Source organism: Desulfomonilaceae bacterium (genome assembly GCA_041662605.1).
In the GTDB taxonomy this organism is placed as follows: domain Bacteria; phylum Desulfobacterota; class Desulfomonilia; order Desulfomonilales; family Desulfomonilaceae; genus CAJBEZ01.
This window is the reverse complement of sequence record JBAZSD010000005.1, coordinates 57,672-173,014: the sequence shown is the minus strand read 5'-3', so window position 1 is coordinate 173,014 and position 115,343 is coordinate 57,672. Positions and strand designations below refer to the sequence as shown.

The 115,343-nt window shown below is 44.6% G+C and carries 108 protein-coding genes and 2 tRNA genes (2 of these 110 cut by a window edge); 42 read left to right on the top strand and 68 right to left on the bottom strand.

The features are described from left to right. From WC647_06240 to mtnP, 8 genes are all read right to left on the bottom strand, one after another. A protein-coding gene (locus WC647_06240) for a peroxiredoxin (GenBank protein MFA6221896.1) crosses the window boundary here: on the bottom strand, positions 1–71 show its beginning. 553 nt of this gene lie to the left of the window's left edge; only the first 71 of its 624 coding nucleotides appear in the window; it begins with the start codon at positions 69–71; its stop codon lies off the left edge, out of view. 12 nt (positions 72–83) lie between these two features. Then, positions 84–662 (bottom strand): TlpA disulfide reductase family protein, encoded by a 579-nt coding sequence (locus tag WC647_06235; GenBank protein ID MFA6221895.1) that lies wholly within the window; start codon positions 660–662, stop codon positions 84–86. A 40-nt stretch (positions 663–702) separates the two neighbouring features. Then, positions 703–885 carry a rubredoxin gene (locus WC647_06230; protein ID MFA6221894.1) on the bottom strand — a complete coding sequence of 61 codons (183 nt, stop codon included), beginning with the start codon at positions 883–885 and terminating at the stop codon, positions 703–705. Between the two features lie 162 nt (positions 886–1,047). Next, positions 1,048–1,419, bottom strand: coding sequence for a desulfoferrodoxin (locus tag WC647_06225; GenBank protein ID MFA6221893.1), 372 nt, complete (start codon positions 1,417–1,419; stop codon positions 1,048–1,050). Positions 1,420–1,527: 108 nt separating this feature from the next. Next, positions 1,528–2,103 (bottom strand): rubrerythrin family protein, encoded by a 576-nt coding sequence (locus WC647_06220; protein ID MFA6221892.1) that lies wholly within the window; start codon positions 2,101–2,103, stop codon positions 1,528–1,530. Beyond that, positions 2,104–2,559, bottom strand: coding sequence for a transcriptional repressor (locus WC647_06215; protein ID MFA6221891.1), 456 nt, complete (start codon positions 2,557–2,559; stop codon positions 2,104–2,106). It lies immediately after the preceding gene. Positions 2,560–2,724: 165 nt separating this feature from the next. After that, the gene (ade, locus tag WC647_06210) at positions 2,725–4,437 is read right to left on the bottom strand and encodes an adenine deaminase (GenBank protein ID MFA6221890.1); all 1,713 of its coding nucleotides are present in this window, start codon (positions 4,435–4,437) and stop codon (positions 2,725–2,727) included. A gap of 63 nt (positions 4,438–4,500) precedes the next feature. Then, the gene (gene mtnP / locus WC647_06205; GenBank protein MFA6221889.1) at positions 4,501–5,286 is read right to left on the bottom strand and encodes an S-methyl-5'-thioadenosine phosphorylase; all 786 of its coding nucleotides are present in this window, start codon (positions 5,284–5,286) and stop codon (positions 4,501–4,503) included. Positions 5,287–5,437: 151 nt separating this feature from the next. On the opposite strand from mtnP, the gene WC647_06200 reads away from it, so the two are divergent. The 20 genes from WC647_06200 (at position 5,438) to WC647_06105 (ending at position 26,960) form a co-directional block, all read left to right on the top strand. Then, positions 5,438–7,342: a hypothetical protein gene (locus WC647_06200; protein MFA6221888.1), complete on the top strand. Its 1,905-nt coding sequence runs from the start codon at positions 5,438–5,440 to the stop codon at positions 7,340–7,342. Positions 7,343–7,519: 177 nt separating this feature from the next. Then, positions 7,520–8,182: a methylenetetrahydrofolate reductase C-terminal domain-containing protein gene (locus tag WC647_06195; GenBank protein MFA6221887.1), complete on the top strand. Its 663-nt coding sequence runs from the start codon at positions 7,520–7,522 to the stop codon at positions 8,180–8,182. 32 nt (positions 8,183–8,214) lie between these two features. Next, positions 8,215–8,877, top strand: coding sequence for a nitroreductase (locus tag WC647_06190; GenBank protein MFA6221886.1), 663 nt, complete (start codon positions 8,215–8,217; stop codon positions 8,875–8,877). A gap of 168 nt (positions 8,878–9,045) precedes the next feature. Then, a complete protein-coding gene (locus tag WC647_06185) occupies positions 9,046–9,981 on the top strand; it encodes an NHL repeat-containing protein (protein ID MFA6221885.1) in 936 nt (311 codons plus the stop codon). Positions 9,982–10,015: 34 nt separating this feature from the next. Further along, positions 10,016–10,333, top strand: coding sequence for a hypothetical protein (locus tag WC647_06180; GenBank protein MFA6221884.1), 318 nt, complete (start codon positions 10,016–10,018; stop codon positions 10,331–10,333). A gap of 42 nt (positions 10,334–10,375) precedes the next feature. Continuing rightward, positions 10,376–12,082: a hypothetical protein gene (locus WC647_06175; GenBank protein ID MFA6221883.1), complete on the top strand. Its 1,707-nt coding sequence runs from the start codon at positions 10,376–10,378 to the stop codon at positions 12,080–12,082. Between the two features lie 80 nt (positions 12,083–12,162). Then, positions 12,163–12,315: a hypothetical protein gene (locus WC647_06170; protein MFA6221882.1), complete on the top strand. Its 153-nt coding sequence runs from the start codon at positions 12,163–12,165 to the stop codon at positions 12,313–12,315. Positions 12,316–12,345: 30 nt separating this feature from the next. Further along, positions 12,346–12,888 (top strand): hypothetical protein, encoded by a 543-nt coding sequence (locus tag WC647_06165; protein ID MFA6221881.1) that lies wholly within the window; start codon positions 12,346–12,348, stop codon positions 12,886–12,888. Beyond that, positions 12,863–13,891, top strand: coding sequence for an FMN-binding protein (locus tag WC647_06160; protein MFA6221880.1), 1,029 nt, complete (start codon positions 12,863–12,865; stop codon positions 13,889–13,891). The genes WC647_06165 and WC647_06160 overlap by 26 nt, the downstream gene beginning before the upstream one ends. Continuing rightward, entirely contained in the window at positions 13,888–14,937 is a 1,050-nt protein-coding gene (locus WC647_06155) for a hypothetical protein (GenBank protein MFA6221879.1), read from the top strand. Before WC647_06160 ends, WC647_06155 begins: the two co-directional genes overlap by 4 nt. Further along, on the top strand, positions 14,918–15,397 hold the full coding sequence (locus WC647_06150; GenBank protein MFA6221878.1) for a 4Fe-4S dicluster domain-containing protein: 480 nt from the start codon (positions 14,918–14,920) through the stop codon (positions 15,395–15,397). The genes WC647_06155 and WC647_06150 overlap by 20 nt, the downstream gene beginning before the upstream one ends. A gap of 43 nt (positions 15,398–15,440) precedes the next feature. Then, the gene (locus WC647_06145) at positions 15,441–16,220 is read left to right on the top strand and encodes a 4Fe-4S dicluster domain-containing protein (protein ID MFA6221877.1); all 780 of its coding nucleotides are present in this window, start codon (positions 15,441–15,443) and stop codon (positions 16,218–16,220) included. 75 nt (positions 16,221–16,295) lie between these two features. Then, entirely contained in the window at positions 16,296–17,975 is a 1,680-nt protein-coding gene (locus tag WC647_06140; GenBank protein MFA6221876.1) for an FAD-binding protein, read from the top strand. Between the two features lie 7 nt (positions 17,976–17,982). After that, positions 17,983–18,525: a hypothetical protein gene (locus WC647_06135; protein ID MFA6221875.1), complete on the top strand. Its 543-nt coding sequence runs from the start codon at positions 17,983–17,985 to the stop codon at positions 18,523–18,525. Positions 18,526–18,631: 106 nt separating this feature from the next. Continuing rightward, positions 18,632–19,300, top strand: a complete 669-nt coding sequence (locus WC647_06130) for a 4Fe-4S dicluster domain-containing protein (protein ID MFA6221874.1) — start codon at positions 18,632–18,634, stop codon at positions 19,298–19,300. Positions 19,301–19,304: 4 nt separating this feature from the next. Further along, positions 19,305–20,195: an NrfD/PsrC family molybdoenzyme membrane anchor subunit gene (gene nrfD, locus WC647_06125; GenBank protein MFA6221873.1), complete on the top strand. Its 891-nt coding sequence runs from the start codon at positions 19,305–19,307 to the stop codon at positions 20,193–20,195. A 22-nt stretch (positions 20,196–20,217) separates the two neighbouring features. Then, positions 20,218–22,512, top strand: coding sequence for a molybdopterin-dependent oxidoreductase (locus WC647_06120; GenBank protein ID MFA6221872.1), 2,295 nt, complete (start codon positions 20,218–20,220; stop codon positions 22,510–22,512). 216 nt (positions 22,513–22,728) lie between these two features. Continuing rightward, entirely contained in the window at positions 22,729–24,237 is a 1,509-nt protein-coding gene (locus WC647_06115) for a hypothetical protein (protein ID MFA6221871.1), read from the top strand. Next, positions 24,234–24,884 (top strand): transglycosylase SLT domain-containing protein, encoded by a 651-nt coding sequence (locus tag WC647_06110; protein ID MFA6221870.1) that lies wholly within the window; start codon positions 24,234–24,236, stop codon positions 24,882–24,884. Before WC647_06115 ends, WC647_06110 begins: the two co-directional genes overlap by 4 nt. Before the next feature lie 168 nt (positions 24,885–25,052). Next, complete coding sequence (locus WC647_06105) at positions 25,053–26,960, top strand: PA14 domain-containing protein (protein MFA6221869.1); 1,908 nt, start codon at positions 25,053–25,055, stop codon at positions 26,958–26,960. Between the two features lie 114 nt (positions 26,961–27,074). Here the strand turns inward: WC647_06105 and truA are convergent, their stop codons facing one another. The 8 genes from truA to WC647_06065 form a co-directional block, all read right to left on the bottom strand. Next, positions 27,075–27,818: a tRNA pseudouridine(38-40) synthase TruA gene (truA, locus tag WC647_06100; protein MFA6221868.1), complete on the bottom strand. Its 744-nt coding sequence runs from the start codon at positions 27,816–27,818 to the stop codon at positions 27,075–27,077. Positions 27,819–27,850: 32 nt separating this feature from the next. After that, entirely contained in the window at positions 27,851–28,423 is a 573-nt protein-coding gene (pdxT, locus tag WC647_06095; GenBank protein ID MFA6221867.1) for a pyridoxal 5'-phosphate synthase glutaminase subunit PdxT, read from the bottom strand. A 7-nt stretch (positions 28,424–28,430) separates the two neighbouring features. After that, positions 28,431–29,312: a pyridoxal 5'-phosphate synthase lyase subunit PdxS gene (gene pdxS, locus WC647_06090; GenBank protein MFA6221866.1), complete on the bottom strand. Its 882-nt coding sequence runs from the start codon at positions 29,310–29,312 to the stop codon at positions 28,431–28,433. 153 nt (positions 29,313–29,465) lie between these two features. Further along, positions 29,466–29,894: a glycine cleavage system protein GcvH gene (gene gcvH / locus WC647_06085; GenBank protein MFA6221865.1), complete on the bottom strand. Its 429-nt coding sequence runs from the start codon at positions 29,892–29,894 to the stop codon at positions 29,466–29,468. A gap of 84 nt (positions 29,895–29,978) precedes the next feature. Beyond that, positions 29,979–30,854, bottom strand: a complete 876-nt coding sequence (locus WC647_06080) for a CoB--CoM heterodisulfide reductase iron-sulfur subunit B family protein (GenBank protein MFA6221864.1) — start codon at positions 30,852–30,854, stop codon at positions 29,979–29,981. Between the two features lie 30 nt (positions 30,855–30,884). Then, positions 30,885–31,394 (bottom strand): 4Fe-4S dicluster domain-containing protein, encoded by a 510-nt coding sequence (locus WC647_06075; protein ID MFA6221863.1) that lies wholly within the window; start codon positions 31,392–31,394, stop codon positions 30,885–30,887. Between the two features lie 53 nt (positions 31,395–31,447). After that, complete coding sequence (locus WC647_06070) at positions 31,448–32,995, bottom strand: hydrogenase iron-sulfur subunit (protein MFA6221862.1); 1,548 nt, start codon at positions 32,993–32,995, stop codon at positions 31,448–31,450. After that, positions 32,992–34,227, bottom strand: a complete 1,236-nt coding sequence (locus WC647_06065) for an FAD-dependent oxidoreductase (protein ID MFA6221861.1) — start codon at positions 34,225–34,227, stop codon at positions 32,992–32,994. Before WC647_06065 ends, WC647_06070 begins: the two co-directional genes overlap by 4 nt. 248 nt (positions 34,228–34,475) lie before the next feature. Here WC647_06065 and WC647_06060 point away from each other — a divergent pair, with 248 nt between their 5' ends. The 4 genes from WC647_06060 to WC647_06045 all read left to right on the top strand — a co-directional run bounded on the left by WC647_06060 (position 34,476) and on the right by WC647_06045 (position 40,315). Continuing rightward, complete coding sequence (locus WC647_06060) at positions 34,476–36,500, top strand: enoyl-CoA hydratase-related protein (protein MFA6221860.1); 2,025 nt, start codon at positions 34,476–34,478, stop codon at positions 36,498–36,500. Positions 36,501–36,666: 166 nt separating this feature from the next. Continuing rightward, entirely contained in the window at positions 36,667–38,055 is a 1,389-nt protein-coding gene (gene tilS / locus WC647_06055) for a tRNA lysidine(34) synthetase TilS (protein ID MFA6221859.1), read from the top strand. Between the two features lie 60 nt (positions 38,056–38,115). Next, positions 38,116–39,582 (top strand): S41 family peptidase, encoded by a 1,467-nt coding sequence (locus tag WC647_06050; GenBank protein MFA6221858.1) that lies wholly within the window; start codon positions 38,116–38,118, stop codon positions 39,580–39,582. 238 nt (positions 39,583–39,820) lie between these two features. Continuing rightward, a complete protein-coding gene (locus WC647_06045; GenBank protein MFA6221857.1) occupies positions 39,821–40,315 on the top strand; it encodes a VOC family protein in 495 nt (164 codons plus the stop codon). 68 nt (positions 40,316–40,383) lie between these two features. Here the strand turns inward: WC647_06045 and WC647_06040 are convergent, their stop codons facing one another. The 5 genes from WC647_06040 to WC647_06020 form a co-directional block, all read right to left on the bottom strand. After that, positions 40,384–41,433, bottom strand: coding sequence for a radical SAM protein (locus WC647_06040; protein MFA6221856.1), 1,050 nt, complete (start codon positions 41,431–41,433; stop codon positions 40,384–40,386). Between the two features lie 64 nt (positions 41,434–41,497). Further along, complete coding sequence (locus WC647_06035; protein MFA6221855.1) at positions 41,498–42,424, bottom strand: hypothetical protein; 927 nt, start codon at positions 42,422–42,424, stop codon at positions 41,498–41,500. After that, positions 42,421–43,515, bottom strand: a complete 1,095-nt coding sequence (locus tag WC647_06030; GenBank protein MFA6221854.1) for an NAD(P)/FAD-dependent oxidoreductase — start codon at positions 43,513–43,515, stop codon at positions 42,421–42,423. The genes WC647_06035 and WC647_06030 overlap by 4 nt, the downstream gene beginning before the upstream one ends. Continuing rightward, entirely contained in the window at positions 43,508–45,076 is a 1,569-nt protein-coding gene (locus WC647_06025; protein ID MFA6221853.1) for a DUF116 domain-containing protein, read from the bottom strand. Before WC647_06025 ends, WC647_06030 begins: the two co-directional genes overlap by 8 nt. Positions 45,077–45,142: 66 nt before the next feature. Next, entirely contained in the window at positions 45,143–45,691 is a 549-nt protein-coding gene (locus WC647_06020; GenBank protein ID MFA6221852.1) for an OmpH family outer membrane protein, read from the bottom strand. A 107-nt stretch (positions 45,692–45,798) separates the two neighbouring features. Between WC647_06020 and WC647_06015 the strand changes: the two genes are divergently transcribed. Further along, the gene (locus WC647_06015) at positions 45,799–46,236 is read left to right on the top strand and encodes a hypothetical protein (protein MFA6221851.1); all 438 of its coding nucleotides are present in this window, start codon (positions 45,799–45,801) and stop codon (positions 46,234–46,236) included. Positions 46,237–46,338: 102 nt separating this feature from the next. On the opposite strand, the gene WC647_06010 is transcribed toward WC647_06015, so the two are convergent. Further along, complete coding sequence (locus tag WC647_06010) at positions 46,339–47,808, bottom strand: hypothetical protein (protein MFA6221850.1); 1,470 nt, start codon at positions 47,806–47,808, stop codon at positions 46,339–46,341. 118 nt (positions 47,809–47,926) lie between these two features. Between WC647_06010 and tmk the strand changes: the two genes are divergently transcribed. Further along, positions 47,927–48,511 (top strand): dTMP kinase, encoded by a 585-nt coding sequence (tmk, locus tag WC647_06005; protein ID MFA6221849.1) that lies wholly within the window; start codon positions 47,927–47,929, stop codon positions 48,509–48,511. A gap of 33 nt (positions 48,512–48,544) precedes the next feature. Here tmk and WC647_06000 read toward each other — a convergent pair whose 3' ends face one another. Both WC647_06000 and WC647_05995 read right to left on the bottom strand, forming a co-directional pair. After that, positions 48,545–49,369, bottom strand: a complete 825-nt coding sequence (locus WC647_06000) for an alpha/beta hydrolase (protein MFA6221848.1) — start codon at positions 49,367–49,369, stop codon at positions 48,545–48,547. Positions 49,370–49,572: 203 nt separating this feature from the next. Beyond that, a tRNA-Ser gene (locus tag WC647_05995) sits at positions 49,573–49,665 on the bottom strand. Positions 49,666–49,721: 56 nt separating this feature from the next. Between WC647_05995 and era the strand changes: the two genes are divergently transcribed. Next, complete coding sequence (gene era / locus WC647_05990) at positions 49,722–50,630, top strand: GTPase Era (protein MFA6221847.1); 909 nt, start codon at positions 49,722–49,724, stop codon at positions 50,628–50,630. A 37-nt stretch (positions 50,631–50,667) separates the two neighbouring features. On the opposite strand, the gene WC647_05985 is transcribed toward era, so the two are convergent. From WC647_05985 to WC647_05970, 4 genes are all read right to left on the bottom strand, one after another. Next, complete coding sequence (locus WC647_05985; protein ID MFA6221846.1) at positions 50,668–53,079, bottom strand: DUF3536 domain-containing protein; 2,412 nt, start codon at positions 53,077–53,079, stop codon at positions 50,668–50,670. A 120-nt stretch (positions 53,080–53,199) separates the two neighbouring features. After that, on the bottom strand, positions 53,200–53,547 hold the full coding sequence (locus WC647_05980; GenBank protein MFA6221845.1) for a hypothetical protein: 348 nt from the start codon (positions 53,545–53,547) through the stop codon (positions 53,200–53,202). 119 nt (positions 53,548–53,666) lie between these two features. Further along, the gene (locus WC647_05975) at positions 53,667–54,125 is read right to left on the bottom strand and encodes a DUF202 domain-containing protein (protein ID MFA6221844.1); all 459 of its coding nucleotides are present in this window, start codon (positions 54,123–54,125) and stop codon (positions 53,667–53,669) included. Between the two features lie 320 nt (positions 54,126–54,445). Then, positions 54,446–54,724, bottom strand: coding sequence for a hypothetical protein (locus WC647_05970; protein MFA6221843.1), 279 nt, complete (start codon positions 54,722–54,724; stop codon positions 54,446–54,448). Positions 54,725–54,962: 238 nt separating this feature from the next. Here WC647_05970 and rfaD point away from each other — a divergent pair, with 238 nt between their 5' ends. After that, entirely contained in the window at positions 54,963–55,937 is a 975-nt protein-coding gene (gene rfaD, locus WC647_05965; GenBank protein ID MFA6221842.1) for an ADP-glyceromanno-heptose 6-epimerase, read from the top strand. 74 nt (positions 55,938–56,011) lie between these two features. Here the strand turns inward: rfaD and WC647_05960 are convergent, their stop codons facing one another. The 10 genes from WC647_05960 to WC647_05915 all read right to left on the bottom strand — a co-directional run bounded on the left by WC647_05960 (position 56,012) and on the right by WC647_05915 (position 66,279). Continuing rightward, positions 56,012–56,842, bottom strand: coding sequence for a cytidylate kinase family protein (locus tag WC647_05960; protein MFA6221841.1), 831 nt, complete (start codon positions 56,840–56,842; stop codon positions 56,012–56,014). Positions 56,843–56,984: 142 nt separating this feature from the next. Continuing rightward, positions 56,985–59,192 carry a 1,4-alpha-glucan branching protein GlgB gene (gene glgB / locus WC647_05955; protein MFA6221840.1) on the bottom strand — a complete coding sequence of 736 codons (2,208 nt, stop codon included), beginning with the start codon at positions 59,190–59,192 and terminating at the stop codon, positions 56,985–56,987. Positions 59,193–59,304: 112 nt separating this feature from the next. Then, positions 59,305–60,036 carry a C4-type zinc ribbon domain-containing protein gene (locus tag WC647_05950; GenBank protein MFA6221839.1) on the bottom strand — a complete coding sequence of 244 codons (732 nt, stop codon included), beginning with the start codon at positions 60,034–60,036 and terminating at the stop codon, positions 59,305–59,307. After that, a complete protein-coding gene (locus WC647_05945; GenBank protein ID MFA6221838.1) occupies positions 60,033–60,848 on the bottom strand; it encodes a Nif3-like dinuclear metal center hexameric protein in 816 nt (271 codons plus the stop codon). The genes WC647_05950 and WC647_05945 overlap by 4 nt, the downstream gene beginning before the upstream one ends. 232 nt (positions 60,849–61,080) lie before the next feature. Next, positions 61,081–61,156 (bottom strand) — tRNA-Ile (locus tag WC647_05940). Between the two features lie 117 nt (positions 61,157–61,273). Then, the gene (locus WC647_05935) at positions 61,274–61,870 is read right to left on the bottom strand and encodes a hypothetical protein (GenBank protein ID MFA6221837.1); all 597 of its coding nucleotides are present in this window, start codon (positions 61,868–61,870) and stop codon (positions 61,274–61,276) included. Between the two features lie 172 nt (positions 61,871–62,042). Further along, entirely contained in the window at positions 62,043–62,363 is a 321-nt protein-coding gene (locus WC647_05930; protein ID MFA6221836.1) for a hypothetical protein, read from the bottom strand. A 17-nt stretch (positions 62,364–62,380) separates the two neighbouring features. Beyond that, positions 62,381–62,686, bottom strand: coding sequence for a hypothetical protein (locus WC647_05925; GenBank protein ID MFA6221835.1), 306 nt, complete (start codon positions 62,684–62,686; stop codon positions 62,381–62,383). A gap of 783 nt (positions 62,687–63,469) precedes the next feature. Continuing rightward, positions 63,470–65,869 carry a tetratricopeptide repeat protein gene (locus tag WC647_05920; protein MFA6221834.1) on the bottom strand — a complete coding sequence of 800 codons (2,400 nt, stop codon included), beginning with the start codon at positions 65,867–65,869 and terminating at the stop codon, positions 63,470–63,472. Positions 65,870–66,006: 137 nt separating this feature from the next. Then, entirely contained in the window at positions 66,007–66,279 is a 273-nt protein-coding gene (locus WC647_05915; protein MFA6221833.1) for a hypothetical protein, read from the bottom strand. 307 nt (positions 66,280–66,586) lie between these two features. Here WC647_05915 and WC647_05910 point away from each other — a divergent pair, with 307 nt between their 5' ends. Then, the gene (locus WC647_05910) at positions 66,587–67,510 is read left to right on the top strand and encodes an MBL fold metallo-hydrolase (GenBank protein ID MFA6221832.1); all 924 of its coding nucleotides are present in this window, start codon (positions 66,587–66,589) and stop codon (positions 67,508–67,510) included. 117 nt (positions 67,511–67,627) lie between these two features. Continuing rightward, positions 67,628–68,437, top strand: coding sequence for an SDR family oxidoreductase (locus tag WC647_05905; protein ID MFA6221831.1), 810 nt, complete (start codon positions 67,628–67,630; stop codon positions 68,435–68,437). A gap of 206 nt (positions 68,438–68,643) precedes the next feature. On the opposite strand, the gene WC647_05900 is transcribed toward WC647_05905, so the two are convergent. The 19 genes from WC647_05900 to WC647_05810 form a co-directional block, all read right to left on the bottom strand. Next, a complete protein-coding gene (locus WC647_05900) occupies positions 68,644–69,222 on the bottom strand; it encodes an amino acid synthesis family protein (protein ID MFA6221830.1) in 579 nt (192 codons plus the stop codon). 52 nt (positions 69,223–69,274) lie between these two features. Further along, entirely contained in the window at positions 69,275–70,069 is a 795-nt protein-coding gene (locus WC647_05895; GenBank protein MFA6221829.1) for a hypothetical protein, read from the bottom strand. Between the two features lie 68 nt (positions 70,070–70,137). Further along, a complete protein-coding gene (locus WC647_05890) occupies positions 70,138–71,637 on the bottom strand; it encodes a 4Fe-4S dicluster domain-containing protein (GenBank protein ID MFA6221828.1) in 1,500 nt (499 codons plus the stop codon). Between the two features lie 33 nt (positions 71,638–71,670). After that, complete coding sequence (locus tag WC647_05885) at positions 71,671–72,828, bottom strand: amidohydrolase family protein (protein ID MFA6221827.1); 1,158 nt, start codon at positions 72,826–72,828, stop codon at positions 71,671–71,673. Positions 72,829–72,847: 19 nt separating this feature from the next. Then, on the bottom strand, positions 72,848–75,181 hold the full coding sequence (locus WC647_05880) for a xanthine dehydrogenase family protein molybdopterin-binding subunit (GenBank protein MFA6221826.1): 2,334 nt from the start codon (positions 75,179–75,181) through the stop codon (positions 72,848–72,850). Then, entirely contained in the window at positions 75,165–76,034 is an 870-nt protein-coding gene (locus WC647_05875; GenBank protein MFA6221825.1) for a xanthine dehydrogenase family protein subunit M, read from the bottom strand. The genes WC647_05880 and WC647_05875 overlap by 17 nt, the downstream gene beginning before the upstream one ends. After that, on the bottom strand, positions 76,018–76,557 hold the full coding sequence (locus tag WC647_05870; protein MFA6221824.1) for a (2Fe-2S)-binding protein: 540 nt from the start codon (positions 76,555–76,557) through the stop codon (positions 76,018–76,020). The genes WC647_05875 and WC647_05870 overlap by 17 nt, the downstream gene beginning before the upstream one ends. Before the next feature lie 26 nt (positions 76,558–76,583). Beyond that, the gene (locus WC647_05865) at positions 76,584–77,300 is read right to left on the bottom strand and encodes an ABC transporter ATP-binding protein (protein ID MFA6221823.1); all 717 of its coding nucleotides are present in this window, start codon (positions 77,298–77,300) and stop codon (positions 76,584–76,586) included. Between the two features lie 11 nt (positions 77,301–77,311). Then, the gene (locus WC647_05860) at positions 77,312–78,049 is read right to left on the bottom strand and encodes an ABC transporter ATP-binding protein (GenBank protein ID MFA6221822.1); all 738 of its coding nucleotides are present in this window, start codon (positions 78,047–78,049) and stop codon (positions 77,312–77,314) included. Positions 78,050–78,082: 33 nt separating this feature from the next. Next, positions 78,083–79,033 (bottom strand): branched-chain amino acid ABC transporter permease, encoded by a 951-nt coding sequence (locus WC647_05855; protein ID MFA6221821.1) that lies wholly within the window; start codon positions 79,031–79,033, stop codon positions 78,083–78,085. A 27-nt stretch (positions 79,034–79,060) separates the two neighbouring features. Then, positions 79,061–79,933, bottom strand: a complete 873-nt coding sequence (locus WC647_05850) for a branched-chain amino acid ABC transporter permease (protein MFA6221820.1) — start codon at positions 79,931–79,933, stop codon at positions 79,061–79,063. A gap of 3 nt (positions 79,934–79,936) precedes the next feature. Further along, positions 79,937–81,451 (bottom strand): CoA-acylating methylmalonate-semialdehyde dehydrogenase, encoded by a 1,515-nt coding sequence (mmsA, locus tag WC647_05845; protein ID MFA6221819.1) that lies wholly within the window; start codon positions 81,449–81,451, stop codon positions 79,937–79,939. Positions 81,452–81,578: 127 nt separating this feature from the next. Continuing rightward, positions 81,579–82,802 carry an amino acid ABC transporter substrate-binding protein gene (locus WC647_05840; protein MFA6221818.1) on the bottom strand — a complete coding sequence of 408 codons (1,224 nt, stop codon included), beginning with the start codon at positions 82,800–82,802 and terminating at the stop codon, positions 81,579–81,581. A 65-nt stretch (positions 82,803–82,867) separates the two neighbouring features. Beyond that, the gene (locus WC647_05835) at positions 82,868–83,422 is read right to left on the bottom strand and encodes a cupin domain-containing protein (protein ID MFA6221817.1); all 555 of its coding nucleotides are present in this window, start codon (positions 83,420–83,422) and stop codon (positions 82,868–82,870) included. 390 nt (positions 83,423–83,812) lie between these two features. After that, positions 83,813–85,177 (bottom strand): 16S rRNA (cytosine(967)-C(5))-methyltransferase RsmB, encoded by a 1,365-nt coding sequence (rsmB, locus tag WC647_05830; GenBank protein MFA6221816.1) that lies wholly within the window; start codon positions 85,175–85,177, stop codon positions 83,813–83,815. 155 nt (positions 85,178–85,332) lie between these two features. Further along, complete coding sequence (htpX, locus tag WC647_05825) at positions 85,333–86,172, bottom strand: zinc metalloprotease HtpX (protein MFA6221815.1); 840 nt, start codon at positions 86,170–86,172, stop codon at positions 85,333–85,335. A 47-nt stretch (positions 86,173–86,219) separates the two neighbouring features. Beyond that, positions 86,220–87,167, bottom strand: coding sequence for a methionyl-tRNA formyltransferase (fmt, locus tag WC647_05820; protein ID MFA6221814.1), 948 nt, complete (start codon positions 87,165–87,167; stop codon positions 86,220–86,222). Beyond that, positions 87,164–87,688, bottom strand: coding sequence for a peptide deformylase (gene def / locus WC647_05815; protein MFA6221813.1), 525 nt, complete (start codon positions 87,686–87,688; stop codon positions 87,164–87,166). The genes fmt and def overlap by 4 nt, the downstream gene beginning before the upstream one ends. Positions 87,689–87,871: 183 nt before the next feature. Next, positions 87,872–88,483: an ankyrin repeat domain-containing protein gene (locus tag WC647_05810; protein ID MFA6221812.1), complete on the bottom strand. Its 612-nt coding sequence runs from the start codon at positions 88,481–88,483 to the stop codon at positions 87,872–87,874. Positions 88,484–89,556: 1,073 nt separating this feature from the next. Between WC647_05810 and WC647_05805 the strand changes: the two genes are divergently transcribed. The 7 genes from WC647_05805 to WC647_05775 all read left to right on the top strand — a co-directional run bounded on the left by WC647_05805 (position 89,557) and on the right by WC647_05775 (position 96,695). Next, the gene (locus tag WC647_05805) at positions 89,557–90,249 is read left to right on the top strand and encodes a hypothetical protein (GenBank protein ID MFA6221811.1); all 693 of its coding nucleotides are present in this window, start codon (positions 89,557–89,559) and stop codon (positions 90,247–90,249) included. Between the two features lie 52 nt (positions 90,250–90,301). Continuing rightward, positions 90,302–91,651 carry a (Fe-S)-binding protein gene (locus WC647_05800; GenBank protein ID MFA6221810.1) on the top strand — a complete coding sequence of 450 codons (1,350 nt, stop codon included), beginning with the start codon at positions 90,302–90,304 and terminating at the stop codon, positions 91,649–91,651. Positions 91,652–91,938: 287 nt separating this feature from the next. After that, positions 91,939–92,328: a response regulator gene (locus tag WC647_05795; GenBank protein MFA6221809.1), complete on the top strand. Its 390-nt coding sequence runs from the start codon at positions 91,939–91,941 to the stop codon at positions 92,326–92,328. A 143-nt stretch (positions 92,329–92,471) separates the two neighbouring features. Continuing rightward, entirely contained in the window at positions 92,472–94,724 is a 2,253-nt protein-coding gene (locus tag WC647_05790; protein MFA6221808.1) for an ATP-binding protein, read from the top strand. A gap of 32 nt (positions 94,725–94,756) precedes the next feature. After that, complete coding sequence (locus tag WC647_05785) at positions 94,757–95,293, top strand: universal stress protein (protein MFA6221807.1); 537 nt, start codon at positions 94,757–94,759, stop codon at positions 95,291–95,293. Positions 95,294–95,428: 135 nt separating this feature from the next. Next, complete coding sequence (locus tag WC647_05780) at positions 95,429–95,707, top strand: hypothetical protein (GenBank protein MFA6221806.1); 279 nt, start codon at positions 95,429–95,431, stop codon at positions 95,705–95,707. 238 nt (positions 95,708–95,945) lie between these two features. Continuing rightward, a complete protein-coding gene (locus WC647_05775) occupies positions 95,946–96,695 on the top strand; it encodes a metal-dependent transcriptional regulator (GenBank protein ID MFA6221805.1) in 750 nt (249 codons plus the stop codon). Positions 96,696–96,742: 47 nt separating this feature from the next. Here WC647_05775 and WC647_05770 read toward each other — a convergent pair whose 3' ends face one another. Then, positions 96,743–96,901 carry a hypothetical protein gene (locus WC647_05770; GenBank protein ID MFA6221804.1) on the bottom strand — a complete coding sequence of 53 codons (159 nt, stop codon included), beginning with the start codon at positions 96,899–96,901 and terminating at the stop codon, positions 96,743–96,745. Between the two features lie 313 nt (positions 96,902–97,214). Here WC647_05770 and WC647_05765 point away from each other — a divergent pair, with 313 nt between their 5' ends. Next, positions 97,215–99,872, top strand: a complete 2,658-nt coding sequence (locus tag WC647_05765) for a DNA translocase FtsK (protein MFA6221803.1) — start codon at positions 97,215–97,217, stop codon at positions 99,870–99,872. A 50-nt stretch (positions 99,873–99,922) separates the two neighbouring features. On the opposite strand, the gene bioD is transcribed toward WC647_05765, so the two are convergent. From bioD to WC647_05745, 4 genes are read right to left on the bottom strand one after another with little or no spacing between them, the layout of a single operon-like run. After that, positions 99,923–100,636 (bottom strand): dethiobiotin synthase, encoded by a 714-nt coding sequence (bioD, locus tag WC647_05760; GenBank protein ID MFA6221802.1) that lies wholly within the window; start codon positions 100,634–100,636, stop codon positions 99,923–99,925. 3 nt (positions 100,637–100,639) lie between these two features. Next, entirely contained in the window at positions 100,640–101,983 is a 1,344-nt protein-coding gene (gene bioA / locus WC647_05755; GenBank protein ID MFA6221801.1) for an adenosylmethionine--8-amino-7-oxononanoate transaminase, read from the bottom strand. A gap of 13 nt (positions 101,984–101,996) precedes the next feature. Continuing rightward, the gene (locus tag WC647_05750) at positions 101,997–103,019 is read right to left on the bottom strand and encodes a lysylphosphatidylglycerol synthase transmembrane domain-containing protein (protein MFA6221800.1); all 1,023 of its coding nucleotides are present in this window, start codon (positions 103,017–103,019) and stop codon (positions 101,997–101,999) included. Then, complete coding sequence (locus tag WC647_05745) at positions 103,012–103,956, bottom strand: UDP-glucuronic acid decarboxylase family protein (GenBank protein ID MFA6221799.1); 945 nt, start codon at positions 103,954–103,956, stop codon at positions 103,012–103,014. Before WC647_05745 ends, WC647_05750 begins: the two co-directional genes overlap by 8 nt. Positions 103,957–104,102: 146 nt before the next feature. Here WC647_05745 and WC647_05740 point away from each other — a divergent pair, with 146 nt between their 5' ends. The 4 genes from WC647_05740 to WC647_05725 all read left to right on the top strand — a co-directional run bounded on the left by WC647_05740 (position 104,103) and on the right by WC647_05725 (position 109,141). Next, the gene (locus tag WC647_05740; protein MFA6221798.1) at positions 104,103–105,986 is read left to right on the top strand and encodes a hypothetical protein; all 1,884 of its coding nucleotides are present in this window, start codon (positions 104,103–104,105) and stop codon (positions 105,984–105,986) included. A 142-nt stretch (positions 105,987–106,128) separates the two neighbouring features. Next, positions 106,129–106,455 (top strand): FeoA family protein, encoded by a 327-nt coding sequence (locus tag WC647_05735; protein MFA6221797.1) that lies wholly within the window; start codon positions 106,129–106,131, stop codon positions 106,453–106,455. A 105-nt stretch (positions 106,456–106,560) separates the two neighbouring features. Beyond that, the gene (gene feoB, locus WC647_05730) at positions 106,561–108,921 is read left to right on the top strand and encodes a ferrous iron transport protein B (GenBank protein ID MFA6221796.1); all 2,361 of its coding nucleotides are present in this window, start codon (positions 106,561–106,563) and stop codon (positions 108,919–108,921) included. Between the two features lie 25 nt (positions 108,922–108,946). Beyond that, positions 108,947–109,141 (top strand): FeoB-associated Cys-rich membrane protein, encoded by a 195-nt coding sequence (locus tag WC647_05725; protein ID MFA6221795.1) that lies wholly within the window; start codon positions 108,947–108,949, stop codon positions 109,139–109,141. Positions 109,142–109,277: 136 nt separating this feature from the next. Here the strand turns inward: WC647_05725 and lepA are convergent, their stop codons facing one another. The 6 genes from lepA to WC647_05695 form a co-directional block, all read right to left on the bottom strand. Then, complete coding sequence (gene lepA / locus WC647_05720) at positions 109,278–111,077, bottom strand: translation elongation factor 4 (GenBank protein MFA6221794.1); 1,800 nt, start codon at positions 111,075–111,077, stop codon at positions 109,278–109,280. Between the two features lie 71 nt (positions 111,078–111,148). Continuing rightward, complete coding sequence (locus tag WC647_05715; protein ID MFA6221793.1) at positions 111,149–112,768, bottom strand: CDP-alcohol phosphatidyltransferase family protein; 1,620 nt, start codon at positions 112,766–112,768, stop codon at positions 111,149–111,151. Between the two features lie 15 nt (positions 112,769–112,783). Then, on the bottom strand, positions 112,784–113,206 hold the full coding sequence (locus WC647_05710; protein ID MFA6221792.1) for an HIT family protein: 423 nt from the start codon (positions 113,204–113,206) through the stop codon (positions 112,784–112,786). Positions 113,207–113,249: 43 nt separating this feature from the next. Next, complete coding sequence (cysK, locus tag WC647_05705) at positions 113,250–114,209, bottom strand: cysteine synthase A (GenBank protein MFA6221791.1); 960 nt, start codon at positions 114,207–114,209, stop codon at positions 113,250–113,252. Between the two features lie 80 nt (positions 114,210–114,289). Continuing rightward, positions 114,290–114,985 (bottom strand): 7-cyano-7-deazaguanine synthase QueC, encoded by a 696-nt coding sequence (queC, locus tag WC647_05700; GenBank protein MFA6221790.1) that lies wholly within the window; start codon positions 114,983–114,985, stop codon positions 114,290–114,292. A 32-nt stretch (positions 114,986–115,017) separates the two neighbouring features. Then, on the bottom strand, positions 115,018–115,343 hold the 3' portion of the coding sequence (locus WC647_05695; GenBank protein ID MFA6221789.1) for an HDIG domain-containing metalloprotein. The gene runs 235 nt beyond the window's last position; 326 of the gene's 561 nt are visible here — the last part of the coding sequence; its start codon lies off the right edge, out of view; its stop codon occupies positions 115,018–115,020.

The window sequence follows — 115,343 nt, the reverse complement described above, 5'->3', positions numbered from 1 at the left end:
ATTGAGAAAGCGCCCACAGTTACCAAAGTGATCAAAAACACCGTGAGAAAAAGACTCTTTGTTCTGATCATGGTCATTAACCTCTAATGTGAACCCAATGTATTTTCTAATTTTCTGATGAACTCGCCCGCATCTTTAATCTCTCCGACCCAAGTAAAAACTATTCCCAACTGGCCTTTCCCCGAAAGTTTGGCGACTATGAACGTCGGCGTGCGAATGTCATTGGACAGAGCTTTCTGAATTACGAAATTGTCATCTGCGATGAGCGGAAAACCCACTTGAAATTTCTTTTTAAAAACACTTACTTCGTAGGGAGTATTGCCCACTCCTATTCCTATAACCTTGAAATTATCCCGGACACCCTGAGTATTATGAATCAAATCGTAAACTTGATTCACTGTTCCAGCGCTACGCTGGCAAACAGGGCAATACATACTAAAAAGTTCGATTATCAGATAGTTAGATCGTACCTGACCTAGATGGAAAGTTTTTCCATCTGGTAATCCAAGATATTTTTTGTCAACCAAATTTTCCGGCGCATCAAATTTGATGTTTTTCAACGTGTCAGCATTGATTGTCAGTTCCTGTGACGATTCAGCAGGAACAGGCGCAAACAACATCAATATGACCGCCAGAGCGAAATAAAGGTTTCTCTTTTGCATGTTCGCCTCGAAACAAGAGTCAAATAACCGACAACGTGAATTATATCCCCATAGGAATAAACATTTTTTTGCCTGCGCCACAGATCGGGCATTTCCAATCATCAGGGAGATCTTCAAAGGAAACTCCTTTAGCGATTTTTCCTTTGCGATCACCTTTTTCGGGGTTGAACATATATCCGCAGTTTGAAGTTTGGCATTGATAGATTTTCATTTTTGATTCCATATTGTCCTCCTCATAATCTGCGCCGGTTTATGGGGTGGTCCCTGAATCCAAAAAGATTCTATACAAACCGGCGCAATACCTTATTATGCAATATTAAACAGGATAAACTAGATGTCTCTATTTTTCAGAGCAATAGAGGAAGCTCGATAGTACCAAATAATCTTAGGCTTTCCAAAGTCCGTGAAGATTGCAGTACTCACGAGCTGTGAAATCACCTGAAACCGGGAAAAACGCCTCTGGAGACTGACCTGGCTTAAGAAACTGCCTGTAAGCTTTGCCATCAGCTATAATTTCTATCCATTCGATAAAGTGTTTTTCTTCCATCGGGTGGGGAACACTTCCTACCTTTACCTTGAAGCCACCATTTACAGATTCCTTGACCGGAACATGTTTTTCCTTCGCAGCGTCTACCGTGTTTGCGACAAACTCTTTCATTGGCTCACCGCAACATACCAGTTCTCCAGCCCCAGTATGAATCATTTCCACAATGTTTCCACAGACTGCGCATTTGTAAATCTGAAGCAATTCCGTCATTTTTCTAAAACCTCCTGATTAGTTTAGCGGCCATAATTGATTGGTTTTTGATTGAAGACCCAGAGCCGGGAAAATCGAATATGAAGTTCGATTTTCTACGGGCAAGATCTACCAATTCTCCGCAAGGAGTTCAAAGTATGCCTTTGGATGCGCACAGGCAGGACAAGCCTCAGGGGCTCCCGTTCCTTCATGTAGATATCCGCAGTTCAGACAACGCCACACAACGGGCTTATCCTTCTTGAAAACCTTGCCTGTTTCAACGTTTCTCAACAGATCCAGGTAACGTTTTTCATGCTGTTTTTCAGCCACTGAAACAGCTTCCCATATACGTGCGGTAGCTTCTAAGCCTTCGGCCCTGGCCACTTTGGCAAAGCCGGGGTACAATTCGCTCCACTCAAAATGCTCGCCTTCTGCGGCGGCTTTCAGGTTTTCAGCCGTTGCGGCCACAACTCCTGACGGAAAAGCCGCATTGACCAGAACTTCACCTCCTTCCAACTGCTTGAAGAAACGTTTCGCGTGTTCCTTTTCCTGATTTGCTGTTTCCTCAAAAATTTGAGCAATTTGAATCAGGCCTTCGTTACGAGCCTTTGACGAGAAATACGTGTACCGGTTTCGAGCCTGAGACTCACCTGCAAATGACGCCAAGAGATTTTTTTCCGTGTCTGATCCCTTCAATGAAACCATCTAACCTCTCCTTTCATGACGATTTGGTTCTATTTTTATTATTCTTGGGACGCTCTTGTCCCCCATTTTCAGGCCACGACATTCAGGGCACAAGCCGGCGAATTCAAGCCGATGCCACATCACTTCGTAATTGCTTACTAAAGTCGCAGACTGGTTGATCGACCTCAGGGCCGGGAGATCCAGATCTTCTAATCGACCACATCTGACACATCTAATGTGATAGTGATTCTTGGCTATCCCATCGAATCGTTTTTGAGTGCCGGCCACTTCAAGTTTCTGGATCAGCCCTGAGTTAGATAAAAGTTCCAGGTTTCTGTATACAGTTCCCAAGCTGATTCTCGGCAAACGTTTCCGTACTATTTCATAAATTTCGTTCGCTGTAGGATGAGTAGTCACCTTCGACAGTTCTTCGAGAATAATTCTTCTTTGCGAAGTTTCGCGTAAATTACCGGCCATCTCGAACCACCGTTGACTCATAATAGTAACTATTACTAGTTAATAATTCGAGCCTTGTGATTGTCAAGAGCAGTCTTTCCAGAAAATTTTATGAATTTTTGTCCGGGCCGCCCTTAAATGTTCAGGCAACAACTACCTTTCGCCTGAAAGTTCGATGTATTCTCTCTAAACAGTGTCAAACAAAGACACGAATTTGAAATTGGATGAGTCAAATAAGCCCTGATCAGTAATTTTCAATTCAGGAATCGGGGTCAACGCCATGAATGATAAGGTTGCAAATGGCGCTTCCAAAGAGCATCCCATTTCTTTAGCGACCTTATGTAGATCACCTAATCTTTCTCTAACTTCTTCAATCGGCAAATCGGTCATCAAACCGGCTATTTCCAAAGGTAGAGACGCTCTAATGACCCCTTCCTCGGCGATAGCAAGCCCACCTCCCATGTCGGCTACTTTTTTCGCAGCTACCAGCATATCTGAGTCGTCTACTCCCACCACAACAATGTTATGAGAGTCATGGGCCACGGAAGAAGCCATCGCGCCACTTTTGAGTCCAAATCCTGATATTATGCCAATCCCATGTGCGCCTGTGCCGTGATGCCGTTCAATAACAGATACCTTCAACAGGTCTTCGGATACGTCCGACTGCACCATTCCATCAACAATTCTGGCTGCTTTAACCGCTCTTTTCGTCACAATTTGTCCTGGGATTACCTGTATGACATTTACGGTTTCCGCTTCCGCTTTCAAATTGAAATTTGGCGTCCTATTCCATGCGACATTAAAACTCGGTGGAAGTTTCAGGGCTTTTGTTTCAGATGGTCGAGGCTCTAATCCCCCTTCTTTGGAAACCTCCTTACCTGAACAGTAAACATTCCTTACCTTAAAATTCTCCAGATCTTCCAAAACAACCATATCAGCCTTGTAACCCGGTAGAATAGCTCCAAGGTCATTCAGGCCGAAATACGTGGCAGGATTTATTGTTACCATCTGAATTGCGGTTATAGGATCAAGCCCTTTACTCGTAGCCCTTTTGAGCAGGTAATTCAGATGGCCTTTGAGCAGAATGTCGTCAGGATGCAAATCGTCCGACACCAGCATGAAGTTTCGTGAATTGTGTCTGTTTACCAATGGGAGTAAACTGTCAAGATTCTTGGCCGCTGAGCCTTCACGAATCATGATCCGCATTCCCAGATCCAATTTCTCGGAAGCCTCTTCAAGACTGGAACACTCGTGATCAGATCCAATACCTGCTATTTTGTAGGCTGTTAGATTTTTCCCTGACAGCCCAGGGGCGTGGCCATCCTTGACTTTGTCTTTGAACACATCAATTTTGCTCAAAACATCCGGGTCCATAGAAACCACTCCCGGGAAATTCATCATTTCAGCAAGTCCAAGGACGCGAGGGGAATCTTTGAAGGGTATCATGTCGCGTGGCCCCAATGTAGCGCCTGAAGTTTCAAAGCAGGTGGCCGGGACACAGGAAGGAAACATTACAAAAACTCTCAGCGCTAAATCAGCGCTCGAATCCAGAATATATTGTATTCCTTTTATTCCGTGCACGTTGGCTATCTCATGGGGATCCGTTATTACCGCTGTCGTTCCCAAAGGAACAATATTACTAGCCAGTTCTGGTATTGCGAGCATACTTGATTCAAGATGAATGTGTCCGTCGATAAAACCTGGGGCGAGATACGCGCCGTTGAGATCAATTTTGATTTTGGCGTCGTATTCACCGAAGCCAATAATTAATCCTTCATGAACCGCGACAGAAGCGGTTTGAATAGCCCCTGAAAAAACATTGACAATCTTCGCGTTTGTGAGCAGTAAATCCAACGGCTCATTTCCGAGCGCCACGCTGATCTTCTCTTTCAAGTTCATTGAGTTACTCCACAGTTTAAAATATGCGCTGTATCATTAAAGAATGCTTAGTTTACTCGGGCTTTAAACAAGGGCTCCAACTAAAGCTTTTCGGCAGGAACAGTCATCAAATTTTATCTCAGGCGCCACCGTCAACAATATTTTTTTGACGTTATCCACGTTATTTTTCATGGTACGGGCAATCATCTCCCATGACACAGGCTCGTCAGAATGTCTCCAGCAGTCGTAATCCGTGCTCATTGCAATGGTTGCGTAACAAATCCCCGCTTCTCTAGCGAGAGTAACTTCAGGAACAGTAGACATGTTGATTATGTCCGCTCCAAGAAGTCGAAACATTTTACTTTCAGCCCTTGTTGAAAACCTGGGACCTTCAATTGTTACAACTACTCCTGAATTGTGCATTTTGATCGTTAATCCGGCAGCGGACTGAATCAAGCTCTGCCTTAAACGGTCGCAGAAGGGGTCCGCCATGGCCAGATGCGCCACTTGGTCCCCCTCATGGAAGGTGGATTTTCTGTTTTTTGTCCAATCAATGAATTGATCAGGGAATACAAGATGACCGGGTTCAATCTCTTCCCTCAAAGAACCGCAAGCGGTGGTGGCTATAATGTGTGTGACGCCCAACTCTTTCATGGCCCAGATGTTGGCTCGATAATTTACTTGAGCCGGGGCAATTCGATGGCCTCTGCCGTGACGATTAAGTAGAGCGACTTCGGTTGAACCCAATTTGCCCAAGACCGGGTCGGAAGAAAGATGGCCAAATGGTGTCCCTATTTTGACCGCTTTTGGAGAAACCAGAAAATCCGGCTCATCAAAGCCTGATCCACCTATAATCCCTATTTTAATCAACTTGTTCTCCTTAACTTTAGTAATATTCAGCCTCTAATTTGAGATGTTGTCCATATTGGCGTCTTTGATTTCGCTTTATAAAAAGATTGCGTGGTTACAGCACTTATAGATTGACATTCCAATATGTTATGCAATAGATTTTGAATTGTAAATGAATTTTAAATCTTTTCATTTATCCGGAGGAACTAGTAAACTGTACCCTTGCAAGTTCACAAAAACATCGTTAGCGCTTGTTTTTCTGTTGTTTTTTTGTGGTTGGTCCGCAATTCTCAATGCCGAAAATGAACCGACCGGCGCATGTTCTTTTCTCGGTGTAAAGAAAACAGACAGAGTCGGAAAAACAAAAGCAGAACCCGACGGCACTCCGGACGCAGTATTTTCATTGTCCTTCTCTACTCCCATTGCTGATAAAAAAATTGAAGAAATAGAACTCACAGCTTCAAATCCCTCGAAAATTTGGACATCTCATGTAGGCGGATCTAATGCTAACTTCCTTGGGGTGGCTCTGGCGAAAAATCCCTCTGATATTTTAAATCGTCAAGAAGGAGAATTGAAAACCAGAGCTTTAACAGATCAAAATTTGCTTCTGTTGGTATCGGACGACGGTCTTTTTTCGAAAGGCGAACGCAAATATCACGTTAGAGTAACATTTACAGATGGCTCCGTATTCACTAAACCAATAACTGAAGAATCCGCTGTAGGCGCTTCCGCTGAAACATCCAAACAGGGGGTTTATCCCGTTAGGATGTCCGCGTATCTCAAGGGAATTTCAAATTATGACGCGGTGGGGACCGACAAAAAGATCGAGGGTGATAACAAACCCGACGCCCTTTTTGTTATTTCTCTGGAAACAAAGAATCGAGAAATTACGGCCATCGAGATCAGAAACATCGATGGAGAAAAGGCGGTTTGGGATACTGTTCCAAATAGTCAGAACTCTCCAATTGGTGTCGCTTTAAAAACCGATCCCACTCGCTTGATCAACAATACGGATGGATCCGTGAAACTAGCGGTCAAAGATAAAATAGATTTAAACCTTTATGTGGCTGACAATGGCGCCATAGAGAAAGATAAGACAGATTTTCGCATCAATGTCGCGTTTTCTGATGGCCAGATTTACTGGACCAAGGTTGAAAAGACTCCTGAGCCTGTTAAAGAGACTTCGGACACCAAGAGTTCCGACGCCCAAAAAACTCAGGTGAATTTTTTGGGTGAATGGTTAGGTTTTTTTCCTACCGACGCTGTGGGTCCTTATCCCGAAATGAAACCCGACGGCAAGCCTGACGCTGTTTTTGGTTTGGATATAGACGTAAATCCCAAGAACACCATTACTGGCATTGAGATTAATAGTACATCAGGAGTAATCAGAAAATGGGGAACCTACGGCACTACCCCCGGAGCATGGGGAATCGGCGTTGCGTATCAGAGGGCTCCCACTGCTCTGCTTAACAAGCCTGACGGTTCTATATCGATCCCCATTGAAGGTAGAACCCAATTTTATTTGTATGCAAGCGATCCCGGAGATCTTGCTGAAACGAATCAGCAGCTAAGGATCATTATTCGCCTGGCCGATGGTTCTTATTATCAACAAATGGTGAAAAAGGCCCTGGCTACGACATCCACCGTAGCTCCCGAGGCTGAGCCCGGTCCTAAAGCCAAAGGGATTATTAGCTGCGAGTTCAGAGGGTTCATAGCCGATCTCGTTAATACCTCAACACGGCCCGGAAAAGATGGTTACCTGGATGGCGCATTTATCATGAAGCTTCAGGTTGAAAACAAAAAACTTCTCCGAATAGACATGTTGGGCCCGGATGGTTCAGTAAGGTGGTCGAGTGATCCCAAGGCTCCGGGAATGTTTTTGGGGGTGGCGCTTTATCCAAAGATATATCAGTTAATTAACGTCAAAGGCGGCCCTATGAATACGCCTGTCTCGGGTCGTAGGACTATTTACTTGTATGCGGCTGATAATGGACTTCTTTCCGATCCCCATTCCCGACTAACCGTTTCAGTTGTTTTCAGTGACAAGACATCTTTATCCACTGAAGTTATAAAATGATGTTGTTTAATCTCTCAAGAGCCGTTCGCTCGCATCTAATACGAACTTGACATGCAATGGCGCGTTCGTTATTTTCAATGGCGTGCTTTCTTAAATCTCAGCCTTCACAAATTGATCATAAATGAGGCATAGACCACTGGGAAGCAGCTCATAGCTATGTGTTTCTGGGAGGTCGTAGTGATTGTAGCCAAACCAAAGCCTTTTGAGGAAGTAGTCGATATGTTGGGTGATTTTTCCCGGGTTTTGGTCGCGGGCTGTGGAACCTGTGTAGCCGTGTGTCTTGCCGGAGGAGAGAAAGAAGCGGGAATTCTGGCTAGTCAACTTCAACTGGTTTTTCGTGATAGAGACTTCAAGTCTTTTGCAGCCACCGTTGAACGTCAATGTGACAGAGAATTCCTCACTTTGTTAAGGGATCAGGTCGCTCAAGCCGACGCGGTGGTGTCGCTTGCGTGCGGGGCCGGGATCCAGTTCATAGCGGAAATGTATCCTGATAAACCCGTTTTCCCCGGAGTCGACACCAGCTTCATAGGCGTTAATGAAGGGGCCGGTATATGGGGCGAGCGATGCAAGGCTTGCAACCAATGCTATCTGGGCTTGACCGGTGGAATTTGTCCCGTCACGATGTGCGCCAAAAGCCTACTGAACGGGCCTTGTGGTGGTCCTTCGAATGGAAAATGTGAAACGAGCCCTGACCGTGATTGTGCGTGGGTGAAAATTGTTGAACGCCTAAAAAGCCAGTCCCGTCTCGATATCCTTGCAAAGATTACCCCACCCAGGGATTTCAGACTGAGCGAACATCCCGCAAAGCTGGTTAGAGAAGATTATCAAAGAAGATTTTGAGTTCCAGATGCTGGAAACGCGAAAGGAAACCCATGAAGTTTGAAGAAGTGGTTCGCAATCGTAAGAGTGTGAGGGCTTTTCGCCCGGCTCCTGTGCCACGAGAAATAATACTAACAATAGCTGATTTAGCACGTTGGGCCCCATCGTGGGGAAACACCCAGCCATGGGAAATCGTCGTTGCAGACGGAGCAAAAACCAAGCAACTCTCTGACGAATTCGAAGAATTAGGTAAGAAGGGAACTCCTCCGAGGCCCGATATTACGATGCCTATCAACTTCTCCGGGATATACAAGGACCGCTACATGAATTTGGGTAGGGATCTTTTAACCTTTATGGGAATAGAACGCGACGACAAAGCAGGCAGATTAAACCATTACCTTAACATGTACAAGTTTTTCGGAGCCCCTTCAGTCATATATTTGGTCATAGACCAGAATCTTAATGAGCAGTATTCTTGTCTTGACATCGGATCAATCGGAACCACCATATGTTACGTGGCGATGGAGCATGGCTTGGGGTCCATATATCTGGCAGCTTCAATGCACTTCCCTGATGTTGTTAGACGGGTTCTGGACATTCCAGAAAGTAAGAAAATCGTCATTGGTATCGCCATGGGATATCCGATCCAGGATGCGCCGGCGGCGATATTCAGAAGTGATCGAGCGCCATTGGAGGAAGTTATACGTTTCGCTTGATAATTAATTGACTAGTCTGGTCTATAAGAATTAGAAGTGTTTCTTGACTGACTTGTCTTGGGGTATTAGTATTGGCTGAAATCAATTCGGACGAGAAGAAGACCATGGGGGGATAAACGGTCGCCAACCTGAAGCGCGATCGGGAAATCCAGGAGTTCACAAAACGCCATGAAACGGCGTGATTTTATAAAATCAATAGGGGCTGCAGCCGCGATTTCGGTTCTTTCTCACGGGACCTCTAACGCGTTTTCTCACAAGAACGGAACAAATTCCCCACCTTATTACGAAATTCAGGATAGTGTTCCGCATACTCCATTCTGCATAATTTTCAATTCGACCGGTAACCTGGTCGTTACAGATCCTTCCCTTTACAGAATTTTTCTCCTTGATTACGATTTAAAGGTCATCAACTCATTCGGGAAACCGGGATCAGCGCCCGGCGCTTTTAATTTCCCCAAGGGTGTCGCCGTTGACTCCAAAAACTTCGTTTATGTTGTTGATTCAAATAATTGCAGAATACAGATTTTTGATCCGGAGGGTAAATTATACAAAGTGGTAGGCTCCATTGGATCAATAGCTGGAATGTTCGCCACTCCACAGGGAATATGTCTGGATTCCAAAGACAGAATGTTTGTCGCAGATACAAGGAATCACAGAATTCAGGTGTTCGAGTCCTTTGAACTAGTTTCCGTAATAGGAGATTTGGGGGATGGAGACTCCCAGTTCCGTCTTCCCACAGCCTCTCAAGTCACCCCTAGTGGCGAAATTATGGTTCTCGACAGTAAACATGGACTCGTGAAAGTTTTTGACAAGGACGGAAACTTCGAGAGAAGTTTTGCCGGAGAAGGAAATGAGACAGGGCGTCTCAACTCTCCTCAGGGTATGATTCTAGATCATGACGGCTCGCTTTTGGTAGCTGACACAGGTAACCATAGACTTCAGAAATTTGATTCCATTGGTAAGCCGATGGATTTCCCGACTGTGGACTCCAATGGCGATCTTCTCTTTAAGACGCCTACTTCTTTAGCCGTTAGAAATGAAAACCTTTATGTAGCGGATTCAGGCAAAGGAGCCGTGATCAAACTTGGCCTCAAGAATCTTTAAAGCAGTGTTTTCTGAACTCTGTGGCGCAGCGTAAATGGATTGGGAAAGCGTAACATTAATTTTTTTAGTCGCTGTTTTTCTTATGGCGGAAATCTACAGGACCAGGAGGTCCGTCAGGGGCATGGTCATTTCTATTGACGATTGCGGGCCTCAGAATTTCCTGGGAGAAATAAGGACAGCCATAGTCAGGTTGAGTTCGGGCAGGGAAATTGAGGCTAAGCTTACATCCTGTTCCGCATGTATCGGTAAGATTGGAATTGGTTCCGAAGTGAAGGTTTTCAAAGCATCAGATGGGTATATGATTGACCCGATTTGGTTTAGATCCAAAGGCAAATGCGCATTTCAAAAATAGATCTTATGAACCTCGACAAATGATTGTTGCGACGGAGATTTTTTGGAGTTTTTAGGATACATAACTCTCGGTATTTTTCTTAGTCTAATGTTGCTGACGCTTTTTGGCTACATCAGAACTCCCGTCCAAACAGTGCTGGTTATGTCGACGGTTCTGTGTTTGATCATAGGTGGTATTTTTCGCTTTTACAGCTACGGTTGGGACTCTGTTGTCCTACTTCCAAATGAGTTTTTGGGAGGGATTATCCTTCATCCTATAACTGCCCTGTTGACAGGGTTGTTCCTGGCCGGCGGACTCAAGGCCTCTGGTGGCTTTGAAGCGTTAAAAGCGATTTTAGGATACCTCAGACGAAGTCCAATAGGTCTGGTAGGTACTCTCGTCATTTTGATAAACCTACCGGTAATATCATCTTTACCGTGCGGCAGGATTCTTGCCGCAGCTCTGTTGCCTCTACTTTTCACTTTTGGATTTGAGGGCGGTCTGGGGATTTTGACCAAATCCCAACTTATCGTTCTGATAGGGGCGTTTACGAGAAACGCCATGGGTTCATGCGGACCATCCCCTATTGGGGGCGTAGGTCAAATAGCTGAAGGATTTCTAGGCAGTTTTTTTCCCACTGCCTCAGATGGAATACTTAGGGCTCCTCAGGCTTTCGCCTTGATGCTCGGTACCGCTGTTGTGGCTCTATTTCTAAAACTTGTCAGTCAGAAAATGTTTCCTAATGACGTGGCTTTGAGAGAAGCTCCTCCTGGTCTGGTCGCTCAAGGCGGCGCATTGGGCTCACAGGTCAAAGCCCCTGTCAAAGGTTTTATAGCCTTGGGGATATTCGTGATCTCACTGCTAATCGCTATTTTTCAGCCTTTGGGAAAAATGCCCGTTCAATCTGTCTTGGTATCCGGCGCACTTCTCATGATTCTGATTTGTCGGATTCATCTCAATGATTTGCTCGAAGGTATAATTCTTTTGCCGGTAACCGCCATGGCCGCCGGTTTTCTAGCAGCAGGAGCGCTAGCCGCAACGGGTGGATTCAAAGCGTTGGCCACGATTTTGAACGCTCTGGTGGGAATAAAGATTCTTGGTGTAGCCGGTATGCTGGCTATCTTTGTTCAGTTCCAAACCATACTTCCCCTTTCTTGCGCGCGCATCCTCACCGCTGCCCTTGCTCCAACGCTGTACTTGTTCGGACCTGCTCAGTTCAATTTTCTCACCTGGTCTCAACTCGCCATAGTGATGGCCGCCTATATAATCAACGCTACGACTTCCTGCGGCCCATCTCCCCTCGGAGGCGGAGGAATGATGGGAGAAGGAACAATGAGGGCTGAGACGGGTTTTATCAAAGGCGCTTATACCTTTGCTTCAATGGGCGTGATGGCTCCTATGGCCGCAATTTTTATGAAGTTCCTCAACTTGTCCCTGTTTCAACCTTCAGATCCTGGGTTTGCCAGAAATATCATTATGATAGGGGCATTTGCGATAGTTATAGCTGGAGTCAATGTGGTCTTTATATTCCTGGGATCCAGAATATTCAGTCTAAACGCGTCAAGAAATTTTTTCTTACAACTGATCGGTTTTTTGGTGAGCGGCGCGCTGGGAGGTGGAATTCTGGCTTTCGCCTTGTTCGAAACGGACGTTCCGAAGATTTTACAAGGAGCATTGGGTGGTGTAATCGCCGCAGCCCTTATTGGGCTGATGGCGCCTAAAACATTGTCTAAGAGACTTACCGCCACACTTACTGGATCAACGACGTGACGGAAAGCGGATTTGGACAAGCAATCCTGTTGGCTAAGGGATTCTCTGATTCGGTTCTATCAGGAAGTAGGTAAATTTAAGTGCTGATGTGGATCATATTTGCGTTTGTAGGGGTGGTGTCGGGACTAATTATAGCCTGGTCTCTCGACATGACATCACCCAAGGAACTCTTCCAGGGATCATTGGGAGGGCTCATTGCGGGTTTGCTAATGTCGGCCATGTTGCCGCATTAATAAGAAGCGATTTAAGAACAGGATTTCTCGATGTCGGATGACGATAAATCCCCTAAAATAGGCGAGACAAGGTCTGATACCAATCAACCTGTGATATTGCCGGGTATCCATAGGTACCAATTTTTCAGTAACCTAAAAGATAGGGGTTGGACTCTTAATCTTGATAGAGTGGCTCTATTCGGGGTCGTTTCCGCATTGTTAGCTACCACGATTAAACCGATAATTCGAAAAAATCCTGCCACGATTTACTGTTATGAATGTCGGGCGTGCTACGCCACCCAGGACAGATGCCCGGTAGGCATATTTTTTCAGGCCGAGTTGGTTGTGGCCGGACGAGTCGCCGACTATGATCGTTTTATACGTAACGGAGGCCTGAAATGTATAAGGTGCGGTAATTGTCAAAGTTACTGTGTTCAATATTTGCCGCTTCCAAAAATGTTCGAAATCATGCAGCAGCAAACCAGGCAGGCCATTGTGTCTGGGATCGTTCCAAAAGAGTCTTTGACGCATGGCCTTCAGCAGGGTCTAATCGGGAAAGAATTTGTTGATGACGTTGTCAGAGCTATTTCATGACCCGTTAAATTTCTTGCGGACAGCGCTAAACACCAGAGGTTTACGCCTGGTTGTGTATGCGTTCATCGTTGCATGGCTGTTTCCGTCCAGTCGTTTCATTCTAGTGGTTTCTGTAATCGCAGCTTTAGGCTTCCTTTGGCGCAGGGATTACCAATTCAATCGCAGCCCTAAATTTTTGTATCTTCTCGGTGTGGTTGCTTTCCTGTTGATCGGTTATCTTGTCACGTATGTCAACGTGAAACATGTGGATAAGCTTCGCTTCTCGGCTAGTCCATGGGGCGACGGGATTTACAAGGTCAAGAATGGCTCTTACGTTGGAGAAGGACAAGGCTATCGAGGACCGATCAAGGTTGAGATTCAAGTTAAGGATCATCGAATCGACGGAGTAAAAACCCTTGATTATCCGGATCTGTTTTCTGTGCTGGAAAATCAGGTCGGCCCCTTCCAAAAAGAATTACTGGATCGAGGGCGTCTGTTTATCCCTTCCCAACCACAAATGCTCAGGGGAGCGACTGAAACGCTTACAGGTTATGTGAACGCTGTGCAGAACGCCCTTTCTAAAGGAATACCGGATTTCCCCGAATACAATTGGTTTTCAAGAATTTTTTTGGATTGTTTTATCAGTCAGGCTCCAAATCGAGTCACACTGAACGCGCTTGCCATTTTGTTCGCTGTTTTCATGGTCTTCGAATACGCCTTTCAGTCGATGCTGACTCCAGGAACAGGGAGGTCAATCAATTGTTACAATTGCGCATCCTGTGTAGGTGTATGTCCTGTAAAAGAAGTGGAAGGCGTTCAAATACCCATGGGATTGGTTCTATTGACTCGATTGGGAGACTACGAAAGAGTTTTGGAGTTGTCGAAGTATTGTGTGGGCTGCGGCCGATGCGCAGCTAAATGCCCCATTGGAAACTCAGGTCCATTGGTTATTTCTGCGGCGTATCAAGCGGCACGACAAAAGAGACGCGGCAAATCAACTGATAGTAAGAGAGAAACCGAGTGAGTCGTGGCGGCTACGGATATTTGCTGTTTGGTTTGTTGACTGTGGCGGTTGTTCTAGCTTCCGGAGAAGCTTCTATCAGAAGTTTTTCGTGCAAAGCCTGCCACCAACCGCAGGCCGAGTACGCTCATTGGATGACCGTGCAACTAGGAGAAAAGAACAAGGGCTTTTCCCATGAATTGATCGCCTGCGCAGACTGCCATATAGAAGGAAGCCCTCAGAATACCTTTTTATCGAGAGCGCGGTCTCTGCTTCATGTGATAACATATTTTGTTCCACAGATTGATCCAAGGTCGGATCAAACGAGTGGGATCTTTTTCCGTACTAGAGCCCCGAGTTCAAATTGCCAATATTGCCACTATGCGGCCATATACAGAAAAGCTGTTTACCTGAAGGATCTTCCGAAAGGACTGAAGGAAATTGGTCTTGTTATGGATCACAGGAAACACATTGTAGCCCGTGACGACACCTGCGCCAAGTGTCATGAACGTTACAACGGAAAAGACAAAAATAGGGCGGAAAAAGAAGTGAATTACGCCGAGGTGAATCATCTTGCATGTGATTCTTGTCACGCGTACGCTTCGCATGATTATCAGAGCGGACGCCTTCTTCCTATGAGTGATACCCAGTTTGTCGATGCCAGAGGGGAGGCATGGAATTCCCTATCCAAGAACCCGAGATGGATGGTGGCTTTCCCTTCGGAGAAGAGTTGCAGACGCTGCCACAACGGAGAAATTCACTACAAGACCAAGATATTCCGTGCTGATTGTCGCGAAGGAAACAACTACGACAATTGTCTTAAATGCCACCCAATCATGACAAAGGAATATTTCGATCACTATTTGAAAGAGCGTGATTCCGACAAAACTTCACCGAGAGTCTTGAAGGAACCACCTTCCTCCTTATCCGTGTCGACAAATATCATGGGTTCGCCTCAGAACTCAGGAAGCGTGGGCCAAAAGTACGGCCTACCTACTAATAAACCTGAATTAAACTTTCCCAATTCCACAATGAATTGGAGCGGCGGAAATGCCAACAGTAAGAGATAACTCCAAAGACAACATAAATCGTGACGTCGCTAACACCATCCTTAATACAAAGGAACCCCCTGTAGCGCGTTTCAGGTTGCTTTCCCAAGGAATGGAGCCGTATCACAGGCTTTTCATTCCCGATCCAGACTCCGATGTGACAGGAGACAAAGCATGCTTGGCATGCGGTAATTGCATTGATTCCTGCCCTGTGTTACGGAAGGATCCCAAGCGTTTTGATAAAACTGCCCAGAGGACTTCATTCGCGCTGGAATCATGTGTGGGAGAAGATTGTGAGCAATGCTACTCATGCGTTCTTGCGTGCCCTCAAGTCGACACCGCATACAAAGATTACATTGTGGATGAGGTAGTTCCCGAAACAATACAGCCTGCGCCGAAAATCACGGCGCTGGATAATTATTTCATGGGTTTAATCGCCCTTATAATAGGAATTGTTATCGGGGTTTTCTTGGCGAGATGATGTTTTTTTAGATTAGCCCAGTTATTGAGAAAGGATTTGCAAGATGTCTGCGGTCGCCCAAAAGTCGACGGAACAGATTGAGGCTTCAATTGATGTTTCTGTTCGTGAAGATTTGATCCCCATTTTCATCATGGGGAAAAAATATGATGTGCCCAGCACCTTGACCATTCAAAAGGCTTTTGAATATGCCGGATATCAATTAATCAGGGGTTGCGGTTGTCGGGGTGGCATCTGCGGGGCATGCGCCACGGTTTACCGATTGCCTGGGACAGCCAAAATTAGCGTTGGTCTGGCATGTCAAACAGTCGTCCAGCCAAGCATGTATTTGACTATGATTCCATTTTTCCCGGCCAACCGTGCCGTTTACAATCTGGATGACCTCAAACCTGACGCCCAAACCATTCTCAAATATTATCCGGAGCTGGCAAAGTGCATGGGGTGTAATACCTGCACCAAATCCTGTCCAATGGAAATTCCAGTGATGGAATATATCTCGGCCGCATTGAGAGGAGATATTGAAAAAGCTGCTGACATATCAATGTCTTGTGTTATGTGTGGGATTTGCGCAGCCCGCTGTCCAGCCGAGCTGGGACAGTATAACATAGGCATCATGTGTAGACGAATTGCGGGCAAACATATCAAACCACGGGCGGAGCACGTACGAGAAATGATAGACCGGATCAACTCGGGACGCTATGCAGAGCCATTGAACAAATTGATAAATTTCGATCTCGAAACGCTGAGAAAATTATATGTTGACCGGCAAATGGAGCCGCATAACGCTCCGGAAGAATGGACTCCTGACGACAAGAGCTTTTTATGAGGATTTTTGGACTAACTGATAACTCTGAATAGGAATATTTTAGACATTCTCAGCCCTTTCTGGGTGGAGGCGACAATGGGATATACAAACGACTTGCTGGATTTGATCAAGAGAGTTGAAAAAACAAGACCGGAACGGGTAGCGCGAAAAAAGGCCGGTGAGGAGTTCCCTGCCCTGACACTGGAACAGAGAAAAATCAGACTTGAGAAATATCATCCCGACTATAGATATGGAGCGCTACGAGAACTGAAAATCGGACCGAGTAAAGGCTACTCAGTCGCTCAGGAAATAGCTGATCAGTTTGAAGCAAAGAGTCGGATTGATCCTGACAAGATTGATTTGAATGAGGTCCATTACGAAACTGATGTCCTAATAATTGGTGGAGGGGGCGCCGGCACAGCCGCGGCGTTGTTAGCTGAAGAAGCTGGAGCCCGGGTTATCATCGCAACCAAACTGCGACATGGTGACGCAAACACCATGATGGCGGAAGGGGGCATTCAGGCGGCCACAAAGAGTTGGAAGGACTCTCCGTACTATCACTACCTTGACGTTATGGGTGGTGGACATTTTGAGAATGATCCGTTGCTTGTCAGAACAATGGTGAGTGAGGCTCCCAAAGCGATAGGGTGGCTCGAAGGATTGGGCTGCATGTTTAACAAGTGGCCTGATGGGAGAATGTTCACGCTTCATGGCGCCGGAACATGTAGAAAGCGGATGCACTACGCAGGCGACATGACCGGAGCGGAAATCATGAGAACCCTGAGGGATGAAGCGCGAAACAGGGCCAAATCAATTGGGGTTATAGAGTTCTCTCCGGCGATCGAGCTGTTGATGGATGACAAAGGTTTTTGCGCAGGGGCTGTTCTGTACAATCTTGAAACAGAGGAGTATTTTCTAGTCAAAGCCAAAGCTGTCGTCATGGCCACTGGTGGTTCAGGGCGCCTTCATATGCAAAAATTCATGACCACGAATCATTATGGAGCCACAGGGGATGGGCTTACCATCGGCTATAGAATGGGAGTACGAGTCAGATTCCTCCATGCGACACAATACCACCCCACCGGAGCCGTATTCCCTGAACAGGCTGAAGGTTTGTTGATCACGGAGAAAGTGCGAGGCGCAGGCGCAAACCTTGTTAATGTTGATGGCGCCCAGTTTGTATTCGAACGTGAACCCCGGGATATTGAATCTTCAAGTATCATTCGTGAATGCGAGAAGGTCGGGAAAGGGGTTCCTGTTCCGGGACAAAAGGACAAATTTGGGGTTTGGCTTGATTCTCCCATGATTGAGCTGCTTGAAGGCGCAGGAACCGTGGAGAGAGAATTCCCAGCCAAGTTTATACTGTTCAAACGCTACGGAATCGATATCTCCAAATTGCCGATGCTGATCTACCCCACCCTGCATTACCAGAATGGCGGACTCGAATACAACTCGGATGGTTCTACTTCAGTGCCTGGATTTTTTGTAGCGGGGGAAGTTGGTGGTGGAGTTCATGGGGCTAACCGTCTGATGGGAAATTCACTTCTGGACATAACTGTATTCGGAAGGTTGGCTGGTGAATCCGCCGGGAAGTTCGCTCTCGAAAGAAAAGACATCGGGGCTCTCAGTGTGGAACACGTTCGTAAGTATCACAAGGAGCTAGAAGCCTCCGGAATAATCACAGACCGAGTTTCGCCTATGGTTTTGCCTGACTACACCACTCCGGAAGTGAAAAAACGTCAGTGGACAACAACGTACGTAGGTTCTCTGAGATAAAATTTTCATGCCGATTGATTCACCAAAAACATCGGGTCATCTTAACGCCTTTTTGGGCTATCTGACCAAATTAAGGGATCCAGCCCCGTATTGGAGACGACAAGCGGTGTTTTGCGGGATTGTTTTGGTTTTGTTGATAGCATCGGGAGTAATGTTCGGCATACTTACCTTGTCGAGTGTTTTCGGCGGAGGGAATATTTCATACCCTGCGTATGGAGCGCCGGGTCCGGTAGTTTTCAGGCACTATTCACATATGTGGTTCAAAAACGGCAAGTACAAAGACTGCAAGACGTGTCATGAAGGTCTGTTCGCAGCTCAACAATACGGAACTTTTGTTTTGAGGGCCCTGAAAGACTCTCCTCCCCTGAAGACGCATATAGGGAAAAACGCCTCAACTCTCTTTGTGCCGGGGACGATTCAGGAAGATGAAAAGGCAAGAGTGGATTATGAAGTCCCTCGCGCGTGCGCAACATGCGCAACTGGTTTGTGTCACGACGGCAAAGAATCTTTCAGCAGATTTGAATGCCTCGGTTGTCACAAACCGAAATAACTAATTGAGACCATTTAGTGATTGGTCAAATAAACATATGAGAGAAACTGAACAAAAAAATTCCACTCTGGTCCCCGATACTTCTTTAAATATTCAAAAGGTTGATTTGAAACCCAAACGTTGGGGCATGATAGTTGATCAAAGACGTTGTATCGGATGCCATAGTTGTACAGTGGCGTGTAAGAGTGAAAATAACGTTCCTCTTGGTTATTGGCGATCCTGGGTCAAAGGACTTCAAAAAGGAGACTTTCCTAAAGTTGGAAACATGTTTCTACGCCGACTTTGCAATCAATGCGACTCTCCGCCTTGTGTACAGGTCTGTCCTGTCCAGGCTACAGTGAGGAGACCGGAAGACGGCGTTGTTGTAATGTATTACGGTAAGTGTATCGGCTGTGGCATGTGTATAGCAGCGTGCCCTTATGACGCAAGATTCTTTAACCCTATAAGAAAGACTGCTGACAAATGCGATTTTTGCGCCTCTCGCATAGAAAACGGTCTTGAACCAGCCTGTGTGGAAGCTTGTGTGTCAAAGGCCCTGATTTTCGGGGACGTAGATGATCCAAAGTCCGAGATTTTTAATATCCTCGCTGCTGTCCCAACTTCGGTCATAAAACCCGAGTTAGGCACAAAGCCCAAGGTTTTCTACATACAGGCCGACCACTCCTTAAAGGGCAGGATTCAATTCTCTGAAGACTTTAAAGAAGCCATAATCGATTATCGCAAGAGTATACCAAGTCCGGACGCCACCTACTGGGAAACGCGGGATCAAAAATAAACCAATGGAAGCCTCTGTTCTTTACAACGTGCCTCACGACATACCCTGGAAGGTATTTATTCCGTTATATTTCTATTTTACCGGATTGAGCGCCGGTTCATTCATACTATCGACATTGTCGACAGTATTTGGGATAAAGCGTTTCAAACCAATGGCGCTGCCTGCCGCCATTATTTCTTTTCTTTTGCTCCTGCTTGCTCCGGCCTGTCTAATCGTGGATTTGCAACAGCCCACACGATTTTGGCACACATTAGTCCCGGAATATTTCAATCCTACATCAGCGCTATCTTATGGTTCCTGGTTGTTGACCCTTTATCCAATTGCAAACCTCGTTTACATATATTTCATTTACGTCAAGAATGATCGAGTAACGAAAATTATTGGGACTATAACAGTTCCTCTCGCGATTTTCGTTCATGCTTACACCGGATTCGCTTTCGCTCTGGTCAGGGCTAGAGCTTGGTGGCATTCTGCGTTGATGCCTGGATTCTTCCTTACCTCCGCTCTCTTATCGGGTATCGCTCTTTTGGTCATTGTAGCGATGATTATGGATCGACTGAGATCTGAAAAGCTTGAGCTTGATTTGTACAAGAGCTTGCGGATCATGATGATAGGCATTCTACTGACCGATCTTTTCTGGACAGGCAGTTTTTGGCTAACGCTTCTCGTCTCGAATTCAGATGGACATGCGTCAATATTGTTAGCGCTCCATGAAAATTTTTATCTTTGGGGAGAAATTTTTGCCGGTATGCTTGTTCCGCTGGCAATACTCGTTTACCCTGGAACCGGCAACAATAAAATCTGGTTGTCATTCGCTTCAGTATTAATAATTTGTGGCGTTTTTCTGATGAGATACTCGGTAGTTTTCATTGGCTTTGACATTCCCTTGAGTTAGAGGCTGTTCTTAAAAAGCGATTATGTCCAAAATAACACGTAGAGATTTTATACGAATTGCGTCCCTCATGGGGGGAGCGTCATTGTTCGTCGGATGTTCTCTCCTGGATGACCACACTCAGGTTCCGGAGTACATTAAAGGGGCTCCAGCGGTTGATCCTGTGGAGACTTTGTTGGGGGTGGAGACAAAATACTCCGTATGCGATCTCTGTTCCGGCTCGTGCGGGATCAGCCTCCGAATAGCGCAAGGCTCTTTAGTCAAGATAGGAGGAAACCCTTACCACCCAGTGTCAACAGCCATGCCGGCGACATTCGCGACGCCTCTGAATGAGGCGTTGAAATTGGGCGGCTCTGTTTGCGCTGTTGGTTCCAGTGGGGTTCAGACGTTGTATGATCCTTTCAGGATCCAAAAACCTCTCAAACGCGTGGGAGCAAGAGGATCCGGCAAATGGACGGCGATTAACTGGGATCAAGCGATCAGTGAAATCGCTGAAGGTGGAAACATTTTTGGAGAAGGATCTGTTGATGGACTCAAAAGGATCAAGGACTCCGGAGATGGGCCTACATTGCTGACTGGTAGAGTGGACTGGGGTTCGTTAGTTTTTCTCGAGAATTTCCTTTCTCAGTTCCCTAGAGCAACGATGGCTCGCACAAAAGATGTAATAGTTCAGGACGAAGCCCGTCGAGTCGTGCAGTCGGTGTTTGCAAGCAAATCCGGCTCACTGGACGCTGACTACACAAATGCTGGTTTCTTGCTTTCCTTTGGCCTGGCGCCATTGGATTCCGGACGACCAATAGTTTCCATGGCACGCCAAATAGCTAATTCCCGGCTGGAGTCCCCGTGCATGGCATGGGTGGTTGTCGATCCGAGGCTTTCAACTTCCGCGTCCAAAGCTGATCATTGGGTCCCAATATTCCCGGGAACTGATGACAAATTGGCTATAGCTGTGGCCAAAGCGTTATTTGAAAAACATTCGGAATCTTTGAAACAGCCAGATGAGGAACTCCATTCATTAACCGGCAAGTATTCGTTTGAGGAACTGGCTGCTGGTTGCGGAGTCAAGCAGAGCGATATTTTCATCATTGCAGACCTGATGTCCAAGGCTGGTCCAAAATCGGCAGCTCTTTGTGGAGAAAGCATTCTACAACAGCCAAACGGCGCTCAGACCTGCAGATTGATACTTGCGCTTAATTCTCTGGTCGGTTCGACACCTGGATCAGGAGGTTTACTAAGTCCTGATAATGATCTACTAGATGACCTGAGATTATCCCTGTTGGGGTCAGAAACGCCAAAGTTTGAAATATCGCAACTACCTGCTGAAAATCGTAGCCTTATCATGTGGCAGGCTGATCCTGTTTATTTCGAGCAGGATAAAACCGCAAAGCTTCTGTCGGACAGAAAAGTTAATCCTCTATTCGTTTCTATTGACAAGACAATTACCCAAACCTCAGCCTATGCGGATTATATTCTTCCAGATACAACTTATCTTGAACGATGGGACATTTGCTCGCTACCTCCATCAATTAACAGACCTGGATTCGGCGCGCGTTCGCCGGTTGTAGGAGGTTTAGAGCCTGAATCCGGTCGTTATTTTCCTATTTTCAGCGATAACCTGATAATGGAAGATATCTTGATAAGGCTAGGATCCTCATTGAATTTGCCCTATTCCGCGCGGGACAAAGATGGCAGGCTGCCAAATTCCTGGCAATTTTATCAAAAGGCCTTTTTAGCCGCAGCGAATCATATTGGCCGCAAATACGAGATTTCCGGCCAAACAACGTCAGGCGCTGTCAATGACATAATCGACCGTGGGGGTATTTTCCCGAGCGCCAAGACTAAAATTCCCTTCAGTCCATCCTCCACTCCGGGGCAACCTACAGTGAAAAAGTCCTGGACGGCAAACCCCGAGATTAATCAGGCTTCTTCGGGAGAGGATTTGATTCTGGTTGAGTATACTTTACCTTTTCACAGATCTCCCAGATCGGGTATCAACTCCTGGCTTCTTGAAATCCTTCCCGAGAACAGGCTCGTCATAAATCCGCAAGACGCCGCCAAACTCAAAATAAAACAAGGCGCTGAACTGATCGTACAAACATCGGTTTCAAAGGCTTCCGCTAGAGTAAGGGCTTTTGTGGCGCCGGGCATACGCCCGGGTGTCGTCGCTCTTGCAAATGGCTTTGGTTACAAGGGATCAGGGTCTGTTCAGAATTCGATAGACGCTTTGCAAACTCCTGTCGACAAGACTAGAGGAATCGGAGCCAATCCCGCTGTTTTTACCGGCCCATATCCTATTAGAGTCAAAGTAAACAAAGCATAGAGGCTCTGGCTTCAATTTCAAACTCTCAGTTGGAAAATCCTGTTTATGGTATAAAAACTGCTTTCTTTGATAATTTTCTATCCTTAGATAATCTCGCCAACACAGTTAACCAAAACATATAATCCTATACATTATATTTTATACATATCATTTTCATTTGACATGATATATTATCTTTGTTACTAGATTTTCTCAGATTTTACGATGGGGTAATCTATGTTCTCGTTAAAACTGAGAAGGGCCGGTATTTCCGTCAAGATTCCGAATCATACTCTTCTTTATGGTATCGTGGTGGCGGTTTTGGGTTCATTCATTACTTTAGGCGCAGCAACACGCCTGTACGAGTTGAAGGAATTTTTCCCGCTAAGGCTACCCGATCAAATCAACGAATTTCTCCTGAATTACGTTCCTTTCATGTTCGGAGTCTTTGTCACGACAGTGGCCGCATGCGCGGGTGTAATCGTAGGGTTGAACTGGTTCTTTGGGGGGCTCAAGAGGATTTTCAGGCTAAAACTGAATTTTCAAAATCCGAGAGATTTTTATAGACTCAATGAGGTGACTGAGGGTCTCAGGGAAGGTAAGATCAGTACATACGATTCCGCTCCTTCCATAATTTTTTATTTTTTGGGTAAAGTCTGGTCAAACGCCAGATATATATCCCAAATACCGGGCCACATAATCAAATGGAACATGAAATTTATTTGGAAAGCGGTCGCTGTCGGAATAGTAATTCATTTTTTCTTCAAAATACTTCAATCAGCCCCTGAATACCTGTCTTCACTTGGACTTGGAACGGATTATTTGCTTCCTTCGCCGTATCCTTTCTACAAGCTCCTTGTTGTTGTTTGCGCTTTGAAGCTGTTGATATCGCTCTTGCTAATACCGTTGAAAAAGCCCGAAGCAGTGAGAGAAATGGATTCAATGATTGTGGAAGGTAAGGGGCATCCTTCTTTGTTTTTCTCGGTTATTGAGGAAGGTTCCAGGATTTTTTCTCACAAAGGGCTACCCAACAGGGTGATGAGATCAAAATCTTTTAAGGCCGCAGACGGGGAAACCACAATTGGAAGCCTTATAGAAAGTTTCCCTGAATATGTCAAAACATCCAATAGAGTTGCAGCCTTGTTGAGTCTAATGCTGGGCTCGGTAATGTGCCTGGTGGGCTTTCTTCAACTGATATTAATGCAATATCCAAGTTTTTCAGTCGCGTATAATGATTTTTTCCGGATCTACATGTTCACGGCCTTGGTAGACATATTGCTGAATACTTTGATCATAATGTTTGGAAAGAGCTTCCTGGACCAGGCTCAAGCGCTCATGGCGGTTTATCGTTTCAAGTCAAACTTGGTTTATGTGGAGGCCAAGGGAGATTTTGACATTGAGGGCCAAAGCAAGGCCAAGAATAAAAAAGCCAATGGGTTGGAATTTGATCCTCTTAGGGAAGGCGCATTTAATGTGCGTTATTTTTCCGCAGAAGCGACATCCGAATCCGTTACTCCAGAAGGCCCACGCGAGTTAATCAGCTTGGGGGCTTCTGAAAACCTTACCAAGGAAGTTACGAATCTGAAGTATCTGCCGTTTCAGGTACAGTTTGTCGAGCGTTACCCGAGTTCGTGGTCCGAGCTTGAAGTCATAGAAGAGAGTGATCCGGTTTCCGTAGAGCAGCAGGACACGGACATTGAATCTGTTTTACCAGAGCAGAACTCGACAATTGGCGTTAACGTATGAGAAGATTTTGCGGACCGTGTTTTCTGCTCCCTGTGTTATGTGTTCTGACAGGGGGGCTTGATCTAACTTGGGCCCAAACACAGGCGATGTGGTGGTTAAACGAACACCGTGGGCTTTTGCGACCTCAACCGCAAATTGCTCACAAATACCGAAACACCTCAAGTAGGACCGAAGATCTATCTGGGATGGTGAAGTCGCTTGGCGGGAATGATGTCCATATTGCTGTCATTAAAGAAGCAAGTCGTGAATTTGAGGTTGATCCGATTTTTATAGCTTCAGTGGTTAGCGTTGAATCGAGTTTTAGACCTAGAGTTAAGTCTTCAATAGGCGCTAAAGGCCTGATGCAGATACGTGCCGTAGTTATTAACACACTGGGGGTCACAGATCCTTGGAATTCTTATGAAAATATTATGGCTGGTACGGCCTATTTGAGGCATTGTTTTGAAAGATACGCAAAACATAGGCATTCGACGTTTCTCGCTCTAGCCGCTTATAATGTAGGACCAAATAGACCTAGTCGGCTTTTACGCTCTCCGGCTGCCAAACGTTTTGTAAAAAAAGTCTTAACCATTTATAATCATTATACCGCGGCTCCAATACCGCTGAAGCGAGAACTTTTGGTAAGGCTCGATAGACCCCGATATTAACAGGAATACGACAGAGAAAATGTTGATCCAATTCCTGTTTTGATTTCGTAACAGTTGAATATTCAAGACGTCTCATGAACAAAATCTAAAAATTTGATCCGAGACGGTTTTTTCATTAAACTTATTTTGTAGTTTTTCGCTCCCGTTTTGACCGCAAGAGGTGGACAGATGAAACTTCCAGCGTTTAGATTAGCCCTTTCATTGTTATTTTTGGTCGCCCTGCTTTCGGCTCAGACCTGCTTTGCAGAGGATTATCTTGTGATAAAGAAAAAAAGTGGCCCTACTCAGAAAGTTCCACTCAATTTTCCTCCTGACCAAATCGAATCCTTCCAGGTAGAATCGGGCCCTAAAGCTCCACCTTCAGAAGCAGGTCCATCGCAACAGACCCCTGGTAGTCCAGGCAAAGGAACGCAAACACCGGCTGTGACTTCTGATGAACAATCGATCGGTAGTTCCCGATCTTCTGTGGTTCCACAGGAACCGCAACCAGTTAAGAAAGGGACTATCACCCAGCAGGGTCCATCAGTGTCTGGGCCAACTCGGCAAATCGGTCCCGGTCAGGAAAAGACAACTCCCTTCAAACCATATGATCAGTTAGAAAGCCAATCACCGGGACCTACAGAAAAAAGACCGGCCGTAACCCCAGGGCCCAAAATGCCTGGTTCCGGTCAGGTTTCGCCTTCGAGTTCCAATTTCACCGTCAGCGTATATAAATTACCTGAAAACATCATAGCGCTCCCCGATTTTAGCGCTTTCAAGCCTTTAGAAGTCCTTTCCACTGACCGCATTGATCTGGATCCAGCTAAAGGAGAAAACGAGCCTTCAGGCCTCCCGGAAAAACTCGATGACGTTGGTATGCGTTTTATAGGCACTTTCATTGTGTCTGGAGAGGGATTGTTTCGCTGGCGAGTACAATCGAAAGATGGAGCGCGGCTCCATATTGACGACAAAACCCTTATTGAAAATGATGGCACTCACCAACCCACATCCAAGGATGGTTTTGTTCATCTAGCTGAAGGTGTTCATTCCATAATACTTGATAGTTTCAATTCGAAAGGGTCTCCTTTCCTCAAATTATTCGTCCAACCTCCAATCGGGCAAGAGCAACTCTTTTCGATAAGTCAAGGGCTGGTAGGCTGGAAAGAACCCGCAAAACCCTATGATGTGTTGTGGGGGCACGTATACTTTGTTCCTCAAGGTAACTATCCCGAAGGACCGGATTTTAACAAACTAAACCCGATTGGTCGTTTAATAGGTCCTCAACTGGATATTGCTGGAGGATCTTTCCCTGGTATTCCCGGCCGAAACGATATGATTGGGATAAAATATCAGGGTTTCTTCAATGTTGAGGGAGCCGGTATTTTTGCCTTTAGACTCGTTTCCGACAATTTTGCCAAGCTCATGATTGGAAAAAATCCAATCGTCGAGATGAACAAGGGATCAAAAAATGACCAGGGCACAGTTGGATGGGCCTTTTTGCAACAGGGAAGTTATCCGATTGTGCTTGACTATTTCCATCCTTCTGGTGAACCGAAACTTCAACTATTCGTGACTCAGCCAACCAAACCTGAGGAGCTTTTTTCTCCAGCTCAGACTCTAGAGGGTTTTGCGCCGGATAGCGGAAAGCTCAATCTGATACCGGCTTTTGTGTATTTTCTTCCTCCTAACACAAAAAAGATGCCTAATTTCAACAAAATGTCTCCAGCCGGAATGTTTTTCACAAAATCGATTGATTATCCTGTTGACCGTGGAACCAAAGAGTTTCCTGGAATTCCAAAACGCGAAGACTGGTTTGGTATAAGGTTTTACGTCAAATTTTCCTTGTCGGACAAAGAAGCTGGAACGTATAAATTCAGAGTTGTATGTAAGGACGCAGCGCGTTTGATTATCGGTAAAAAGATGGTCCTAAACGCCGAAGGTTCAGGACAGAAATCAGCCACGCACTCTGGAAGCGCTGAACTTGGCGCAGGCAGTCACGAGATGTTCCTTGATTATTTACAGACAACGGGTAATGATGGCCTCCAATTGTTCATAACGCCCCCAGGCGGAGAAGAAAAAATCTTTTCCTTCGAATAAAAATCTCAACTCAAATAGTTCAAGTTGTTTGCCTCATCTCACTCTTGGCCATGGACTCAGGCTCGGGAGTGAGATGAGTCTATAGGCAACGTTCATTTTGGGAAACTGGCTCCTCTAATACTGCACTGACACAAGACACAACCCTTGAGGCGGAGCTGTGAGCCCTGATTTTGATCTGTCGCAAGAAGCTAAAATACCTTGAAAATCGCGAACTGTGATTTTGCCCAACCCTACCTGAATAAGAGTCCCAACTAAAGATCTCACCATGTAACGCAAGAAACCCGATCCACAGATTGTGAACACCAGCATGTGATCTTCATGTCCCTTTTCCCATCCGGCTTGATAGATTTCCCGGACTGTCGAAGTTGTCCCGGAAGTCGGGGAGCCAAAAGAGACAAAATCATGAGCGCCGATCAGGTAGTGAGACGCCTCATCCAGCTTTGAGACGCTGAGGGACCGACTGACGCGCCACGAAAACCTTTGTTTTAAAGGAGCCCGAGATTCTTGATTAAGTATCTGATACTGATAGATCTTGGAAATAGCCGAATGCCTTGCGTGAAAATAGGCATCGGCCTCCGACAAATCTTTTATACAAATATCTTCTGGAAGAATGGAATTGAGGGCTTTTTGAAAATTACCAACTGGATGCTTCCAGGAAGCAATCAAATGCGCTACCTGACCGCTTGCATGAACCCCAGCGTCTGTCCGACCGGCTCCGTAAACCGGTATTCTTATGTGAAAAATCTTCTCCAGGGCTCGCTCAAGTTCTCCCTGAACCGTTGGCTGGTCCGGTTGAAATTGCCACCCATGATAATTGCTGCCATCGTATTCTACAATGGTTTTGAATTTTTTCGGCATGTCTCGTTAGAGCTATGAAAATTTGCCAAAGACTAATTTTTATGTGTGATTATATCCAGGAAGTACTGATGGATTCGCTTGTCATTGGTTAATTCAGGATGAAACGACGTGGCTAAAAGATTGCCTTGACGAATCGCTACTTTTGAACCGTCCTCCAGTTCACATAACACCTGAACCCCAGATCCTACTTTTAATACCTTTGGGGCCCTTATGAAGATTCCCCTGAAAGAACCGCCCGGCAAATCCTTTATTTTGAGGTCTTCTTCAAAACTTTCTATCTGACGTCCGAATGCGTTTCTTTCTACAACCATATCGACGAGACCTAAGATAGGCTGGTCTGTACCGACATCTGTCGCCATTAAGACCAAACCCCCGCACGTTCCCCAGATAGGAAATGATTTTCCAAACGTGCGAATTGGGTCAATCAAGTTGAAATCTACCGCCAGTTTACCGATAGTTGTGCTTTCACCGCCTGGAATCACCAAACCATCGATTTCTGCTAGTTGGGATGGCAACCTTATTTCAAGAACTTCCACGCCTAGAGTTTTGAAGCAGACACAGTGTTCTTCAAAATCCCCTTGTAGGGCTAAAACTCCTACCTTCATTAAATCATTACCATCCGCGTCCTGCCAGTCTTTCGTTTTCAGGCAACTGAGATACGCCTATCCCTACCATCGCCTCGCCGAGACCTTTACTCACCTCGGCCAATATTTTTGGATCATTGAAATGAGTTACCGCCTTAACAATCGCACGGGCACGGGCCGCCGGATTACCGCTCTTGAAAATGCCTGAACCTACAAAAACCCCATCTACTCCTAACTGCATCATTAAAGCAGCGTCGGCAGGAGTAGCAACACCACCGGCCGCGAAGTTGACCACAGACATTCGTCCATTTTGCGCTGTTTCTTTCACAAGCGCTAGAGGAGCCCCTATTTCTTTGGCGTAGGAGGCCAGTTCATCTTCACGCATTGAGCTTATGCGTCTGATTTCACCTATTACCGATCGCGCATGCCTCACCGCTTCCACCACATCACCGGTTCCCGCTTCCCCTTTGGTCCTGATCATGGCTGCGCCTTCAGCTATCCTACGGAGAGCTTCTCCCAAGTTGCGACACCCACAAACAAAAGGGACGTTGAACTTGGTTTTGTCTATGTGGTTTTGTTCATCGGCAGGAGTCAGCACTTCACTCTCATCTATATAATCCACACCAATTGCTTCTAGAATCTGGGCTTCCACAAAATGACCTATCCGGCACTTTGCCATTACTGGAATGGTGACCGATTCCATAATTTGCAGAATAAGTCCCGGGTCGCTCATACGGGCAACACCGCCATGAACTCTTATATCTGCGGGAACCCGTTCCAACGCCATGACTGCGCATGCCCCCGCTTCTTCGGCTATTCTGGCGTGCTCCGGAGTGACAACATCCATAATCACTCCGCCTTTGAGCATCTGAGCGTGTCCACGTTTTACCGTCTCTGTTCCTTTTTCCATAAACTTTCTCCGACTGTTAAGCAGTTTAGCTAACTACATGTATTAGTTCTTACAATAACAAATATATTCACGCGCCGCACCCATAAGAGATACCTTCTAAAAGCTTAGGGGTTTCTCCTGCGACGTCAATTCTTCGTTTAGATACCTAAGTCCCTATTTCTGTTCCTGAATCTTTTTGATTTCCGCTACTACGAAATTTTTGAATGAATCGTCAACTTTCATTAAAGCAGCCCACTCCTTATCAAGGTCTGAGGGCTTGATCTTGCAAATCCAGCCTTCGCCATAAGGATCAGAGTTAATTTTTTCCGGCTCATCCTCCAATGATGAATTTACTTCCAGTATCTCTCCTGAAACTACTGCGTATATGCGCCCTACCCATTTTCCGGATTCTATCGAACCGTAGGGCTTGCCCTGGGTCAGTACATCGCCTTCTTCCGGAAGATCCACGAAAGTGATCTCACCCGCCTGTTTAGAAATAAATTCACCGGCGCCCGTAATTATGACTTCGCCTTCCTTTTTGGCCCAGTAATGATTTTTTTCAAACTTCAACTCGTCGGGAAAAGTATAGCCTTCGAATTCCATTTTGACCTCCTAAAGGTCGAACCAAAACTCAAACTACTCCCAAATTATTGGGAGAGTGAATAACAAGATAATAAATTATAGTATTCAGCCCTCTAGAATTTTCAAGAGGCCTGAAGGTTTGACCCTGTTGAGTTTGAAACCCAACTCTTCGGATGTCATACCTAGAGCGAGTCCCAAGACTTGAGGATAGTAAACTACCGGTGTCTTGAGGTCAAGACCAGTAGCTTTCGCTATTTTTTTCTGCTGTCCTTCATACATTACATTACAAAAAGGGCAAACCAGAACTAGGGCGTGCGCCCCTGTTTTAGATACGTCTTCGAGCTTCCTTGCCGCCATCGCGTTGGCCACTTCTTCAGACATGCCTAACAAACCTCCCCCACAGCAATCAAGTAGTGAAGGATAGTTCACAACGCTGGCTCCCGTAGCGGCTATCATTTCCGCAAGAGTTCTCGGGGTTTCAGCCGAGTCAAAACCAACATTGAGTTCTGACGGCTTTAGATAATGGCACCCATAATGCGGCGCCAGCGCAATTCCAGTCAGAGGCCTGACTACAGCCTTACGAATTCCTTCAACCCCAATATCTTCCCAAAGCATTCGCATGAAATTTCTTACTTTGACTTTACCCTCAACACGCAGCCCTATCGGCTTTAACCTCTGATTAATTTTTTCCCTGATTTCGAGATCAGTAGCTACTTGATGGGCGACCTCGCTCAATGTGCCGGAACAAGCGTTACAAAGAGCTACAATGTCAAGACCCTTCTTTTCGGCCAGCGCTAGATTTCTTGCCGCAGTAACAAGAGAGTCCTCGACACTTAAGGATTTGAGAGGAAATCCGCAGCAACCAAACTCTTCAAGATCATAAAAAGTTATCCCTAACGCCCTGGCGGTCAGCCTGGCTGAAACCTCGTAGTTCAAGTTTCTTATTGGAACTGTGCAACCTAGATACAGAAGGGCTTCCATAAAAGAATTCCTGTTCAAAAATTACGAAGTCTACGTTGTGACGTTTCTTTCATTTGTCTGTTCCGAATTCTGGTCCGGCAATAACGCGTCAAAGTCTTCAGGATGCTCTGCAATCACAGGCAAGCCAAATTTCAGACGTTTTTCATTCTCGAATTCTCCAACTTCATAAAGTCTTCCATGTTTTTTCAGAAAGGAACGTTGCGCAGTCAATCCTGGTGGCACACACGCTTCCTTAGCCGCCAGATTTTTTATAGCGTAAATCAATTCTGTAAAACGCACATTTTGCGGACATACTTCCTGACAATTGTAGCACGAAGAACATAACCAAATAAAATCACTCTCCAGGACTTCTTTTTTCATTCCAAGGAGAACCATTCTTATAATTTTTTTGGGATCATATCGTTTTTCTAATGGTTGGACAGGACAAGCCGCTGTACAGGCTTTGCAGGCAAAACAGGCCTTCAAGCCTTCACCTCCTGGTTGTTCAGCAACGTGATGTTTGAATTCTGGATCCAATTCATTGAGATTGATTTTACTCATGATCCTGTTCCCTTGTTCAGGCTAGTAAACCAAACATGGCGCTAACGCTGGATCTATTTTTGCATTCGAGTTATTGCTTCCACTATCCGGTCTGGGGTGTTGCCCGCGAGGTAGACGAACTCAATTTTGACTTTGTCCATCCCCACAGATTGGAGTGTCTGAACCATCTGAGCAACCCTGGATTCTGCTAGTGCAGAGCCATAAATGGACGCGCAGTTCCCTTTAAAACATCCGGCGACGATAATTCCTTTCACTCCTTCCTGAAGGGCTCCTAACATCATGATTGGGCTTAGGGACCCCGCGCAGGGCAGAGGAATTATTTCTACATCCGTCAAGAACTCCGAATTGATTTTGGAAGCCGCCTGCAACCCAGAATGTGAACAGACGAACAATTTCAGAGGCGCAGGTTTACGTTCTTCGATCATTACAGCATTCGCAGGCCGCATTTCTATGGCGGCCATCGGACACTCCACCACGCAAACACCGCAGCTTTTGCAGGATATGGGATCAACTTCGGGTCTGACGTCAAAGCCGATCGCTCCATGTGGACACAATCTCACGCAAGTCAGACAAAACGTGCATTTGTTTCGATCAACAAAGGCTGTTTCTTTGATGATCAAACTGGACAATTCCGGTAACGCTTTAAGAATTGATACTCTGACAGCGTCTACATCGGCTTTTAAGGATCGTTGATCAAAAACACCTCTGGCCGGACCAACCGCAAATACCCCGGCTTTTTGGGTTTCAACCCCGTTAAATCTTGTCGATTCCGGCTGCAAATAAGGGACTGAAGCCAGCCAGGACGGAATCATCTCCAGGATCGGCCTGATAGAGGGCGACGGCCCAAGTATTTCGTCAAGGACCATTAGATCAGGAGTTAATTCCATTTCCTCTTTTAATAGAGGCTCAACAAATTCTATTACCGGTTCTTTGTTTCTAAGAGAAATTTGTGGATCATCACAGTCGAATTTGAAAAACACCACACCCCGCCTACGATGATCCCTGTACCATGCGTCAAGTCCTTCCGACGAGACTTTAAGGTTATTCACAAAAACATATGATTGAACCTGGTCAAACATTTCAAGCCGATCCAGAATCGAAAGAAGCTCCTCAGACTGACTAATTTCCGAAGAAACCTTTAAGTCGAAAAAAAAAGCTACATGCAGCCAAGGACCCTTTCGTTCCGGCAATTTTCCACCTGAATCCAAATGTTTCCTAAAGGCCGAAAGGCTCCATACCTTGTCTGAATCGGCCAGTGAAAATAGGTGGTTCTTCGATGCTCTAAACGCTGGTTGCGCGGCAACAATAAACCAGAACCTGCTAATATATCGATCATTCGATTCCTGGATACAAACATCAAAGTTTCCAATAAATCCAGATGATGAAAGAATTGAGCCCTGAATAATCTCGATTCCTGAATCTTTAGGAATTGTTTCGCCAGGCGGGATTAAGAGTGTTGAAGGGACCCCATCTCGTCTCAGGAGTTCAGCTATTCGTATCCCGAATTCATCACCGCCCAGGATCAAAGCTTTAGCCGAAGCTTTTTCACGGGACTTGTATTCTCCTCTGAGGAAAACGGATTCTGTGACCCGTTGACTCACTTGAATTCTCCCCTTTTCGTCCTATCTAGATATCTCTTGATTTGAGACGCCGCCAAAATTGCTTGCGAAACGCAATTGGTTATGGATTTGGGGCCTTGAGCGGTTCCTGCGACAAAAATCCCAGGATGCCCTGCAGCTACGTCTTGATCATCAGAACCTATAAACCCTTCACGGTTTTTCCACATTGCAGGAAAATTTCGTGGAAAATTTGGATCCGCAGGTCTGATTCCAATGCTCAACACGATCATATCAAATGGAACTGTTTGCTTGACGTCGTCATTGCCTTGATAGACAATTTCCGGCTTTCCGTTTTCCCCGGCTCGTATCTCTGATGGCATGGACCGAATGAACGTCATATCTTTGGCCGCTCGTCTCATGGTTTCATCAAAGTGTCTTTCAAATGTTTGGATATCCATATAAAAAATTGTGATTTCCAAATCAGGGTATCTGCTTTTCAGTAAACGAGCCAGTCTGACTGAAACACCACAACAGATTTGGGAGCAGTAATTTGCCCCGGATTTGGGGTCGCGGCTTCCCACACACTGGACAAACGCTATGGATTTTAGCTCTTCTTGATTCAGGACCGGTTGAAAATTGTTGCTCCGCAATAAAGAGTCTATTTCCAGAGTAGTAAAAACACCGGGGGTTCTTTGGAATCCCAGCCTTGGTTTTTGTGACGCGTCAAAAGGAGTAAAACCACTGCAAACAGCTATAGACGATGTTTCTATTTCTATGTCTCGGCTCTCCTGTAAGTCCACGGCCCCTTGAGGGCAAATTTGAGCGCAGGCCTCACAATGAATACCTAAAGCGTTTATGCATTTTTCGCTCGAAAGATATAGTTTCGAATCAAAAGCAGTATGAAAAAGCGCTCGATCTACAGGACAAACCTTCTTGCACAAACCACAGTTATCGCATTTCTCATTAATAACCTTGGACTGCCCCTGAAAAACCAGGGTCTTAAACTTCCCATGAACTTCATCAAAAGAATCAATTCGTGAATTGACGAGAAGAGGCAAATTATTTATACGGGACAACCTACTGAGATAATCTTCTAAGAGACAGGCTCCGCATTTCTGGCACGCGTCGGTCGCCTTGCACGTAAATTGGGAAACATGTCCCCCGAGGAAGGGGGCTTTCTCGACAAGAATTGAATCAACCCCCAGACATGACAGTTCCCATGCTAAACTCAACCCTGTAATTCCACCACCTACTATGAGTACTTCTTTTTTCATGTCCCTCGAAAAGCTCTTCCCAATCTTTTGTCCAAATTTTGCTATATATTAACCTATAGTACAAGAGACGTTCATATCAAACAAAAATTACTCTATTGAAAACGAACTCGCCTATTCGCCTAATTTCGCGGATGATCATTGCAACCGAATTACTTCAACTCATTTACAAAATCGTCTAATTAATGCTAATTTGGGTGGTAAATCGAACACATTGAGTCTAACTCTATTCTGTTGAAGGAGGACTTGAGATGGCCTTTTTGTTCCGCGGTCGTTCAATCAATAAAGTCGGTGTAATAGGTTCTGGGCAAATCGGACCTGATATCGCTTTACATTTCCTGAAAGTATTGCACAGTTTTGACGCAAAAGTAGTTGTGGTCGACATAGCTACCGATGCGCTTGAAAAAGGTAAAGCCAAACTGTTCAAGAAGGTGGACAAAGGTGGACAGACTGGCGCGTTCAAACCTGATGAAGTCGAAGGGATGAAAGGCCACATTATATTCACCTCTGATTATAATGAACTCAAAGGCGCGGACATCGTAGTGGAAGCCGCTACCGAAGACTTACCTCTTAAAAAGAAAATATTTAGACAGATTGAAGAATTGGTTCATCCTGAAGCTATTCTTACGAGCAATTCCTCTCATTTGGAGCCGGAAAGGATTTTCGAAGAACTCAAGATAAAGGGTCGTTCCCTTTGCACTCACTATTTCTTTCCTGCGGAGCGGAACCCTGCCATAGAGATTATCCCTGGTAAAGACACCGACTCATTAATCACAGAATTCACGATGAGATTTTATGAAAAAATTGGGAAAATTCCCATCAAAGTCGGTTCACGGTACGGATATGCGGTCGATCCTGTTTTTGAAGGGTTGCTTTTGGCTTGTATTCAATGTGTTGACGAAGGCCTGGGAGACACAAAGCAGGTGGACTATGTAGCCTCCAAAGCCCTAGGACTAACCGTGGGGCCTTTCACCGCTCACAATCTGACGGGTGGCAATCCCATTTCGGCGCATGGTCTCTCTGAAATGCACGGACGGTTGAACGGATGGTTTAGAGTTCCGGATCGATTAAAACAAGCGCTAGAATCAAAATCCGATTGGGTCGTTCCTGGTAGAGGAGAAAAAATCGAACTGACTCCCGAAAAGGAAAAAGAGATTTCTGAAGAACTTATGGGGGCGTATTTTGCCATCGTGTGTGACATGTTGGATGCTGAAATCATAACGACAAGTGATTTTGACCTATTGATAAGTGTGGCCCTTGACATGAAACCTCCATTCAGTTTCATGAATTCGGTAGGCGTCAAAAAAGCTTTGGATCTTGTTGATAAATTTGCGAAAAAATATCCACCAATGCCCGTAGCAAAGAAGCTCAAAGAGCAAGCGGCTTCAGGGGATCCATGGAAAATCCTGGATGTGCTTTTCGAAAAGAAAGGCGACGTAGGAGTCATTACTCTTAGGCGGCCAAAGTCCTTAAACGCTCTCAATAGCAAGGTTTTCAAGGAACTCAACGTCTATTGTGACATAATAAGGAATGATCCTGCCATTAAGGCAGCGGTAATAACTGGATTTGGAAACAAAGCCTTTGTCGCGGGAGCTGACATCAAGGAAATGGCGGGTTTAACCGAACCTGCTGAGGGCGAGCATTTTGCTCGAATTGGACAAATAGCGTCTGCAGAACTGGAAAAGCTCGGCAAACCTGTCGTGGCTGCTCTGAATGGTTTTGCGCTTGGTGGCGGTTGTGAACTCGCGATGTGCTGTACCGCGCGTGTAGCTCTCAAAGGAATGAAGTTTTTCGCCGGTCAACCGGAAGTAAATCTTGGCCTGATCCCTGGTATGGGAGGAACACAAAGACTGCCTCGGCTTGTGGGATTTGAACGGGCTGCTGAAATGATCAGAACAGCCAGACCAATCTCGAGTTCTCAAGCGCTTGCTTATGGACTTGTAAATGAGGAAGTTGAGGGAGACGTCCTTGAAAGAGCGATTTCTCTAGCAAGAGATATAGCCGCTGGAAAGGTCACTCCAAGAAAAATGGAGACGGGCCCACTCTCGAATGTTCCCGATAAACTTCCGGATGTTGAAATCGGACATTTATCCAGGGCAATTGATAAGCTTGCGGTTCAGGCAATTCTTGAAGGCGCTCGAATGACGCTTGAAAACGGACTGAAAAATGAGGCCAAGTTGTTCGGACAGTGTTGGACGACTGAGGACAATCGAATTGGACTGAAAAATTTCGTTGAGAAAGGGGCCAAATCGAAGGCCGAATTTGTGCATCGTTAGGATTTCCCTCTTTTGGTCTCACCCATAAGGTTCTCGAGGTTTCTTGAAAGAAGCCTTGAGGGCCCTTTTCCAAAGGAAGCGCATTCGGGAATTTTTGACGAATTGTTGTGTTTTCAGATTTTCCCAAATTATTCTCATGCCATCTTTACATAACGAACAAGAATGTTTGAAAACAGTCAGACAAACGCTGATTTCCAACGACATGATTCAACCTGGAAACAGAGTAGTTCTAGCTGTTTCGGGCGGACCGGATTCGGTAGCCCTTACTCATATCATGTTCCGCCTCAGAGAAGATTTCTCATTCACTCCTGTTGTCGCTCATCTGGATCACATGATCAGACGGGAATCTAATGAAGACTTCAAGTTTGTGGAGGACCTCGCCAAATCCCTTGGACTTGAATTTTACGGCCAACAAATTGATATCCCTAAAATGGCCAAACAGCGAAAAATCAGCATCGAGGAAGCAGGCAGAATAGCACGTTACAAATTCTTTGAAGAAGTGAGCGTTGCGAATGGTGCCCAGAAAATAGCTACTGGCCACAATTCAGACGACTCGCTGGAAACTTTCTTATTGAGAATCTTTCAGGGCAGTTCAATAACTGGACTGTCAGGTATTCCATTGAAACGGGGAAAAATTATTCGCCCTTTGCTAGAACTTTACAGGCTGGAGATAGTTAAGTTCCTTGAAGACCAACAGCTCCCGTACAAAATTGACATAACTAATTTGTCTTGCGATACGGATCGAAATTATACCCGGAATAGAATTATACCCGCCGTCATGGAAAGATTTCCAAAATGCCGTCAGTCTATTTTACGAACATTGGATCTAATTCAGAAAGATGAACAATATCTGAGTTCGATCGTCGAGATTTTTTATGAAAAAGCGGTTTCTGGAACTGAAGATTGTTTTGAATTAAACATGGATGAAATCTGTTCGTTGCCAGAGGCTGTGTCACCAAGAATTGTGCGTAAGGTTCTATTTGCCCTTTCCGGCCCTGACACCAGATGGACAAGGTTTCATATAGATCGCATTCTCTTTTTCATAAAAGGTTCCAAACCCTATGTTAGGTTTGCTCTACCTTACGGTCTGTCTTTCACGAAGGACTATGGAAGCTTGAAAATATCAAGACTTGAAGAGTCGCTTAAACCGGATTATTCTCTGATTGTTTCTCGGCCTGGTTTGGTCAGGATTCCAGAATCTAATATGGATCTCGAGTTTTCAATCCTGAGCGAGCCTGTGCCTGATTTCTCGTATGGCAATGAATCGACCACGGAATATTTCGACGCGGATTTATTGACTTTTCCTTTTCATCTGCGTCCCTTTCAGTCTGGGGATAGAATAATACCGTGGGGCCAAAACAATCCTGTCAAGATCAAAAAATTGTTCATTGACTCAAAAATTCCTCGCTCTCTAAGAAACAGGCTACCTATGATTATCAAGGCCGGTGAAATAATCTGGGCGCCTAAGGTGAGACGTTGCGCTTCATACGGCTTAGGACCTCAAACGAAACAACTCCTGAAAATTTCTCTGTGCCTCGAAAAGGCCGATTCATAAACTTGCCCTTGTCGAATTTAAGTGATTTAATTCTATAGATTCTGCGATTGAGGAGTTTGTGTGAGTCATTTATCCTCCCATTTGTTACTCGACGGTTATGTGAATAAAGCGCTCCGATTAACGCCGGTTTTATTCCTGGCGTTTAGTCTGGCCGTGAACCCCGCTTTTGGATTTGACGGAGAGGTTTTTCAAGGGGGCCTGCAAAATGAGGCCAACAATCCGGACAAATCGGAATCATATGGACAAGGATATCTGAATGACTTTTTTCAGGCGTTGAGCCTGGTAGAACGTCATTTTGTCGAACCGACGAACGAAGCTGGCTTGCTAAAAAATTCCATAGAAAAACTGTCGTTTATCACTCTGCCGTACTGTCAGGACAATCTTGTGTCTATGCGTGACTGTCCCTATGAACCGCCGAGGTGTTTCTCCGATTCAATCATGATTGTATCGAGGAGATGTCACTATGACCCTGACAAACTTTCTCTGAAGGCTCTTGATCTGTTGCTTCGCGACCTCGATCCATATTCTACGACGCTTGATTCCGCAATGATAAATGAACTCAAAATTATGGCCTCTGGGAAATTTGCGGGAGTCGGCATGGTTGTTGGATTTAGAGATGGCTATTATGTGGTAGTGGCTCCCTTTGACGGATCCCCTGCCTACAGGGCAGGCATACGGGCAGGCGACAAATTACTCGAAATTGACGGCACGTCTCTTCATGGATTGTCATTGATTGAAGCTCTAAAAATGGTCAGGGGTCCATCGGGTTCTGAAGTCAGGTTCAGAATCCAGGATCCTCTGTCCGGACAAACCCAGAATATAAGATTGATAAGAACCCTGATCAAAGCTCCGTCAGTTAGGTCAAAATTGTTAAATGACGGTGTTGGGTACCTGAGAATCGTAAATTTTCAGAAGGATACTCGCGACGAAGTATTAAGATCTGTCAACCGTATGAAATCTGCTCATAGAAATAAACTCAGAGGGCTGATTCTTGATCTGAGAGATAACCCTGGGGGTCTTCTAACAGAGGCGATACGGATATCTGATCTTTTCCTGAAATTCGGTGTTATTACTTCCTTAAGAAGCAGGGGCTCAAAACTTAACAAAGAATTTCCGGCAAGCGGCACAGGACCATTCAGCTCGATACCGATTATTGTTTTGATAAACCGAGGAACTGCAAGCGCCTCCGAAATTCTTACTGGCGCATTGAAAAAACGTCCAAATACCCTGATCCTTGGGACAAGGAGTTTTGGGAAAGCGAGTGTTCAGAACATTTTTCCAATAAGAACAGGTTTGGCGTTGAGATTGACTACTGCTCATTATTACACAGCCGATGGCAGAGACATAGAAGGCAAAGGAATAGAACCCGACGTGCTTGTAAGTGATAGAGTCGACAAAAACAGAAATCGGGGAACTGCCATGGATATGAATGAAATTGGAAATGATCCTGAGATTAGGATGGCTTTGGAGTACCTGGTATCAAACAAATCGGAACATTCCATGAATTTATTCATGAACTTGTTCTGATTCTTCTGCTTTTTTAGACTAATCATATTTAAACTCCATTAATTTCCATCTGTTAGCAGGATAGCATATAACAAGTAGTTATATACTATTTTTTATGCTTAATATGACAGGCGAAAAACTATTGTATTAATATTATTCTTGATTTTATCATCAGTTTTGTGTATGTTTTTTTTGCCTTTTGATGTAAAGGATGCGGAATTAAATCTGATTTATTTGTGATTTAGGAGGTTGGACGAGCATGAGGTTGCCGGCAGGCCACGCTAAAAGGCTGTTTCTCGGATTCACTTGCTCGATTATGTTCCTGATAGTTTTCGCTCTCTTGATTGCTTACAATACGGAGGCGGAATCGTCGAGTTTCATGAAATCTTCAGTTGAAGATTATCCACTCACAATAAATATCCCTACAGCTCAACCGGAAGTTACCATAGAATTTTATCGTCGTTTAGGTTTCAGAGCGTCTGATGGCTTGTTCTCCGGTCTGGATGTTTATTCAATGGAAAAAGAAGGCTCACCTTACAAATTGGAAATACTATACATGGAGGCGACAGACACAAAGTCTTCTAAAAATAGTGTTTCAGCGATGAGCTTTCGAGTGGGAAATCTGGAAGATTCGGTCAAACGACTTGAGTCTAAGGGACTTCGTTTTGTTGAAAGAAGCGGTAAAAGGGATGGAGTAAGTTACGCTTCTTTGGTGGATCCAAATGGAATTAACGTAAAGCTTTTTCAGCCGTAATTTTCAAATTTACGTTCATCGAGCCTCGTACTTCGAGGCTTGATGCATATCAAGCTCTTAAATTCCCATCAATACTGAAAAATTTCACGCCTTATCCGATCCAAATCTTCCAGTTCCGGCGCAAAAGGGAAATTCCTTATATCAGGGCCAGGCTTTTCGTTACCATATGGACGGTTGCATGCAACTTTTCCATCAGCGCCGGGACAACCTGATGTTTGAAAAGCTCCACCATCAGAAATTACTTCATCAAGTTGATTTTTCGAGATTCCAAAGTCGGTAATTCTGCTTTTGTTGTCATAACTTATTGATTCCGGATCTATTTTATCATTGTCAATCAACCATCTAGCCAACTGTACCCTGCGATAGACGGCGACAGACGGCGCTGAGACCGATTCCATAGCTGATCCCCGCTCCGGGAAAAAACAAAACAAATGGGTCGATCCTCCCATTTTTCGTGCCCTGGATATGGATGAAACAATTTCTTTCTCAGTCTCGCCTATGCCGCAGATCAAATGAACACCAGCCATCCCTTTCCCAAATATCTCGAGACTTTGTTGATAAATCTCCCAGTATTTGCTCCAGTTATGAGGACCTTTAACAGGCTTGCCCCGTAAATTCGTGAACAAGTCCTCTGTGGCGGCGTCAATGGCCACCCCTATTCGTTCAGCTCCAGCCTGCTTCATGGCTATGAGATCGTCACAATCCAAGAGCGTGGGTGATATCAACAGAGATACCGCTAATGACGTATTTTGAGCTATCTGTTCGCAAATCGGAATCACATCCCTTTTACTTTTTGGATGCGTAATCATGGAAATACATACTCTGCTGACATAGCTAGGGACTTTGTTGAGAGCCTCCATTACCTCGCTCATGGAATAGGTTTTCCAGGGAACGCGAATGAAACTCTTGCCGCTCTTTGCAGGTCTCCTCTGAGACGCAAGACCACAAAAGGCGCAGTTGGCCCTACAACCATCCGCATAATTCATTAACAGATTGATGCACCCAAGGCGTGCCCCTCTGTAAAACATTCCGGGGACAAAATTCAAAGTCATGGCTGCTGCAAGTGACATCCTCACATATTCGGGACTTTCCTTTTTTGTGGTCTCTGGTTCAGTCATATTATATTTCACCATTCAATTAGCGCATGTAGAATCATTCAACGTCCTATCTAAATTTCAGATCTCAATCCAGAGAACAGCATGTGGTTTTAAAGATTACGTTTAATCCCATTTTTTGCGCTTCTATCGGCACATAATCATATCCTATCGCCAATGAGTTTATTCCGGCCTTTATTGCGAGCAGATCCAATTTTCGTCGGTATGCGCCACCCGGCCTGGCGCAGCCTAGAGAACTTTTGGCGTCAGGTATCGTTAATCGTGCTCTAGCTATGAACCTTGCCACATCTACAGGATCAGGGGGTTTTACAGAAAACATCCTTGTCCCTTTGACCGGTGTAAAAACAATGATCACATATTTCTTGACCGGAAAATGTGAAATTTCTTCTAGAGCCTGTTGTTCGCCCTTTTCCTTTCCGTAGTATATCCCATAGAGTATATGGGGAACAACCTCCAGTCCAACCTTAATCAACGCTTCCATGGATTTCAGAATCGTGGCTGTTCCTTCACTTAGATGAAAAATCTCTCTAGCTGTGGCATCATCTCCTACTACGTCAATCAAAGCTTGATCCACTCCCGCTTCCTTGAGACATCGGGCTTCTGTTGGACCGACCTGCCCCGCATGTATCGTCACCTGGAGATTTGTTTTCTTCTTGATGTGTTCGATTGCGTTCAGGAAGTTCGACCACGGCAGCTTTCCCTTCCTGTCGCACCCACCAGATATTAAAAGGCCTTTGTCCCCCCTGTTGAAAGCTTTCATGGCAAAGTCAACTAGATCGGGAGGGTTGTTTGCAGCGTGCATATTTTTGAGTAGGAGTCCCCCACAGTGATCACAATCGAGTTCGCAGATTGTTCCGGTAATGGATACGGTGTGATACGACCCTCTACAGCCGTTGAGAACAAACATGCCTGGATGATAGATAATGAATTCCGATCCATGTTTGGACCTTGACAGACGCCAAGCTTCATCAAAGAGAGCTTCTGTTTCGGTCAAACGTTTGGTTCTCGTTTTCGATAACCTTTGAACGAAATCCAGGTTCGGTTGCAGAGTCCTGGGAAATCATCATTCCACCACGAGTATAATTGAAATTTCTTTTTTGCCAAAGCGTGTCGAAAAACGGCTCCGTATCGATAAAGTATGGCGTTATGATACTCCTCAAGAACCGAGGACACCCCCGATTTCACCGCTTTAGTAACAATTTCACCGGCAATGTCTCCTGAAAAGACAGCCTGGGCAATGCCGGCGCCAGTGATCGGGTGAGCCAGTCCCGCAGCGTCGCCACAAAACAATATATTTTCGACCACCAAAGGAAATCTTATCCCAAATCCAGGAATGAAGCCGCTTGTCCTCGCGAACCATCCCGGCTTTATCATCCCTATTCGGGAGAGCATTTCGCTAAGACTCTTGAGTCCTCTCGCCGCTGTCAGTTCGTTAGTGGGCAACAGGCCTATACCGATATTCGCCGTAGTGCCTTTTGGGAACAGCCATCCGTATCCACCATATAATTCCTGGTCCAGAAAAACCATGGCTCTTGAACTGCTCGTCGCTAACGGCGTTTCAATCTGTCGGCCCACTGCGCAGTCTTCCACGAGGAGCCCCATTTTGTTGCGAACGCTGGAACGAGCCCCATCCGCAGCGATAATGTACTGTGCGTCAACTGTGACTTTCTCACCTACCGATTTAATCACGCAATTGTAACTGGCAAAATCCACAAATGTTGATGACGACATCACCAAAGCGCCGCAAGAAGCTGCTTCTCGGGCTAGATTACGATCAAATTTTGGACGATCTATGAGATAGCCATTTGATCTAATTGAGTTTTTATCATAGGAAACTTGAGCTTTATCCTTAAGAATCCATGTATCTAAGTGATCAATTTTGTGAAGTATGGAGTTCCTGTCCAATCCAAATTCAGTAAAGACCTGGTACGGAACAAATTCTCCACAGTGAGGTCGTTCGCCGATTCTTGGTTTACTGTCGATCAGAATCACTTCGAGGCCATTAGAAGCTGCTCTCATGGCAGCCCTGGATCCAGCCGGTCCCGCGCCTATTACCAGTAAATCACATGTTAGTTTTTTAGCCATTTATAAGCCTAATCGTTTTCTCTAACAATTCAATATTCAGTAAAGTTTTGTTGTCGAATTTTCCTTTATATGCGTCCGTTCCTTTGCCTAGGTCATAACATGTGGTTGAATCAATGTTTACGAGAACCCCTTGAGCCGGAATCGTCTCCATTTCCAGGCGATGTTTTGAGTAAAAGGCTTCGCAACAGGATCCAATATATAGTTCTTCTGATCCCGAAGCCTTTTCTTGAAGTGTGGCCATCAGGTGCTCGAAACTTTGAATGGTCAACGGTTCCAGGTTAAATCTCCGGGCCACAGAGTAGAAATATCCGATCTCGCAGGCGCCACATTCTGAGCACCCTTCTGTCTGACGAAAATCACAATCCAGATTTTTCGAACAGTACGGCAGCAAAAGCCATTTACCTATTTTCTTGTTCAGGTCCTGAGGCGCAACGTTTACAAAAAATAACTCATTTACTTCAGGAAGACTGAAATTGAAAGTGAGCAGCTTAAGTCTGTCAGCCGCTTCAGAAATAACCTCAGCTAAATCTTGAGGTTCCACACCGGGAATCTTACCGTCATACGAATCAAAGAATGACAGCACTCGCTCATTAAGAGCGTCTCTGTCGACAGAGGTTCCTACAAGGCTGGCCTCGAGATCTAAACAAAGACGTTGCGGAATCGTAAAAAAATCACCGGAAATGAGAGCCTGTCGAACTCTCTTACTTCCAGGACTCATCCATAAATGAACTCTTATCGAGCCTCCGTGATTTTGAGAGATGGAACGAATTGGAGCCCCTTCATGTTTCGGCCTGCTTCGGGAATAAATCCATTCATCGCCTGAATAAAAAGGTAGTTCATTGTCTAAACGCTCATGTTCCTGGTCAGTCAGATTCCCATCATAGAAATCCAGGCAGAGAGACTCTGAAAATTCCGAGACAATTACCTGTTTCAACGATTCCAGACTCACCGGATTTTCTACGAGGTCATCCAGGAAGCAGATTCTTTGCATCAAGGATTCTATTTCTCTTTTTTTCAATTTTTCCACGGGGACTCTCAAGGCTTTGAGAAATAATTCTGTTTCATTTTTGATCAGTACTGTCCCTTGAAACATCATTGCCCCGGAAATAAAAGCTCCCCCTGTACCTGATATCTTTCGTCCCTGAATTTCAATGTCATTTCTTGGCCTGAAACAGGCTTCGAGACCAAGTTTTGATAAGGCTTTCGCCGCGGTCGAGCAAATTCTGTCCAGAACACTTTCATAGGAACCTGAAAAGGGAGGATCGCCAGGCGGACCAAAGAGTTCCCAGCCCAGAGCTGATTCCTGAAACAGAATTGCGCCCCCACCGGTGATCCTTCTGTTGATGTCGACGTTGCTGGATTTACAGTAATCTGTTCTAATTTCCAGATTTACATCCTGATTGTATCCAACAAGAGCCGCAGCCGGTTGAAATTGCAAGAAGCGGAAGGTGGCAGGAGAATTTCCTGCTGAAATCTCCTCCAGAATGATGTTATCCAAAGCCATGTTCGCTGACGCGGGTAGAGCTTTCGTATCAATTAAGCGGATTTGCTTACGATTCATTTCTGCAGGATTTGAAATCTTTTGATCTCTGGCTTAGGACTTCTCTGCTTTGATTTTCTTTCTGAACTACTTCTTGGCGGGCTGCTGCGCGGAAGCGTCAAGATAGCTAATGACCTTATCCGTTATGTCAGGAACGTCCTTGGAATAGATTATGGATTCTTTAAGAAAAACAACAGAGAAGCCTCCCTGCTGCGCTACCTTTGACACGGCGTCATTAATCTCGGCCATCATAGTGTCATTTATCTTCTTTTGTTGTTCAAGGACTAGGGCTTTAAAGTTCTGTTGCTCAAGCTGATAGGCCTGAAATTTGGCCCTAATTTGGTCTTCTATCTTCGTTTTATCTTCTTCTTTGAGACTGGCTTTGCCTTTTTCCAGATTTTCCTGAAGTTGTCTGATTTCGGTTTCCAGCGTCTTCATGTTCGCTGTGGGTTCGGATTGGAATTTTCTAAGTTCGTCCAAGGCTAATTTAATTTTTTGGGATTTATTAGAAATATCAGTCATACTTACGTCAGCCATTTTAAGGCCCTGAGCCTGAGATTGAACAGCCAAACCGACGATAAGTAAAATGGAAATACTTAATGTTAATACAAGTTTCATAACATTTTTTTCTCTCATTGCATCTTCCCCTTGTTTGAGATTAAAACTTCGCAGAGCATACTCTAAAGCCAGCCGTGTGTCTATCATGAACGCTAAGGGCCGGCATCGACAGAACGGAGGACAGGATGAAATTCTTTTGTGGAATGATTTTATCGTTGCTGGTCACAGGAACTTGCATGAACTCCGCTTATGCAGGAGATTTTGGCCTGGCGGAAAATATCTTGTCGCAATATGGCGCGGTCAAATTCGAAAACCATTACACGAGGGTTCCAACAACAGGAAAGTTAATTTCCATAAAAATAACCGATGGGGGTAAGATCTTTTATATATGCAGGGAAAAAAATGGTTATGCGATTTATAATCTTGAAATCCGCCCTTTAGAAGGCTTTAAGGACAAAATAGAACAGGATCTCAAAAACAAACCTCAGAAACTGGAAAAAATACACCCGGATGAATTGCTGCTCACCAAAGAGAGGCATGATTACGAAGTCAACAAAAGGCTGAATAAATATAGTGAAGCCGTGTGGATCAGGAATGAGATAGTGGTTCCACCATCTCACTAAGGTTGAACGGACATAGTTCTGAGGGTTGGTGATAGGATGACCAATGAACCTGAAATGATCGATTTGTTGACAATTGGTACTTCGACATTTTCCTTAAGAGTTCTAATCAGGCTGAAAAATTCGTAGATAATTGTCCATCTTGAGCTTTTCCCGAGTTCGTTTTGAACTCATGTAACGTATTTTTCCAAATACTGAACGTTCAGGCCCCCAAGGTCGGTCATATCGTCCCAAGGCCCAGAATATACCGGTATAGGAATTTGGGTTTCTACCATCCAGGGCGTATTTGTTATTTAATTCTATCATTATTTCAAGGGCATTCTGAGGCGTGACAGTCCATTCAAGGATTTTCTTACCCCAAAGCATTCTTAAGTAATTGTGCATTGTTCCAGTTGATAAAAGCTGTCGTTGGGCCGAGTTCCAAATGACGTCGTGTGTTTCCGCTTTTTCCAGGACTTCAAGATCATAGAGGTATTCTCTCGCGTCAATTTGATGATCGGACAGAGTTTTTTTGGCCCATTCCGGCAGAGATTCATAAGAGTCATAATCATTTCTCAAGGAACACATATTGTAGCCAAGTTCACGCCATGTAACCAGTTCATCAAGAAATGCTTCCGCATTCTCGCTTACCCCCCACCAACCCGATCTCTTACCATCTGTTCTTGAGGAAAGTTTATCCGGAGTCCAATCTTCCGTTCGCATCAGATCCCAAAATATTTGATGAATGGATATGTGTCCCCAGTGAAGGTATGCGGATAATCCGCTAGTCGCTTCAATGTCAGGTTCATTTCTATCACTCGCGTAGTTGTGGAGACGCTGATCTAGAAAAGCGCACAAAGTCTCGGAAGCGGTTTTTGCTCCACCCTGTTTTAAAGCAACCTGAACGTCGTGATCGATTGGGATACGAGACAAATCCCTCCGCGACGAGTTGAGCAGAGAATCTTCAATCGGCTCCCACCTTTTAAAAATATCCACAGGAATTGTTTCCAAAGCAGGCAGTTTCCGATAGGTCACGGGCGCGCTGCTGGGAGAGTCCAATAGATATTTCGGCAAATGCTGCTGTAGGTGTCTCCGGAAGGAAAATGCGCTTGTGAAAACCCTATCAGTTTTAAATAGTGGGAACAATCCATTTGAATCGACCAGATCCATCCGGCAGGTTACTTGTGATGAAGCTGCAAATATCATTTTGGGCAGAAAAAAGCTTGGGAAATGGTCGGTAATTACGATGCATGCGTTTGCGGACAAAGCCTTCAGAAGTCCTTTCCCCGCGTTGGGATAAGGCTCGAGGTAAGGATAGTACAAAACTCCGGAGTCTTTTAGTGCGTCTCGATTGTCTCTCATGCCATCCATGACAAAGTTGTGAAACCTGTCACTCGCCCATTTGTGGCCTGACCTGAGGGCTTCCAGGATGAGCAAAGGCTTTCCAAGTTGTTGAGCCCACATGATGGCCGTATCAAGACTGAAATTCCATTGAACTCTGCGGCTCGAAATCATCCAATAGACTACAAACGCTCCATTTTCATTTACCGATCGATCAGTTAAGGTTCTAACTCTGTAATCCGGAACATTGAACATGTGTCGGTTCCCATTTCAAATATTTTGGGGTTTGTTTAACATTGTATCGTAGATATGAATATTGGATCTATAATTGCCAGTTTTTTTGAAAAGATACGACTTGGAGGATTATTTTAGCATGTTTATTGTGTTTGAGGGTATTGACGGAAGTGGAAAGAGCACGCAAGCCCTTCTGCTAGCGAATCTCTTTAAATCCAGGGGAATCGATTTTGTCCTCACAAGGGAGCCCTCCGGTGGAAAAATTGGAAAAAGACTAAGAAGTCTTTCGGTTAGACTTTCTCCTGAAGAAGAATTCACGCTTTTCCTTGAAGACCGCGTGGATCATGTCAGGACATTGATAGCGCCCGCGTTGGAAGCAGGCAAACATGTAATTTGCGATCGTTATTACTACTCTTCCGCAGCTTACCAGGGCTCACAAGGCTTGGATCCTGTTGGGATTCTCAAAAAAAATCAATCGCTGGCGCTAGTTCCCGACATTGTTTTTCTAATTTGCGTTTCCGTGGAAACAGCCCTTGAGCGAATAGGCAAGTCACGGCCTGCCGGATATTCCATTTTTGAAAAGAGAAGAGACCTTGAAGCTGTATCAGCTATTTATGACACGTTCGACGAACCTGTCATAAAAAGGATTGACGGTAACCAATTAGCTTCTGAGGCGCACGCTGAGATTGTCCGCTGGCTGGAACTGAAAGGGGTTAAATTCTGATTTCATAATATCGTCTTATTCATCTTGAAGACTTCAACCTGCGCAAGTTATGGGCTTAAGCGTTTTACGGCTCATTCCGGGCAGCCCGTCGAGACGGTGCCGACTGAAAAAGTTCACTATGTGAGAATAGTATTCCTCGGGTTGCTCATCGTAAGTGTTATGGCCACAATTAGGAAGGACTGCCAGTTCCCCTTGAGCAAGATTTCGATAAAAGGCTACCCCCTGCTCAACTTCGAAAAGGAAGCTCCTGTCTGGATAAAGAACCAGAGTTGGACAATTTACCAGCTTAAGAATCGGCCTGAGATCAAAAAAATCTTTTCCGTAAGCTCCTCCAAATTGACAAAACTTAGAATAAAATGTCCTGGTTTTTTCTCCATGCCAACCTGTTAATTTCTCCTGTAGTTGAGGTTCCAACTGATCAAAAGTCTTGGTAAATTTCGATAGATTGAATTCGTGCATAGTAGAAGCGCTGTAACATAGTGTGCTTGATATGACCATGTTCTTGATTCGATCTGGATATTTTGCCGCATAATGCGCGGCCAATACTCCTCCCTCGCATTGACCTACGACATAAAAGGAATCAAGGCCGAGCCAATCACGGAATGATTCAAGCTCATTTATGCTTTTTTCCACGAATTCATCGCTAACATAAAAATCAAAGAAGTCCGGTCCTTCTTCTGATTGTCCATACCCTCGTCTATCATAGCAAATCGGCTTGTATCCACTATCTACCAGTTGTGGCAATATTTTATTCCACATCTTGGTACATCCGAAACCATGATGTAGCAACAGAAGGGGGGCTCCATGGCCATGAATTTCGTAGTACAGGTTTATTCCGTTTATATCGACGAAAGACATGATGATGCGCGATCCTCCCTTTTTTCCAGTGAATCCAATATCAATAAATTATCTCTTTTCAGTCTGAAGTATGTTTGCACGGGTGTTCGGCTGAGGTAATATGTTAGTGTATAGGACTTGCGATCATTGTAATGGTCAGGCAGGGTTTTTGCAATTGATTTCAAAAGTTGGGAATCAGGATGGCTATAATTGTGAAGACTTCATGGCGGAGAGAGAGGGATTCGAACCCTCGGAACACCTTGTGGGCATTCACGCGATTTCCAGTCGCGCCCCTTCGGCCACTCGGGCATCTCTCCATTACCATAAAGAATAATTATATAAACAGAATTGATTCTCTGGTCAAGGAGATTTAGTGGAACAATCCAGCCACAAAAAAACGAAATCCGGGTTTGTCGCTATCGTCGGTCTACCAAATGTTGGTAAATCCACCCTCGTAAACCGTCTTTCGCAGACCAACCTCTCAATTGTCACGCCAAAAGCCCAAACCACCCGGAACACCATATCGGTGATTCTTACCCTTCCAGACGCTCAGATCATATTTCAAGACACACCAGGATATCATGAGGCGACCACCGCCCTTAACCAGGCCTTTGTTGAATCTGTATCAAGGACAATAAATCTCACGGACATCATATTGTTTGTCATGGACGGAACAAGAAAGAAATCTCGTGAACTGGATCAGATTGAACAGCTTGTAAGAAGTTCCGGCAAACCTACCATTCTGGCTGTTAATAAAACGGACACCATGGAACAAAGCATTGCTGAACTCTTGATTTCCGGGCTGGCTCAAAGTGGGACATATCAAGCGGTTCTGGGGATAAGCGCTATCACGGGACAAAATTGTGATCTTCTTCTGGAAAAACTTGTTGATATCTTGCCCGAAGGTCCATTTTTGTATGAATCAGATGATCTTAGCGATATGCCGGAGCGATTTTTCGCCACGGAATTGATCAGGGAACAGATCTTGAACCTATTGGGCCAAGAAGTGCCTCATAAAACTGCCGTCGCTATCGAAACTTTCAAGGAAATGGAGAATCGAGTCTTGATCCAGGCAAATATTCATGTGGAACGGGACAGTCAAAAAAAGATTTTAATTGGTCGTAACGGAGCAATGATAAAGAATATAGGAACCCTAGCACGACAGAAAATTCAGGAGTTTTTGGATGTTCCCGTGAGGCTCGAGTTATTTGTTAAAGTTTCGCCAAACTGGACCAAGAGCATTACCAAATTAAAAGAATTCGGCTACCTGGATTCCAAATAGACTTTTAAACGACAATGACAGTCAAGCCTTTGATGAATCAATCCAGCTTTACCGAAAGCCGATCCGCCAATTTTGTTATCTCAGGGGAAAGTTCAGTTTGAGGTTGTTTTCCAGCTTTCCGAAGAATTCTAAATAATGTTATTTGCGCCTCACCAAGTTGCAATGAAATGTCAAGATCTTGGGCCATATCCAGAAATCTAAATATTTCTGATAAAATCGAGTCCTCAGAACCGTTTTTCCCAAGTTTATTTACTAGAACTACTATGTGCTGACTGATCAGTTTTTGAGCCGCGCTGAGATCCAGTTCTATTTTCCAAAAATTTGTGTCAGTGAGCACAGACTCTAATCCTTCAGGAAAAATTTCTTGAGAAAGTTTTTCCAGCTCACGAAGAAACCGTCGATTCAGAACAAATCTAGCGGCGGCTCGGAATGTATCGGGCAGTCTTGCGCCGTGACTAACGATCAATCGAGCGAAGTCTTCATTTTTCTTGTAGAAAGTACCAAGGACTGCCGCCTGCTCCTGGAACATTTTTTTGGTCACGGCCTCTAGAAGCCGCGTTCTCTGTTCGATAAAGAGATCTTTGAAGGCGAAATATTTGTGCGGGAAATATTTGTCCAATTTGCGTATTAATTCCGTGGATGAATCTTTCTTGAAGCAGTTGATCAGGTCCTTTTTAAGATCCTCGTAAACGAGTTGGCCTCCAGAGTAAGCCTGCACTGAGCATCGAAGATCCACAGCTCCAAAATACAGGACAGTGAAAACCACTCGCTGTTCTCGTAGGGTTACTGTGCTCTGAATTCTAGATTGGCCTATCAGCAATATGCGGTCGCCGAATTCTTCTCTCGTGAAATCAATGAGACGCACTTTATACACATAGACTGTTTCAGATACATGAGGTGTGTCGAAAAGGGTGGAAATGGCCACATGCGCCGCGACTTGAGAGAGGTCAACGATCATTGGCGCGACCTTGTCCATGTACAGTTCATCACCATGAATATGTGACTGAGTGTTGCTCACCGCTGGGGAAAGCCCACGAAGAAATTCGTTGATCAATCCTGGATCATAGGACCCGGCAAATTGGAGCGCTCTTGCCGCATAGGCCAGTATCTGCAAAGTTTCTATACCGGTTATGTCATCAAAAAACCACCCACAACTAGTATACATGAGCATTCTGTTTCTTTGCATTTCCAAAAGACTGAGAGCTTCTACCGATTCATTAGGAGTAAATTCACGTTTACTGTGAGTTTTCAAGAATAAGGTTGTTCCCGAACGGTCTTCCAACAGCAGATCTATGTAATCCTCTCGTGCGGCCCATGGATCGTTGAACAGCTCTGCTCCACGTTCCTCGAAATATTTATCAATCCTGTCGCGCACAAGATCAAGAGAACGCCTCAACGGTGCTCTCCACGCCTGATTCCATCCGGGTTTTTGACCTGTCGAACAACCGCAGTCTCTCATCCAACGACCAACTCCGTGAGCGCAACTCCATGAGCTTTGTTCAACGATTTCCACCTGAGCTGTAGGAACAAAATTGGCCAAAAATTCGCCATAATTCGTTAACTTGATTCCCGGTTCATTCAACAGTTGTTCTACGGCGAACGCAAGCGCCATTTCTCCAAATCGATGATGATGCCCATATGATTCACCGTCTGTAGCAATGTTTACAAGTTGCGGCCAAACGCGTTCATCCGAAAAAGCTCGAACCAGACGATCCTTGAAAGTCGTCCCGTTATTGAGCAATCCTTCAAAAGCAATTGCCTGGGATATCGGGCCATCGTAAAAAAAGATAGTGATCTTGCTCCCATTCGGCAGAGAACATATATAAGGCCTCGACGGATCTATAGGAACAGCATTTACCGTATGCCAATAATCATTGGATCTTTCTCTAAAGCGCGCGGCTTGCTGTGGCGAAAGAATAGTAAAAAGGATACCTTGATCAACCAGTATTTCAAGAGTCTCTGAGTCTATAGCTGTTTCAGGAAGCCACATACCCTCCGGGTCGCGCTTGAACCGCTTCTTGAAATCCCTGATGCCCCAAACCACCTGTGTGATTTTGTCCCGACTGGTCGCCAAGGGCATTATAAGATGATTGTATGCTTGAGCTATCGCATTTCCGTGGCCAGATCTTTGAATTTGTGATTTTGCGTCCGCATCCAGAATCGCTTCATACGCCGCTAAGTCATGTTTTTCCATCCAGGAAAGAAGGGTGGGACCAAAATTGAAGCTTAAATGTTCATAGTTGTTTATTACTTCACGGAGCCTGCCTTGACTGTCCAGCAGACGGGCTTCAGAATTTGGTCGATAGCATTCATATGAGATTCTCTCGTTCCAGTCGTGAAAAGGATGGGCCGATTCCTGTTTTTCAACCTCTTCCAGCCACGGATTTTCCCGGGGGGGCTGATAGAAATGCCCGTGAATACAAATGCATCTGGCGCTAGACCCTTCCATCAAAAAACCTCGCCAACATGGACATTAACAAAAAAACCCACCTTTCTTATAAAGCTAGGGTGGGTTTAGATTCTACCAGGAAATTAACTGATTGAATAATTTGTTAAAACTTGCTTATTTCTAACGATGGTATGCCGCTTTCTTGTAAGTTTTGTTCTTCTTGTTAAATGATTTTTTGTAAGTTTTAGTTGTCTTGTTTTTGTAGACTTTATTTTTTTTGTTTGTTTTTGATGAGTTGGACAATTTGGATGTAGTCTTTTTGTCAGAGCTTTTTGTTAGGCTACTCGAGGCTGTTTGTTGACGTGTTTTCTGAAAAGCTTTCGCCAACGCGTCATATGGTTTGGAGTCAGCCAATTTGAAATTATTCAGGGACAGATTATCGCTTGTCACGCCTGCAAGCGCCTGACCTGAAAAACCAGCAAATAGGCATACAACAACAAAAGATACCAGTATAGGTAATCTTGTCATATTTTCTATCTCCTGTTGACATAGATTTGTAGTAACCATACCAAATTTAACGGTAAACGTCAATCAATAAACAAAAGATATGCTTTACAGTATGTTAAACCGATTATAGATAATGAGAATCACCAAAGGTACCGCTGCAGGGCTAACATTAGCGCAAGACCGATTATTACGGCTACCGATACCACGACAAGCAGGTCAGGCAAAGCCGAAAAGACGGCCTCGCCCTTGTTGATATGCACCCTCATCCTGATGAAACGAACTCCTGAAACAATGATCATGAATCCAGCAAGAATAAAGCAGAGTAGGCTCAAATACATCGCGCTGTTCCCGTGGTTTTGGGCGCTCGCGCCTTCTTCAAAAGCGAGGAGATGTCTAAGAAATATTTCGAATTTTTCTATAACGAAGCCAAACGCGAGGAGAGATATACTAGTTCGGGACCAGGACAAAAATGTCCTTTCGTTTGCCATGTGTGTCCGCTGCCAAGCGAGAAAAATCCTGTCATCGTCTTTTACAGCCGGCGGTTTAGAATCCATGTCCTGATTTCGTAATAAAACCATGACTTTTTCGAGAAAACTCAACTTTGCCTCCGAAAATATCACAACCCGACTATTCACAACATAACATCGAAACCTGCGGTCGTATATGGTCTTGCAAAATCTCTCTTATACGTGATGATTTCTGACAAGATTAATAACGAAATTTACTGATTAATAAAATGAGGCAGGGTGGTCTGGAGCAATTATTTTAGAATTTATCCGTAAAAGTAATCTGTCGGATTGAGATCTGAGGCCAGCATTGTCAGGGCGCTAAGATGTCATCCCCTGAATCAACAGCCTGACTCGCGTGTCTCAAATCTCAAATCCTTGAGTCTTGTTTGTGCTATAAATAAGCTAGAAACTTATTTTATTCTCGTTTTTTCTTTCTTTTCCTTCTTTACTTTTTTCTCTTTGGCTTCTCCTTTGACCTTGGCTTTAGCCTTCATCGGTTTGCAGGTATACACTGGTCCGCAGTAGTAGCCATAACAAGGAGGAGCGCAAACTGGAGCATTACAAGCTTTTGCGCCGCTTCCAAAGAACGGCATGTTCAAATTAAAAAAGGCCGATGCCGGCTGAGCATAGAGCCCGGCCACGATGCCAAGGGAAACTGTGAGAGCGATTATTACAAGCAGCTTCTTCATTTTCCGTTACTCCCTAAATGATCAAAAATCGTTTAAGGGGATGATACGGTTCTATTATCATATAGGAGCGGAATTTGTCTATCTATTCAATGACCATTGATTCCTGTTGCGACACATTCTTATCAAGAAAGCTCATAAATTCTTGCGATTTTCTGACGGGCGCATTAAAACAATTCAAACGAAGGCATCATCAACATAATCATAATTATGTCAAATTAATGAAAGGCGTATTATCGCCATGATCATAGTGACTGGCGGAGCGGGTTTTATCGGGAGCAATCTAGTCTGGGAGCTTAACCAGCTTGGTGAACAGAATATATTGATAGTCGACCATCTCGGGTTAGAGGAAAAATGGAAGAATCTCAGAAGGTTAAGATTCCTTGATTTTGAATCCAAGGACGCCTTTATTTCCAAGGCCGAGAAGGGACTGTTTGATCATCAGACCTGGGCCGTTTTCCATTTGGGCGCGTGCAGTTCCACGACTGAGAAAGACGCCGATTATCTCATGGAGAATAATTATGAGTATTCTAGGCGGTTGGCCATGGTTTTTGCGGGAAAACCAGGGCTCCGTTTCATTTACGCTTCCAGCGCGGCCACTTATGGCGATGGCTCTACAGGATACTCAGATGAATTGACGCCTGGTCCGGAACTTCTACCATTGAACATGTATGGTTATTCCAAGCATCTCTTCGACTGTTGGGCGCAAAAAACAGGTTTCCTGAAAAGAGCAGTGGGCCTGAAGTATTTCAATGTTTTCGGGCCTAATGAGTATCACAAAGCCGACATGCGAAGTGTGGTCATTAGGGCGTATTTACAGGCCAAAAAGACGGGAGTTATCAGGCTTTTTAAATCCTATCGCCACGATATCGGAGATGGGGAACAGCGTCGTGATTTCATCTATGTCAAGGACGCTGTCAATGTTACTCTATTTTTCCTTGAGAATCCTGAAGTTAACGGCCTGTTCAATGTTGGAACAGGGCAGGCGAATACATTCAACAGCTTGGCGCGTGCTGTTTTTTCAGCTCTTGATATGCCGAATAATATTGAATATATCGATATGCCTGAGGGGCTTGAAAAACGTTATCAATACTACACTTGCGCTGAACTTGACAAATTAAGGGCGTCAGGGTTTCGTGGAAATTTTCATGACTTGGAAGACGCTGCACGAGATTATGTTCTAAACTATCTTGAGAAAGGCCATGAAATTGAATGACATGTCTCTCCTCAAGATCCAGAGGCGTATAGTTATTTCTCCCAAGGTAGAATTTAAGGATTTGTTTGAAAAATTCAGAACCCAAACATAACTTCACTTACCTTCAAATTGTTTACTACCTCGGTAACGCCAGGATACTGTCCCGCAAGTTTTTCCACCTTGTCTCGATCTTTTCGATCACCAATTTTTCCTGATATTGTAACCACACCACCTGCTTCCATTTTAATTTCCAAATTTCGTGTTACAGAAGACGACAGTTTACGCCTAATATTGGTTTCAATTCGTTTGGCTATTGACAAGTTTCTAAGATTGTCCTTGAGCGATTCTTCGTCCTGGGGCATTTGAATTTTATCTATGGCGTCTATAACTATGTCGGCAGCGTCCCCGGAAGAATAATGAGCCGTATTCATGATCATGTCATAAAGCGACCATTCATTGGGATCACTCCTAAAGATAGATCTAATAAGACTTTCCCTTTCATGATCGTATTTGCGTACAAAGTCTTCAGCTTCCTGTTTGTCAAAGCGGTACCTTTCCATTATTCTCTGGACCCTGACACCAAATGGCGCCACTACACGGCAACTGAAAACACCTGGAATGTCCTTAAGAATAACTTGAGCGCCGCGACCCACGATAACTACATCTCCCTGGCTTGCTTTTTCGTAAGTCAACGATTCAAATAGACTCGTATATGAAGGCCTGTCGAAAAAAATTCTTTCGAAAAAACCCGGCCCGTGTTCAGTTTCATATAGGGAACATGCGCGACTATATTCCGGGTCGCAAGTTTGCGCCATCTGGTGAACCTGATCTCGACCTACAAGCTCTAAGCCCATTCTGCGAGCTACCGTAGCCGCTATAACATCCGCGTAAGAACCCACAAATCTTGATATCGTGACTATTCGCATTGTTTGCCTCACCTATATTCGTTGGAACAGGTCGATTCACGATCCCCGTTAAAAGGTCGAAGATTATTTGAAATGTTAATTCTGAACTCTGTCAACAACTTTCTCTATCTCATTCATAAAAAAACTTCTGTCATGTGGAATTTTAGACCCTGGTCAGTATTAAACCAGCCAAAGGAGGCAGTGTCAGTTCCAAGTACTGTTCGTATCCGTGGCAAGGTCCCGGTTTGGCGTTCAGATAGGTTCCATTTCCAAGGTTGCTCCCCCCGTAATATATGGAGTCTGAATTTAGTATTTCCTTATACGCAGTCAATTCAGGCACACCGACTCTATAACCCTCCCGGACAACTGGCGTAAAGTTTAAGAGGCAAATTACATATCCCTCTCGACTTCTCCGGATGTACGCCAGGATACTGTTAAGGTAATCGTTGCAATCTATCCATGAAAAGCCCTCCGGCCGACAATCCAATTCCCATAAGGCTTTGTTGGAAATATAAAGATTTCCCAAATCTTCAAGAAATAAAGAGATCTGGGCATGGTATTCCTGTTGGATCAGATCTCTTTCCAGGGTTGATTCATGACTCCACTCATTCCATGTTCCCAACTCAGCTCCGGCCATTAGCAGTTTTTTTCCTGGATGAGTGTACATATAAGAAAAAAGCAGCCGTAAATTAGCGAATTTCCGCCATTCATCACCCGGCATTTTGCGCAACAGAGACCCTTTCCCATAAACAACTTCATCATGGGATAACGGCAGCACAAAGTTTTCACTATATGCGTACATCATTGAGAAGGTAAGGTCATTATGGTGGAAACACCTGTGTACTGGATCCTTTGAGAAATAATTAAGTGTGTCGTGCATCCAGCCCATGTCCCATTTGAATCCAAAACCAAGTCCTCCAAGGTAGGTCGGCGTGGTTACACCCGTCCAGGCCGTAGATTCTTCCGCCACAGTGAAACATCCTGGAAATTTACCATATACCATGGCATTAAATTCTTGGATAAATTCAATAGCTTCCAGGTTTTCGTTTCCCCCATATTTATTAGGAATCCATTCTCCATCAGATCGATTGTAATCCAGATAAAGCATGGAAGCTACAGCGTCTACGCGAAGGCCGTCAATATGATATTTGTCAAGCCAGAACAGGGCGTTACTTACAAGAAAGTTTCGCACTTCATTACGGCCATAGTTGAAAATTAGGGTTCCCCATTCTTTGTGCTCCCCCTGCTTGGGATCATCGTGTTCATATAAAGCCGTTCCGTCGAACCATCGCAGGCTGTAATCATCTTTCGGAAAATGAGCTGGGACCCAATCGAGTATTGCTCCTATGCCATTTTGATGTAACGTGTCTATAAAGAATTTGAAATCGTCCGGTGAACCGAACCTGCTGGTAGGAGCATAATAGCCTGTTACCTGATAACCCCAGGATGCGTCGAATGGATGTTCCATTATCGGCATGAGTTCCACGTGCGTGAAGCCGTATTTTTTTAAATGCGCTACTAGTGGCCCCACCATCTCACGATAAGTCGCCCATCGATTCCCTTCCTCCTGTATTAGCATCCACGAACCGAGATGAATTTCATATATGCTCATAGGTGATGAGAAGTGATCGAGACGCTTTCTATCTTCCATCCATTGAGAATCATCCCAATTATAAATGTCCACATCCCATATCCTGGACGCTGATCCCGGCCTTAATTCCATCCCAAACGCAAAAGGGTCGGTCTTGATTCTGATTTCATTCGAATTCGATAGAATCTCATATTTGTAGAGAACCCCTTGTTCAAGCCCAGGGATAAAAAGCTCCCAGATACCAGAAGTTCCCATGCTTCTCATTGGGAAAATGCGCCCATCCCAATTGTTGAAATCTCCAACTACGCTGACTCTCTTAGCGTTTGGGGCCCAAACGGCAAATGATACCCCTGACACCCCATTCATGGAACGAGGATGGGCGCCCATTTTCTCATACAAATTGTAATGCGTGCCTTCTCCGAGATAATACAAGTCCTGGTCGCCCAAAGTCGGCATAAATCTGTACGGCGAATCAAATGTCCAGGAAAGTCCGCTGGGAAAATTGAACCTCACCAAATAATCCAGAGGCAAAGATTCATCACTGAGCCATAGCCAGAAAAGCCCCTGAGCTTCCGCGCCATGCAATTGAAAAATTTCCCCACCAATTATAACTTCCCCTGAAATCGCGTCAGGGTGATAAAATCGGAAAATGAGTCCATCATGTCCGTTAATTCGAACTGGATGCGCTCCAAATACACTATGAGGGTCTGAATGTTCAACAGACAATATTCGCTGAATATCTTCAGCGGAGATACCGGTCAACAGTTCTTTCGAAAGCATAAGAACCTCTGAAACGCTTCTGTAGGGAGATCTCCGGCGTCTGGTCGCCTCAGTCTTGTAAAAGAATGATTAAGATTAAAAATATTAGTCAAGATATCGGGAAGATTAAGGATCAATCTGCTCCGTTAGGCGCTGGTATGTTTTCAGGTTTTACATAAAGTATCCTGTGGCAACTGGGACAGAAAACGAATTCTTGCTGCCGTAGGACCCTTATCCCCAATTGTGGAGGTACTGAAATGTGGCACCCATCGCAAGATCCATTAATCATTTCAACAATGGCGTTACCTCTTGATCTTCTTACTGTAGAATAGCGTTTATAGTATTCTTTGTTAACATTTGCGGCCAGTTCTTGTTGTTCGACCTTCAAGGACTTCAAAGCTTTGGTGGCGTTTGAGAGTATTTTTTCGGACTTTGATTTTTTTTCTACCAAGGCTTTTTCGCAATCTTCGTACTCAGCTTGTTTCTTTTCCAGATTTTTTTTCGACTGTTCAACACTATTCATCAATTCCAGCATGTTTTCCTCAATTTCCCCGGACACCTTTTTCCCGAGACGTATTTCTCTAGAAAGGGCTTCGTGTTCTTTGAGGTTTTTTATGCTCAAAAGCCTACGCTCAGATCGTTTGATCTTTTCTTGTTCCACTGTCAATTCGGATTCTTTTTTTTGAAGTTCTTTTTCGGTGATTTCTAACGTGTCTTGAGTTTCAGATATTTCATGTCTCAATGTTACGAGATTCCTCGCCATTTCTTGCAGCTCTTTGGGGAGCTGATCTAGGACCATCTCGTGTTGGTCAACTTGAGACTCTATGTCCTGAAGTCGCATCAGCAGTTGCAACTGTTCTATCAATTGATAATTCCTCCTCGCTCTTCAAAGCGTATATCGGTGAAAGGATCTTTTTCGGCCTCAAAAGGGCACAACCTGATTTTCCAACCGAGCCTGGAAAATTCAGCTTCAAATTTTTTCTGCATCAGTTTAATCGCGAACTTTTCCAAGCCAAAATGTCCGGCGTCTATGACACAGATGTTGGATTCCTGACTCTCCAAAGCGCCATGATAACGAACATCTCCGGTGATTAACACGTCCGCCTCGGCTGAAATCGCCTCCTGGAGGTAGCCCATACCACTTCCGGATACAAGGAATATAGTAGAGACACTTCTGTCCATACGTCCAACGACCCTTACAGAATCCAAATTAAAGATTTGGCAGAGTTTGTGAGACAGGTGGGATAGGGTTTCGGGCTCGGACAATCTACCCAGACGCGAACAAGGCGCGTTTTTTGGTGTTTGAATGTCGAGAAGATCGAGCGCATTCGCCAGATAGTCGTTCAAACCGCCCTCAGCAGCGTCCAAATTGGTGTGGAGACTAAGAATATCTACTCCTGCTCTCACCGCGTCAAGAATAGTTTTCCCTGTAATATCTGAAGCCAGGATTTTCTTGATAGGCTTCAACAAAAGTGGGTGATGGGAAACAAGCAGGTCACAACTGTTTTCAGCAGCGAAACCGACAGCGTCAATTGATGCGTTCAGACTAAACGCCATGGCGTTTATCGATCTCGAAAGATTACCTATCTGAATTCCGCTGTTATCCCAAGGTTCCTCACACTCGAAGGGGAACAGCGTGTCAGCCAACTGCTGAATATCCGAAAGGGTGGGCGCCATTAAATCAGTTTAACCAAAGTCGCAGTTTAAAAGATTGTTGTTCACAGCTCTTGTCCCAAACAAATCGCTCGGGCAGGTAAATGAATGGATCCTGCCGAAGTCGTGAGACTTGTTCATAATCAGGAAAAAGCGTGCGCCACAAAAAATCACGGGGAGCCTTGATGAGCTCCCCGTGGGAAAAGAACAACCTGATATGTGTGACAAACAAGTCTCATAAAAACTTCCGAAAAAGTGGTGGGCCCACCTGGATTCGAACCAGGGACCGACCGGTTATGAGCCGGGAGCTCTACCAGCTGAGCTATGGGCCCTTACATCGTAAATTTTCATTTTATATAAATAAGACCGTTTCGTCAACTAGCAAGAAACAAAAAAATGAATCGCTCATTTGCGATTCATTTTTGATAAGCAAGGTTAGCTCGATAAAATCAATATCCCCACCATCCTCTATACTGACCCTGATTCTGCCACTGATTGTAGACGCTACGGCGATACTGATCCTGGCCTGCAGCTTCTGAATAAGGCATGACCGTTTCCCTACCCTCAATTTCTTTTACTTCCGCCATAGTAATTACAGCTTTGTCTAGTAACGCCTTTCTTTTCTTCAGTATGTTGGGGGCGTCTTTATGTCGACTGGATTTTTCCGCTTGTAAACAATGTTGAAGTTCACTAAATAGCTTTGTTTCGACATTTATAAGATTACGCAATTCTTTTCTCTTGCTGATTAGTAAATCTTCCTTGACTTGCAAAGCATGAGAAATCTGGGCAGCGATAGTTTCAGAAGAGCCGGGATTTACAATGGGCTTTTTAATTATTCGTTCTATAGGTGTTTGTTCCAGGCTGGTGAACCCATCAAGTTTATCCTTCATCTCCTGGTACAATTGTTCCCACTGGCCTTTAACCTGTTCGCAATCAGTTTCCCTATTTTGAGCCAGCGCTGAGTTCTTGTCGCATAAAATTAACAATAAACAAAGAAACAGAATGGATCCCGCACGCTTGCCCAGAATTTGCAGCCGTTGCTTCACAGCGCCTATCTCCTTTCACCAATGCACTGGCAGAATACTAGTGCAATTAAATCAATTGTTGCAAGATCATATTAAACTATTTTGAGACTTTTTTCCAGAAACTTTGAATACCTGATGTCATGTTTATCAATTAATGACTTTGACGTATTAATTTCTATTACGCTCTAATAACTTAATTAGCTTTGTTACCACGTGAAACTTGTTCCATTATATATGACATCTTTTCAGAGATTGCGTGATATATCCCGCCCCTGTCGAAAGATTCCCTCAGCAGTTCTATAAATTGGTCGAAAGCGCCCTCAGTATCCAGTATAAATTTGGCGTTTTGGGCTTCTTCTGGGGTATACTCACCTTTTTCATTGCTCGCCACGTCTTCAAACATCATTCTAAAACCCTTTTTGTCACCCCAAAAGACAATAATATTGTCCATATATTCGTTGATGCTCTCAATTTCTTTGATCAATTCCTCGCGGCTCATTGATTCGTAATCCATAATTGCTCCTCAATCATTCAGAATATTACGGGCAGTTCATTAATTTCTTTTAGATCCTGCCTGTTCAATGAACTTGAAATACTTTCTTCCCACCTGAAAAAACTGCGAGACAGGTTTTCTACCTTTTCAAGTGTCCCAGAGATTTCTTGGGCTAGAATTCTATCATGATTCTTGTTCGCTCTTTCAAGCTTTTCATTCAAGTGATTGATTAGTCTACGCGCTTGTTCAGGACTCTCCAAATAGATCTGAGGATCATACTGTTTGTCAGCACGCTCCTTTGGACTCCACCTGGTTCTTATATCGTTGATATGTTCTCGTAGCATCAGGAAACATTCCTCAAAAAAAAGGCCAATTACTCTCTTGAGATAAATTAAGTCAGCAGATTTCAGAAAAAAAGAGACTGTTGGCCAATAATATCTTAACGACCGCTAAAATTCAAGGCGCTCTTAAATTCACACTAAAGGATTTCTAACTTCTTGAAACGTGAATAGACTATATGGTAGAATTTCTTTATATAATTGAATTGGGTGATTCCATGCGACTTTTAAAAGCGTGTTCATTTATTTTTTTGGTTTTGTTCATGATTTTGGTTGAAGGTCAATTGGGATTAACCAATCAAGTTTGGACAAAGTGTCATATAACCTGCCGATGTCTCAATGATAATTCCGTGGGGAACTTCTCATTCGTAATTCCCGTGGATCGATCCCCTGACATAGGGTTTGACGCTGATCTCGCCTGCAAGAGTTATGGTCATCAGATCTGTTCTGATGGGTGTAATGGATTGAAGTTTTCATACACCTATCAGGTCACTTCCCCCTAAGAACTGCAATTGAACCTGTGGAAACGCAATTAGACCCTTACTGGACAGATTTGGTTCAGCCAATCAGAGCGCGCCCCGGTTTTGAAATGGGATTTACGGTTCCGGTGTCCGTCCACGACCCAAAATGATTAAAACAGTAGCCACAGCCAGAATCACGCATCCAATAATAGCTTATGGTTCTGTGGCGAAAATACAGCAGGCTTAACAGGAAGCCGCACGAAACCACCAGTGCGATGGCAAACCAGTCACTATTCAGAATCTTCCACATCGTCAAAATACCGATCGATTATTGAATCGCGGATAGTTTGTCATGGTATTTGGACCGATTCATGAACGAAAAATAGAGAAGATAGTCTAGGGATTTCAACTTCTGCAGAGCTTGTTCCATCGTTTTTTTCGCCTCATCAGGTTTCCCCAATTTTTGATAAAACAGGGCTCTTTCAACCATTAAGGAGGCATTCGACAACTCGTAATACTTGGAAGCTTCCTGTATGTTTCCCACTTTCGCATAGATTTTACCAAGATCCAGAAGAGCCTTGATTTCTTCCTGTGTGTCCCCGGCCTCCCTGGATAGCCAAAGTGTCTTATAATCTCTGAGGGCGCTATCCATATTCAAACCCAACTTCCCAACCAGATATTTGATCTTTGGCTGTAGCGACCGATCCGAATTTTTCCCAAGCTGCTCGGCCCAAGTCAAATCTTCCAGAGCTTCGACCGTCTTTCCAAGATGGTCATAAATCCGCCCGCGTAACTGCAATGAGTCTGCTTTGCCCTCCTTGACGCCTAATTTTTCACGAAACGCTAGACTGATGTTGGCTGCGTTCAGGCCCCTTTCATAATCCCCAGCTTCGATGTAATTTCCGGCTAATCTGTCTAGGACAGGTATCATTTTTATTTCGTCATTTTGTTTTCTAAGCTTTCTTATTTCCAAAATGCCCTCAGAAATAGCTTTGGTTAGATCTCTTTTGGAAACTGCTCGCTCTATTGTGGGCCGCTTAGTGGTTAAGCTTGGAAGTGGCTTTACAGCGTCCGGATGAATTGACGCTGATAGAGTTTCTACGCGGGATGTAGAGTCTGAGGTCGCCTGAGCGGTTTTAGCTTTGCTATTAGCGGTTAAGTCCTGTTTGTTAACAATTGAAGAAGTGGAAGCGTTTGATTGGATCTTTGAATCGTTTTGCTTTACAATCGTCTCTGTTTTCATGTCAAAGACGGATTTTGCGTTTCCGTAATTGATTCGCTGCGCCTGTTCGTTTATTTTCACACCGACTGTTTTAGGTGGGTCAATTTTAACCTTAGTCTCCGCTGGCGCCTGAGAAATTTCAGACACCTTGTTTTGGTTTATCTTGACACTTTGGGGTTTTGCTGAAGCATTGACCAGTTGGGAAGCATTTTTTTTCTTTTCGAAAGAACCACTGGCTAGATCCTGGATACTCTGAGATAGGTCCGATTTCCCAGTTGAGTTTGCCAATTCTTCCGCCTGAACAAACAATGTTTTCGACTTCTCTTGCGCATTTTCGAGTTTTTTAAGTCTTGCCAGTTCAATGAGTGTCAGGATTCTTTCATCGGTCAATTTTAATGAAGAAAATATCTTCAAAGCGTTGATGATGCTTTCTTCCGCTTTCAGATAGTCGCCTCTGCGAACATAGATTCTTCCGATCTCCAGAAGAGCCCATCCTACAGCGCGATAATTCTTGTTTCGCTTTTCAAGCGCACGAATATCTTCAAATCTTATCATCGCCTTGTAATCATCTGATTTGTCTACAAAGTCTGATGCCTGACGAAGGATTTCAGCGGAGGCTTGTCCAAGATTGACTATCATTCGGTCTCTGACCTGTTTGTTCATGGCTTCGAACGATTCAGGCAGATTTAATTGAACAGGTTTTTGATCATTTTTCTTTGGAGATTGTTCAATGTAGTCCGGCCTCTTATTGGCATGAATTATCTCTCTAATTGGTTTGGCCGGCGTAGTGGCGATACTTTTGTGGGATTTTTCCTTCTGGTCGGCTATGGGCTCTCTTTGCAACGTGCGAGGCAAAACACGGGTAGGGTTCTGATCGAGAGAAGCTATTTTTTTCTCTACCAGTGCAATAATTTCCGGCTCCTTTATCACTCCTAAAGCCACCTGATACATTTTCAAAGCCTTATCTTTATCACCCAAATGCTCTAAAGACTGCCCCATAAACAGAAAGGACCGAGGATCTACCGGATGTAACGAAACAGCGCTGTCGAAATCCTGCACTGCGGCTTTGTGATCACCTTTGGCAGCTTTCGCTATTCCAATGTTCGTAAAAATCTTTCCTTCCAGTCCACCGTATTTTAAAGCTTCCTGAAAATCGGCAAGGGCCTCATCGTAACGACCCTGTTCCAGATAGACTACTCCCCTGTTATTTAGAGCATTAGTGTAATGTGGGTTGATCTCGAGGGATTTGTTATAATCGGCAAAAGCTTTGTCCAGTTCCCCTAGCCTTTTGTAGGCTACTCCCCTATCATTGTAATACTTGCATTCATCAGGTTTAATTTCCGTGGCTTTGGTGAACTCTTTCAAAGCCTCCCTGAAGTTTCCATTTTTCATGGCGATCAGGCCCAAATTGTAATACGGGCGGTCAGCCATTTCACTAACGCCTACCCCTGGAATTAACCAGACGAAGGTTAAGGCTAGAAATATCAGACTGTAGAATGATTTCATCTGGGATTTGCCTCTTAGCATTGTGAACGGTCGGACAAATCGCAAGAGACCGGATGTCATCCGGCCTCAGACAAGACAACTCTTAAACTGAGCGAGATTACCCCAGCATTTGCGGATTCATCCCGCCCGGAATACCATCATTGTTCGGTCTTGTTTTCAGTCAGACCGAATTGGCTCAAAACATCTTTGATGAAAAAGGTTACTTCATCAATTATTTGGGGATATTTTTGAGCGAATGTGGCTTTCTCAAGAGCAGAACCGACACTCTCCGCATTTTTCGAATTATTTTCAGTCTTTGATATAGGATTTCCGGAAGAATCATATTTCTCATAACCTACAGCCATGACAACATTTACGCTTAGAAACATGATCAAGACTATAATTCCGCAGACCTTGCGAAAAGATCTCATGTTAATCCTCCAGCCTTTTAATCAAAAGGTATTACTCAATGTCATTATTATATCATAACTTATTGAAAATGGCTACGCTTATAGATGTCGCTTATATAGATCGGGAGTTGTCTCCAGAATTTAGGCGCCGCAGAGTAAATTGCGCAATTTGTTCTGGAAGCGCACAAGCCTCTGAATTCAGCATAGAAGATAACCGACACAGGCACGGTGGCGCAGGGGAAGCGTTTGAATAGGCGCAGTTTTGTTTTTGGAGGTTTTCTGACTTATGATACGCTTTGAGACAGCGGCATAATAAGGATATTCTGAAATGAAACCTGTTGAAATCATGGAGAATCTGTTTTTCATTCAAAGAGGTTATTTGAATGGCAACCATTTCGTTTCCCGATCCGAACAGCCCATACTCATTGATACTGGCTACATCGCCGATTTCCAGACGACGGAGAAACTTATAAAAAGCCTTTCAGTAGATATCACGAACACGAAACTGATTATAAGCACTCACTGCCACTGTGATCACATAGGGGGTAACAAAATTGTTCAGGACAGATCTTCCTGCGAAATAGCCATCCACAGGATTGGAAAATATTTTATAGATTCACGAGATGACTGGTCGACATGGTGGAAGTACTACGATCAAGAGGCGTCTTTCTTCAACTGCTCCACAGGTCTTGGTGACGGTGATGTGATTTCAGTTGGACCGCATGAATTTGAGGTAATCTATACACCTGGTCATGCCACGGATGGGATTGTCCTATACAACAGGAAGGAAAAGGCGCTCATATCATCGGACACGCTGTGGGAAAACGACATGGCCGTGATGACCGTCCGGGTAGAAGGAAGTCGAGCTTGTTTCTCCATGATGGAGTCACTTAAAAAGATTGAGAAACTTGACGTGAAAGTTGTTTATCCGGGTCATGGAAAGTTATTTACTGACGTGGCGGGAGCTATAGGAAGAGCCAGGCGCCGCTTGGAAGGGTTCCTGGGGAACAAAGAAAAGATCGGAAATGATCTGCTTAAAAAGATTATCATATATACGTTGCTGATGAAAAAAGGAACCGATGAGCCCTCATTCTTCGACCACTTGATGACCACTCACTGGTTCAGAGAGAATGTAGATTTTTATTTCGAAGGAAATTATCGATCCAAATTTGATGAGATAATGAATGAATTTTATCGTCGAGGCATAGTCAAGAACAAATGCGGCAAGCTCTTCACGTCGGTCAAACCGTGAAAAAGACAGGATTTAAGCCGGCATCGTTAGTAGCGTTGGTAGAAGAGATGATCGACCGCAATGGGAAAAAACCACGGCAGTCACAATGCTTGAAATCAGAGTAGATGGTGAAAAAAAATGACCAATTCATTTTTTAAAGACAAAGTAGTTATTATCACGGGGGCCTCCAGTGGCATAGGCCGGGAATTAGCCTATCAACTCGCTGCGCAGGGAGCGTGGCTGTCGCTTGCGGCCCGAAATGCGAAACGTTTGGAAACAGTAAGCGCCGACTGTGAAACTCGTGGCGGAAAGGCTATAGCCGTTCCAACAGATGTTGGCTCCCAAGCTCAGTGTGAGGCCCTAATTCGGGAGACTGTAAATCACTATCAACGCATCGACTCTTTGATTAACAATGCTGGAATAACAATGTGGGCCAAATTCGAAGATCTGCGAGATCTTGGAATGATAGAGCAGATCATGCGCGTAAATTATTTTGGTAGTGTTTATTGCACGTATTACGCTCTGCCATATCTGAAAGAGTCAAAAGGACAAATAGTCGCTATTTCCAGTCTGACGGGAAAAGCCGGAGTCCCGACCCGCAGCGCCTATGCCGCTAGTAAACACGCCATGGCTGGTTTCTTTGACACATTGCGCATAGAAATAGCCGAATATGGCGTCGGAGTAACAATGATTTATCCGGATTTTGTATCTTCGGAAGTTCGTGAACGAGCGCTCGGCCCCGACGGGCAGCCGCTGGGACATAGTCCTGTGCAAGAAAAAGAGGTCATGCCCGTTGAAACTTGCGCACAAATGATCATCCGGGCTATGGAACAGCGAAAACGGGAACTAATTATGACTTTGCGGGGTCGGGTGGGGCAGTGGTTGAAGCTGATTGCGCCAAGCGTCGTTGATCGTATAGCTCTCAGGGCAATAAACAAAGGTCGTTAGCAAGGGAAAATGAACAACGGCTACACAGTGGCGAATCTATGGTAAAGCCCGTGAAGTTACAGCCAGTCGCGATCGAGCAGGAGCGCATAACTGCTGAAACGTGCGCGAGACAAATTGGGCGCAAGGTAGAACAAAGCGTCGGAACAAAAAATCATTCGGAAGATTTCATTTTCATTGCCGACGCTCGATTCCTTAAATTCTTTCAGTTATCGCAACCCGTCTTCTTTCTTGGCCTCTTCCTTCTTGAGACCGCCAACCCTGGCCAAAGGTCTCCCTGAGTCCGTCACCACGAGAGCGACAACAATCTCGTCACCGCGTGGAGCGTCCTGAACACGGATCGGCATCGCGTCAAAGTGTGATCTCACAAAGGCGGCGTCTTTATAATGAATCGGGACATCCAGTTCCGTTCCTGGTCCACCAATTTTTTTGGAAGATGGGATTATAGCCTTTCCTCCACCCAAAGCTTCTCTGAAAGGTCCTCCCAGTTTTGGATGCAAAATTGCGGCGGCATGCTCCAATTCTCCTCGAGAGCCGACTATGGCTCCCTTACCGTAGCTTTCCGCCTTGTTTGTGGTAATTCCCAGCGCTTCCAGCGCCTTTTTGCCCAACAAGTCTCCAAGTTTTTCGCCCATTTCAATCAGTTCTGAGAGATTGTCCTGGTAATAACCGGCGAACGGATTCTTTAGGACTGCAATCGCCGCTGCTCTTCTTGTCGCGGGCTCAACTGTTTTGCCCATTTCTATTTTCGTCTCTTCGACTATGGTCAATATCTTTCTAATTTCCATTGGATCGCTCCTTTCAACGACTAGCCTAAGAATTTAGGTTGATAGGATCCTATCAGCCAAAGTTTGAAATGAGATGTTTTACCTGTTCAGATAAGCCGGTTCTGCCTTTTATCGTGATCACGGCCCCGCTTATGATCCCTGTTTCCGATAGGGCCTCGGCTCTTACCAGCCCTTTTTGCAGGCACATTTGCACGAATTCTTCGGGTAAATTTCCAACCTCATAGGTCACTTGAACCCCGACGAGGTCAGTGTCAGGATCTATCTTTTCAGCCGGTCCTCTAACTATGTTCGCGTGCGCGACAAATGTTGCGTTTGCAATCGCGCTTGCCGCCGCATCCGCCACAGCGGCCGATGGCGCTGAGACCGTCACGGCGGAAGCTATACCTCGTGTGAAACTTCGGCCGCCAAGGCCACTTGTGCATATACCACCGATACCGCTGTTCCATTCAACAAGCATTGATCTCTCAATCCGGTTGGAATTCACATCCGATCGTATGCCAACGCTAACCCGTTCTCCTTCAGCCAGTCGAATGGCGATGTCACCGCCGTTGTTGACAATGACTTTGGAAACGCCTAATTCCTGGAGAAAGTCGGCTGCGCCATCGGCGATAGCTCCAGCCACAGCGGCCATAGGGGTTAAGTCCGGGGCGCCTACGACATGTGTGGCTTCCCACATCTTGAAAGGAGTCTGTGATCGAGGAGGCTTAGAAAACGCTGTGTGCGGCGCTTTTAATTCCTCTCTTGCCGCTGCGATTTCAACAAGAATATCTATAGAATGTTTTGCCGCCTTTACACATAATTCCGGACAGGGGCGTGAACCATCGTAAGCTTCGATGAACATTCGCATGGGCCCGCAGTCCACAAAAACACTTTGGTCACCAAGCACAGCTATTTGATGTTCCCAGAGTATCAGGATCAGCCTTCTTCGGCGAAAGGTTTTATCGCTTCCTCGTGGCCACCCATTTGCCTGTAATCTTCCAGGGTCATCGTATATTCAATCGGGCAAATGGTCGCCGGGGTCGGTGTCCAACTGAAAGCGCCAGGCATAACTTTTTCAACATCAACCATGAAATTGATCCCACCTCCGGGTAGAACAAAAGTGGGCGCGCCGGCGACAGTCAGACTGGCTTTGTTGCTATGCACCGCATAAGTTAATTGAATAGGATATTTGGTCACGCCGGCACGTGCGCTCCCACCTGAACCACCACAGTAAATTCCTGATACTCGTGAATTTTCACATGTTTCAGCTATTGTGTGAACAGCGCTCCTGGCCGCGGGAGAAATTTCTATTTCTTCCAGAGAACCTTCAGGTGTTAATTGAAACATGCCGGCGTTTCGCCCTGTTGTTTCAGTAATCAGGACCAACATTCCCGGCTTCGCTACTGTAGTGTCCACACTTGCGATAACGTCTGTCGGATTCTCAATTGACGTTCCTCCCCAACCGTTACCGTGATCCCCAAAATATCTGCCTGGCGTGCTTCTGGGGAATTTCAACCGGACCCCTGATGGAGCCACTCCAACATACACACCCGCAGTGTGTTCACTCATTAGGCCGGTCAGGTGTGAATCCAGGATAATTACTTCATCCGCCACTTTTTTAAAGATTTCCGCAAAAAGTCCCAACGTCGCGCTCCCACAGCCCACGCGCATCAAATAATCCTTCTTGCCGTTGATTATTGGCGGACCACCAACCTGAAGATCCAATGTCACGCCGTCTTGAATCTTGAGACGGACTTTTTTTCGATTCGCCACATCCGAGATCAATCTGGCCACGAAAAGCCCATCCCGGCCCGTGAGAAGATTCACTCCACCTAGAGATAACATTTTCGAGCCATATTCTTCCGTGGTCAAATGCCCGACTTTTCTGCGGTGGAAATAGATCGGCGAGCCTTCCTCGCCCAGAGTCTTGTCCGTATCAATCTTGATTTTTATCCCGGAATAACTTAATGGAGCCTCAGTGACTACTGTCACCACATCTATTCCGTGGACCTTGTTTTGAACGATATGTGGGGCTGGTTTACAATCTGGATAAGTAGTGCCGGCTCCGATTCCTGTTATAAGGGGGTGACGGATTTCCTCACGGCAAGTTTCTCCCACCAAATCTTTTACATCCGCGTATGTTTTTAGTTTGATGACTCGATTTAACTCGCCGTTTCGGTTCTGGTAACGCTTACAGGCGCCAAAAAAACCCTTCTTTATTTTGCATTCTATTGGGCAGGAAGTACACTGAACGTAATGTTCGGTAGGTATATGCTCTGCGCAGATAGCTGAGTTTTGACAAATGCGAAAGCAAGCTCCACAATCACTACACTTTTCATCAATATAGGCTTTTTTGTTGCGAATTCTTATGGCTGACAGCGGACATATCGATAGACATTCCGCGCATCCTACACATTTTTCCTGATCAATTATCATTTGCGTCTTTGCCCTGTTTTCAGGCCAAAAGTTTTATGAAAACAACGGTTTTCTTGCCGCAGGAGGAGTGTTTCTACTTGTTTTCACATGAACTTTACCGTCAATCATAACCATGGAAACTCCCGGAATGTCTCCGACTTTAATAGCGTCCAAAGTGGTTTTGCCCACCGATCCCATGGGAGCGTCGGTCATAACCAGATCAGCGGGAGAACCAACACGGACAAAGCCTGTGTCAAGCTTGAACACCTTGGCGGAATTTCCTGTAGCCATACAGATGGCCAGTTCGGGGGAAACTTCTGTCAGGGACGCCACCATGCAGATGACTCGTAAAATCCCCAGAGGCACCACTCCAGTGCCCGAAGGAGCGTCGTTGCCTATGATGAACCTGGAAAGAGCCTTGCTTTGAATACCCATATTGACAGCGTCAATGAGCGCCTTTGGATTGCCACAGTGAACAAGCTCAATGGCGTAATTAGTGTCAATAATAAGCTTTCGGATTTCATCCTCCGACATTGCGGTCGGCCCACCATTGACGTGGCATGCGACATCAGGGTCGGTCGCCATGATTTGTTCCGCGGTTACTGTGTCGCTACCGGGTATTGATGTCCCACCCGTGTGCATAAGCACCGTCATGTTATTTTTTTTCGCCCAACGCGTCATAGGCGCCGCGTCCGCTGGAAATTTGACCGAACCGAGACCTATTTCACCGACTATTCGTACACCTTCGCGTGCCATTTCCTCAAAGTCTTTCTCAACCAATCCCTTTTCAAGGATTACTGAACCCCCGATGACTTTGGCTCCACCTGGCCTAAAATTGTTGAATGACTTAGCCGCCAATATCGCCAGAGCTTTTGTTCCAGCCGGATCTTTGGGACGACCCGGCAAATGAACTTCTCCCGCGGAAATTATTGTTGTGACACCTCCGTGAGTTTCACTCTCAATAAAATCCGTCTGCTTCTGTCTCGGTGTATAATCACCGAAAACCACATGACAATGAGAGTCTATAAGCCCCGGTGAAACCGTTGTTCCTTTTGCGTCTATCACCGAATCAACATTTGCAGAAACGTCCGAAGCAGAACCGATCACAGTTATTATGCCATCCTCGATCAAGACGCTATCGGCTTTAATGATAGGGTTAGTTATATCGCCAGATATCAGGGTACCAATGTTTTTTATTAACGTTGAAGACATATAAACAGACTCCTTGATGCTATTGTTGGTTGCCGGATCTCAAGACCTTAGACTGACTCAAAGCTTTGTCGCTTGGCTCAACCTTTGGCAGGCCCGATTGAATCGCTTTCATGACCCGTTCCAGATTAGCCGGCAAAGAATAAATTCTGTTTCCCAAAGCGTTCGCTATAGCGTTAAGTATGGCTGGGGCCGTTGGTATTAGAGCAGGTTCACCGACGCCCTTTGCGCCGAAAGGCCCCGTCGGTTCCTCTTCTTCAATGATCAATGCCTCCACATCCGGCATATCGGGGCATGTAGGGACATGGTAGTCTTTCAAAGATTTTGTCTTGCCTGGAATGAATTCCTCCATTAACGCGAATCCTAAACCCATAGCCACTCCACCGTATATTTGCCCTCTGACCAGATCAGGGTTAATGGCTCTACCAACATCATGCGCGGCTATTATTTTCTTTACCGTCACTTCCGCTGTTAAAATATTGACTTCAACCTCCGCGACTTGAGCTGCAAATGCGAATGTCGCATATGGATCACCCTGCCCTGAAGTCGTATCCAACGCCGTTGTGTCCGGATCGAAAAAACCTTGCCACTTCAATGGTATACCTTCTCTTTGGGCTTTTCTGGCGACCTGTTCGAGGGTCACGTATTTTTTGGAGTTCGAAGAATCTATAATTCTTCCGTTCTTCATACGAAGGCTTCCTCGGCCTGTTTTAAGCATTGTGGCCGCTTCGGTGAACAAGGCTTCTTTAAGTTTCCGAGTCGCGTCCAACACTGCGTTCCCAGAAATGTATGTTTGTCTGCTTGCCGAAGTTGCGCCTGCGGATGTTGTCAATAGCGTGTCCGCGTTTACAAATATTATTTCATACGGACTTAAACCTAGCTCAGCAGCCGCAATTTGAACCAGAACAGTTGAGGAACCCTGACCAATGTCCGCCGCGCCGCTAAACAGGACTACTTGACCATCAGGAAGGAGTTCTGTTTGAGCCGTTGACGGGTTCTGAACTCCGGTATTGCCTATTCCATAGATCATGCAACCGAGACCGACTCCCTTTAGAATCTTGTGGTCCGTGGACTTGGTCTTCTTCAACATTTTCCTGTAATAAGGCGCAACAGCTTTAATGCACGGTCCGATTCCGACGCTCGCTCGAAGCTCCTGTTTTGTGGCCGTTGTGGACCCCAGCCTGAGGGCGTTCCTCCGTCTTATTTCAAGAGGGCTTATGCCTATCGCTTCAGCTAGTAGATCCATTTGAGATTCGTGAGCGAACGCCAACTGAGGGACTCCAAAACCCCTCATTGCTCCTGCAATAGGGTTGTTGGTATATGCAAATATGGATTCTATGTGTACGTTCGGAACTTCATACGGACCAGTCGCATGGGCTGCAGAGCGAGTCACAACAGCCAATCCGTAGGACCCGTAGGCCCCTGTGTCTCCTACAATCTTTACATCAACAGCCAGTAGTCGCCCGTCTGTGTCTGCCGCCGATTTATATTTTATTTTGAGTGGATGTCTCTTGGGTGTGCATAGGAATGCTTCCTCTCGACTATACGTCATTCTAACGGGTCTTTTGAGGTGATAGACCGCCAGCCCCAAGAACCCCTGAGTGTTCAAATCAAGCTTGGATCCAAAACCACCACCGGTAACAGCCTGTATAATCCTGACCTTATTTTCCGGTAATCCCAGAAGCCTGGCGACATCCGCCTGATCATAATGAGGGTTTTGCGTAGTGGCGTATATTTGTATCGTTCCGTCCGTGTCTAGAAACGCGGCTCCTGCGTCCGGTTCAAGGTAAGCGTGTTCTACGAAGCCAGTCTGATATGTTCGTTCAATAACTACCTCGGCCTTCCTAAAAGCCAGCTCCGGAACTCCCTTTCGTATCAGACGCGTCCCTAAAAGATTACCCTTGTCATGGATTTTGGCGGCTCCAGGAGACAGGGCTTCCTCGGGATCAAAGATTGGAGGCAGTTTTCTGTATTTGATTCGAATCCTGGAAGCAGCGATCTGGGCGGCTTCTTCGGAAACAGCCGCGACCAGGGCCACGGCGTCACCTATGAATCTGACTTTTGTATCAGCCAGAAGTGGTTGATCCTTGTTGATGATGCCAAACCTGTTTACCCCGGGAATATCCCGAAAAGTAAACACTGCGACACATTCGGTAGTATTCAACGCTTCCTGGGTATCTATAGATTCAATTAACGCATGATGCTCGTTGCTTCGCAAGACTTTGAGGCACAGGCAATTTTCCAATATTACGTCGCTGGAGAATACCGCTTCACCCAGGAGTTTTGACTCAGCGCCCAAACGGGTCACATTCAAACCAATAGTGGAAAGAATTTTCTTATTATATGCCGCGGCCAATGAATACATCCTCCAGACATTCAAGAACTAACCCTGCAATAGCGGGTTTTTTGTATTCTGTTGAATGTCTCGCCCCTACTAACTCTATTATTTGCGCTGCAACCATTTCACTGGCTTCACGGAAGACTTTGAGTTCGGGTTTCTCTCCCCGCAAGGCGTTTTCGACCTTTCTGATTCTGAGAGGAGTAGGAGCTACTGATCCTACGGATATCCGGCAATCATCCAAGAGCCCGTCATCTTTTAATTTTCCCGCTATGGCAGCATTGACTCTGGCTACAGACAGACTCTTTCTTCGACCTATACGCCGATAGGTTTGCTTACAATGACTGTCGAGAGGCTTCATTATTATGGAAGTAATTAACTCATCGGGTTCCAGAGTATTTGAATATGGACCTACAATCAGCTTTTGAAGTTTTTCAATTCTGACAGAATTGGCTCTTTGAATCATTATTTCGGCGTCGTAGATGGCCATAGGGGGAAAACTATCCGCTGCAGGGGACGAGTTGGCTATGTTTCCTCCCAATGTTCCAATGTTTCTTATCTGGAGGCTACCGACGCAACTCATTGCGGATATTAGTGCGGGAAAACATTTGGCGATTAATCCGTGATTCATCAACTCGGAATATGTTAGAGTTGGGCCAACTTTGACTGTGGCGCCGTTTTGTTCCAATAAGCGTGTTTCAGGAAGTCGTGAAATATCTATGACGAATTTTGGGTTGCGCTCTTCATGCCTCAGGGAAATCATTAAATCGGTGCCACCAGCCAGGATAGAGCTTTCTGAACCGTTCTCCGCTAAAAAATCCAGGCACTCAATCAGCGAATTCGGCCTTATATATTTAAATTTGCAGGTCATCTATCGATAACTCTTCCTGTTGACCTAGTGGTTTCTTCCGCGCGGCTTCTTCCACAGCCTCTATTATTTGTACGTAGCCTGCGCATCTGCACAAGTTACCGGATAGAGCGTTAACGATCTGTTCTCTGGATGGTTTATCGCATTTATCCAATAAAGCTTTGGCTGACATGAGCGTCCCTGGTGTGCAAAAACCGCATTGGACAGCGTTTTTGTCCAGGAAAGCTCTTTGAAGGTAATTTAACATCCCGTCTCTAGCCAGACCTTCTACCGTCTCAACTCTTCTTCCATCAAGCTGCGCAGCCGGAATCAGGCATGAGTTAACCGTTTTCCCTTCCAGAATGATCGTGCACGCCCCGCACTCCCCTATTCCACAACCTATTTTGACTCCTTTGAGATCCAATCTGTTACGAAGGACTTCTGAGGCTGTTTCCCAAGGATTTATGGTGACTGTTGTTTCTGATCCATTCAGATAAAAACGAATCGTAATTTCTTCAGGTTCGTTTTGAATATTTTCAGGATCCATAATATGAGACCTCAAAAGAGTTTCGACTAGAGGGCCAGATAGGATTTCTTGATGTAATCATTGTTCGCAAGCTCTTCCGAAGGGCCACTTTTGACTATTCGGCCGTTTTCCAAAACATAGGCTTTCTTTGAAATTTCCAGCGAAAAATGAACATTTTGCTCAACCAGTAGAACTGTCAGACCAGTACTGGCAATCCTGACTATGGTTTCGAACACCTTGGTGACTAGCAATGGGGCTAAACCCAAGGAAGGCTCGTCGAGAAGAAGCAGAGACGGCCGGGACATAAGGGCCCTGCCTATAGCCAGCATCTGGCGTTCACCACCGCTTAGCGTCCCTCCCTTTTGTTTCATCCGTTCATGTAAACGCGGGAAAAAATCAAAAACCATTTCAAGAGATTCGTTTCGACGCTCTCGTGATGACTTGATATATGAGCCCATTTTGAGGTTATCCAAAACTGACATTTCCGTAAACACCCTGGCTCCCTCAGGCACAATAGTCATTCCAAGTTTCACCGTTTCTTCAGGCGGAACCCCCGTTATGGTGTGTCCTTTAAACAAAATTGAACCTCTATTTGGCGCCTGAAAGCCGATTATGGCGCTCAGCAATGTGCTCTTGCCGGCTCCGTTGGGGCCTATTACCGTCACAATTTCAGAGGGATAAACTTCTAAATCAATCTCATGCAGGACCTTAACATCACGATAGGAAACATCAATTTTTTCTACTTTTAAAATAGGTTGATCCATTTTAGGTGTTCTCAAGCCACTTTGAGAGACGAGAGTTTTTCTCCTAAATAGGCCTTTATGACCTCCTCATCATTTACTACGTCTTCAGGGAAACCGTCGGCGATTTTAGCGCCGTAGTTCAACACGACAATCCGGTCAGATATACCCATCACAACTCGCATAATATGTTCGACTACGATGAGAGATTTCCCGGAGTTTCTAATTTGATTTATAATTTTCAGGGCATCGTCTACTTCGTGAGGATTCAGCCCAGCCATATTTTCGTCCAGGAGAAGGATATTCGCGCCTGTCGCCAGGGCTCGGGCAAGTTCCAATCTTCGGCGCGCCGGGACGGGAATGGATCCCGATAGTTTGAAAGCGTACTCATTCAATCCCACTAGTTCGATAACTTTCTCTGTCTCCTTCGCGGCTGGGCCCATTCTCATTCGTCCGCCGTGTAAAGCGCCCACAAGAACGTTTTCGAACACAGTCATAGCCTGGAAAGGCTCCATAATCTGTGAGGTTTTGGCCAACCCCATTCGACAGACTCTGTGAGGTTTCATTCCGGTAATATCAACATTGTTAAGGTAGATTTTCCCTGAACTAGGTTTGTGAAGACCAATTACACAATTAAAAAGAGTGGTCTTTCCGGCTCCATTCGGTCCGATCATTCCGAGGATTTCTCCGGGGTTTAAAGAAAAACTCACCATTTGGACCGCTGCCAGGGCCCCAAATTTCATAGTGACGTCTTTGCATTGCAATCCGGTCATTATTCCACCCAAAAGATGTTGTTGTTCATTAAATCAAATAAACCTTAACTTTTTACGAATCTTCAAAGTTCCAATTATCCCGTTCGGCATGATCAATATCGCTATAATTATGATCGCGCCTATCATGATAAGGTAATATTCAACAAATCTCGTTCCCAAAGCTTCTGATATTAAAGTAAGGAAAGTGGCTCCCACAACAGGCCCGAGGAATGTGCCCATTCCTCCCAAAAGGGTCATAATGACCATCTGAACCGTTTTTTGTACGTTGAACACATCCGACGGAGTTATATAAGTAATCCAGTAGGCTTCTATGGCTCCAAACAGCCCCAGGAAAAAGGCGCTTGTAACATAAGCCCTCAATTTATTTAATGTTGTATTAACCCCACTGATTTCAGCCGCTGTTTCCGCTTCTTTGATCGCTTTGAGGCCGTACCCGAATTTTGAATGCTCTATGAAATAGTGAGCCAAGATCACGAGAAATGTGACTGGAAAAATACAATAAAAGAAAAAAGTGTTGTCATATCCGCTTATGGGTAAAGTTATCCCGTCGCTACCCTGAAAAAATGAAACAGAGAAAGTACGGTCGAACTCCAGGGTGATTTGTTTCATAGCTTCGGCAAAAGCGAATGTGGCTATTGCAAAATAAGCTCCCTTCAAGCGTAAAGTCGGGATCCCTATAAAAAAAGCCGTTAGGGCCGAAACCAATCCGGCAAGAGCCAAGCTCGGGAAAAAAGGTATTCCATACTTGGTCATAGCTATGGCGACAACATATGAGCCGATTCCAAAATAGACGACTGGGCCAAAATCGATGTAGCCAGTGTAGCCGCTCATCATGTTCCAGCATCCTGCCAGCCCTATCCAGAGAATAACTACAGCTATCAACCTCAACAAATATTCAGACTTTACAAAAGAAGGTAGAAACGCCAGCGCCGCTGAAATTATCAAGAATACGGCCAGAATTATCTTGTCGGTCTTAAAATTCATCGGGCCCTCGATTATTCTCAAACCATGTCATGCCACGCTACCTTTACCGAGTATTCCCGCCGGCCTAATAACCAGCATGACAAACAGGATTATGAACGTTATCGCGACTGAAGCGCCGGCGTTCAAATAGGTGGCGGCCAAAGCTTGGGCAACCCCTAACACCAGCCCGCCAACCAGGGCCCCGGGCATGTATCCCATGCCTCCCAAAACGACAACGCAAAAGGCGATTATAGTGTATTCGAGCCCCATTTCAGGTGAGATTATTACAAAGGGACTCATGACGGCTCCTGATAATCCCGTTATGGCAGCGCCCAACCCAAAGGTAATCGCATAAATGTTTCTGATATCCACGCCCATCAATCTCGCGACTTCTTTGTCCTGAGCCGTAGCTCTAATAGCTCGGCCAGTCTCTGTCTTCATCAGGAAAAACCACAAGCCCCATGTAACCAGAAGAGCGACAATAAAAGTGATTAATCGGGCGTAAGGAATATTCAGACCCAGTATGGCGGCGTTGGCTCCTGAATAACTCGTAGTAATGGTTCTGAAGTCCTGGGTCCACATTTTGATGGCTATATTGGCCACCATCAAATGGAGACCAAAGGTCAAAATATAGCTCATAATGTGCGGCTGTCCGATTACTCGGTTAATGATGTGCTTTTGAACCAGATAGCCAAATATGAATAGAAACACCATTGCGAATGGAGCGCTCAAATATGGATCCAGCTTGAAGAAATCAAACAGCCAGTATGATGTGAAAGCCCCAAGCATTATCAACTCACCGTGAGCGAGATTGACCACCCCCATAACTCCGAATATAAGGGAGAATCCGGCTGAATACGCCGTATAGACTCCTCCTAAAAGAAGCCCGTTAATCACAGCTTGAGCTAATACTGTGTCCATATCTTAAAACAATACCGAACTCGGTTCGTTCTTTTTATTCGATTTATCTGGAGCCGATTTTTCAGAATAGGAACTCCATTTCGTTACAACCACTTTTTTATCCGTATAAAAATCGATCGCGTCGTTTGCTCGACCTCGATGAGAGCCGTAAAAAGACACCTTGCGTCCTCCTACCGGATAGAACGCAATCGGTGCGGGGGTTCCAACATTTACCCCAATTTGCCCAGTATTGACGTTTCTAATGAAGTGACGCGCCCAACCGCCATTTTGTGTGTAGATCACACCTGTATGTCCATATGCGCTTGAATTGATAATTTCTATGGCTTCCTGAAGGGTTTTGACTTTTTTCAAACACCGCACTGGTCCAAAAATTTCTTCCTTGAATGCGAAATTATCCGGTTCCGCCTCTAATAAAGTGGGACCGAAGAAAAATCCGTTTGGATAATCATTGATTTTGGGACTCCTGCCGTCGAGAATGATTGAAGCCCCTTCCTGAAGAGCCGTGTCGACGGCTTTGTACAGCCGATCCAGGGCAGGCTTGTTTATAACCGGCCCCATATTGGTTCCAGCTTCACGGCCAGACCCCAATTTCAACTCCTTGCATGCGGCGACAAATTTTTCCTTAAATGAATCGTAAATTTTTTCACTGACCAAAATGTTTGAAACCGCAAAACATCTTTGACTTGTGTGACCAAAGCAAGAATTCACGATATTGGGAATAGCCTCATCAAGGTTTGCGTCATCCATTACTAACACATGATTTTTTGCGCCGCCCTGGCATTGAGCCCTTTTCCCATGTGAGGTGGCTGTCCGATAAACCATTTCAGCTACCCTGGATGAACCGACAAACGTCACGCCCTGAATGTCCGGATGTGTGCACAGCCTCTCTCCCACGCTCGGTCCCCCATTAACCACATTCAGCACCCCCTTGGGAAACCCTGATTCTTCAGCCAATTCAGTTATTCTGAGCATGGTCATGGGACATAACTCACTGGGTTTAACTACCACTGTATTCCCACAAGCGATAGGCCAGGTAAAATAGAGCGCAATCATGGCCGGAAAGTTGAAAGGAGGCAGCAAACTAAATACACCCAATGGTTCTCGTATGTAATACTCATCGACGCCTGTCCCAACATCTTCACTGTGACTCCCCTTCAACAATTCCGGGATTCCACATGGATGTTCTACATATTGAATGGCCCGGGTGAGTTCACCCTTGGCGTCGGAGAGGGTTTTTCCATGTTCAAGTGTTATGATTTCGGCAAGTTCTCCGATCGCTGAGAGCATTTTTTCGCGCAATTTGTAAAGAATATCAGCGCGCCGCGTGGGAATCGTGTTTCTCCAGGATTGAAAAGCCTGTTTCCCTGCATAAATTGCGTCATCCACTTCATTTGTTGTTGAATCAGGGCATAATGCTATTGTTTGACCATCCAAAGAGTTTACTATAGGGAAAAATGACTCTGTCTTTGAATCAATCCACTCACCGTTTACATAATTTCGTAATTTTCTGACTGACATTTGAATCTTTCCGATGATTTTCTGATTTAAAAAGTCGGCTACCGTATGATTTGCGGACTCTTGAATTTACGATTGACATTGCCAAGGGGATTAGCGCAGTTCCACCAATCCCCTTGACGCAAAAAAATTACCTTTCCTTCCATGGTTTGAAAGGATACTGAATCTTTGCCTCAGCGTAATCTAGAGGAAAGACATTTTCGAGTTTTCCATTCTGGATTTGCACCGCTACTGGAGGATGGGCTTCGTTGGCTCCATCTGCTCCAAAGTGGATTTTGCCGTAGAAAGTCTCAAATGTGTCCTTGTGCAAGGCCTCCATAATTTTGACACGATTTTCTTTGTTTAAAGGGGGTGTTAACTTCAATTCTTGCAAAACGGTTTGCTGGGCCACGGCCCCACCGGCTGCGGCCGCCTCAACATAATCAGGAAAACGATTGAATCTTTTGAAATAAAGCTCCTTAAAGTTCGACGCCTTACCGAAAACTTTTCCTGAATAGGGCATGTTTCCAGTCCATTCAGATGCGGCGATTACGTAGTTAGCGTCACCTTTCAGATCCTCCACAAATTTTGGGACAGTTGGGCCGTAACTGAAAGCTACCGCCTTGGGGCTGAAGTCTATCTCCTTCATGGCTTTTATGGTCTTCATCGCCACGAGAAGATGGGAACCTACCAGCAGTATGTCGGGGTTCTTGTTCTTCACCTTGGTCAACAAAGAGTTGTAGTCCTGCAACGCCATTGGAAACAGCTCGTAGTGAACCACTTCTATGCCGTTTTGTCCGCAATATTTCTTGAAACCTTCACAAGCTAACGATGTGAATAAAATATCCGCCCCAATAATAGCGGCTGTTTTTGGTTTAGGACTAACGGCCGAAAAAATGTCGACACATCCTCGAACTTCCTCGGTAGCTTTACCGAGAGTTGAAAAATAGTATTTGAATCCCCGTTCGAACAGCTTGTTGGAGCTTGCGCCGCCGCTGATCAAAGGATACTGATTTTTTTCAGCGACAGGGCTCGCAGCGAACAATTGGCTACTTCCGAATCCACCCAAGAGTAGATCAACCTTGTCACTGACAATAAGTTGTTCAGTCAGTTTAGCCGTAGTCGCTGGGTCGCTCTTGTCATCATAAAAGATTATCTCCACGGGTGAACCGTTAATTCCACCAGCCGCGTTGACGGTCTCCTGCCAAAGTGTGTAAGCGTCTTTGACCAGGCTTCCATCTTTACCAAACACACCAGTCAGAGAAACCGCAACCCCGATTTTCCAGACTTTTTTTTGTTCGCCCCACGCCAGCCCTACGCATAAGAGACCAGCAAGCAGCAGAACCAAAACTAACCTGAAGCTTTTTAGAATCATCGTCACTCTCCTTTTCCTGAATTGGATTTGATCCTTAGAGTTTCGAACATATGCATCCTCTAGGCTTAAAATGTCGGAGGACTTATGACCCAAACCACTATCGTTTCCGACTTACCAGGATTAGTCCAACTGTGAGGTAAATTGGAATTATAATAGAAGCTCTCATTTTGATGAACCAGATGAATATCGTCTTCGATGTGAATTTGTAATTTCCCCTTGAGGACTATTCCAAATTCTTCCCCTACGTGGCTGTAAAGACCGTGTGATCCACCACCAGGTTGAATTGTGGTGAAAAACGGATGCATTCTCTTGTTCCTGGAGTTGATAATTAAAGACTCGATACGAGCGTTCCATCCTTCCAGGGTGATAGTCACTCTCTGGTCCTGGGGCAGTACTATTGGGTCATCATTTTCGGTTTCTACAAAAAAATCTGTTATCTTGGCCTGTAAAGCCTCAGATATTTTTTTTAGGCTGGAGATTGACGGGGAGACTTTCCCATTTTCCACTTGTGACAAATAAGCGTCAGAGCAACCGACCATTTCGGCCAACCTCTTAAGAGTCAGTTTATTACCGAGTCTTTGCGCCCGGATTCGACTCCCGATTTGCAGTTCGACGCTCATGGGACGGGAACCTTGTTGTTAAGTATTAATTAAATTGTAAAGTATGCTCAAACATTTTCTCTGTCAACAATTTTTTGGCAAAAAAAAAGCAATCCATTCTGGAGGATTGCTAAGAGGGTATGGTTAGGAGTCGTTGTTCGCCCTTTACTATAGCAACGCACGTGCCAAACCTAAAATAGGTTCATTTATCAGAACCTTAAGCATTCAGCTTGCGATAGCCAGCCCGTACGTCGCGCGTTTTCTTCACACTTTTCTTGTCATATTAATAACTGAATGAATTTTTTTCACACTATTGACTCACCAATCAAATCTATGCCGAATTTAGACTTCAGTTTTTGGAAAAATATCCGCTTTGCGCGACGCGTTTTGATGAATTTACGGTTTAGGCTTCTAGATCTTTTTGATTCTTGCAGCGAAAAATCCATCCGTCAAAATTCCTATGAAAGGTGGAAAAGAGAAGAAAAACCCGTCATCAGTCAGAAATTTAGGGCTTGGAACTTCATGGACCTCGATTTTATCTATGACAAAATCCGTGTGAGACGCGAGAAATTTTCCTATGACTTTGAAAGTTTCTTCTTGACTGACTGAGCATACACAATACACCAATAATCCCGATTTCTTGACGGTCTTGGCGGCTTCAGACAAGATTAGCAATTGCCGCTCAGCCATCTTATTCAATTCGTCGGGACTTACACGATATTTTGCCTCGCAGTTGTGTCTCAACACTCCCAGATTGGAGCAGGGAGCGTCAACGAGAACACCATCGAATGCTCCCAATGAATTGAGAAAAGACGCCTGTTCGGCGTTCCCCCGGATTATTTTTACACACTCGACCCCGAGGCGTTTGAAATTTTTCCCGGCTTCCTCAAGACGCTTGGGGTTCGCATCTACCAAAGTGATACTAGCCTGATTATTCACAATCGCAGCGATATGCGAGGATTTTCCACCAGGAGCGCCGCAAACGTCCAGAATTTCATGCTGTGGCTTCGGTTTAATCAATGTGGCTATTACTTGAGAAGCAAAATTTTGAATCGCAAAAAGACCTTCCTTGAAGCCGGGTAATTCTTTTACAGGGGCTCTCCATTTTGAAATCGTTAACGCTCCTAGGCTCATGTCCAGAACTTCGTAAGTCAAACCCTCTTTTTCAAAACAGGAAATCAGATCGGAAATGTTTGTCTTGATTGAATTTACACGGACATTTAATTCGGCGCGTCGATTGTTGAATTCCAGAATATTCAGAGTTTCTTCCATCCCATATTCAGAAATCCATCGTTTAACCAACCATTCGGGGTGTGAATAATGAACGGCTAAAGAATTCAGTTCTCTCCCGGGCTTGGCGTTAAACATTTCAGTATTTGCCAACACCGATCTGAGAATTGCGTTTACCATTCCTGAAAAAGCGCCTCCATACAAACCTTTTGCCTGTGAAACCGCCTCATTTACAATTGAATGGGCCGGAATTCTATCCAGAAAAATCAATTGGTACAAGGCGATTCTTAGAATATTCCGGATGTCGGATTTCAGTTTTTTAGGAGAGTTTTTAAGAAAAGAATTTATTGTTGAGTCCAGTCTCATTTTCCAGCGGATAGATCCATAGACAATTTCGGTAACAAGTGATCGATCCTTTTCCGATACAACTCTGTTAGAGAGAACATCCGCAATCGCATTTTCCGCATAACTGCCTTTGTCGCATTCATTCAATGCATTCAGAGCCAGTTCACGCGAGACGGTGACTGAAAAACCTCGGTTGGTCATTTGGCCTCAAACGTAATAGGCGCCAACTAATATTAAAAATTGGCTTCATGATCTTGAGAGAAACAAGAGATGGCTATGAGCCCCTGGCAATTAATTGCACGCGAATTCGCCAGAGGCTCAAGCATAAAAGACACATCTATTTAGATTTATAACACTCAGTAGCCAGCCATTTTTTCAAGTCTTTCGATGCGGTTTTCAATAGGTGGGTGTGTTGAGAAGAGATTCGACATGCCGCTTCCGAAAAAGGGGCTCACGATAAACATATGAGCCGTGGCCTGTTCCGCCTGCATAGGAACTCTTTCGACCCCTTTCTGAAGCTTGCCCAGCGCGCTTGCCAACCACAAAGGATGTCCGCATATTTTTGCTCCGGTCTCATCCGCAATATATTCTCGAGATCTAGATATGGCCATTTGAATGATGGCAGCCGCAAGAGGCGCCAAGATCATCATCATCAAGGAGCCTAAAAAAGAACCGCCACCTTCCCTGTTATCGTCAGACCTCCCGCCAAAGAGAAACCCAAATTGCGCCAGGTACGTGATAGCGGCGCCGATGGTCGCGGCCACTGTTTGTATAAGTATGTCCCGATTTTTTACATGTCCGAGTTCGTGTCCGATGACCCCTGCAAGCTCATCCCGGCTAAGAATACTCAATATACCTTCAGTGACAGCCACTGCGGCGTGTTCGGGATTTCTACCAGTCGCGAACGCGTTTGGAGAATCATCTGGAATTATATACACTTTAGGCATAGGAAGTCCTGCGTTCCTGGTAAGCTCCCTGATCAGGTTGTAGAGATCAGGAGCCTCGGCTTCGGTAACTTCCTGAGCATGGTACATGGACAATACGATTTTATCACTAAACCAGTAGCTGCCGAAATTCATCGCTAAAGCGATAACCAGCGCCAGCGTGGCTCCATTTTTGCCTCCAAGGTATCCACCCAGGACTACCAACAAACCACTAAGAGCGGCGAGCAGAATCACTGTCTTGAGTTGGTTCATTTTTTCACTCCATGAATTATTGTCTCAAAAATTAATGTAGACAATCGTTAAACGATTATGTCGTGTCCTTCCGTAAAGCTGGCGCCCGGTTTCAGTCTTTTCCCTCTAGCAAAGTCCGGCGCGGATATTCTTTTTTTTGAAGGCGCCTGAACTTCTTCAAGGCAATAAAGTCCTCGACCGGTTCCAACGAAAACTCCTTTTGATGTCACGTCAACTACAATCCCCGGTTGTCCATGCCCCTCAAGTGGGCTTCCTCGCCAGACCCTCACGGCCTGTCTTCCCAACAGGAAGAAAGCGCCAGGCCAAGGATTCATTGCCCGAACTATTCTATCAAGGCGAGAAGCGTCCAAATTCCAATTCATCAATCCATCGGTTTTCTTTAGAAGTTTAGAATATGTAGCTCTGGACTCATCCTGAGGAACGGAAACAATTTCCTTTTTGGCCAGTTTCTTAATTGTTTCGACCATCAAAAAAGCCCCTTGTTCCATGAGCTTATCGTGTAGCTCACCAGCGGTGTCTCCTGGTCCTATTTGAACAACGCTTTGGGCAAGAATTTGTCCTGTGTCCATTCCGGAGTCCATAAGCATTACCGTGGCTCCTGTTTGTTCATCTCCTGAAAGCAGAGCAGCGGAAATAGGGGACGGTCCACGATGTTTAGGAAGTAGAGACGCGTGAAGATTTAAACATCCCAGGGGTGGCAGATTCAAAACATCTTTTGGAAGGAATTTTCCGTAAGCGACGACAATGATGGCGTCAGGTTTCAGTTCTTTCAATATTCCGAGAACTTGAGAATCTTTAAGATTTTCGGGTTCGTGACACGTGAGGCCCAAATCTTGGGCCGCTTGTTTTACCGGTGTAGCTGTTAATATTTTACCCCGACCCGTCGGTTTGTCCGCCTGTGAAAAAACAGCTACTATTTCAAATTCTTGGTAAAGGGCTTCGAGCGTCGGTATAGCAAACGGGGGTGAGCCCATAAACACAAGACGCAGTGTCACTTACCGCTCCGTTGGGTTTTTTTTGCGCGTCTTTGATAAATGCTTCTCTTAAGTGCGGACGCATGATCCAGGAGAGTTTTGCCTTCCAGGTGATCTATTTCGTGTTGGAGCACTCGCGCCATGAGACCTTCGGCTTCCATCTTCACCGGTTTACCGTTTATGTCTACGCCTTCAACCTGAACACGCGCAGCGCGTTTGACATCAACGTTAAAGTTGGGAACACTGAGACACCCCTCTTCCTTAAATTCTTCTCCATCCGAAATTAATATTACGGGATTAATAATGACTGTTGGAGCCTTTCTTTTGTCTTTAGGCTCTGCGTACGCGTAGTGGATGTCGAAAACGATCAGTCTAATGAGTTCCCCAACCTGATTTGCGGCCAACCCTATTCCCGGAGCCTTATACATAGTATCTGTCATGTCTGAAGCCAACCGGAGCACATCTTCGTTCAACTCTGTTACAAGTTCCGCTTTTGACGCCAGTTTATTGTCAGGAGCTGTGACTATTCTAAGAACAGGCATATGTGAGCCTTTCAAGGTTTTAATACATATGTCTACATGTTAATAAAACTGTCAAGCCGCGGTTTTTAAATGATTCCACGCAAGAAAAGCATCTTGAATTGAAATGGAGAGATTAATTCAAGGCGCCGGATTCATTAGTGAGGAAACTAAAAACTGTGGCAGTCTGAGGATTCACTCAAGTTATTACCTTACATATTCTCCAGTCCTAATCTCTTCTGTGTTCAGACCTTTCGTAGCCGAGGAATTACATTGAGAAATGACTCCGGCAATATTGCTGTAACCTTTTTGTAGCGCCAGCGAATGAGCTGTGGCGCCATCGTTATCTCGAACCAATGGGTCAGCGCCTGCCTTAATCAGAATTTTAACTAAAGAAACATTGTTGGTTTCAGTCGCCAGCATAAGAGCCGTTTGGTTGTTTCTGTCTCGGGCGTTTATATTCGCGGCATGAGCCAGCAAGGACACCGAGATTTTTGTTCGCCCGGCGAGTGAGGCCCACATCAAAGCGGTACGCGCCAAAGTTCCCCTTTGATCAAGGTCTGCGCCTCTTGATATAAGCAAATTTACTGTGTCGTTTCTACCATTAATGGCCGCTTCTATTAAAGCGCTTTGCCCCTTGACATTCCTTGAGTTTACGTCCACTCCTTTGCCGAGCATTTCTACTATTCGGGTGTTATTTCCTTCGGCGGCGTATCTTACAAACATGTCATTATAATCTTCCTGGAAAGTGTTTCCAATCGAAATCAGGGCCGCAATAAAAGCTGGCAAAACAATAAATAATTTTCTCAAATGATTCAAAGGCCTTACTCCTAATATACCGTGTCCGGTAACACATAATATTCATCTACACTTTAATATGTGAAAGCTGTGACCCTAAACTTGTTCCAGTAAATCATACAAATATTTTTCAAAAATCCCGCGCTCGATGGTTAGATATTTCATTTACTGAACCTTTCCTGTCGATCAATCCAGGTACCGTTTAAATTTGAAACCTACACACGACTAGGTGATTTTTGCCAGTTGTAGTCTGATTTTAACGGTATATGTTGTGGTTCGTCATCATCAGGCCGTGGTTTCAACTCCCATCCTCAGCTCCAGAAGTTTCAGCCAGCCTGGTATGTTAATCGGATTGATCTATCGTTCTTTAGTATTCAACTGCAACATTTCTAGCCTCTAGTATTATCAGGCATCCTTCCCGGTCCACAGGATTCGACGATAATGCAATTTCTTCAATAAAAAATTTCAGCCATCAAGTTTGGGGGATCTTCTTTGCCTACAAAAAGAGTTGTCTTTTACACGCTGTAAGAATTCCTGACATATCAAAAGAGTTGACGCTGTTTCAGCCAATTTCAGAGGCTTTGTTCTAGTAGTTTTTGTACGGCGCCATTATTGCAAAGTTTTAGTAACGAAGGGGTCTTTCTCTCAGGACGCTACGAGGATATACGTTTTCGTCAGACATTGGAGGTCATAATCCAATGGAAAACAAATTATTAGAAGCGGTATAGGCAAGTAATCTTTGCTGGATTGAGAATTACCCGAGTTGGTTTTGCAGAACAATTTCCATAGACTGAGCTTTGATTTCCTATCAAATTAGTTGGCTAAGGAAGATTTTTGCAATGTCACGATTTATGGTTTGGACACGGCCTATGGACTTTGATAACGCTTAAATCTTCTATAGAAAAGAAGTTGTTGACGGAATTACTAGTGTACAATATTCTCTATTTGCTCCTTTATTTTTGGAGTTTTGTCGGGATATGATTCTAATAAATTACTGTGTTGGTTAGGTGAACTAATGAAACGGCAGGTTTTTTCCTGGGTGTTTTCATCTATTCTCAGGATTGAACAATATTTTTGGAACAAGGAGTTTAAATATGGAGAATAATGTCAGCCACGCTCTGTATATTTTGCAGGAGCCTGTTCAGTATATGGCTCTGAGTTTCATGGCATTGATGTACATCATCAAAATACGTCAGATGCTCAAAAAACCGATCCCACCGGAGAAAGCTGAACTTAAGGGAGACAGAGTAGCGGGGGCCCTGGAATCCCTGACTAATGTTCTAAAACCCTGGAGTATGGAAAGTACTCGAAAAAATCCGTTTTTTTACGCGGAATTCATGATTTTCCATATCGCTGTAGCCCTGACAATAGGCGCCACTTTTTTTATTCCCATAGTTCCGTCTTTAATGACACCGGCGGTATCAAAGGTTTTCATGCTTTTTATGGGCTTAGCCTTCTTGATTGGCCTTCGTCGCATATACAGACGTTTGACCGTTCCTGAGATCAAAATCATAAGCAGTCCTGATGACTATTTTGCTATTTCGTTAATGACGGTCTTCTTTGCGGTGGGCTTCGTAGCCATGTGGATGTGGATCGACGGCAGCCCAGATACCGGATGGATGTGGATCTTCTTCCTGTTGACTACTTTCTTTCTGTTGTACGTCCCGTTCAGCAAAATATCCCACTACATCCTTTATCCATTCGGAAGGGTTAATTTTGGCCGGACTTTTGGTGGGCGAGGGGTCATAAATAAAGATGTTAAAAATCCGACCTGGAACCCCAAGTAGCTAATTTTCATGAAAAACATTTGTCAATATTTGAAATAAATGGAGGGCATAAATGTCGGAGCACGGAGAGAAACTAGGGGCCAAAGAAGAGCGAAAGTGGCCTACCAAAACGGAATTTACCCCTGATATGCTCGAAGAAATGGAAAAATTACTTCCAGGTACATTAAATCGAGTCGTTGCCGCTTCTTTGTCCGGTTGCATACATTGCGGGATGTGCAGCGACGCTTGTCATTACAGTGTATCGATACCGGAAGATAAAACTCTTGTACCCGCATACAAGGCGGATCGTTTTAGAAAATGGTACAAAAGCAGGTACGACTGGATCGCTCAGGTGTTCCCTTCATTCGTGGGAGCGAAGAAACTAGATAAAGACCTTGCGGATGAAATGTATGACAAGCTATGGGGCGGCTGCACAATGTGCAGACGTTGCACTTTTAATTGCCCCATGGGTGTCGACTACGGGATGATGGTGCGTGGTGTCCGGGGCATCATGCAAAAGGTTGGTAGAGTGCCTCAGCATCTTCAAGACACAGTGGATACTCATTATAACTGGGGAAATAACATGGCGGTTCCTCAGGATGAATTTGTCGAAACCATTGAATGGATAGAAGAAGAACTTCAGGACGAAGAAGGCTGTGAAAATTTCAAGATCCCTGTGGATAAGAAAGGAGCCCAATACTTCCTAACTCTTAACCCAAGAGAACCCAAATACTATCCTTTAACTATTCAGGCCACTGCTAAGGTTTTAAACGCCGCCGGCGTGGATTTCACCATTTCTTCAAGATACTGGGATTTGACAAATTACGCATTGTTTAATGGGAATGACCCGGACGCTAGGCAATTTGCTCTCTGGCAAGCTGAAGACGTAAAGAGATTAGAATGTGAATACCTTCTTGCTGGAGAGTGTGGTCATGGCTATCGCGCTCTGAGATGGGAATTGCCGAATTGGGTAGGTGGTGTTCCTTTCAAAATCACTAGCGTTATGGAATTGATCGCTAAACTTGTCTTGGAAGGTCGTATTAAAACGGATAAATCAGTTTGGGATGGCCATAGAGCTACATATCATGACTCTTGCAACATAGCCCGGTCCGGTGGAGTAACGGAGGAACCTCGTATAGTTATACGCGCAGCGATCGAGGATTTTGTGGAAATGGAACACAACCGAGAAAATAGTTTTTGTTGTGGGGGAGGGGGCGGGGCCTTGGCCATGCCCGAGTTTACCCCAAGGCGCATTGCTGCGGGAAAAATCAAAGCAGACGAAATAAAAGCCACCGGCGCCGATATTTGCCTACAATCGTGTCACAACTGCACGGACCAATTGAAAGAAATCATCGAACATTACCATGTAAATGCAAAAGTAATGAATTTGGCGGAACTCTTAGCTCCTGCCTTGGTGCTTTAAGAAAAATGGGAGTATCCGAGTCTCTTCGGAAGTTTTTAGACGTCTGCTAATGAACCTTTTGAAGAAATGATATTATTATTGCCACCATTGAACGGATCGTCTACCATGCTACATTTAGAAACGTACGATCGGTTTTGAGTCTTGATTGTCGACAAGTCTGGTGATATTTAATCGCCCAATAAAAACTTGGTCGACAGGTGTACACTAAGTTTTTTCGACAAAAGTTTCCTTAGTAAATCCGTAAGCATAAGCTCGGAACTCTCCCAACTCAACCAAGGAGGTAGGCTATGGCAAAAAAGATCTTAATAATAGATGACGAACCAGACATGGTGACCTTTCTCTCAACTTTGCTTGAGGACAATGGATACGAAATCTCAACAGCATCGGATGGCGACGAAGGTCTAGCCAAGATTAAGTCTGAAAAGCCGGATCTTGTGAGCCTAGATTTGCTCATGCCAAACAAGACCGGGATTAAGATGTTTCGCGAGTTAAGAAAGGATCCCGAAATCACGTCAATTCCCGTCGTTATGGTGACAGGTTTCGCCACTGACGACACACCTAACATGGATTTCAAGAAGTGGATTCATGAAAGATCGATTAGGCCTCCTGAGGCTTATATTGAAAAACCTGTGGATAAGGACGCTCTGCTTAAAGAGATTAAGAGAATCATCGGTTAGCAAGAATATCGGGTTTCAGACTGTTTATGAAACCGTTGATTTTTTATTCTCGGACATTGTTCCTGATGGCGTTCTTGACTAGTGGAAGTTGTTGACGAAGCTTCCTCCACCCACAGCATATTACACCTTTTTGATTAGGCGCTATGCTCAAGAACGTCATCCATTTTGTGACCAAATTTACACGAAGCTTGAGCTTCAAGCTAAGTTATTACGCCGGAATGGTAATGCTACTGGCGTTATTGATCTTCTCTTATCACACAATATCTTCTCAAGAAACCAGTTTAATTAAAAAGGCAGTTCGGGAGTCCGTTAAGGATTCTGAGGTTACCAAAGCTGCCATATGGAACGGCATGATGACTAAGGAAAGGGGTGTCATCAGGCAAATTATAAACGCAATCGGCCTAACTGAAGGTTTCAAGGAAATTAATATTTATGATCAGAAAGGCGTTCTTCACTATACATCAAGACAAATAAAGACGCCTGTCCAGACGGACGGATTTGACGACCCTCTTTTGAACGATTTGAAATCAAACCCGAAAATAAGGCACAGCATTTCCAAGGACAGTACGCTTATCTCTGTCGTTAACCCATTGTTAAACGCCCAGAGTTGTTCGGCCGCAGCATGCCACACTCGTCCGGAGGACGACCCTATTCTCGGGGCGGTAGAGGTAAAAATTGGTTTGGAGGGGATAAACAGGGAAATTTCTCAGGGCGCACGCAAGACAATTGTTTTTGCTACCCTTCTATTTCTCGTGGTTTGTAGCGTAAGTGGCGTAGCGGTGTTGGTATTCGTCAACCCCACGATTAGAAACCTACAGGAAAAAGCTTCGAAAATGGCCAGAGGGGAGTACGTTCCTCGCCAGAAAGCCGGGGGCAACGATGAAATAGCTGACTTAGCCAGAGATTTCGATCGCATGAGTTTTCAAATAAATCAGCGAACAAATGAACTCGAAACCAGTCGAAGAATGTATAAATCGTTATTTGATGACGTTCCGTGTTACCTGACGGTGATTGACAGGGATTTTCGTATCACGCGCGCCAATAGATCGTTTAAGTCCGAATTCGGAGACAAGGTCAATCAGCACTGTTTTTCGGGTTATAAGAATAAAACCTCTCGCTGCAAAAATTGCCCAGTAGAAAAAAGTTTCTATGATGGAGCGTCCCACCAGTCAGAAGAAGTCTGGAGCATCAACGGCAGTCAAACCAACGTAATAGTAAAAACCTCTCCTATTTTTGATGATAAAGGTAAAGTTGAGGAAGTGTTAGAAATGGCTGTTGATGTGACGTTGTTAAAAAAGCTTCAGTTTAAGATAGAAAAAAAACGGCAGGAATTTCAATATCTGTTCGAAAGTGTCCCTTGTTATCTTACAGTAGTGGACAAAGATTTTAATATTATCAGAACCAACAATTTTTTTTCGCGCGATTTTGGTCCAGGCGAAGGACAAAAGTGTTTCCAGGTTTACAAAAGCTTTGAAAAGAAATGCGACAATTGCCCGGTAGAAAAGACCTTTCTTGACGGTTGTACCAACTACTCCGAAGAGGTTTGGAGGAAAAATGGAGAAGACACCTACATTATAGTCTACACGGCGCCAGTAACTGATGAAAATGGCGCAATTGTGGCTGTAATGGAGATGAGCACCAATATAACCGAAATCAAAAGGCTTCAGGGAGAATTGGCTATTCTCGGGGAGACCATAGCCGGGATGTCTCACTCAATAAAAAATATTCTGGCTGGGTTGCAGGGTGGGGTTTATGTGCTTGATTCAGGATTGACCCGGAATCGCGAGGATAGGGTTAAGGCTGGTTGGGCGATGGTCAAAAACAATGTTGAGAAGATTTCGGATTTGGTGAAAGGGATTCTTTACGCCTCAAAAGAAAGAGAGCCTGAATACAAACTCTATGAATTCGGTCAATTACTCACAGAGGTTTGTGATCTTTATGATGCCAAGGCAAAAGATGAAGGTATTCAGCTCGTTCGAGATTTTCAAGGAACAATGTGTTCTTGTCTTATAGATCCCGGTGGAATCCACAGCGCTCTGTCAAACCTGGTTTCAAACGCCATACACGCATGCCAGACCGGGGATACCGAAGTCACTCACCGTGTCGTAGTATCAGGTCGAGTGGACACAGAACTTTTAACCATTGAAATTTCTGACGATGGGGCAGGCATGAGCGAAGAAGTACGCCAAAACCTCTTTACAAAGTTTTACTCTACAAAAGGATCGAAAGGGACAGGGTTGGGTCTGGTGATCACCAGGAAGGTAATACACGAGCATGGAGGAGTCATCAGGGCTGAGTCCGAATTGGGACAGGGATCCAAGTTCATTGTCGAACTGCCCATTAGAAAGGACACATTTCCAAAGGACATAAATCAGGAGAAAGAACTCAAAGTTTAGTAACTTAAGGATATCAAGTCAGGAGGAAACAAATGAACGGAATAGGGTTATGCGCACTTTTTTCACGACAAGGAGATTGGGCGTTTGATTACGCCTTGGAGCTTGCAAGAAAGCATCAAACAAAACTTAATATTTTTCATTTTCTTGAATCACCTTATACTCTTAGAAGAGACGTAGTTTTTGTGGACGCGGACAAAACTGAAACCGCTTCAGTGACGCCGGATCTAATAGCTCAAAAGGACAAAGAACTACGCATGGGCTATGATAGCAAGCTGGGAGATTATGTTGACGTGGGGTTTCGTTTGTGTGAAGGCGTAAATGAAATTGAATTAAGAAGATGCTTCAAAAAGGGAGATTATGAAGTTTTAGTGATCGGTTATCAGTCGAAAGGAGCGGATTTCGGAGGCACGACGACAATAGAGGAGTTTTCAAGGAAATTTCATGGGCCAGTCGTGCTGGTGGGTCCGGAAGCTCCTGATATGTTCTATATCAATGATGCCGCTAAGAACGTTTTGGATCAACTTGACATCCCTGAAGGAAAGTGGCGTCTGCTAAATCGTGTTAAATAGTTTTATACCGAATTGATAGGTGTTAGTTTCCCGAATCGTTTTTCAGGCCGACTCTCTTACAAGCTTAGTTTTCAAGAATAAAAGAGATCGGCCTTGAAAATGGCCTAACCAACGTTTTTTTTAAAGGTGTGCCCTGTGAAATTTTCAAATGCTGACGAATTTGAGCTGCATGTTCACAAGTGTTTTAATAGAATGTTTGAACTCCTGATGAAAGTCGACTCCACGGTCAAGCAGGGAGCTGAACGAGAAGAAGAATCAGGTGATTTTGGTGTGATGTGCGACATGAGAGACTGGGTTGAAGAAATTATTTTACATTGCCATCTGGCCTGGCAGTATCACAGACTTTCCAAGGGACCGGTGAATCTGAACACATGGGATCACATCGAACAACCTAAAAACGACGACGAGAACTGAGATTGTCCGGTTCTTTCGGGTCTCGATTCTGAATTTTTCCCACCATCAACATTCTGTCCTTCCATAAAATTTTATCAAGACACGCCCGTAAATAATGGGTTAGTGTAGACTCAGGTCGAAATCATGATGGGGGACAGTCAGATCTAAATAAGGATCAAATCTTTAAAAGTATTGAAACTGAAAGGCCATGATGGCATATTTTATATCATTTAGATATGTTAGATTTTAGGGAATAATGATGACGCCTGCTGATACCCCAACAAACCTGACTTCAGCGATGGAAGACTATCTGGAGGTTATCTACCATCTCGAACAGGAAAGCAGAATCGCGAGGGTCCGAGATATAGCCAATAGATTAGGCGTCAAGATGTCTTCTGTGAGTTCAGCTCTCAAGATACTGGGAACCAGAGGACTTATTAGATATGATCCACACCAGTTCATCACATTGACGGAAAAGGGAATTTCCAGAGCCAGAGAGATAGTTCGAAAGCACGAAATTTTGAAACGTTTTCTTTCAAGCGTCTTACAGATTAACGATAATGTCGCTGAAGATAACGCATGCCGCATAGAACATCATTTGGACCCCGAAGTGATAAACAAGTTGATCCGATTTCTTGAATTTGTTCAGACTTGTCCGGTTGATCAATCCAAATGGATGGAAACCAGCGCTGAATCATGCCATGATTGCCTAGTCTGTCTGGAACAGGCCCGAAGGAAAATTCTGGACAGGGCGACAGCGCAACGAAAAGCCCTTGAAGGCGGAATGACACTTGCCGAAGCCGCGCCGGGAACTCGAGTGGTCATTCAACAAATTCAGGGTCTTGAAGATTTTACGGAGAATTTGTCCCAAGAGGGGCTAACGGAAGGTGTTACTGTTGAAATTGAATTCCAGAAAGACCTTGGTCGTGATCTGAGCCTCAATATTAACGGCTATCATGTAAACATGAATAAACATGACGCCTCAAGGATTTTTGTCAAGCCCGTTTAGTCCAGAGTACACTTCGGACGCCTACTTATTCGCTAGCGTCTTTTCTTCTAATAAAAATACCATTTCATAATAACGCTAAACGCTAAAATCAGTATTCCCGAAATCAGCAGATATGGACCAGATTTTATTTCTTCGGCGCGCTGTTCAGCATCGTGTCTTCCAGTGCAGCCTGCGTTACAGTTTTCACATCCACGTTCGTAAACCATCACTTTCACTCCTTTACAAAAGGATTTTTACACATTTAATCACTTTTATGTGAAATGGGAATCGCAAGATCTCGCTCCAACCACTGGCGCCTCAATTCACTTATTGATATTTTGCATAATAGATACACTATATCAATGGATTATAGTAATTATAGAATATATCAAAGTATTATTAGATGTTATTATGGACTATGTTATTGAATCATCTTTTTGATTATGCTATTATTTGTTGTATAGCAATCAGAACATCCTTGTTTGAATATTGCCTTGAAAGGTTGCGAGCCCATTTTATTTGATCGCAAGGACCCCTTGTATGGTATCAAATGCACTTGAAAACAAACAATTATTCAAGAAAATCCCTGACGCTGATTTGAACCAGGCAAAATTCGGCCGAACCGAATTAAAAGCCATAGTCTGGTTCGGTTGTTCAATTTTCTTGCTGATCTGTTTAGTGTCATACGATCCTCGGGACCCTTCTTTCAATGTAGTAACTCGTCGATCTGAAATTCACAATCTTTGCGGTTTGATAGGATCACACATAGCTGACGCTCTAGCCCAGTTAATTGGTGTGTGTTCGTTTTTTATCCCGTTTTTCTTCGCCATGACCGGGATCAAGTTTCTGTCCCAATCCTCACCCAAACATACACGCCTTTGGGATTCCGTAAGTTTTCTCGTGTTAACTTTGATCCTCTGTTCATTGATAGACCGGTATTCCTCCTTGACGATTTTGAATTTTTCTCCTCATAACGCCGGGGGCGCAGTAGGAAGTATTGTCAACGCCGGACTTTGCAAGTTTTTTGGTCAGGCCGGGAGTCTTGTGATCAGTATAACTATTTTCATCATTTGTGTTTTAGAATTGACCAGAGGCTCCTTGATCAAAGTGTTGTTGTTCTGTTTCCCGTCGGCTGGAACTCTCAACCTCTTGAATTTTGGTTTTCGGGACAAACTCAGTTCGTTATTGAATCTGGCCTTCGCGTGGTTACGTAGCTCATTAAAAGCTGCGCTATCGCAAAGACGCCACCAGGAGCCGGCTCAGGTCATCATTCCCCAGGAGGGATCGAGCCCCTTGTTGTTGGAGCGCGAGCCCCTTGAAAAAGAAGCCCTCGATGTTTATGCGTGGGAAAGGCTTTCTTTCCTGCCCAAGGATGAGTTCCATCGGTCGATTGACGAGCGAGTTTCTGAAGCGGACACTGATGTGTCTTACTCTTCGATATCAACTTCTGTTGAAGATGAGTTTGTAAGTAGGCAACATAATCCTATCCCTTGGAAATCTATAGATATCAAAGAATCAGATCTTGAATCAATACCCAACGAGAAAGTAGACTTTTCCGCCGCGCTGGAATCACAACAAATTGATGATCCAGGATACAGCCCGGATTCTTTTGAAGAGGAAAAACTTGGGGAAATAGATGACCTCACGCAAAATCAGGTCAGACCCATTAAAGTTACAAAGAGAGCGGACTTAGACCTGGAACCGATACAGGTAGAGCAAACTTTTGGTTCAACCGAATCGGATTATCGACTACCCCCTATAGATCTTTTAGACATTCCTGAACAGTCAAAGAGATTTGTTGATGAAAGATTGCTGGAGACGAATGCGGGCATATTAGAGCAAAAACTGGGCGATCTTGGGATTAAGGGCCAGGTTGTTGAGATTCATCCAGGCCCGGTCATTACCATGTATGAGATCAGCCTTGCGCCAGGCATTCCTCTGAGGCGGGTATTAAATACCAGCGATGATCTTGCTATGGCCCTGAAATCAGGCTCAACAAGGGTAGTGGCTCCAATCCCCGGAAAAGATACAGTCGGTATCGAGGTTCCGAATCTATACAGGGAAATAGTCTATTTTAGGGAAATTATCGAATCTTCAGTTTTCAAGTCCAACGTAGCCCCACTTAAAATGGCATTGGGAAAATGCATTGACGGCGAGCCTTTTGCGACAAGCCTGGCTAGAATGCCCCATTTATTAATTGCGGGAGCCACTGGAACCGGAAAGTCCGTCGGACTTAACATTCTTATTTGTTCATGGCTAATGACTTATTCACCGGATGAAGTCAAATTCATTATGGTTGACCCAAAAAAATTAGAGCTTTCCTACTATCAGGACATTCCACATCTTATCTATCCTGTTGTCACCGATCCGGACAAAGTACCCAAAGTCCTAAGTTGGGGAATAAGAGAAATGGAAAGGCGTTACGAACTACTCAGCAAAGCGGGCGCCAAAAACATTGAGAGTTATAATCAAAAGATTCAGTCAGGCGTAATATCTACTCCTGAGGGAGAAGACGATCCGCAAAAACTTCCATACATCATAATTATTGTTGACGAACTGGCTGAATTGATGATGGTCGCGGCAAAAGACATAGAAATTTCGATAGCCAGGCTTGCCCAGATGGCCAGGGCGGCTGGTATCCATCTGATCCTGGCGACTCAGCGTCCATCCGTTGATGTAATTACAGGAGTTATAAAGGCCAATTTCCCTGCCAGAATCTCATTTCAGGTTTCGGCCAAACCTGATTCAAGAACCATTATCGACACTGTGGGCGCTGAACATCTGCTCGGCATGGGCGACATGCTTTTCCTGCCGCCGGGGACATCGAAACTCCTACGATTGCATGGAGCTTTTGTGTCGGAAAATGAAATAAGACGAATCGCTGATTTTACTAAAGCTCAGCGGTCGCCTGTCTATCTTTCCGAAATATCCAGCATAGTAAATGGATCAGACTCTGGATCAAGTTCTGGATCCGAGGCGCTTGACGATGAAAAATATGATGAAGCTGTTGCGCTTGTAACGAGGATTGGCCACGCTTCCATATCGTTGATTCAAAGACACATGAGAATCGGCTATAACCGCGCAGCGAGGATTATAGAAACAATGGAATCTCAGGGACTGATCGGCCCATCTGATGGGACGAGTCGACCTAGAGAGGTGTTGGCTTTGTCTCTGGAGAATATTCCGGACAGGGATTAAACTATTCTATAGGCATTTTTCAAAAAGAATATGAATGGATTTTGTGTCGGTTAGGGGATATCACTTCCCAAAAGAATGTCCGGACTCCAAAATTTGCTCATTATTTCGGCGATTTTTAAAGGATCATTTCTCTTATCCTCAGAAAGATATGGGAATTCAAGAATGCGCTTACTATCTGTCATTCGCTTAAGATCTTGAGCCGTGAACTTTTCTTCGGGTCCTTCGGCAATTTCACCTTTAGACAAAATCACACTTAAAATTTTGATATTCCTCTTTTCGAGAGATTCTACGCTTAAGAGTGTGTGATTTATAGTTCCTAGCCTTGCGCGAGCTACCAGTATGACTGGAAAACCCAGTTTTTCCATTAGATCAATAAAGGTTCCTTTCTCTTCAATAGGGACAAACAATCCTCCCGCGCCCTCAACAATCACCAGATCGTGAGATTCTTGAACCGCTCTGATATGCTCCAACACATCTGCAATTCTAAGGCGACTGTTCTGCAGAACGGCCGCTCTGTATGGAGCGGCGGGAAATGCAAACCGGAAAGGAGCCACATCATCTATGTTCAGAGCATTTTGAGAAGCCGTCCAAAGGAAGTTCCCATCCTCAGGAAACAACTCTCCGTCTTTTATGGCGCAGCCAGTTTCCACTGGTTTTAAGGCTACACAATCAATGCCGTTTTTTCGATAAAACGCGGTTAATCCCGCGGTGATTAGCGTTTTACCTACGCCTGTGTCTGTTCCGGTTACGAAGATTCCCTTCATGTTTTATACGTCACACACTTCCTGAATAGATTCCCTAGTGGCTTTAACAATGGTCTCTATTTCGTCGTTTTGAATCGACAGAGGGGGCATTAGCACCACGACATCGCCCAAAGGTCTTAGGATGACCCCGTGTCGGCGAACATTACGAGTAACTTGCGCTCCTATTCTGAGTTCAGTTGGATAGGGTTTACGTAGCTTTTTGTCTTCTACCAACTCGACTCCCACCATAAAACCACATTGTCTGATGTCACCCACGTGATCCAAATCCGCTAAACTTTTCAGAAGACAGTTTTTGAGAAATTCTATTTTCTGATGTAATCGCTCCAGTACGCGGTCCTGGTCGAAGATATCCAGACATGCGCTTGCCGCGGCGCAAGCCAAGGCGTTTCCCGTATAGCTATGCCCATGAAAAAAGGTTTTATAATCTGTATATGGGCCTAGAAAAGCCTCAAAGATTTTGTCGCTTACAAGAGTTGCCGCCAACGGCAGATACCCTCCTGTCAATCCCTTGGCCAAACACATTATGTCAGGTTGAACCTTCTCTCTTTCGCACGCAAACATTGTCCCGGTTCTTCCAAAACCGGTAGCGACTTCATCGCAAACAAGAAGTATGTCATGGTTTCTGCAAATGGTTTCGAGATCTTTGAGAAACCCCTTGGGATGCACGATCATACCGGCCGCGCCTTGCACACATGGCTCTACGACTAGAGCCGCTATCTCATCAGCTCTTTTATCCGCCAATTCCATGAAGGAATTGAGGCATTTGTCCTTAAGCTCCTCTGGTGTTGAACCAGGGTTGTGATATGGAAAAGGAGTCGGGATAACTAGAGTGCCAAAAAGAAGAGGATGAAAAATACTGTGGAAAATGTCTATGGCTCCCAAACTTACCGAACCAATAGTGTCACCGTGATAAGCCTGATCCAATCCAACGAAAAGTTTCTTTTTTTCGTTACCCGTGTTTTTCCAGTACTGAAAAGCAATTTTTAGAGCCACTTCAACTGAGGTAGACCCTGAATCTGAGTAAAACACCTTGGCCAGATTGGATGGAGTAATTGTAATCAGTTTTTCGGCGAGTTCTATTGAGGCTACACTGCCCAAGCCCAGCAATGTGGAGTGAGAAAACCTGTGGATTTGATCTATGATGGCCTGGTCAATCTCTTCTTTTCTGTGACCATGAATGTTGACCCACAAGGACGAAATACCGTCGAGATATTTGTTTCCGTTTGTATCGTAAAGGTATACTCCTTCAGCGCGTTCTATTATCAGGTTATCATCGTTTAACCAGTCATTCATTTGGGTAAATGGATGCCAGATATATTTTTTGTCAAGAAGCGCCCAATTCTTCACCACTTTCTCCCTGCTAGCTCGAACTGCTCACGCTTCCGGAGAAAAGTTTCTGATCCAACCGGAAATCGCTAAACGAGTATGAAATAAATCCTAAACTTATGCTGACCACCAGACTAAACAGATGGTACACGGTGGCAAACGATACGGCTACAACAGCGCCTATTCCGAACAAGGCCAAGGCGTAACGACCCGCCGCGTGAAAAGTGCCTATGAAGCCCGGAGCAGAAGGAAGAGCGACTCCCAATGCTATGAAAAGCTGAATGGTAACAGCCACAAGAAAAGGCGCTTTCACGGAGAACGCCAACAGGAAAAGGTAAGTTGTGCTTGAAAATAGAAGCCATAGCGTTACGGAATAAAGAAAAATAATCAAAGCCTGTTTTGGACTCGCCATTATACCCAAACCATCTATCAGCTTTTCGGAAACACTTTCCAAAAATGCTCCTGCTCTATGTGGAAACACAGAGAAGATTTTTCGTAAAATCGAAACCGTTTTGTTTCGCCGCACTAAAATCATAACGACCAGGACATAGCCGAGGATAAGGCAAACCAACAGAACCTCACCCAAAAAAGAGAATTTTGGAGGCGCATCGGGCGTTTTTAATAAAACCACCCCTAGAAGTAACAACAAGCCTGAAAGATCAAAAAATCTTTCAACCAGAACAGCTCCGAATACACTTGAAAATGAAGCGCCTTTTTGCTGAAGCAAGTAAGGACGGACCAATTCACCGAGTCTTGCGGGCATAATCATATTGGCGGCGGCCCATATGTTCAACAAATCCCAGAGAGATCTTACGCTTAAAGAACAAAAGGGGCTCAGAATAACGCCAAATCTCATTGCCCTCACAAACTGGCAGGCCAGAGCCAACAAGAGACAAGGGGCCAAATACCAGACCTTCATCTGTTTGACCCCATCTTCCAAATCACCCAATGAAATGTCGCGAAACGTAAGCCAAAGGAAAAAAAGACCTACGATTCCCCCTACAATTATAAGAATATTCCGTTTAGTATTTGAACTCTGCTCTGTAGCGTCAACCATTTGTAATTCCCAATTCTTTTTCAAAGTAGATTATGGTAGCCTTTAAACCCTCCTCCAGCGGAGTCTTCGGCTCCCAATTGAGCGCTTTCTTGGCTAAAGAAATATCAGGGCGTCTTCTGGTTGGGTCATCCTTGGGTAAAGCTTTGTACACGATTTTGGATTTGGACCCTTTGATCTGCGCCAGTATTCTCTCCGCCAGTTCCTTAATAGTAACTTCATGAGGATTCCCCAAATTGATCGGACCTGGCTCATTGCTGTCCATTAATTTCGTCAATCCGTTGATCATATCAGATATAAAGCAAAAGGACCGAGTCTGGGAACCATCTCCATATATGGTGATGTCCTCTCCCTGAAGCGCCTGACAGATGAAATTGCTTACAACCCTACCATCGTTGGGCAACATCCTCGGACCATAGGTATTAAAAATTCTGGCTATTCCCACGTTCGTGTTGTTGTAATCTCGATAGCCTACAGTAAGCGTTTCCGCTGCCCGTTTGCCTTCATCATAGCAAGCTCTTGGTCCCACAGGATTGACATTACCTTGATAGGATTCGATTTGCGGATGGATTTCCGGATCTCCGTAAACTTCCGAAGTCGAGGATAATAGAAATCTTGCTTTTATTCTCTTGGCCAGACCCAGCATGTTAAGAGTTCCTATAACTGAAGTTTTTAGGGTTTTGATCGGATTGTTCTGATAATGAACAGGGGAGGCGGGACAGGCAAGATGATATATTTCATCCGCTTCAAGGAGTATCGGAACAACGACATCGTGCCTGATAAACTCGAATTTCTCGTTGTCTCGAAAGGTGGCTATATTTTTCTTGTTTCCTGTGAACAGGTTGTCAATGCATAATACCTGATGCCCCTTGCTCAAGAGATTCTCTATGAGATGGCTTCCGATAAACCCTGCTCCACCAGTCACGACTATTATTTTCATATAGTTCTCCAGGAGAATTTTTGTGAGAGATTGTCGGATTACAAAGTGAGGATCCTCTAATTGAAATACCATTTTCCAACCTTTATGACAAAGGTATAAAAATCATTAATTATTCTTCATTATTATCAGAGTGTGTTTTATAATAAGTGGGATTAATCGAGCTTGCTGCCATAGATATGAATTATTTTTTCAATAAAAACATCGTTTTCGTCTTCTCAGGAGCTTTTTTCCTGATCTATGCGCTACTTATCACATATCTAACCGGTAATATAGGTTTTGAAGGGGACGACTGGTGGATTTTCAGTTGGCCGTACTGGAATAGTTTTCCCATGTCACTTTGGCTGTACTCCAAGGAATTGTTAAGGCCATTGGAAGGTGTTTATTGGATAAGTCTTTTTGAATTGTTTGGGTTTAATAAAATTGTTTTCCATTTTTTGTCGATATGCTTACTGGCCGGCGCTTCGCTTCTTATGGGAGCCTGTTTGTACAATATGTATCCCGAGCGAAAAGCATTTGTTACCGCGTCCATTTTTTGGGCTTTTTTTCTTCCGACAGTGTCATGTCTGACATTTGTTGTTACGACTGACAATTCCCGTTTGAGCTTGCTGATTTTTTGGGCGTCAGTCCTGTCCTTTCAAAGATGGGTAAAAAAAGATTTGTCCTGGATGGGGTTGATTCTTCCGGTTTTACTTTATGTGGCGGCTTTTTTCACATACGAAGCCGCGAGTTTTCTCATTTTTACCATGCCTTTGTTTGTTATTCCTCTTTATGGTCACAGGTCGCAAGATGCATTGAGAGCCAATTTTTTAGTAAAAATGGCGTGCGGAACTCTAAGCGCTTTTTCCATAGCCTTGTTGATCCGTTTTCTGGTCTTGAAAGGGGGAGCTGTGTCCCATAGCGATCTGCTCCCTTCTTTTGAGCTGATCGCGTCTTATTTTGCTCTTTTACCCTGGTATTTGTTCGGTGTTTTTGATTTTTCTTATATGGATTGGACTTCAATTGCTTTAGGTCTTGCGGTTTGCATTTTTCTATGTGTTTTCCTGTTATATCTTGAAAAAAAGCGGTTAGAGTTTCCAGAAGACTCAGTACAACCTTACTACAAAAAGAAATTTTACATAATTTTGATGTCGGTCATGATCATTTTACTGGGTGTGGCCCCGTATCTGTTTGCAGGCTATGGGTCTGTCGCCCCCAAAATCGCAGACACTGTTTGGGCAAAATATGGTTTTATCCCAAGTGGATATACAGCGTGGTACAATTACAATTGGTCGAGTAGAATATATTCTTCAGCGTCTTTTGGCATGGCAATATTGTTAGCCTTTTTCATGACTCACTACAAAGATTATAAGAAGCGTGTTTCAGCCACGATTGCAGGGGTTGTTTTTCTGGGTTTCGCTGTCGCTTTTCATGTCGGCTTGGTCACTGACTGGAAGGAAGCGGCCCAAATCAGGAATTCCTTATGCAAGAGTCTTATTTCTCAGGTTCCGGATGTTGAACCAAAAACGAATTTTCTCTTTGTCGACCTGGAATCATACCACAAGAGAGCAGCCATCTTCAGAGGATGGAATGGGTTGCGAGAACTGATGAAAATGCTCTATTACAGCCGTGATCTTGGGGCCTATTACGTCTACAAACGCTCCTTGATCGCTCCAAATGAGCTTCATCAACAGGCTGTATATTATCCAAAAGGCTTTGTCAGCCGCGGAGTAAAAATAGACAAACCCCTATCGCCGGATTCTCTTGTTGTTTTAGATAGAACTGGTTCGGATCTCGTTCTTCTAGACAGTTTGAGTCGTGATGACGGATTGGTTTCAAACGGTATCAAGTGGGTCGGGGTATCTTCATTCACTTCAAATATTGACAGGATATTGCCCTGGTCTACGCTACCTCAAGGGCCGGTTCAAAACGCGTGGAGTAGCGGTTTGATTGCAACACTTAATCTTTACCAGCTTAATTTGAGCTACAAGATGCCTCACCAGTGGATTTATACGGGTTTTTTCAAACAAAAACAGTTGACCGGTTTCAAATAGCATCCTCTTCCTTTAAATCGTTCCTTTCATAAAAATTAAACTTGTATTGACAACAGCTTGTGTGAGGGTTAAACATAAGTTTGACGTGTCTAACAAAGATAGCCTTGGCGGATTTTGCAAGGCAAATCGTGGAGACTTAGTTATGACCCCCATAATTTCCCAGAAACGATGCATTGATTGCTCCGCTCTTAGAGACCGAAAATGTATCGCTGAAAAAACAGTCAAACTGTCAGACTATAAACCAGGTCAAAAAGGCCGAATTCTTCAGATTTGTGGCGATCCCGACTTTCGGCTTCGTATGATGGAAATGGGATTCATCAGAGGAGCAGAGATTGAAGTTGTCAAATACGCCCCCTTGAGTGATCCAATGGAATTCGTGATCAAAGGTTATCATATAACGTTAAGAAAAAAACAGGCGTCACACATCTTGATGGATGAACCCGACTTGATTTTGCGTTCTGCAAGTTAGTTTTCCCATTCACGGAAATGTATAAAATTAACATTAATCCGTTTTGTCGTTCAAAAAGGACAAATTTATTAATAGAAAGCTACGACAGTAGCCTAAGGACAGTAAATGCAGGGAAAAATCACCGTTGCTCTGGCCGGAAATCCCAACGCAGGTAAAACAACTATTTTTAACGCGTTAACGGGGGCTCGTCAGCATGTTGGAAACTGGCCGGGTGTTACGGTTGAAAAGAAAGAAGGAACACTCCGACGTAGTGGTCTTGATATTCACATTGTCGATCTGCCGGGAACTTATTCATTAACGGCTTTTTCTTTAGAGGAAATAATTGCTCGTAATTTCATCGTCGATTCCTCGCCGGACCTGGTCATAAACGTCGTTGACGCTTCAAATCTCGAAAGAAATCTTTACCTCTCCGTGCAGTTATTGGAGATGGGGTGCAAACTGGTGGTGGCCCTCAACATGATTGACGTCGCCAATGGACGTGGAATCAAAATTGATGAGCGTCATCTATCTCAACTTTTAGGAGTTCCAGTAGCCCTGACCAATGGCAAGAAGGGCGTAGGGCTCGATTCTTTGCTCGAAAAAGTGGCTTCAGAAGTTGGAAGAAAACAGGAACCGGAAGAGTTTTCCAGGCTTACTTATGGGGCTGAGGTGGAAGAGGAGTTAAGCAAAATTCAGCCACTTTTTTCATCTGAAGTTTTATTCGCGAACGGCGTAAGTTCACGTTGGATCGCAGTGAAGTTGCTGGAAGGCGATTCTGAGATTCTGAAGAAAATAGATAACCTCAAAGATAGGGAGAAAATTATTGAGCAGGTCAACAAGAGCAGATCTCATTTGACTGATATATTTGGTGATACGCCCGAAATTGTGCTGGCTGACGCGCGATATGGATTCATATCAGGCGCTTTCAAACAGTCGGTTCATGTTGAGAGAACTGATAGAGTCAATCTGAGTGAATCCATCGACAAAGTTCTTACAGATAGATTAATCGGACCGTTCATATTATTTGCAGTTTTGTATGGAGTTTATTCTTTTACCTTTCGTGGTAGTGAACCGCTGGTAGCATATTCCGAAGCTTTTTTCTCCTGGTTGGGAACAATTTTTTCAACTGTTCTTCCTCAAGGACTTCTGAAGTCTCTAGTCGTGAATGGGATAATAGACGGCGTTGGAGGAGTGCTGGGTTTTACACCTCTTATAGCGTTCATGTTCTTCGCCATCGCAATACTTGAAGACACTGGCTATATGGCTCGAATTGCGTTTATGCTGGATCGGGTCTTAAGGGGTTTCGGGCTACACGGCGCTTCGATGCTGGCGCTTATGGTGTCCGGCGGAATTGCCGGTGGGTGCGCTGTTCCTGGTATTATGGCTACACGAACCATGAAGGAACCCAAAGAGAGGCTGGTTACTATTTTGGTAGCCCCCCTTATGAATTGCGGCGCCAAACTGCCGGTATACGCTTTATTGATAGGGGCTTTTTTCCCTGGTGATCGAGCGTCCACAATGTTCGTTCTCACCATCATATCGTGGGGAATGGCGCTTACTGCCGGTAGAATAATCAGATCGACCGTTTTATCCGGTCCATCTGCGCCCTTTGTCTTGGAACTGCCCCCTTATAGAGTTCCTACGTTACGTGGGCTCTTGATACATACATGGGAAAGAACCTGGATGTACGTTAAAAAGGCCGGGACCGTTATCTTAGCGGTTTCCATATTGTTCTGGGCCTTAATGACATTCCCGGGACTCCCTGCGGAAACTAAACAGGTGTTTCAGGAAAAACAGAACATCTTGACCTCTAAATTCTTGGAAGATCCGGAAGTGGCTAAAATCTTCCACAACGAAACTGATCTCAAAAGTTTTGAGAAATTTCTAAAGACCCGGAAAATGGACACGACACATGAAATGTCCAACACTTTGGCTTCATTTGTAAAATCAAGAGAAAAACCTGCTCAGACGCCTGATGACATTGTTTCAAGTTCGCGTGAAGCGTCTGTTGGACCTAAATACGAAAAATTCAGAAGTGAATTATCTACATTGGCAAATGAGGAACAGAGTCTCAGATTAAAAAATTCAATCGCTGGCAGGATGGGGTTCTATCTCGAGTGGGTTTTCAAACCGATTGGTTTTGACTGGAGAACCAATGTCGCTCTGCTTGGTGGATTCGCGGCGAAAGAAGTCGTTGTTTCCACTCTTGGAACAGCCTACAGTCTTGGCTCGGTAACTCCTGAACATTCTTGGAATCTCGCTGAGCAGCTTAAGAAGGAGCCGGGATGGAACCCGCTGAAGGCTTTCACATTGATAATGTTTGTAATGTTATACGCTCCCTGTTTTGTCACTTTGGTAGTTATTCGGCGAGAAACAGGAAAATTGCGGTGGACGTTGTTTGCCATGGTTTATACTACCATGCTGGCTTATGCAGTGGCTTTTATCGTTAAAACCGTGGGGACATTTCTGGGAATCGGCGTCACCTGATTGTTCGACGCTTGAGGAAGTTAAAATGTGGCAGGAAATACTTGTAGGATTGATCGTATCGCTGGCCGTCGTTTTTGTAGCTTACAGGTTTTTAAGAAACTTCTGGTCAGGTTCTTCCCAGCAACCGGGCTGCTCATGTAACTGCGCAACGCCATGCTCTGAAAGGAAAAACTGTTCGGTAGCCCCAGATCTTAATCACTCTGACACTTTCGTAAAATGATTGATAGACCTGACGGTCCCTGTTTATATTATAAACGCCATGAGCTTTTTTACTCACGTGCCCCATAGAGATGATATACCCCAAGAACAGAACACGCCGAGTTAGCCTCTTATCGTCTCTCGGTCTTTTATTGCCTTTATTCGTCGGTATCGGTTTTTAGCACGGCAAGAAAGGCCGACTGAGGGATCACAACGTTACCGACCTGTTTCATTCTTTTCTTGCCTTCTTTTTGTTTCTCCAACAATTTCTTTTTACGAGTTATGTCTCCGCCGTAGCACTTCGCGAGAACATCTTTTCTTAGAGCCGAGACGGTCTCCCTCGCTATTATTTTGCCCCCTATCGCCCCCTGGATTGCTACTTTGAAAAGTTGACGGGGGATTTCTTCCCTAAGTCTTTCACACGACTTTCGGGCCTTTTGATAAGCTCTTTCCTTATGGACAAGCATTGAAAGGGCGTCAACCTTTTCCCCCGCCACCATAATATCAACTTTGGCCAATTCTGTTTCCCTGTAATCCAGGAATTCATAGTCGAAAGACGCATATCCACGTGATACGGATTTAAGGCGGTCATAAAAGTCGAACAACACCTCAGACAATGGTAGATCAAAAGTAAGTTCCACTCTGTTGGAATCCAGATAAGTCATATCTTTCTGAACGCCTCGCCGATCTATACATAGGTTGATGACCGGACCAAGGTGTTGCTCTGGTAATATTATCGAAGCCCTTATAAAAGGCTCTTTCGTTTTGTCGATGAATGTCGGGTCCGGATATTTCGCCGGATTGTCTATCACTGTTTCAGTCCCATCTTTTAAAACTATAATATATTGAACAGATGGCGCTGTGAGGATCAAAGAAAGATCAAACTCTCGTTCGAGGCGTTCCTGAACAACCTCCAGGTGAAGTAGCCCCAGGAACCCACATCTGAACCCGTGTCCCAAAGCTGTGGAGTGGTCTTTTTCGAATGTTAAAGAAGCGTCATTGAGTTTCAGTTTGTCCAGCGCGTCCGCAAGTTCCTGGTACTCATCCGAAGAAATCGGATAAAAAGATGAAAAGACAACAGGTTTGACAATCTTGAATCCTTTGAGAGCTGTTTTACAGGGATTGTCTTCAAGGGTTACGGTATCCCCTATTCTTGTATCGGTTACAGTTTTTATCCCTGCTATAATGTAGCCTACCTGGCCTGCAGACAATTGTTTTTCCGGTTTGCGTTCAATCAGAAAAATTCCTGTTTCTTCAACTCGATAATTGGCGTTATTTGACCAGAGTCTGATTGTTTGACCCGGTTTTACCGATCCATCAAATACCCTTAAATGCACCACAGTGCCTCTGTACGGGTCCCAGTGGGAGTCAAAAATCAGCGCTTTGAGAGGCGAATCAGCGCTTCCTTTAGGTTCCGGTATTTTTTTTACTATCGCCTCCAAGACATCTTTTACTCCTATTCCCTCTTTTGCGGAAACAGGTATGGCCGTGTCCGGATCCAACCCGAGATCTTTCATGATCTGATGTTTTACCCGGTCAATATCAGCCGAGGGCAAATCAATTTTATTGATAATGGGTATGATTTCGAGGTCCTGCTCAACTGCCATGTAAAAATTGGCAAGAGTTTGCGCCTGGATTCCCTGGCTTGCGTCAATAACCAGCAGGGCCCCTTCGCAGGCGACCAGAGCACGTGAGACTTCGTACGAAAAATCGGCGTGACCGGGTGTGTCAATAAGGTTTAACGTATAATTAAGACCATCAGAAGCTGTGTACGGCAGCGCAACCGACTGACTCTTAATGGTAATCCCACGTTCTCTTTCTATATCCATCGTGTCCAGCATTTGATCGTGGAAATTGTGTGTCCCCACAACGCCGGTGATTTGGAGCAAGCGATCCGCTAATGTAGATTTACCATGATCAATATGCGCTATTATGGAAAAATTTCTAAGTCTATCCATCAAGATCTCCAAAAATCGGAAGGATTCCGCCGAACCCGTAATTTAAGAGCAAATTATGATCGAGACGAAGTTTAGTGTGAAAAGGTATTCTTTACAACTTCGGATTTGGAAAGAAACAGCTCATGGGCGCCTAATTGTGACGAGTAAGTTCCCAAGATCGCTTTTAACGGAACATGGAATGTTTTACCTCGATCGGATACCAGCATAAGATTTGAACCTGAAATCGTCAAACCCAAGCATTTTTTATCTGGAGGCGCGATCTTTTTTCTTGAAGCTTGAAGTAGATTTGATCCCTGGAGCATCCGACTGAGAGAAGCGTTATATATGATCGCATTCACCGGCGATTTGTTGAGTTCTATGACTTCTCCATTGAGCACGACCAGACCTGATGGAAAACCGGCGTTGGTGTAAGAGCCAATGACTCCTCCTAAAATAGAGCCTTTTTCGATTGCTTTAGCAGGATCGATTACATAGGTTTTTCTTGTATAAAGATAATTTGCTACTAGCCACACCGTTTTGTTGTTCCAGATTGTAGTGGCCATAGCCGTCATTCGCAGATAACCAAATGGGATTGTTAGCGATATGATGGCCTTGCGCGAAACCAGGGAAGCCTTTAGATCGATGCCCATGACCAAACGGGTCGTGGTGTCGGCTATTAATAATGTTTCTCCATCAAGCGCCAATTCTTCGCATGCCGGTTGCACATAGGCCGGAATTTCGAAACTCTTGCCGTCAAATGATCCATCCGTCTGGATTATTCGAATTTCCTTGGACCCGTCTCCGTTTTCAAATAGCGCTAACCATTGATCGTTCCAAGCGCCGAAAGATAGAATCTTGGAATTTTCTTCCGGTCCAAAAATTGTTTTCCCTTCTTCCCAATTCAGCGACATATTAGGTCTATCCAATATGGCTCTAATTGGGACCCAATTGCCATAAACCAGAATAGCAGTCAGAACAGTGAAAGGAATCCCTATGTTCAGAAAATAATTCAGCGAGCCTGTGTACACATCCCCTGAACTGAATCGCTCTGGTGAATCGAACTTCTTACGTATTCCGGCCTTTAGCCGAACATATCCGATCAGTACTTCTATGAGCATCACGCAGGAAAAAAAACTCATCAGAAAAGAAAAATAATTGACGGATGAAAACGCCCAAAGCCCATAGGTCATGTAAAGGAAATATTTACTGGTAATAGTGATTCTGGAGCCAATACCCATGACATTTATTATGACTCCGAAAACCACCACAATGAGGTACAGACTTATGTAAGCTGCGCCTATCAACGGCTCTACCAGATGATGAAATATTGCGAGCATGGATACCACAACCATGCCGAACTGATCACATACCAGATCAGTAAAAGCCCCTGATTGAGAAGCCTTATCAAGATTTCTAGCGTAAGCTCCATCAAGACCATCAAAAATTACATGACCAAGCAAAAATATTGAGGCCAACCAGGGTTTTCGTAAAAAATACAGAATAACTCCTGCGAGAAGAGCAATGCCGACATAGGAGATTGTGTCCGGAGCGAGACCAATTTTCTTAAGAGGAGGGAATATGGCTGAGGTAAGGCTGGTTCTCTTTTCCGCAAGCCATATCTGAATCCCGCGCTCTTTGCCGAAATAGTTGAAAAAGTCTGATTGAGGCGGAGTTTTAAAACTTACTTCATTATTTTCTTGCCAATTAGGCATACCAGTTTGGACCCATCACAAATTTATTTTTATTGCTTCGGATATAGATTTTATCTCATCCATAATACCCGGGACCGGTTCCCATGCGCTGATGGTCAAGCCATCCCCGTAATTTCTAGGCACCACGTGTATGTGCACATGGGGCACGACCTGATTGGCTGCTTTACCGTTGAGCTGCATGACATTTATTCCATCAGGTTTTAGGGTATTTTGAACCGCTTTGGCCACTTTCGTCACGACACTTCCCAACCACCCATAAATTTCAGGCTCCATTTCAAGAATTGTTTCGTAATGTTCTTTGGGAACAATCAAAACGTGACCTTTATTTAAAGGAGCTATGTCCATGAAGACCAAGGCTTTTTGATCCTCATAGATTTTTACGCACGGAATTTCTCCTTTTATAATCCTGCAAAAAATGCAATCAGCTTTATAGGCCATAGAATTGACCTCCTTTTCAAATGCCGCGTTTTGATTAATTGGGTTAATCGTTTAAATGTTCAAACAGTACAGAACTTAAATAACGTTCTCCAGCGCTGGGCAAAATAGCAACGATGGTTTTCCCTTGAAACTCTTTTTTCCGGGCCAACTTAATCGCAGCGTACACAGCGGCTCCGGAAGATATGCCACTCAGAAGCCCCTCTTCACTGGCCAATAATCGAGCGTAATGGATTGCTTCATCACTGGAAACTTGCTCAACATCGTCTACAATCGACAGATCCAATACCTCGGGAATGAACCCGGCGCCAATTCCCTGAATCCGGTGTGGACCAGGCGTAAGTTCTTTTCCTGACATCGCCTGAGTGATTACGGGGCTTTCTTCAGGTTCGACAGCTACAGAAACAATCGCCTTATTTTTCTTGTGCTTAATAAAGCGAGACACACCAGTAATAGTCCCTCCCGTACCAACACCACTGACAAAAACATCTATTCTTCCATCCGTTTGTTCCCATATTTCAGGACCTGTGGTTTCCTCATGGGCCTTCGGGTTTGCGGGATTCTCAAATTGTTGAGGCATAAAAAACTTTCGAGGGTTACTTTGAACGATCTCCTCAGCTTTTTGGAGAGCGCCTTTCATGCCCTTTTCCCCTTCCGTCAAAACCAGACGCGCCCCGAACATTCTGAGGACTTTTCGTCTTTCAACACTCATGCTATCAGGCATCGCCAATGTCAAAGGGTAACCTTTTATCGCGCATACGTAAGCCAGGCCAATCCCAGTGTTACCGCTGGTCGGTTCAACCACTTCCATACCTGGTCGTAGAAGTCCTTTTTCTTCAGCGTCCCGTATCATGTAAACCCCTATTCGGTCTTTGACTGAATAGGCAGGATTTCTACCCTCGACCTTAACCAGTATTGTGGCTTCCTGAACTCCTTCGATTTTGTTCAGTTTAACTAATGGAGTAGATCCTACGGCTTCCGTGTTGTCCTGGAAAAATTTTACCATTTCTCCCTGCTCCCTGTTTTTGTTCTCCTGCCTGTTAATTGTTTAGGTATCAATCACACCTGGATCAATCTCCTGCGTCTCTACGAAATCGCATATCGGGTAGGATCCAGGACTTCAGCGTCCTCGAAACCCCGTTTACGTAAAAGACAACTTTCGCAAGCCCCACATGCTTCACCAGTATCAGAAGGGTCATAACACGAATGGGTCAAACTATAATCGATCCCCAATTCCGTGCCCGTTTTAATTATCAATGCTTTGGACATCTTAATCAAAGGGGTGCGAATTTTCATTCTCATTTTCCCTTCAACAGTCTTCTGAGTAGCCAGGTTGGCCATTTTCTCGAAAGCGTTTATGAACTCTGGGCGACAATCCGGATACCCCGAATAGTCTAAAGCATTTACCCCAATATATATTTCTTCCGAACAGGTCACTTCCGCTAATCCTATGGCAAAAGCTAGGAATATGGTATTTCTTGCCGGTACATATGTGACCGGTATCGATGAGCCTATTTTCTCGAACGCCATGCCTTTGGGAACTTCCACGTCGCTGGTCAAGGCGGAACCACCGATTTTTCTCAAAGGTATTTCAATTATCAGGTGTCGCAGCGCTTTAAAATGTTCCGCTACTTTTTTAGCGGCTTCCAACTCAATTTTGTGCCTTTGACCATAGTCAAAACTCAACGCGTATATGTCAAAACCATCCGCTTTGGCGATAGCCATTGTGGTTGTTGAGTCAATTCCTCCTGATAATAAAACTACTGCGGATTTTTGGACCATAAGTCCTTCCGTTCCGTATATTTTCCGTTTAATCAAATTGTCGGCGCTAATTTTGAGACTTCTTCCGGTCCAAATTCCAGGATCTTAAAAATGGCCAATTCAATCTCAACTGTTTCCTCTTTCATAATTAATAAACGTTTCCTGGCCTCAGGGGTTTTGCCGTATGTGTCTTTCAGATAAACAAATCTGTTTTCCAGACTCACTATTTCATCGTGAATTACACGCTTGTCCGAGTAAAAAACTATATGTTCCTCTGCTACCGGCCGATTTTTTTCTCCTTTTATGACCACATGCTGTTCGATTATACGGGCCACTTCAGGCAGACCTTCTTCTTCCAGAATTTGTCCGCCTACAACAT

What these genes read in the sequence shown, in the direction of transcription:
- WC647_05745 (MFA6221799.1), bottom strand. Translation starts at nt 103,956, where the DNA reads ATGAAAATAATAGTCGTGACTGGTGGAGCAGGGTTTATCGGAAGCCAT.
- WC647_06215 (MFA6221891.1), bottom strand. Translation starts at nt 2,559, where the DNA reads ATGGCCGGTAATTTACGCGAAACTTCGCAAAGAAGAATTATTCTCGAA.
- bioD (MFA6221802.1), bottom strand. Translation starts at nt 100,636, where the DNA reads ATGAAGGGAATCTTCGTAACCGGAACAGACACAGGCGTAGGTAAAACG.
- WC647_05805 (MFA6221811.1), top strand. Translation starts at nt 89,557, where the DNA reads ATGGAGAATAATGTCAGCCACGCTCTGTATATTTTGCAGGAGCCTGTT.
- WC647_05840 (MFA6221818.1), bottom strand. Translation starts at nt 82,802, where the DNA reads ATGATTCTAAAAAGCTTCAGGTTAGTTTTGGTTCTGCTGCTTGCTGGT.
- truA (MFA6221868.1), bottom strand. Translation starts at nt 27,818, where the DNA reads ATGCCGAAAAAATTCAAAACCATTGTAGAATACGATGGCAGCAATTAT.
- WC647_06040 (MFA6221856.1), bottom strand. Translation starts at nt 41,433, where the DNA reads ATGACTGAACCAGAGACCACAAAAAAGGAAAGTCCCGAATATGTGAGG.
- WC647_05930 (MFA6221836.1), bottom strand. Translation starts at nt 62,363, where the DNA reads ATGGATTACGAATCAATGAGCCGCGAGGAATTGATCAAAGAAATTGAG.
- WC647_06145 (MFA6221877.1), top strand. Translation starts at nt 15,441, where the DNA reads ATGTCTGCGGTCGCCCAAAAGTCGACGGAACAGATTGAGGCTTCAATT.
- WC647_05865 (MFA6221823.1), bottom strand. Translation starts at nt 77,300, where the DNA reads ATGGATCAACCTATTTTAAAAGTAGAAAAAATTGATGTTTCCTATCGT.
- WC647_06105 (MFA6221869.1), top strand. Translation starts at nt 25,053, where the DNA reads ATGAAACTTCCAGCGTTTAGATTAGCCCTTTCATTGTTATTTTTGGTC.
- WC647_06230 (MFA6221894.1), bottom strand. Translation starts at nt 885, where the DNA reads ATGGAATCAAAAATGAAAATCTATCAATGCCAAACTTCAAACTGCGGA.
- WC647_05795 (MFA6221809.1), top strand. Translation starts at nt 91,939, where the DNA reads ATGGCAAAAAAGATCTTAATAATAGATGACGAACCAGACATGGTGACC.
- WC647_06190 (MFA6221886.1), top strand. Translation starts at nt 8,215, where the DNA reads ATGAAGTTTGAAGAAGTGGTTCGCAATCGTAAGAGTGTGAGGGCTTTT.
- WC647_06010 (MFA6221850.1), bottom strand. Translation starts at nt 47,808, where the DNA reads ATGTTCAATGTTCCGGATTACAGAGTTAGAACCTTAACTGATCGATCG.
- WC647_05715 (MFA6221793.1), bottom strand. Translation starts at nt 112,768, where the DNA reads ATGCCTAATTGGCAAGAAAATAATGAAGTAAGTTTTAAAACTCCGCCT.
- WC647_06080 (MFA6221864.1), bottom strand. Translation starts at nt 30,854, where the DNA reads ATGGAAGCCCTTCTGTATCTAGGTTGCACAGTTCCAATAAGAAACTTG.
- cysK (MFA6221791.1), bottom strand. Translation starts at nt 114,209, where the DNA reads ATGGTAAAATTTTTCCAGGACAACACGGAAGCCGTAGGATCTACTCCA.
- WC647_05890 (MFA6221828.1), bottom strand. Translation starts at nt 71,637, where the DNA reads ATGATAATTGATCAGGAAAAATGTGTAGGATGCGCGGAATGTCTATCG.
- mmsA (MFA6221819.1), bottom strand. Translation starts at nt 81,451, where the DNA reads ATGTCAGTCAGAAAATTACGAAATTATGTAAACGGTGAGTGGATTGAT.
- WC647_05710 (MFA6221792.1), bottom strand. Translation starts at nt 113,206, where the DNA reads ATGGCCTATAAAGCTGATTGCATTTTTTGCAGGATTATAAAAGGAGAA.
- WC647_06160 (MFA6221880.1), top strand. Translation starts at nt 12,863, where the DNA reads ATGACGTTGTCAGAGCTATTTCATGACCCGTTAAATTTCTTGCGGACA.
- WC647_06225 (MFA6221893.1), bottom strand. Translation starts at nt 1,419, where the DNA reads ATGACGGAATTGCTTCAGATTTACAAATGCGCAGTCTGTGGAAACATT.
- WC647_05885 (MFA6221827.1), bottom strand. Translation starts at nt 72,828, where the DNA reads ATGTCTTCAACGTTAATAAAAAACATTGGTACCCTGATATCTGGCGAT.
- WC647_05855 (MFA6221821.1), bottom strand. Translation starts at nt 79,033, where the DNA reads ATGAATTTTAAGACCGACAAGATAATTCTGGCCGTATTCTTGATAATT.
- WC647_06180 (MFA6221884.1), top strand. Translation starts at nt 10,016, where the DNA reads ATGGATTGGGAAAGCGTAACATTAATTTTTTTAGTCGCTGTTTTTCTT.
- WC647_05790 (MFA6221808.1), top strand. Translation starts at nt 92,472, where the DNA reads ATGCTCAAGAACGTCATCCATTTTGTGACCAAATTTACACGAAGCTTG.
- tmk (MFA6221849.1), top strand. Translation starts at nt 47,927, where the DNA reads ATGTTTATTGTGTTTGAGGGTATTGACGGAAGTGGAAAGAGCACGCAA.
- WC647_05860 (MFA6221822.1), bottom strand. Translation starts at nt 78,049, where the DNA reads ATGACCGGATTGCAATGCAAAGACGTCACTATGAAATTTGGGGCCCTG.
- htpX (MFA6221815.1), bottom strand. Translation starts at nt 86,172, where the DNA reads ATGAACCAACTCAAGACAGTGATTCTGCTCGCCGCTCTTAGTGGTTTG.
- WC647_05910 (MFA6221832.1), top strand. Translation starts at nt 66,587, where the DNA reads ATGAAACCTGTTGAAATCATGGAGAATCTGTTTTTCATTCAAAGAGGT.
- WC647_06025 (MFA6221853.1), bottom strand. Translation starts at nt 45,076, where the DNA reads ATGAATCGTAAGCAAATCCGCTTAATTGATACGAAAGCTCTACCCGCG.
- WC647_05925 (MFA6221835.1), bottom strand. Translation starts at nt 62,686, where the DNA reads ATGCTACGAGAACATATCAACGATATAAGAACCAGGTGGAGTCCAAAG.
- WC647_06030 (MFA6221854.1), bottom strand. Translation starts at nt 43,515, where the DNA reads ATGGCTAAAAAACTAACATGTGATTTACTGGTAATAGGCGCGGGACCG.
- queC (MFA6221790.1), bottom strand. Translation starts at nt 114,985, where the DNA reads ATGGTCCAAAAATCCGCAGTAGTTTTATTATCAGGAGGAATTGACTCA.
- WC647_06185 (MFA6221885.1), top strand. Translation starts at nt 9,046, where the DNA reads ATGAAACGGCGTGATTTTATAAAATCAATAGGGGCTGCAGCCGCGATT.
- WC647_06120 (MFA6221872.1), top strand. Translation starts at nt 20,218, where the DNA reads ATGTCCAAAATAACACGTAGAGATTTTATACGAATTGCGTCCCTCATG.
- WC647_05725 (MFA6221795.1), top strand. Translation starts at nt 108,947, where the DNA reads ATGTGGCAGGAAATACTTGTAGGATTGATCGTATCGCTGGCCGTCGTT.
- ade (MFA6221890.1), bottom strand. Translation starts at nt 4,437, where the DNA reads ATGAACTTGAAAGAGAAGATCAGCGTGGCGCTCGGAAATGAGCCGTTG.
- WC647_05735 (MFA6221797.1), top strand. Translation starts at nt 106,129, where the DNA reads ATGACCCCCATAATTTCCCAGAAACGATGCATTGATTGCTCCGCTCTT.
- WC647_06065 (MFA6221861.1), bottom strand. Translation starts at nt 34,227, where the DNA reads ATGAAAAAAGAAGTACTCATAGTAGGTGGTGGAATTACAGGGTTGAGT.
- WC647_06045 (MFA6221857.1), top strand. Translation starts at nt 39,821, where the DNA reads ATGAGGTTGCCGGCAGGCCACGCTAAAAGGCTGTTTCTCGGATTCACT.
- WC647_06150 (MFA6221878.1), top strand. Translation starts at nt 14,918, where the DNA reads ATGCCAACAGTAAGAGATAACTCCAAAGACAACATAAATCGTGACGTC.
- WC647_05920 (MFA6221834.1), bottom strand. Translation starts at nt 65,869, where the DNA reads ATGAAATCATTCTACAGTCTGATATTTCTAGCCTTAACCTTCGTCTGG.
- WC647_06060 (MFA6221860.1), top strand. Translation starts at nt 34,476, where the DNA reads ATGGCCTTTTTGTTCCGCGGTCGTTCAATCAATAAAGTCGGTGTAATA.
- WC647_05960 (MFA6221841.1), bottom strand. Translation starts at nt 56,842, where the DNA reads ATGCGAATAGTCACGATATCAAGATTTGTGGGTTCTTACGCGGATGTT.
- WC647_06140 (MFA6221876.1), top strand. Translation starts at nt 16,296, where the DNA reads ATGGGATATACAAACGACTTGCTGGATTTGATCAAGAGAGTTGAAAAA.
- WC647_05835 (MFA6221817.1), bottom strand. Translation starts at nt 83,422, where the DNA reads ATGAGCGTCGAACTGCAAATCGGGAGTCGAATCCGGGCGCAAAGACTC.
- def (MFA6221813.1), bottom strand. Translation starts at nt 87,688, where the DNA reads ATGCCTGTTCTTAGAATAGTCACAGCTCCTGACAATAAACTGGCGTCA.
- WC647_05785 (MFA6221807.1), top strand. Translation starts at nt 94,757, where the DNA reads ATGAACGGAATAGGGTTATGCGCACTTTTTTCACGACAAGGAGATTGG.
- feoB (MFA6221796.1), top strand. Translation starts at nt 106,561, where the DNA reads ATGCAGGGAAAAATCACCGTTGCTCTGGCCGGAAATCCCAACGCAGGT.
- WC647_06115 (MFA6221871.1), top strand. Translation starts at nt 22,729, where the DNA reads ATGTTCTCGTTAAAACTGAGAAGGGCCGGTATTTCCGTCAAGATTCCG.
- rsmB (MFA6221816.1), bottom strand. Translation starts at nt 85,177, where the DNA reads ATGACCAACCGAGGTTTTTCAGTCACCGTCTCGCGTGAACTGGCTCTG.
- pdxT (MFA6221867.1), bottom strand. Translation starts at nt 28,423, where the DNA reads ATGAAGGTAGGAGTTTTAGCCCTACAAGGGGATTTTGAAGAACACTGT.
- lepA (MFA6221794.1), bottom strand. Translation starts at nt 111,077, where the DNA reads ATGGATAGACTTAGAAATTTTTCCATAATAGCGCATATTGATCATGGT.
- WC647_05875 (MFA6221825.1), bottom strand. Translation starts at nt 76,034, where the DNA reads ATGACCTGCAAATTTAAATATATAAGGCCGAATTCGCTGATTGAGTGC.
- WC647_05750 (MFA6221800.1), bottom strand. Translation starts at nt 103,019, where the DNA reads ATGGTTGACGCTACAGAGCAGAGTTCAAATACTAAACGGAATATTCTT.
- WC647_06110 (MFA6221870.1), top strand. Translation starts at nt 24,234, where the DNA reads ATGAGAAGATTTTGCGGACCGTGTTTTCTGCTCCCTGTGTTATGTGTT.
- WC647_05770 (MFA6221804.1), bottom strand. Translation starts at nt 96,901, where the DNA reads ATGGTTTACGAACGTGGATGTGAAAACTGTAACGCAGGCTGCACTGGA.
- WC647_05900 (MFA6221830.1), bottom strand. Translation starts at nt 69,222, where the DNA reads ATGGAAATTAGAAAGATATTGACCATAGTCGAAGAGACGAAAATAGAA.
- WC647_06220 (MFA6221892.1), bottom strand. Translation starts at nt 2,103, where the DNA reads ATGGTTTCATTGAAGGGATCAGACACGGAAAAAAATCTCTTGGCGTCA.
- WC647_05895 (MFA6221829.1), bottom strand. Translation starts at nt 70,069, where the DNA reads ATGCGAATGTTCATCGAAGCTTACGATGGTTCACGCCCCTGTCCGGAA.
- rfaD (MFA6221842.1), top strand. Translation starts at nt 54,963, where the DNA reads ATGATCATAGTGACTGGCGGAGCGGGTTTTATCGGGAGCAATCTAGTC.
- WC647_05985 (MFA6221846.1), bottom strand. Translation starts at nt 53,079, where the DNA reads ATGGAAGGGTCTAGCGCCAGATGCATTTGTATTCACGGGCATTTCTAT.
- WC647_05870 (MFA6221824.1), bottom strand. Translation starts at nt 76,557, where the DNA reads ATGGATCCTGAAAATATTCAAAACGAACCTGAAGAAATTACGATTCGT.
- WC647_06200 (MFA6221888.1), top strand. Translation starts at nt 5,438, where the DNA reads ATGAATTTTAAATCTTTTCATTTATCCGGAGGAACTAGTAAACTGTAC.
- WC647_06000 (MFA6221848.1), bottom strand. Translation starts at nt 49,369, where the DNA reads ATGTCTTTCGTCGATATAAACGGAATAAACCTGTACTACGAAATTCAT.
- WC647_05850 (MFA6221820.1), bottom strand. Translation starts at nt 79,933, where the DNA reads ATGGACACAGTATTAGCTCAAGCTGTGATTAACGGGCTTCTTTTAGGA.
- WC647_05980 (MFA6221845.1), bottom strand. Translation starts at nt 53,547, where the DNA reads ATGACAAGATTACCTATACTGGTATCTTTTGTTGTTGTATGCCTATTT.
- pdxS (MFA6221866.1), bottom strand. Translation starts at nt 29,312, where the DNA reads ATGGAAAAAGGAACAGAGACGGTAAAACGTGGACACGCTCAGATGCTC.
- WC647_06075 (MFA6221863.1), bottom strand. Translation starts at nt 31,394, where the DNA reads ATGAGTAAAATCAATCTCAATGAATTGGATCCAGAATTCAAACATCAC.
- gcvH (MFA6221865.1), bottom strand. Translation starts at nt 29,894, where the DNA reads ATGGAATTCGAAGGCTATACTTTTCCCGACGAGTTGAAGTTTGAAAAA.
- WC647_05915 (MFA6221833.1), bottom strand. Translation starts at nt 66,279, where the DNA reads ATGAGATCTTTTCGCAAGGTCTGCGGAATTATAGTCTTGATCATGTTT.
- WC647_06165 (MFA6221881.1), top strand. Translation starts at nt 12,346, where the DNA reads ATGTCGGATGACGATAAATCCCCTAAAATAGGCGAGACAAGGTCTGAT.
- WC647_05765 (MFA6221803.1), top strand. Translation starts at nt 97,215, where the DNA reads ATGGTATCAAATGCACTTGAAAACAAACAATTATTCAAGAAAATCCCT.
- WC647_06235 (MFA6221895.1), bottom strand. Translation starts at nt 662, where the DNA reads ATGCAAAAGAGAAACCTTTATTTCGCTCTGGCGGTCATATTGATGTTG.
- WC647_05970 (MFA6221843.1), bottom strand. Translation starts at nt 54,724, where the DNA reads ATGAAGAAGCTGCTTGTAATAATCGCTCTCACAGTTTCCCTTGGCATC.
- glgB (MFA6221840.1), bottom strand. Translation starts at nt 59,192, where the DNA reads ATGCTTTCGAAAGAACTGTTGACCGGTATCTCCGCTGAAGATATTCAG.
- WC647_05905 (MFA6221831.1), top strand. Translation starts at nt 67,628, where the DNA reads ATGACCAATTCATTTTTTAAAGACAAAGTAGTTATTATCACGGGGGCC.
- WC647_06135 (MFA6221875.1), top strand. Translation starts at nt 17,983, where the DNA reads ATGCCGATTGATTCACCAAAAACATCGGGTCATCTTAACGCCTTTTTG.
- WC647_05945 (MFA6221838.1), bottom strand. Translation starts at nt 60,848, where the DNA reads ATGGCGCCCACCCTTTCGGATATTCAGCAGTTGGCTGACACGCTGTTC.
- WC647_06020 (MFA6221852.1), bottom strand. Translation starts at nt 45,691, where the DNA reads ATGAGAGAAAAAAATGTTATGAAACTTGTATTAACATTAAGTATTTCC.
- WC647_05775 (MFA6221805.1), top strand. Translation starts at nt 95,946, where the DNA reads ATGACGCCTGCTGATACCCCAACAAACCTGACTTCAGCGATGGAAGAC.
- WC647_06015 (MFA6221851.1), top strand. Translation starts at nt 45,799, where the DNA reads ATGAAATTCTTTTGTGGAATGATTTTATCGTTGCTGGTCACAGGAACT.
- WC647_05800 (MFA6221810.1), top strand. Translation starts at nt 90,302, where the DNA reads ATGTCGGAGCACGGAGAGAAACTAGGGGCCAAAGAAGAGCGAAAGTGG.
- nrfD (MFA6221873.1), top strand. Translation starts at nt 19,305, where the DNA reads ATGGAAGCCTCTGTTCTTTACAACGTGCCTCACGACATACCCTGGAAG.